This window comes from Acidobacteriota bacterium (assembly GCA_028874215.1).
Classification (GTDB): domain Bacteria; phylum Acidobacteriota; class UBA6911; order RPQK01; family JAJDTT01; genus JAJDTT01.
Map to the genome: position 1 here is coordinate 83,299 of JAPPLF010000080.1, position 115,343 is coordinate 198,641.

Here is a 115,343-nt window from a genome sequence, read left to right on the forward strand (position 1 = left end):
TCCGCACCCCGGAGAACGATCCCGGAATCCTCCTTGCTCTCAACACGATCTCCGAGTTCGCTCCGACGCGGGTGAGGATCGCAGGCCGGGCCGAGGTGAACGGCCGGGAGTTGATCCGCACCCCGGAGAACGATCCCGGAATCCTCCTTGCTCTCAACACGATCTCCGATCTCACCGTGGCCGTCGACCGTCAGGAGGTTCGTCTGGAGCCGGGGAAGGAGGCGCGCATCCGCGTTGACATCGACCGTCTCGGCGAGTTTCAGGGCCGGGTCCCGGTGAACGTACGCAATCTCCCTTACGGCGTCCGGGTGATGAACGTGGGGCTCAACGGCATTTTGGTGACGAAGGAGGAGAGTAGCCGTGTGTTCACTCTCTACGCCGAACCCTGGGTGAAACCCCTGGCCCAGCCCATCTATGTCGTGGCTCGAGTCGAGACGAACTCATCCAATCCCCTGGAGCACGCGGCGGCAGCGGTCCATCTCCAGATCGCCGGTGATCCGGCGGCGGACCGATAACCGGCAAGCGGAGAAAAGCATTGAAACCCTATCGATTCCGTCGATCCCAAGAGCTGTACCAGGAGGCCTGCAAGGTTCTGGCCGGGGGCGTCAGCAGCCATTTTCGTACCCTGGGACGTCCCCATCCCATGTTCTTCTCCGAAGGGCGGGGAGCCCGGGTCCGGGACGTGGACGGCAACGAGTACATCGACTTCACCCTGAGCCAGGGACCCATGCTGCTGGGACATTCCCACCCGGAAGTCCTGGAGCGGGTCCGGGTCGAGCAGTCCAGGGGCCAGCTATTCGCGGCCCAGAGCGAGCTTGAGATCGAACTGGCGCGGCTCTTGACTAGGGTTCTGCCCGGCGCCGACCTGGTGCGGTTCTCCAACAGCGGGTCCGACGCGGCCCATGCGGCCTTTCGCATGGCCCGGGCCCTGACCGGAAAGCGAAAGATCCTCAAGTTCGAGGGCCACTACCACGGATGGTTCGACGACATCTTCCTGGACGTCAAGCCGGCGGAGGACGGTTCGGGATACCGGACCTCTCTTCTCACCGGAGGGCAACCCGCCTCGGTTCTGGACCAGGTCGTCGTCCTTCCCTGGAACGATCTGCAGGTGGTCCGGGAGACCTTGGAGCGGGATCCCGAGATCGCCGCTGTCGTCACCGAACCCATCATGTGCAACAACAGTTGCATCCTCCCGGAGCCCGGTTTTTTGGAGGGACTTCGGGAATTCTGCACCCGGCACGGTGTGGTGCTCATCTTCGACGAGGTCATCACCGGTTTCCGTGTTGCCCTGGGAGGGGCACAGGAACTGCTGGGAGTCCAGGCCGACTTGTCGATCTACGGCAAGGCGATGGCCAGCGGCTTTCCCCTCAGCCTGGTCGCCGGAAGACGATCCTTCATGGAGTGCCTGGCGGACGGCCGGGTGATCCACGCCGGGACCATGAACGCGAATATCCCCGTTCTGGCGGCTTCTCTGGCTTCGGTCGAGATTCTGACCCATGAGCGAAGCGAGTTGTACCCGAGAATCACCCGGCTCGGACGGCGTCTGATGGAGGGCCTTCAGGCCCGGGCCCGCGCTCAAGGCCTTCCCTTGCTGGTCCAAGGACTCGGGCCCGTGTTTCACACCGGGTTTTCGACCCGGGAATCGATCCGAAACTACCGCCAGTGCGCCGGCTACGACGCCGGACTGATGGATGAGTTTGCTTACGGCCTGCTCCGAAGAGGGGTTCGGATCATCGGAAGGGGGCTTTGGTTCGTCTCGGCCGCCCTCACCGGGGACGACGTGGAAACGGTGTTGGAGACGGCGGAAGAGGTCTTCGAGGAGATGACGAGGAGGTGAAATGCCGGAGCGGGTCGTCACCCGGCTCCGAATTCAGGCCGATTCTGGTCTTTCCGTATGGACTGTGCTAAAAATGACACATATTTCCCACCAGGAGGGACACGATGCGCGGTTTTAAGATCATCTTGATGTCTTTGGTCATTCTCTCGATTCCGGCTTGCTCCGGGCCGGCCGGAGGAGATGTCGCCAAGGCCCCGGAAGAAAAGCCCGAGCCGCCACCTCCGGCAGGGGACCCGGTGGTGACGATCCAGACCATCAAGGGGGACATCGTCATCCGATTGCGTCCCGATCTTGCGCCCAATACCGCGGAACGGTTCAAGATCATGGCGATGGCGGGATTCTACAACCGTTCCACCTTTCACTACGTGAGCCGGGGCTTCATCCAGGGAGGAGATCCGTTCTCCAAGGACAACGATCCCTACAACGATGGCAAGGGCAACGCCGCCGAGTGGATCAACGCGGAGTTCCAAGAAGATTACGACGTGGGGCGCGGGGCCGTGGGCATGATGCGGAAGGACACTCAACCCGACTCGTCGAGTTGTCAGTTCTTCATCGTCCTTCGCCGCAAGAGTGAGTGGGACGGCAAGTACAACATCTTCGGCGAAGTGATCGAAGGGATGGAGGTGGCCGACGCCATCGGAGACTCTCCCATCGTCAAGAACGACCGGAAGTTGAACAACTATCCGACCGCCAAGATGACCATCAAGCGGATGAGAGTCGACTACCGGGAGTTCCCGGAAGAGACGGCCACGGAAGCCAGCGCGGGATAGCCGGGCGTCCTGATCGAAACGGGTCAATTGGTCCCACCGAAGCTGCAGACCGGCCGGCCCGGGAACGGACTGGCCGGAAGGTCTTTTACTGCACGGCTGGGTTGATTTCCGCCTGAGTCCCGGATCCAGATACAAATCCCAACTCTTCGGAATTTTTTCCGGCTGCCTCTCTCCGCGAGGTTGCCTCAGTCGGATCTCCGTCCGCTTCGATTTGACATTGTTTCGGGGGGTTTCGTACCTTGACACGCTATTGAACGGGTTCCGTGCCGGTGAGACTGCGGAAACCGGATCCGGGGCGGGAGCGGGAAACAAGAGGAGCACGAATGAGCTTGTCAGGCAAAGTCGCCCTGGTCACGGGCGCCAATCGGGGGATCGGACGGGGTTGCGCTCTGGAGATGGCCCGCCGGGGGGCGGACATTGCCGTCAACTACCGGAGCCACGGAGACGAGGCGGAAGAGGTCGCGGCCGAGGTGCGATCCCTGGGCCGGCGGGCCATCGTGCTGCAGGCGGACGTGTCGGACCGCCAACAGGATCGGGAACTGGTCTCCGCCACGGTGGAGCAACTGGGACGGCTCGACATCCTGGTGGCCAACGCTGCGGTCAGCAGGCGCAAACCATTCGTGGATCTGAGCGTCGCGGACATGCAGTTGACTCTGGATGTCTGCCTTTGGGGTGTGATCCATTGCTGTCAGTTTGCAGCCCGCCAGATGTTGTCGCAGGGCCAGGGCGGAAACATCGTCATCATCAGTTCGGTCCACGCTTATCTCCCCATCGTGAATTCCATTCCCTACAACATCGCCAAGGCCGGTATCAATCACATGGGCCGGACCCTGGCCATGGAGCTGGTGAAGGACGAGATCAGGGTCAATGTCGTGGAACCGGGGTGGATCGACACGCCCGGAGAACGCAAGTACGCCACCGAAGAACAGATCAGGGAAGCGGGGTTGAAGCTGCCCATGGGCCGCCTCGGGACCATCGAAGAAATCGGCAAGGGGGTCGCCTACCTGGTCAGTGATGACGCCAGCTACGTGACCGGTTCGATCCTCCGGATCGACGGAGGCTTCGTGCTGCCCCGTCCCTGATCGGAATTCGGCCGCGCTATCACGACGGCGGCGGTCCAACGCCATCATTCAGCCAGTCAAAGAACACTGTTCCCTCGCCTCAGACCTGGACGACGGGATTTTCCAGGATTCCGATGTCTTCGATTTCGATTCTGACCCGGTCTCCCGGCTGAAGGGAGAATTCCTGATGCGGAACGATTCCGGTTCCCGTCAGGACCACGGTTCCGTCCGGGACCGTGTTGTGCCGGGTGAGGAATCCGGCCAGTTCTTCGCAGGTTCTGACCATCCGGGAGGTGGAAGTTTCCCCCGAAAATACCAGGTCGCCGTCGCGGAATATTTCGCAGCTTACGGCCAGGTTGTGGGGATCGGCAACGGACCCGGCGCTCACGATGCAAGGGCCGATGGAGCAGCATCGGCGGTAGATCTTGGCTTGGGGGAGGTAGAGGGGGTTGGCTCCCTCGATGGAACGGCTGCTCACGTCGTTGCCCGCCGTGAAGCCGGTGATTCGCCCGTCATGGAGGATGAAGGCCAACTCGGCTTCCGGCACGTCCCAGCCGGAATCCCCGCGAACGCCGACCGCCTCTCCGGGGCCGACGCAACGGGCCGGGGTCGCCTTGAGAAAAATCTCGGGTCGTTCGGCCCGGTAGACCTTGGCGTAGGGATCGGGGGTTTCGCTTTCCCGCTCCCGCTCGTCGCGGCTCTTGCGATAGGTGACGCCGGCCGCCCAGACTTCGGGTGGAACCAGTGGCCGGGCAAGCCGCAGACCCTGGCCGCTCAGTTCCTCAGTCGAAACCCGCCGGTCGCCGTTCCGCAGCAGGTTCCCCACCAGGCCGTCCACGCTTTGGCCCATGAGACGGGCCCAGCGGACCAGATCGGTGAAGCCTTCAACGGGACCATCGCGGGTCAGATCGAACAGTCCGCCCGTTCCGTCTTCCACGATGAGATGAGCATCGCCCTGGGCGTTCCGGTAGCGGAAATACTTCATGGAGTCCTCCAGCAGTTTGTCGAGGGTCTAATCTCACACGTTGCCGGACCGGTTCGCAACTGGACTTTTCGCGGGTACTTGTTGGACCATACCGTCGGTGCCGGGATCCGGCGTGCGGGCCGGCCGGCCATTGATGAGGCGAGTCCGTCCCCGGGGGAATCGAGATGAGCGCATCGCAGGATTGGTTTGACGAGCAGAGCAGGGAACTGGTCCATCTGGAGAGCGTTCTGGAGGTGCTCGGCTGGGACCAGAATACCACCATGCCTTCGAGTGGAGCCGGTGCCCGGGCCCAACAGAGTGCCTCCCTGGCGGCCCTCTATCACCAGAGGCTCACTCGGCCCCGTTGGGCAGAGGTTTTGGACGAGCTCGAGTCCAGGGAGCAGGACGAGTGGACAGGAGCGGCCGTCCGGGAGATGAGGCGGAGATACGACCGGGCGACGCGCATCCCCGAGGCTCTGGTCCGGGACTTGGCGGAAACGACGTCGCTGGGATACGAGGCCTGGGTCGCGGCCCGGAAGGACTCCGATTTCGAGGGATTCCGGCCCTGGCTGGAGCGAATTCTGCGTCTCAAGCGTCAGGAGGCCGCCTGTCTGGCGACCGGTGACTGTCTCTATGACGCTCTACTGGACGACTACGAACCGGGGATGACCGTCAGTGAGCTGGACCCTGTTTTCTCCCGCCTGCGGCCGGAGTTGACACGGTTGCTGGGCAGAATCCAGGAGTCGACCCGACAGCCACCGGCCGGGATGTTGAAGGGACACTATCCCAGAGCCGCTCAGGAGGCGTTCGGACGAAGTGTCCTGACCGCCATTGGGTTCGACTGGAAGGCAGGCCGGCTGGATGTGTCTCCTCATCCATTCTGCTGCGGGTTTTCTCCTCAGGACGTACGCATCACGACCCGATACGGGGAAGACTCCTTTGTCTCCTCCTTTTTCGGCATCGTTCACGAGGGCGGCCATGCCCTCTACGAACAGGGACTGGGTGGAGAGCGGTATGGTTCTCCCGCCTGCCAATCCATCTCTCTGGGCATACACGAGTCCCAGTCCCGGCTCTGGGAAAACCAGGTGGCCCGAAGCCTTCCTTTTTGGGAGTACTGGTACCCGAAACTTCGCAATGTATTTCCCGGGCAGTTGGACACGGTCCCGCTGGATTCTTTCCTGAGAGGAGTCAATCAAGTCGAGGCCAGCCTGATCCGCGTCGAAGCCGACGAGGTCACGTACGGGTTGCACATCATTTTGCGTTACGAGTTGGAAAAGGCCCTTCTGGACCAGGATCTTCCGGTTTCGGACTTGGAGGGGATCTGGGTCGAACGCATGCGGGAGTACCTGGGAATCGTACCCGGCAACGCCGCCGACGGGGTGCTCCAGGACACCCACTGGTCCTGCGGGCTCGTCGGCTACTTCCCCACTTACCTTTTGGGAAACCTGTATGCGGCGCAGATCTACGCCCGGGCGCGCCAGTTGTTCCCCGACCTGGACTCACAATTTTCTGCCGGCCGATACCTTGCCCTGAGGGAATGGCTGCGGGAGCGGATCCACCGGAAGGGGAGAACCCGGACCGCCGGGGAGTTGATTCTGGAGATCAGCGGAGAACCCTTGGATTCTCGTTTCCTGCTGAACTATCTGGAGCGGAAGTTTTCCCGGCTGTACCAACTCGACGGCTGATCCCCGAGGAAGGAAGCCCATGGACAAGGAGGAGATCAGGCGGCAATTGGAGGCCATCGTGGGAGAGGACAAGGTCCAGTCCCACCCCTCCGAACTCGTGGTCTATGAGTGCGACGCGCTGATCTTTCACCGGCGCCCGCCCGATTTCGTGGTCTACCCGACGACCGCCCGGCAGATCCAGGAGATCGTTCGGCTCGCCTATGCCAACGACGTTCCCTACCTTCCACGGGGCGCCGGAACCAGTCTCAGCGGCGGCGCCGTTCCCATCAGCGGCGGCATTCTGATCCAGCTCTCCCATCTGAACCGGATCCTCGAGGTCAACGCCCGGGAGCGTTATGCCGTGGTGGAACCGGGCGTGATCAATCTGGAGCTCTCGGAACAGGTCAAGCCGCAGGGTCTCTACTTCGCGCCCGACCCGTCCAGCCAGAGCACCTGCACCGTCGGCGGAAACATCGGCGCCAATGCCGGAGGGCCGCACTGCCTCAAATATGGCACGACGGTTCTGCATGTCCTGGCCGCCGAGGTGGTGACCCCCGAGGGAGACCTGGTGCAGTTGGGGAGTCCTCAAGGCGAGAATGCCGGCTTCGACTTGACGGGACTGTTCACCGGAAGCGAAGGGACCCTGGGGATTCTGACCAAGGCCTGGGTCCGGCTGCTGCCACTCCCGGAGCAGGTCAAGACGTTCCTGGCCGATTTTACCAGCATGGCGGACGCCACCCGGGCGGTGAGCGGCATCATCGCCCGGGGCATCATCCCGGCCGCCATGGAGATCATCGATCAGTTGACGATCCAGGCCGTGGAAGACTCACACTATGCCGCCGGGTACCCCACCGATGCGGCGGCCGTGCTGTTGGTGGAACTGGACGGGTTGGGGTGCGAGATCGAGGACACCGAGGGTCTCATCGACCGGATCCTCAGGAACAATGGTGCTCGAGAGGTTCTGGTGGCTCGCGACGAGGCGCAGCGGGCCAAGCTCTGGGCCGGCCGGAAGAAAGCCTACGGCGCCTTTGGGCGGCTGGCCAGGAACTTCTATCTCCAGGACACGGTGGTTCCCCGGACCCGCCTGACCGAAGTGTTGGAGAAGATTTACGCCATCGCCGACAAGTACGACTTTTCGGTGATCAACGTCTTCCATGCCGGCGACGGAAACCTGCATCCCATGCTTCCGTACGACGCCAGCGATCCCCAGGACGTGGACCGGGTCTTGAAGGCCGCCGAGGAGATGGTCCGGGCTTCCATCGAAGCCGGAGGATCGCTCAGCGGGGAACACGGGGTGGGCCTGGAGAAGAGAGACCTCATGCCCTACCTGTTCACGGATGACGACTTGGAGGTCATGCGCGCCATCCGGCAGCTCTTCGACCCCAAGCAGCTCTGCAATCCCGAAAAGATCCTGCCGACGACCAAGGTCTGCATGGAGTTCCGGGAAAAGGGCGCCTTCATGCTCTAGGCCGCATTTCTACCAGGTCGCTATGCGTTTGACGAAAGCGAGCCACTTTTTGAACAGATACGCGAGTTTTGCCGGCCGGCTGCTTCCGATCCTGCTGGGAGTCTGGATCCTGGGCGCCTGCAGCGAATCGGCGCCGGCTCCGTCCCCGCCTTCCCGTCCGACGTTGCGTCTGGGCAGCGACCGGCTCTTCGAGGAACCGTATCTGGGCTGGATCCAAGGGAAATCGGTGGGGTTGATCGCCAACCACACGGCGCTCAACTCCAGGCTGGAAGCGGTTGCCGGCGTGCTCACAAGCCGCCCCGGGATCAAGGTGAAGGCCATATTCTCTCCCGAACACGGTTTTTCAGGTGATGTCCAGGCTGGCGTGCTCGTGCCCCATCAGTCCCGGGTCTACAGTCTCTATGGAGCGCACCGTTCGCCGACGGCGGAAATGCTCCGTGGCGTCGATCTGCTGATCTACGATATCCAGGACGTGGGAGTTCGTTTCTACACGTACATCTCCACACTCTACGAGTGCATGAAGGCGGCGGCCCGTGAGGGGATCCCCCTGGTCGTCCTGGACCGCCCCAATCCCATCGATGGCGACCGGGTCGAGGGACCGCTTCTGGATACGAGTCTCATCTCATTTGTGGGGGTTCATCCCCTCCCCATCCGGTATGGAATGACGGTGGGAGAACTGGCCCGCCTCTTCAATCACGAAGGGGAACTGGAATGCGATCTGAGGGTGGTCCCCATGCAGGGCTGGCACCGTTCCCGATGGTTTGACGAGACCGGTCTGGTCTGGGTTCCTCCGTCTCCCAACATGCCCACCCTGACCACGGCGACTCTCTACCCCGGATTCTGCCTGGTGGAAGGAACGAATCTTTCCGAAGGCAGAGGAACGACTCGTCCCTTCCAACTGGTGGGCGCCCCCTGGCTCGACGCCCCGCGTCTGGCGGAATCACTCAATTCCCTCGGGCTGGCGGGAGTCTATTTCCGGGTCCAATCCTTCACCCCGACCTTCTCCAAATTCAAGGGCCAGATCTGCCGGGGCGTCCAGATCCACATCGTGGACCGGAACCGTTTCGATCCCATCTCCTGCGTCCTGCACTTTCTCCGGCAGACGCTCGATCTGCACCCCGGGGAGTTGGAGTTCCAGGATCAAATGTTCGATCGGCTGGCGGGTCAACCCGGTCTCAGAACCGATCTCCTGCAGGGGGTCCCGGTGGAACAGGCTGTGTCTTCGTGGCGGTCCGGATTGGAGTCATTCCGGGAACGGAGAGCCCGGCATCTCTTATATCCGCAGGATGACGGGATTTGGAAAGAGAGATGAGGAGAGAACGGATTTGGCGGTTCCAGTGGACCATGTCGAAAAGGAGCTTCACCGGGGCGGGATCGAAATGAGCCTGCGCTCACGCTCCGCGGCGAACGCCAGCACTGCCAGGATGTCTTCCTGTTCCAATGCCGGGAAATCCGCCAGGATTTCCGACTGTGTCATGCCGGAGGCCAAATACTCAAGAATATCGTACACCGTAATCCTGAGTCCGCGAATGCACGGCTTCCCGCTCCGCTTGTCCGGCTCCAGAGTGATGCGATCCAAATGGTTCATGCCTCAGAGTAGCCTAAGGCCGGATCAAGGGTCAAAAGGCCCCAAAGAGCGGCAACAAATTTCAGACTTGGTTGAGTCCACTTCGACTCTCCATCCAGTGCGGTCACAGGGGACTGCGCATCAGGGATTCCCCGGTGACTGGGAAGACGGTGGAGTCTGCGGGTCCGGAATGGACTCGTATTCCTTGAGAAGTTCGTTGAAGTCCTTCCGGTAGCGGATCACGTCCAGGTCCGAAGTCACCTGCTTCAGAATCCGGCGCACCAAGGGGACGTAGGTTTCCGGTTCCATGCGGATGGCTGCCGTCAGATGAACCATGGCCTCTTCCGGCTGCGATTGCACGGCGAAGAATTGGGTCAGCCGGAAACGTCCCTGCGGCCGGTCGACGCCACAACGGATCGCCTCCAGAAAATGCCGTTGAGACCCGTCGTGTTCCTTGCGCTGATCCAACAGCACGGCCAGACTGTAGTGAGCCCGGCCCTCCTGGGGACTGACCTTGATCGCCCGTTTCAGGAATTCCTCGGCCTTGTCCTTCATTCCCAGGCTCACCTGCATTGCGGCCATGTTGTAGAGAGTGCTGAAGTTCTCGTGGCCCAGGTCCAAGGCTTGCCCGTACGCTTCGACGGCTTCCTGGTGCTTTTTCTGGAAGCTCAGGACATCGCCCAGATTGGCCCACAGTTGATCGTTGTCCGGAGCCTCTGCCAGAGCCAGGCGCAAGTATCTCTCGGCGTCGGCATATCGCTTTTCCCGTCTCGCGATGAGCCCCAGGTTGCCCAGGTTCCACGCGTCGCCCTCGCCGGCCCGGGAAAGTCGCTTCTTCGCCTCGTCTGGATTGCCCAGCTCAAGATAAAGACCGCCCAGTTCCCGCAGAACCGCTGGATCATCGGGTTTCAGCCGTTCCGCCTTCAACATTTCCTGTAGTGCTTCTTTTTTCCGTCCGGCCTCCACATGGAGCAATCCCAGGCGAAACCGGGCCTGGAAATCCTCCGGATGAGCTTTGAGAAAGGCCTCGTAGTGGGCTTGAGCTTTCTTGTCTTGACCCAGCCGCTGATACGCCTGCGCCAGATTGATGTGGGGCTGGGACGTGGAGGGGTTCAACTTCAGGACTTGTTCGAAAGCGTCGATGGAGTCCTGATCCCGCCCCTGTTGGAAATGAATGACGCCCAATAGATGCCAGGAGATGGGGTCCTGAGGATTGATCTGCAGCGCTCTGCCCAGATCCTCCCGCGCCGGCTGTATCTGTCCTTCTCCGAACCGGATCTGAGCCCGCATCTGGAGCCCCCGGGCGTCCTCGGGCTCCAGCTCGATGAGGGCGTCGAGGTGCTCGACCGCCTGATCCGATTTCTTCTGCTGGAGGTAGATCACTGCCAGGTTGTAACGGGCGGAGGCGAAGGCGGGAGAGATATGGACCGCCCGCTCGAAGAACTCGGCCTGCCGGTCGGAAAACTGGTCGGGGGTCCCGATCAGTTCCTCCCCTTTTCGGAACCACTCCACCGCGCGCCGGTCGATCTGGGCGCCTGCTTGGAACAACAGCCAGAAGGCAAGAAGGAGGCTCATGATGGGTCCGTCCGAATCAGGAGAGAATTTTCTCCCTGGGTTGCGCGAAGTCGTCGAAACGAGTCATTCGCTGAAGTTCATGGTAACGGATCTCGATTTCGGTGAGCGTCACCTCTTTGAGACGGTCCAGGGAGAAGCCCTCGACGGTGAAGCTGGCCATGACCGAGCCGAAGATGACGGCTTGCCGGAGGGCGCGGCGGTCAGACCGGCCGGTTCCGGCCAGATAGCCCATGAATCCGCCGGCGAAGGTGTCGCCTGCGCCGGTGGGATCCAGCACGTCGGCCAGGGGATAGGCGGGAGCGCCGAAAATGTCCAAACCGCCTCCCTTCTCCCGGCGGAACATGAGCGCCCCGTATTCACCCCGTTTGACCACCAGGATGCGGGGACCCCAGCCCAGGATCTTCTCGGCTGCCCGGATCAGGTTCGACTCCCGGGAGAGCTGCCGCGCCTCGCCGTCGTTGATGAGGAGGAGCCCCACCCCCTTGAGGGTCTCCAGCAGAGAGGTGAAGTGCTCCTCGATCCAGTAATTCATGGTGTCGCAGGCAACAAGTTTGGGCTTCCCGACCTGTCGCAGGACTTCTCGTTGCAGATCCGGATCGAAATTGCCCAGAAAGAGGTATTCGCTGCTTCGGTAATGCTTGGGGAGGTTGGGCCGGAAGTCGGCCAGGACGTTCAGTTGAGTGTCCAGGGTTTGGGGGTCGTTGAGGTCGTATCCGTAATGCCCGGACCAACGGAAGGTCAGACCCGGCAGGAAGTCGAGTCCGGCCAAATCGATGTTTCTGGACTCCAGAAGCGAGACATCCCTCTTTCTGAAATCACTTCCCACGGCCCCGACGATCTGGACTTCCGTGAAATAGGCAGCCGCAATGCTGGCAAAGGTTGCAGCGCCTCCCAGTGCCTCCTCCACCTTGCCGAAGGGGGTTTCCACGGAATCGTAGGCGACCGAACCGACGACCACGAGGGATGCCATCCTGTCTCCTTTTCGAATCCTTCCTCTATCCGGCGATCGCCATCAGCCCAGGTACTTTCCCACGATGGGCTCCAGACGCCGGCGAACCTCCGCGGGGATGGAATCCGGATCGGTGATGATGGCGTTTTGGAGGGCGTGGTGGCAGGGACAATCGAAATCGCGGGGTATCCGGCTGACCGTCCGGGCAATCAGGCGCTTCGCGTTTTGGCTGTTCTTGTTCAGGTAATCGATGAGCATTTCCACCGTAACCGGCTCTTCTTCTTCGTGCCAACAGTCATAGTCCGTCACCATGGCCACGGTGACGTAGCAGATCTCGGCCTCCCGGGCCAGCTTGGCTTCCTGGAGGTTGGTCATACCGATCAGGTCCATCCCCCAACTCCGGTACAGACAGGATTCGGCGCGGGTGGAGAAGGCCGGGCCCTCCATGCAGACGTAGGTTCCACCCCGCTTGATGGGTAGATCGATCTCGCCCGCCGCCTGCTGCACGACATCCATCAGGTGGCCGCAGATCGGATCGGCCAGGCTCACGTGAGCCACGATCCCTTCCCCGAAGAAGGTGGAGACTCGACTGAACGTGCGGTCTACGAATTGATCCGGGAGGACGAAGTCCATCGGCGCATGCTCGATCTTGAGCGATCCGACCGCGCTGGCGGAAATGATCTGCTTCACGCCAAGGCGTTTGAAACCGTAGATGTTGGCCCGAAAGTTCAATTCGGAGGGCAGCAGGCGGTGTCCTCTGCCATGCCGGGCCAGGAACGCCACCGGTTTGCCCTCAAGTTTCCCCAGCAGATAGGAATCGCTGGGATCCCCGAACGGCGTGGGCACGCGCAACATGCGGCTGTTCTCGAGCGGCATATCGTAGAGTCCGCTGCCGCCAATGATTCCGACTCTCGCTTCGTCCATATCTGGTTCCCAATAATATCTTGGATTTCCTGCCTTTACCCAAAAAACATCTTCCACACCGAGTTTTTCTGGCGAAAGAGACTAGTACGGGCAATTTTCTGCACACTCACAAAAACCAGTTCCGACAAGTCTCAATCTTCGAGGGCCGGCTGCATCCTGGTGAACGCGCAGCGTATCGGCAACGGATGCGGGAGGAGGAAACAGCAGGAGAGAGAGTTGGAGGAACGAATCGAAAAGCTTCGGCGGAAATCCGAGCCGGATCAGGAGCCCGACCCCGAAGACAAATGAGGTTGGCGTCAACCCCTGCTTATATAATTCCCCATGTCAAACAAGGAGAAGTGAGGTTGAACGCCGGTTGTCCTGCCCTTGTGGTCTGTTTAGTCGTTCTATTTTCCCCCGTATCATCACTTCCGGCGATCGCCGAAAATACTGGCAAGCAGAAAGAACAATGCCTTGAGGTCCAGGTTCTGGATCCTTCGTCCGCGACGATGCAAGGCGCCACGGTCACCATCGGGGATCGGGAGGAGAGAACCGGCGACTCGGGTATTGCCTCCTTCTGTGGACTCGGCGCCGGGCCCCACTGGGTCATCGTGTCGGCGGCGAATTTTCAGGTCGACGAAGGCTCTGTGGACCTGTCGGAGGGTCGGGTCACCATTATCCTCCAAGCCCGGCTGGAGACGGAACAGGTGGTGGTCGTCGGCAGCCGCGCGCAGCCGCGGTCGGTGACGAAATCCCCGGTTCCCATCGACGCCATTCCATTTCGCGATGTCATGAGCCAGGGAGCGACCACGCTCGACTATCAGCTGCGGAACCTGGTCCCTTCATTCAACGTCGCCACGCACCCGATCAGTGGGGCCGCCTCGCTCGTGCGACCTGCAAGCCTGCGCAACCTGGCCCACGACCATACGCTGGTGCTGGTGAACGGCAAGCGCCGCCACCGCTCGGCGATATTGGTCTGGTTCGGTGGCGTCACGGACGGCACGCAGGGATCGGACATCTCGACCATACCGTCGATCGCCCTGCGCCAGGTGGAGGTGCTGCGCGACGGCGCCTCAGCGCAGTACGGATCCGACGCCATCGCCAGCGTCCTGAATTTCCTGCTCAAGGACGCCCGCGAGGGTGGCAGCGTGGAGTTCAACACCGGAACCTATCGCGCGGGCGACGGCGATGCCTACAACGTCGCCGGCAATGTCGGACTGCCGCTCGGCGACAACGGCTTCGCCAACCTCAGCCTGGAGTATGGCAACGCCGATCCGACCGACCGCAGTGTCCAGCGCGCCGACGCGGCAGCGCTCATTGCGGCTGGCAACACCTCGGTGGCTGACCCGGCGCAGCCGTGGGGAAACACGACTAATGAGGACGACCTCAAGCTTTTCGTCAATTTCGGCCATCTGCACGCCAGCGGACTGCAGTTCTACGGTCACGCCAACTACGCGAACAAGACGTCGACGCAGGGATTCTACTTTCGGAACCCGAATACTCGGGCCAACATCTTCAGTCTCGACGGTGGCCAGACGCTGCTGGTCGGGGACGTGCTCGATGCGCGCGACGGAGTCCGCGACGGCTCAGCCGGCTGTCCCACCGTGAAAATCACCGGCCACACGCCGGATCAGGCGGCCTTGGCGCGGGTGTTCGCCGACCCGAACTGCTTTTCCTTTCAGGAGATCGCCCCGGGCGGGTTCACCCCGTCCTACAGCGGAGTGATCACCGACCTGTCGACGGTCGCCGGCCTGCGCCGCTCCGCGGCCAACGGCCTGACCTGGGACGTCAGCGCGAGCTACGGCGCCCACCAGGCGGACTTCTTTCTTTTCAACACCGTCAACGCGTCGCTAGGTCCCGAAACCCCGCGCGATTTCGATCCCGGACTCTATCGGCAGGAGGAGGTCAATCTCAATTTCGATGTCTCTTATGCCGCCACCCAAATGGTCCACGTGGCCGGCGGCGCCGAGTGGCGGGACGAGCGCTTCACCATCCGCGCCGGGGAGCGCCCGTCGTGGGAGGTCGGTCCGTTCGCGGCGCAGGGCTTCGTCTCCGGGTCCAACGGCTTCGCGGGATTTCCGGATTACACGGCCGGTACCTGGACCCGCGCCAATGTTGCCCTCTACGGCGATGTGGAGCTGGGCAACCCCGACGACCGCTGGACCATCGGCGGCGCTCTACGCGTCGAACGCTTCGACGTATTCGGCGCGACGGCGAACGGCAAGCTGTCGGCCCGCTACGGGCTGGGCGGCGCCGTTTCCGTGCGCGGCGGCGTGAGCACGGGGTTCCGTGCCCCCACGCCCGGTCAGCAGAACACATTCAACGTGCAGTCGACCATCAACCCCAGGACCCTGGACCTGGTCGATAGCGCCACCGTGCCGTCCACCTACAGAGCCGCGCAGCTGCGGGGTGGCCAGCCGCTTGATCCCGAGAATTCTACCAACGCAACGGCCGGTCTCGTGGTCGACACCGGAGCATTTACTCTGACCGCCGACTACTTTCATGTCGCCGTCTCGAACCGCCTTGCGCTGTCACAGAACTTCACCCTCGGGGAGGACGAGCGCGCATTGCTCCTGTCGGAAGGCATCACTTCGGCGCGCACGCTGGCCTTCTTCCGGTTTTTCATCAACGACTTTTCGACCGGGACCCGGGGGATCGACATCGTTTCGACCTATGCTCCCCCCGGGCTGGGTGGCGACACGGTTTTCAGTCTGGCGCTGAACCACACCGACACGGAGGTGACGGAAGAGTCGGACCTGCTTGGTCTCGGCGACGTGCTCGCCCTGGAACGGGGCGTACCGGAGACGCGATGGAATGTCGCCGTCAACCATCGCGCCGGCCGGGTTGGCCTGCTCGGACGCCTGCACTACTTCGGATCGTGGGTCGATCACCTCGACGCGCGGTCCGCTCGCGGCGCCGACGCGCAAGTTCTCGGTGGCCGTTTCATCGTCGACCTGGAGGCCAATATCGCACTGGGCCCGGGCGTGACGCTGGCGGTCGGCGGCCAAAACGTCTTCAACACATTCTCGGACCGGATGGACCTGTTCGCCGCGCGTTTCGGCCTGCCCTACAGCCAGTTCACGCCGTGGGGCCTGAGCGGCGGGTACTACTACGCCCGCCTCAAGTATTCGTGGGGGAGCAGTTTCTAGCTTGCAAACTCAGTCCTCCCACGGAACCGGCTCGACCACATACCGGCCCTCTTGGCGGCTCATGACTCCGGCCACCACGTCGGGATCATGGTCGAATAGCAGGAGCCACTTTTCCGCCGCCGCCCGGGAGTAGATACGTTTTCTGGTTTCGAGAGTGGTCAACGGGAAGAGATCGTAACCCATGATCCAGGGGAGCGGAACGTGGGCCGTGGTGGCGCAGAGATCGCCCAGGAAGAAGACGGTCTCGCCGCCGGACCGGACCTTGACCGAGTGGTGGCCGGGGGTGTGCCCGGGAGTGTGGACCAGCGAGACACCCGGGACGATCTCCTGCTCTCCGTCGACAAGCCGGAGTCGATTGGACTCCTGGAGCGGCAGCCAGTTCTCGGACCGGTAGGAGACCGCCGTCCTCTCGTTCCGGCCGGTTGCCGTCAGGTAGTCTTCCCGCGCCACGATGCAGGTGGCGTTGGGAAAGGTGGGCACCACCGCCTCACCCTCCCGGCGGGTGTTGCCTCCGCAATGGTCGAAATGGAGATGGGTGTTGATCACCAGGTCGACATCCGTCGGCTCCATGCCAAGGCGTCCCAAGCGGGCGACAATGTCCGGCTCCTCGCCGACGCCGTAGATGTCCTGCTCCTTGGGGGAGTATTTCCGTCCGGCGCCGGTGTCCACCAAAATGGCTTCGTGTGGCGTGCGGATGAGCAGGCAGTTGAGTCCCAGACGAACCCGGTTGCGGTCGTCCGGACGCAGCTTCCGTTCCCAGAGGACTCTGGGCACGATCCCGAATACGGCGCCGCCGTCCAAGCGGATGGAACCGTCGGAGATGTGGCTGAGTTGGAACCTTCCCAGCCTCATTCCCTCGGCGGGGCGGGGGCCTGGGTCAGTTCCACCAGGACGCCGCCGGTGCTGCGCGGATGGATGAAGGCGATGAGGCGGCCTTCGGCTCCGGTACGCGGAACCTCGTCGATCAGGACCACGTTCCGTTCCCTCAACCGCCTGAGATCTTCACGGAGATCGTCGACTTCGAAGGCGATGTGATGGATGCCTTCTCCCCGTTTCTCCACGAAGCGGGAGATGACCGAGTCCGGTTCGGTCCCCTCCAACAATTCCACGGCCGTGTCCCCCACCGGCAGGATCGCTGCCCGGACCTTCTGGTCCGCGACGGTTTCGGTGGATTCCACTTCCAAGCCGAGGTCTTCGTAAAGGCGGGAGAGAGACTTCAGAGAGCGGGTGGCGATCCCCACGTGGGCCAGTCTTCGAATCACTTTCAGGACCTCGATCCCGATCGCTCAAAGATGCGATCCACCAGAGTATAGGGGTCCACCTCCCGATTGGCCATTTGCCGCGCCCATCGATCCAGTTCTTCCGATCCCAGGTCGTCCACGACTCGCTCGGCCACTCGGTCACGGATCATCTCAAGGACTTTCTGCCGGTAGAGGAAGACCCGTCGCCGGGAGGCCGTCTCGCGGCTGGTGAATCGCCGGAACGTCTCCACGGCTTCGGCCACCTCTTCGATTCCGTGGTCCCGTGTGGCCACGGTCTGAACGATGGGAGGGTCCCATCCGTCGTCACGCGCCGCCAGGGAGAGGACGGCGCGCAGTTCCCGCTCCGTCTTCATGGCTTCGGGGCGATCCGCCTTGTTGATGACGAAGATGTCTCCGATCTCCATGATTCCGGCCTTGATGCTCTGGATCTCGTCTCCCATGCCCGGGACCAAAAGGACCAGGACCACCTCGGCGGTCCGCACCACGTCGACCTCGTCCTGACCCACCCCTACCGTCTCTACCATCAGCCGCTTGAAGCCCCCCGCGGCCAACACCACCAGGGCGTCGTCCACTGCGCTGGAGAGCCCTCCCAAGCGTCCCCGGGTGGCCATGCTGCGGATGAAGACCCCCGGGTCGGTGAACAGATTCTGCATTCGAACCCGATCCCCCAACAGGGCGCCTCCCGAGAAGGGCGATGTCGGGTCCACGGCCACGATTCCCACCTTCTCGCCGGCGCCGCGATAGTGACGGGCCAGCGCCTCCACCAGCGTGCTTTTTCCGGAGCCGGGACTCCCGGTGATCCCGGTCACCCAGGAGCCGTCGGTCATGGGAAAGAGAGACTTGAGCAGGCTTCGGGTCGCAGGCGTCGGGGAATTCTCGACTTCGGAAAGGATGCGGGCGAGTTGACGGATGTCACCGCGGCAGATGTCGCGGATCTCGTCCAGTCGTTCCGGGTCGTTCACCTTCTTGATCCGCGGCGATGACTCAGCCGTATCGTTGGCGCAGAATACGTGCCCCGTGGCACATGGCCTTGAGCTTCAGGTAGGCCTCGTCCAGGTCCATGGGATTGAGACTGGAGGGGGCGAATCCACAGTCGGGATTCAGGGTGATCCGTTCCGGCGGGACGTACTCCATAGCCTGCTCGACCCGGCCGACCACTTCCCCGGGTGTCTCCACATGCGGGTCGGTGTGGTCGATCACCCCCAGCCCCAGGAGCTTGTCCGTGGGGAATCGCCTGAGGCTCTCGATGCTTCCTGCATCCGGGGTGGCGAACTCCATGGCGATTCGATCCACGTTCATCTCTCCCAGCGCGTCCATGATGAGGTGGTACGGACCGCGGGTGGAGTGGGCGCGGTTGAAATGGGCGTGGCAGAGATGGACGCTGATGAACGCGCCCTCGAATCCACTCACCGTCGCATTGAAACACTCGACGCAAAGGGAGATCTCCTGCTCAAGATCGACGATATTTTCACGCTCCCGATAATCGGGGTCCACCAGCAGCGCCAACCAAGGGTCGTCCAGTTGAATGGCATCGACCCCGATGGCCATGAGTTCCTTGATCTCACGGCGCAGGAAGGGAATGCAGGCCCGCATGAAGGCTTCCCGGGTGGGATATGCCCCGGTCGAAAAACGGGGGTCCCACATCCGGCGGCCCAAGGTGTACGCGGAAGGAATGGCGGCGAGAACCCTGCGGTCCGTGTGCTCGCGGACGAAGCGGATCTCGTCCACGGCGATGAATCGGTGCGCCTTCATCTCCGAGACCACCGACGGATATCGGAGCTGGGGGAAATCGGTGGCTCCCGCCGAGACCGTATCGATTTCGAAGCCGGAAACCGATTCGGAGAAGACCTTCATATAGCTCTCGCGGCGCCACTCTCCGTCGGAGACGTAGTCGAGTCCGGCCCGTTCCTGCATCTTCAGGTTCGACGGGATGGCTTCGTCGAGCAGCCGGTCCGCCTCAGTGGCAGCGATGAGCCCCGCCTTCCGGTCTTCGATCAACTCGCGAATCCACGCAGGCCGGGGGAGGCTCCCGACCACGAAGGTGGGGAAGGGGTGGGGAATCGATTCCGTCATGCCGCGTTCGCTCCCGGGTGGCCGCCTGGCCCGAAAGTTCGTTCGGAACCTGGGGGAGGCCTGCCGGCGCCCAGTCTACTACGAGCCGGTGCGGCAAGTCGGAGAACCGGTGGGATCCGGTCAGGCCGGCCCGAATGGCGGGACGCGGGTTGAGCGCCGCGTCCGCATCTGTTAAACCGTGACCCATGAGTTCTCCACGGAGCCTGGTTGCCGGCGGTTGCTTGGCGGTTCTCGTCCTGGTGTCCTTTCTGCGGGCTGAGACCGGTGACGCCATTGCGGTCGAGATTTCGCCCGGCCGGATGCAGGTCGAGGCGCCCGATTGTCTCACCCTCCTCTTCAACCGTATGACGCCGGTTCCGGTCCGTATGACAAACCGGACCGGGAAGGAGGTCGAGCTTAATATCACGACACGTTCCGACGTCCTGGGCCTGGTTCCGTTTCGGGAAGAGGTTTCGGCCGGGGGCAACGGGGAAGGAGAGGAGTTGGTCCTGATTCCGCTGATGGCGGGAGAGTGGGATGATGACCTGATTCTGACGTCCGGGGACCGGACCCGGTCTTGGACGCAGCGATTCTGTGTATTGCCGCCGGCCCGATTGCACGCGCGGGTCCGCGATTCGAATGACCGGGTGGTGCCGGCCCGGGTCCGGGTGACCGGTGCGGACGGACGCGAATACACGCCGGACGGCCATGATTCGGGTGAGTTCCGGACGGAGGGGCTCTTCGAGTTGCTGGTGCCGGCCGGCGCCGCCACGATTTCCGTCCGTTCCGCAGATGGAGACGCTCCGGCGCGCGAGACACAAGTCGATCTTCCCGTAAACCGCACCGTATTCGTCGAACTGGCTCTCCCATGAGAGTCCTCCGCATCGTCTGGATTCTGTCGATCCTGGCCCCGGTTTCTCTCGTAGCAGCGGGACGCGCCTGGAATCCCTACGGGCTGAGCGAGGATGAAGTGGATGCCCTGCGCGTCCGGCATCCGGCCCTCCGGGAGTTCGCCGAGTTCTTTACGGCGCTGCTTCGTTATGAGGATGCTCCTCGGGACGAGAACCTCGCCGTCTACCGTCCGATCCGGCGACTGGCCATGCGGCGCAGGACGGTTCGAGGCTCCTGGTCTCCCGAGGCGCAGGATGGGATCCAAGGCCAGGTCAGCCAGGCTCTCTGGCGCCTGACCTCACCCGAATTGACGCGAATCGACCTCAACCCGGAGGTCCTCCTGACCCCTTCCGCCCGGGTGCCCGTCTTCACCGTGGGGCTGGAGAACCGGGTTCTGCTCCTGCTTCGCAACAACGGCAGGAATCCGGTGGAGTTGAGTCTGTCCCCCAACGGCGGCATGCTTCATTTTCCGCCTCGCGAGGCGTCTCTGGCTCCGGGACAGGTGACGGGAATACAGTTTCGGGTCTGGGGAATGGGCGGCGACTCGCTGGGCCTGCGGCTGAACGTCCAAGGGACCACGGCCGAACTTTCATTGCCGATTCAATGGCGTGAGGCGGCCCGTTTGGATCTGACCGTCAGAACTCACGACCGCGGCAGTTTCCTTCCTGCCCGGGTCTACGTGGTGGGGGCGGATCGCTTGGCGCGAGGCCCCGCGGGGACTTTTCTGAGGAGCACCTGGACCGAAGGGCACCAATATTTCCATACCCGGGGAGCCAGTAATCTGGTCCTGCCCTCGGGACCGGCTCGCCTCCTTGTGGTTCATGGTTTCGAACACGCTCCCGTGACCATGAACGTGGATTTGGAGCCGGGAAGCAATCAGGTGGAGGTCATCCCTCAACCGGGGATCGATTGTGCCTCTCGGGGATGGTATTCGGGAGACATCCATATCCACCTCAATCTGGTCCATAAGACGCTGGACCAACTGGTCTCGACTCAAGACGCGCTTCTGCAGGCAGAGGCCGAAGACCTGGATGTTTCCAATTTGCTGGTCTGCAACTCGCTGGGCTCCATCACGTTCGATCGCAACCGCTTCACCGGATCGCTCCATCCACTATCGACGGTGGACCGGATTCTGTATTGGAACGAGGAGGTTCGGGCTGCCCTCTACGGTCACTTTGCCGCACTCAACCTCAAGACATTCCTGGAGCCCAACTTCACCGGGTTTCGGAACACCGACCACGCGTTCGACTATCCTTCCAATACCATTCAGGCCCGGAAAGGGAGGGAACAGGGGGCCGGGATCTTCTACGTTCATCCGGTCCACAATCCGGAGGCCAACGATCTGGCCGGGTCCAGCGCCAAGGCGGTTCCCGTGGACGCGGCGTTGGGCCTCGTCGACGGAATGGAGATCCTGGGGTACGGGCATCTCGCCGCCTCCCTGCGCCTCTACTACCGGTTGTTGAACTGTGGTTTCCGGTTGGCGGCCGCGGCCGGCACCGACGCCTTCAACAACATCCGGCGCCACAAGGTCATCGGCGGCGACCGCGTCTACGTGCATACGGGGGGCGTCTTCAACTATGACTCCTGGGTTCAGGGGCTCAAGGCGGGTCGAAGCTTCGTGACCAACAGCCCCCTCCTGTTCTTCGAGGTCGACGGCCGCTTGCCGGGATCGGAACTGGAATTGGATGGGCCGGACCGGGTTCAGGTTCAGGTGGAAGCTCATTCCCATGCTCCCATGGATCGACTCGAGCTGGTCTTCAACGGGAAGCCGGTCCACACGGTGAAGGCTTCGGGAAACGGGAACCATCTGCTCTTTCGGGGCTCGCTTCCCATCACCGGGAGCGGGTGGCTGGCTGCGCGGATCCAGGGTGGTCCTCACCGTCTGGCCGTCAACAACACGGACCTGTTCGCCCATACGACCCCCGTGTACCTGACCGTGGGGGGCAAGCCGTATGCGGATCCCGATTCCGTGGCCCACTTTTTGCGCTGGATCGGAGATCTGCGGAAGCGGACGCTATCCGAGGGATTGTTCCAGGAACCGATTCAGAAGCGCGAAGTCCTGGATCAGTTCCGGCGGGCCGAAGCCGTCTACCGGCAGAAGCTGGCTTCCGCCGAGGAATAATCGGCTATTCGGGAGCCGGCTCCGGGGCCGGGTTGGAATCGGCGGATGACTCCGGCTCCGATTCCGGCGCCGGTTTCGCCTGCGGCTCCGGCGTTGGCTCCGGTTGCGGTTCCGGCTCGCCGACGACCTCGCCGAACTTGATCGAGGTCCCCACCTCGTACTTCTTGAAATCGGAATAGGTGATCAGCTCGCGGATGTGGACGCGCCGGCTACGCCTGAAGCCTCCGCCGAACACGAGGATGTCGTCCGCCTCGCTCCAGGTCGGGAACCAGTACTTGCCGTCGACCTGTTGTCGGAGCGTCTCGAAGGCCGGAAACTTGTTGTTGCCCAGGTCCGGGACGGCTTTCCCCTTGGTCATGACGATCTGCAGGTCCAGGTCGTCCACCCAGATCCGTCCCCTGAAGTAACGCCGGTTGCGGCGGATCCGCTTCGGCTTCACGTCAAACACGTAGCAGTTGAGTTCGTCCACCTGCTCCTCTCCCTTGTACTTGATCTCGTATTCGGGAAGGTCCTCGGTGGTCAGCGCAAAGGGTTGCAGGTTGAGGGCGTCGTCCAGATCTTCCTTGGTCAGTATCACCGACTCGAGCCTGCCCCGGTCGTAAACGATGCGGTGTTGGCGTTCTCCGTCGCTGGTGAAGAAGATCTCGATGGTCATTTCCCGCTGCTCACGCACCCGGCCGGTACGGGTCAGGACCTGAAAGACGATATCTTGAGTGTAGGTGTATTGTTGCCAGACCTCGCGGAACTCCGATTCTTTCTGGGCGAAGCGCTTGATGATGTCCTGGGGGTCCACCTTCGCTCCGGCCCCGGAACCCGTGGCGAGGAAGAGCAGGAACAACGACATCGGGGAAGTTTTCTTCATGACGTCATATTTGATGCATCTTTGCCCGAAAAGGGTCTCGGTAACCTCCACTCTAACTCTCCCGGGGATGAGCCTTCAACAGGGAAAGGACCTCTTCCAAGGGGGGAATGCCGGCCCTGGCGCCGACCCGGGTGCACGACAAGCTGGCGGCGGCGCCGGCGAAGAGGAGGCATCGCCGGACGCTCCAGTCTTGGAAGAGACTATAGATGAAGGCTCCGTGAAAGACGTCGCCCGCGCCGTTGGTGTCGACCGGACGAACAGGGAAGGCCGGCAACTGGTAAATCCGGCCGTTCCAGATCGCGGCGGTTCCCTTGCGGCCCCGGGTCACGGCCACGAAACCGCGGCTCCGCCGGGCCAGGTCCCTCAATCCCGATCTCCAGTCCTCATGCCCGGTGAAGTTCCTCACGAAGGCCTCGCTCGGAATCAGAAAGTCGGTCAGCTCGACGACCTCGTGGATGCCCGCCTGGACGTCGTCCACGTCCAGGGACACCTTCATCCCAGCCTCTCTGGCCCAGCGGGCAGCCTGGAGGTTGGCGTCCGGGTCGCAGCCGTCCAGGTGAAGGAGCCGGCCGGAAACGATCCACTCCCGTTTCAGTTCGCCCTCGGCGTATCGCAGTCGCCGGTCCCGGTGCCATAGGACGGTCCTCTCTCCCGTGAGGCGATCGACCAGGATGATGCCTACTTGGGTGGTCGCGCCGGGAACGACCCGTACACAGGAGAGGTCCATGGGCTCCCGTCTCAGATCCTCAAGCGAGAACCGGCCCAAGTCGTCTCCTCCCACACTTCCGATGAATCTGGCCTTGAGGCCGTAACGTCCGCAGAGTGCTGTAGCCGTGGCCGCGGGTCCGCCGCCCAGCTTCGTAACTTCGTCGCATTCGGTCCGGCTGCTGTGGACCGGATAATGGGGAAGGAAGCACACCCAGTCCACCGCGTCCATCCCCTGTCCGATCACGTGAAAGGACCTGTCCCGGGGCCAGCGAATATCGAAAAAGGCGCGATGGAGAGGGCTGGAGGACGATTTGGGATTTGCGCCGGTCATCCGGGCGTGTTCCCGGTTGCGGTGAGATGCGGGATATTCACGTTGGACTTCCCGATCAGAGCAGGCCTTCGTCGGCGAAACTGAAGTGCCGGTGGGGTCCGATGATAACATGGTCCAGAACCCGGATCCCCACCATCTCGCCGGTGGCCACGAGGCGGCGTGTGATCTCACGGTCCTCCCGGCTCGGTGTCGGATCCCCGCTGGGATGGTTGTGAGCCAGGATGACGCCGACCGCCGCTTCCTCGATGGCCGGCCTGAAGACTTCCCGCGGGTGGACCAGAGACGAAGTCAGCGTTCCCTCCGAGACTTTCACGAGTTTCAGGGTGCGGTTCTTTCCATCCAGAAGGAGAGTCCAAAAGCATTCCTTGAGAAGCGCCGGGACCGAACCCCGAAAGTGACGGTAAACCTGGGCGCTGTTGTGAAGCGAGTCGCCGGCCGCAAGAGGAACGTTTCCCAATCGCTGGAAGAGGTGGGCCGCAGCCAGTAGGGCGTGAGTCTGTCTCCGGGTCATTCCGGCCTGCCGGAGAAGCGAGTAGCTTGCCCGGCGCAGCCTCCGGATCGAACCCAGCAGTTCCAGAATTCGCCGGGCCCGCGTAAGGGCCTGCTGATCCGAGTCGGTCGGAGCGAGGACCAACGCCAACAGTTCAACATCCGAGAGTGAATTCCAGCCGGACTCGAAGAGTCGCTGCGCAGGCAGGAGTTCGGCGCTTCCATTCATATTCAGTAACAACGAGTCAGATCGGCAATCAATGGGAAAAGATTTTCCGCGGAGACAACCTTCGTTTGCCCTGTCTTGCGGTGACTTGTGAGGGAACGGGGATGGTGGTATGGTGATTTCAACCTGAATGACCTGCTCATTCCAAATAGCCTGATCCGAACATCCGGGATTTGTGGCGTGGTCCGTCTTGGGGACAGACCGGCGTCGGGCGGGATTTCACTATCCTAAGGAGTCCGAATGAACAAAATTTTCGTTGGCAATCTGAGCTTCAGCGTCAGTGAGAGCGCCCTGGAAATGTTTATCCGCGAGTTCGGTATAGAGGTCGAAGAGATTCGGATCATTCGAGACCGCTATACCGGCCGGTCCAGAGGCTTTGGATTCGTTGAGTTGCGCGAAGGCCAGGATCTGGATGAAGTCATTTCACAGTTGCATGGAAGGAATCTGGAAGGGCGCGACCTTCGGGTCGATCGGGCCAATGAGCGCCCCAAGAGAGACTCGTACGGAGGCCGAAAGGATTCGTTCGGGGACCGGCCGCGACGCCGGTACTATTGAGACCCCGCGGTGAGCCTCACCGCGAAACCCTTCCTCCTCAGCTCCGCTTGACGCTCACCGATACTCCGTCCCGAATCGGAATCACGGTGGAAACGTACTCTTCGTTCTGGAAGATCAGCCGCGTATACTCCCGCATTCCCCGGACATTTTCATCGGCGCCCGATTTCAGAACCCGCCCCTGACACAAGAGATTGTCCGAGATCAGCATTCCGCCTGCCTTCAACAATCTTGAGGCCTGAGTGAACACCAGCGGATACCGAGCCTTGTCCACGTCGTTGAAAATGATGTCGAACGGCCCGGAGACCTGCTCGAGTGTCCTCAGGGCATCCCCGACTCGAAACTCCGTGCGGCAGGAGATTTCTCCCCGTCTGAAATACCTCTCGGCGTCTCGAAGGTTCCGGGACGAGAGATCGGTCAGAATGAGCTGGCCCGCGGAGCCAACGGCAGAGCCGAACCAGTAGCCGGAATATCCGAATCCCGAACCCAATTCCAGAATGCGTTTGGCTCCGCTGATGCAGGCAAGCTGAAACAGCAGGCGTCCCACCAATGGACCGACGATGGGAAAGGAGTCGGCCGCCGCCCGGGACTCCATTTCCGCCAGGATCGAGTCTCGCGGGGGGCAAGCCCGGAGCAGATACGCGTCGATTTCCGCCAAGAGCATGTTCATGGGGGTATGTTGGCATCCGAGTGGGGTGGGGACAACCGCTGCTTGCGGGGAACCGTGTAAAACGAAAGAGGGCGCCCACGAGGAGTTCCCCTGCGTTGTTCCCGTAAGCGGAAACAAGGGTAAAGTTGAGGTGGGTGCGATCAAGAAAATCGCGGTCTATGGCGGCGAACCGGTGGACGGGCCCGGGAGATCCATAGCCGAGGCCACCGGCGAAAAGATGGGATCGTCCTCGCGCCAAGGGCGCCGGCAGGGTTGTCGGCTTTGGTAAAGCGCGAGGTTTTCGTTCAGGAGCCGCGCCAGATCGAAGCGCTGGTTCCGCTGTAGATCGGAAATCATGGCCCGTTGCATCTCGGCTGCCCGTTCAAACTGCCCCGTTGCGGCGAAGGCCATTGCCAGAGTTTCGACGTATTCCAGTTCAAGCTCGCCCTGGCCCTCGAACAGGCCTTTGAGAATCTGCAACGCTCTCATTCCATTTCGGATCTTTGGGTCGGGAGAAGCGGCGAGCAGCCGGGCCACGGCGTGCGTCATGTCGGCGTGGCCTGGAAAAGCCTGCAGTCCTTGCTCCAATACCTCTAACGCCTGCTCATGCCGGCCCAATTGGACCAGGGCCATGGCCCGCATGAAATGTGCCAGGATGCTCATTTGCCGGATCTGTCCGCCTCCAGCGCTATCGGCCGGGGACCGGCTGGCGAAACCGGAATCGAGTTCGGCGACGGCCGCGTAGTGGGGGATGGCCTGATCGAAACGCCGGAGGCGCATCAGCAGATTGGCCAACTGAAAGTGCGCCTCCATGAACCCCGGGTTCGCCTCAATGGCTCGCTGATAGTGCCGGGCCGCTTCCTCTTCGGACTGCAACCCCATCAACGTGGTTCCCAGGTAGTAATGGAGCATGGGATTTCCGGGCGAGACCCGCAGCGCCTGAGCGTATTCCCGCGCCGCCCCTTGGAGGTCCCCCATTCGGGCTAACGCCGAACCCAGATCGGTGAGCGGAACCGGGTTCTTGGGATCCAGAGCCACCGAGGTGCGGTATTCCTTGACGGCCTCCGCAAAACGCCCTTTTCCGAACGCCCGCATTCCACGGACCCAATGATGGCGCCAACCTGTGGTCAGATCGTCCAGGGCTTCCATCAGGGGATCCGGATAACCGGCGGTGGCATGGCCGCGCCGGAGCCTCTCCAGCATGGCGACCTGCTGGAAATGGGCCTGGGCCTGGTCCAGGTCTCCTTGCCTTCGGTAACTCATGGCCAACAGGTAGTGGATGCTGTTGGCTTCCGGTTGCAACGCCAGGGCGGCCTCGAAGTTGCGGATGGCTTCCTTGGTGTTCCGTCTTGAGGACGCGATCTTTCCCATCCCCACCAGGGCGGGAGCACAGTCTTCGTCCAGTGCCAGCGCCCGCTCGAACAACGGTTGCGCCCGTTCGTAGCGGTTGAGGCTGAGATAACCTTCGGCGGCGCCCAATATGGCCGGGACGTTCTCGGGTTGATGCTCCATGGCCCGCTGGTAAGCGGCGATGGACTGCTCGAGATCACCCTTGTTCCGAAAGATGTGACCCAGGTAGTAAGGCCAGCGAAAGTCTGTCGGCTCCAGTGACTCCGCATTGAGATAGCTGGCCTCGGCCGCGCCCAGGAAATCCTGGACGTGGTAGAGCTTGCCCATCTCGCCGTAGGCTTGGGAGAGTTCCTCGGAGCTGGCCTTTCCCGCTTTCGCCATCGACTCCAGCCCTGCCCGCGTGTCCCTGATTCGCTTCCGGGCGGCAGGCTCCAGGCGGCTCAAGTCCGGGTGGGATATGGGCTGAATCGAATCATTCGATGGGGAGACCGGCGCGGATTCTCCCGCGGCCGCGAAGGGCAGGACGCCGAGCCCCAAGAGCAACAGGGCGCCGGCACGAAACCGGTTGCGGAGCTTCGTCGAATCACTCATTCCCGCTGACTGTCCGGCCACTTCCTGCCAGTAGTGTGGAGTAGCGGCCAATGGGAAGATCCCTCCACTCCTCGACACCGCCGCCGGGCCAGGTCACACGGACGGCGGCGACTCGGTTCCGGTTCCCCAGCCCCACCAGCACCCGGGGATCGTTGGCGGAACCGTAGCTGCCGTCGGTCCTGACACGCCGTAGCAGCGTGAGACCATCAGGGAAGACGACTTCCACCCGCGCTCCCAACATGTCCCGCGGGGGGTCTTTGCCCAGCAGCCGCAATCCCAACCAGTGACGGCGAGTCCCCACGTTGTTGATGAGCAGGCGTGCCGGACCGTTGTTGTTGACGATCAGCACGTCCACGTCTCCATCGTTGTCGACATCCCCAAAGGCGCCGCCGCGGCTCACCTCGGAGAGCTGGAAAACGGCTCCGCCTCGTTGGGTGACCTCCTCGAAACTTCCGTCGCCCAGGTTGCGGAAGAGCTGGTTGGGTTGATGCAACGGATAGGGATCCCGCAGTTTTTCCAGGGCCTCGATGGTGGCCACCTCCCCGTGCAGGGCCAGAATGTCCAGCCAACCGTCATTGTCGTAATCCAGGAAGGCGGTCCCGAAACCGGTGTAGGGCATGCTCGCGACCCCCAATTCGCTCTCGAAGGTCTGGTCTTCGAACCATCCCTGGCCATTGTTGAGGTAGAGCGTATTGGTTTCCCGGATCAGATGGGTCATGAAGAGGTCTTCGTCGCCGTCGTTGTCCAGGTCTCCGGCGTCGACTCCCATGCTGGCCTCGGTCTTCCCGTCCCGGTTCAGGGCGCAGCCGGCCACCAGCGCTTCCTCCCGGTAACTTCCGTTTTTCTGGTTCATCCACAGGTGATTGGGACGTTGATCGTTGGCGACGTAGAAATCGATCCAGCCATCTCCGTTGAAGTCGGCGCTCACCACCCCCAGCGCGCCGCCGTGCCTGGTGGCGACGCCGGTCCGGGAGGACACGTCCTGGAATGTCCCGTCACCCCGGTTGCGATAGAAACGGTTGGACTGGGCCGGGTAGCTGCGGGGTCCACAGTAGTCGATGGCGCCGGTACTGGAGTAGCACTTCTTGGGATTGGACAGCCGGTAGTCCACGTAGTTGCCCACGAAAAGGTCCAGCCAACCGTCCCGGTCGTAGTCCAGGAAGGAGGCGCTCACGCTCCACGCCGTATCGGCGCCGTCACCCACGGGGACCTCGGTGAAGGTGCCGTTGCCGTTGTTGCGGTACATCCGGTTCCTGCCGAAGTTGGTGACGTAGAGATCGACCCAGCCGTCGTTGTCGATGTCTCCCGCCGCCACGCCCATTCCGTAGCCCAGCGAGACGATCCCGCTCTCGGCGGTCACGTCGGTAAAGCGCAGGTTGGGCGTCCCGTCCGGGTTCGACGTCAGGTCGTTTCGAAAGAGCCGGTCACGGAGCGGAGGCTCTTCCGGCGGCGGAAAGAGGGCGTCGTCGATGGTCTTGTCCGGGCCCAGCATCTGTCCCTGAACCAGGTAGACGTCCAGGTCGCCGTCGTTGTCGAAGTCCAAGAGGGCGCCTCCGGGACCCATCATCTCGCAAAAATAGTATTCCCCGGACATTCCGTTGAAGTGGCGGAAGTGGATTCCGGCTGCCGGGGCGACGTCCTCGAACCAATCGGCGCCGGTGTCTCCCGTCTTGGACGGGTGCGTCCACGAGGTGAAGAACCCCAAGGTGGCGACCCCGATTAGCAGGATCATCCGGTTGTGTTGTGGGTTTGAATGAGGACTAGCCACCTTTGACTCGGAAGCTGTCTCCGACCTGAGTCCTGGCATCGTTGAGCTGATCCCAAGCTTCGACTTCCACCCGGTAGGTTCCGGGTTCCAGGCCCCCCAGGTGAAAGCCCTTCACCAGGACCAGTCTGTCCGGCGAGAAAAACTGAACCGACTCCCCGTTGTTGTCGGTGGTTTCGTGAATGAGGTCGCCGCCGCGCCTGATCTGATAACGCACCTTCAACTCGGGCGCGTTGGAGGATTGATCCAGGCCGAAGTTGTACAGATGCAGGTAAACCGCCAGCAGGGACTTGGGGGAAAAGCTCTTGTCCATGCTGGGCCGTACCTTGACGTCTCCCAAAACGAACATCTGGTCGTCTTCGGGGACCTGGTCCAGCTTGCGGATGAAGTCGGAAAGAACGAGCGAACTGTTGCTCAGTTTCGCGCCTTCCTTCAATCCCGACGGCGGAATGATGGCTTGTTTGACGGCGCCGATGTTGCTGCTTTCGACGTCCTTCACGACCAGATCGAGCTTGTATCGGGTCTTGTTGTCCAGAATCAGGACTTTCTGGTACATCGATCGGCCCCTCAAACTCCTTTCAAACTGCTCCGGCGTGTATGAGATCACCAGTTCATCGTCGAATTCCTGGATCAACTGATTGTCCAAGCTGGTCACGGCGCCGTAGAGGCCGATTCGAGCGGTATGCAGGTCTCCCTTTCGCTTGAAGGTCATGTCCTTGTTCTGGAGCTGCAAGGTGACGGGAACCAGAAGCTTCTCCCGGTTGAGTTTGAAGTAGTCCCTTCGAACCTGGAAAGCGAGGTTTGAATAGCCGATGTTGACCTTCACCAACTCCTTCAGATCGTTGTACTTGATCTCTTTCGGGGTCTGCACCTGGGAGAAAATCTCGTAGCGGTAGAAGGGGTTGTTTCGGAAACTGCCGGTGTTGTACGCGGGGTTGTGGCGTCCCGGAGCAAAATAGGGGCGGTCCTCTTTTCTGGTAAGACCGACCTGCTCGGCCCAGGTCAGGCCCTGCCCCGGCATGTGCAGTAGGGCGTCCTTTTCTTCCGGATTGAGAGCCAGGTGGTAGTCTCCGGTGAAGGACTTGTCCACGAATTCCAACTCGATGTCGTCTCCGATGCCCTCCAGGTGCCGATAGCGCCACCGTTCGAATGCATAGACGGTCGTCTGTCCGCCACCCTGTTCGAATTCGCGGTCGTAGAAGCTTCCTGCGGCGTAGGTCTCGATTTCAGCCGGTTCCCCGTGAATGATGTAGACACGGCCCCGATCCGAGCGCCATCCCTCCTTGCCGGAGTGGAATCGCTCATTGGCATAGGCGATGCGCCGATAGTGTTCTTCCTTGAACTCGTTGAGCGCCGTCCGGGGATCGGGGTCTCGCCGTCGCCAGAACTGTTCGATGAAGCGTTCCTTTTCGTCCTCCGTCGTCAGCTTTGCAAAGACCGACTTCTCCTCTTCCGTAATAATGTAGATGGCATCCCGTTCCAGCCAGTTCTTGAAATAGTCCTCACTTTCCTCACGGCGAACGTCGGGATCCACCTTTTGCTTTGCCCCCATCGCGGGAAAGAAAGGCCCCAGCGACAGAATCATCAATAGGGGAGGGAATAGAAGACGCACGGCTCTGGCCCTTTGTTCCATTGGAAACCTCATCGAGTCGAGCCCGATTATCGACTAGTTTAGGCAAGATCCGATTGGGGTTCAATGACGGCGCGCCGTCGATCTGCAGGGCCGTCGCACGGTGGGTGACCGGTACCTGAAGAGGGACAGCCGCAGGGTTGGTCCCGACTTGACCGGTTTGACGGTCAGGCCGCAGGATGGGTTCGGTGGCGGCAATCGTCAGTTGGATTGAAACAGGCCGCAGATTCGGCGATCTCTGCCGCCTGCTTGAGACAAGCCGGTGAAGCTTTACAGATCGGGTCGGCCCCTTCAGCGGAGATTCAAGGCAACCTTTGCTTTTCCCATCATCTTGGGGACCCTGTTCGGCTCGAGTTGGATCGGATGCACGCAATCGGAACCGCCGCAACCGCCACCTTCCGCGACAGATTCAGGCTCTGAAGAAGCAGCGGAAACCAGGGAGCCCGAGCCTCCCGTTGGCTTGACCTTCACCCGGGACATCGCGCCCATCGTCTTCCGGAACTGTTCTCCTTGTCATCGTCCGGGCGGGGCGGGTCCGTTCGATCTGCTCAGCTACGACGACGTCAAAACGCGGGCCCGGTTGATGGTCGCGGTGACGCAGAGCCGTTTCATGCCTCCCTGGCAGCCCGAGCCCGGCTATGGAGAATTCATCGGCGAGCGCCGGCTCGGCGTTGAGCAGATCGAGATGTTTCAGGAGTGGGTGGCCCAAGGGTCGGCAGAAGGGGATCCGGCCGACCTGCCCAGTATCCCGGAGTGGCCGACGGGATGGCTGCTGGGGCCGCCCGATTTGGTAGTGACCATGCCCCGGCCATACACCCTGGCCGCCGAGGCCGGCGCGGCGGGGAAGGACGTCTTTCGCACCTTCGTGCTGCCGGTTCCGCTGGAGTCCATGCGTTACGTCCGGGCGTTGGAATTGAGGCCCGGAAATCCCAAGGTCGTGCATCACATCGTGGGTGGGGTCGATCCCACGCCGCGCTCCCGGCAGCGCGACCAGCAGGACCGGACACCCGGATTCGATGGGATGAGGTCCACGCAGACGGCTCGTCCGCCCGGGGGCCATATCCTGGTCTGGACACCTGGAAAGGTCCCCATGGAGTACGCGCAGGGCTTGGCCTGGGGTCTACGGGAAGGGACCGACCTGGTGCTGGAACTGCACATGCAACCGTCAGGCCGGCCGGAGCCGGTTCAGCCCAGCGTCGGTCTTTATTTCAGCGACGAGGCGCCCACCAAGACCCCCTTCATCCTGATTCTGGGGTCCGTCGCCATCGATATTCCGGCGGGCAGCAAGGACCACCGCGTAGAAGACAGCTATGTGCTGCCGGTGGACGTGCAGGTGACGAGTCTCTATCCGCACGCCCATTTCCTGGGCAAGCAGATGGAGGTCTTCGCGCGCCTTCCCGACGGGAGCCGGCGCTGGCTCCTCTACATCAAGGATTGGGACTTCAACTGGCAGGACGATTATCTCTACTCTGAGCCCGTCTCGCTCCCGCGCGGCACCGAACTGACCATGCGCTACAGCTACGACAATTCAGCCGACAATGTTCGCAATCCTCACAATCCGCCCCGGCGAGTGGTCTACGGCCCCAATTCCTTCGACGAGATGGGCGAGGTGTGGATTCAGATGCTCACCCGCGACCAAAACGACCGGACAACGCTGCAGACCGATTATCGGCGCAAACAACTCGATCTGGGCATTGCCGGTTTCCGGCATACCCTGGACACCAGGCCCCAGGACGCCAAGGCCCATCTGCAACTGGGTCAGGCACTGTACGCCCAGGGAAAGATCGACGAGGCCATCAAGCATTATCGCCAGGCGCTGGACCTGCAACCTGCCAGCGCCGAAACGCATGCTTATCTGGCCAACGCCCTAATGCAACAAGCCAAGCCGGAGGAGGCGATCCGGCATTATTCCCGGGCGTTGGAGATCAAACCGGACTTTGTGGAGGCTCACCTGCATGCCGCCAACGCGCTGATGGGGATCGGAAGACACGCTCAAGCGGAAGGGCACTATGCGCGAGTCGTCGAATTGAAAGGCGGCCACGCCTTCGCCCGCTACATGCAGGCCATGGCGCTGATCCGGCTCGGCCACTACCAGTCCGCCCGGTCCCGGTTGGAAGAAGGCCGCCGGACGCTGCCCGGCGATATCGACATCACTCACGCCCTGGCCCGGCTTCTGGCGGCGGCTCCCGACAGCAGCGTCCGCAACGGACCGCTGGCCCTTCAGCTCTTGCAGGAGGTGTTTCAAGCCCAGCAGGAAGTCTCCTTCGAGCACGTGGAAACGCTGGCGATGGCCTTCGCGGAGACGGGGCAGTTCCAGCGGGCGGTCCAGATGCAGCAGGCCATGATCGAGGACGTCAGCCGCGGTGGCCGAATGGACCTCGCCCGAATGCTGCAGGAGAACCTGGGACGGTATCGCCGGGGACAGGCGTGCCGGGAACCCTGGAAGGACGATGACCCGGTCTTTTCACCGCTTCCGGGGAAATAGGGGGGAACAGGAATGTCCCCCCTCCTTTACCAGGCGATCCTTAGCCGGAACTGAATGATTCGGGCAAGAGCCGTATTGCGATATCGTGCGAAGGCGCTTGGGTTCGCGAGGGAAAAGCTCGGGCTATAGAACTGCGCCCGGTTGAAGACATTGAAAATTTCTGTCCCAAACTCCAGACGCACGCCCTCTGTGACCTGAAAGTCTTTCAGGATCGACAGGTTCTCGGTCGAGTATCCGAACTTGCGAACATCCGGCAACTGTCGGGTGTCCGCAAAGCCGATCACCCGGTTCTCAGGCGCAAATGCGTCCACGTTGAGGGTGTTTTTCTGCGAGCCGTTGGGATCGTACGCTCCATGGCTGACACCGCCCCCGATGCCTCTTCCGGTGCGATTGACACGCCCCAGGTCGATGGGGTCTCCCGACATGTAGTTGTGCCACCCCATGACCCGCCATCTCCCGATGAAGTGGTTGAGCACGGTGGAGGCGTCGGCACCCCATTTCTGCCCCCGGCCGAAGGGCAATTGCCAAGTCCAGGTCAGGGCCAAATTCTGGGGACGATCATAAGGCGTCAGGAAACGGACTCGGCCCCCTCCATATCCCTCATGCGACACACCGGGAGCGCCGAATACTCCATAACCTCTGCCAGTGGCGATGTTCTTGGAAATGGTATACGCCAGCAGAAAACTGAGGCCCCCGCCAAAACGCTTCTGGGCGCTGATGTTGGCGGCATGGTAGGAGGTAATCCCTCCGTGGGCGCCTCTCAGGTTGACTCCCGTGTATTGGGGATAGGGACGCGAAGCCTGCCGGACACTACCGGTGAACCCCGCATAGGGCACGCCGACGCCGGTCGCCATGCCTGCGGGGGAGGACAACGGCTGATCGATGACCGGTCCCAGCCTGAAGATCGCGGGAGGCACCTCGTTGCGTTCCCAATTCAGCCGGTAGTGCCGGCCCAGCTTGCCGACGTAATCCCCCTTGAGCAGGAGATTCCACCCGACCTCCCTTTCAATCCCGAAACCGAAGTTGTTGCTGGTGGTCCACTTGTTGTCCTGAGGATGAATCCAGTGCACGGCCGTCCCGTTGGCCAGGGTTGGGTCGAGGTTGGGAAGACTGGCGACGATCTGGAGTCCTTCGGCCGGAAACCCGTCGTTCCAGTTGAAGGCCGGAGTCACCCCTCCATCGGTCGAGCTGTATTCGGGCTGGGCTGCCCACCCCAGAGCCGCAACATTCCCACCGCCCTGCAGCTCGGCGCCCGGATTGGCGTAGGTGATTCCCGCGTAAGCTCGAATCACGGTCCTGTCATCCAAGGCATAGGCCAGACCCAGACGGGGCGACCAGGCGCCCCAATCCCGATCGTAGGCCCGGGTTCGACCGTTTCGCCCCGGTCCCTCGCCGTTGAATGTCAAGGCGCCCAGACGTCCGTCCGCCCCGGCATTGGGAATGTCGGGACTGAAGTAGCCCATACGATGATAGGTTTCGCCGAAGGGAGTCCACCAGTTGTATCGAAGCCCGTAGTTGACGGTCAGTTGGCGGGTGGCGCGCCACGTATCCTGCAAATAGATGGCATAGACGCGATTGTTGACCCTCTTGTTGTCAGACGGCCTCATGAAGGCGGTGTTCACTTCTCCCAACAGGTAGCTGGCCCAGCCGCGGCCTGTCAGCGCGATGTCGGGGAACGCGGAGACGTTGCCGCCCGCATCCATCTGATTGCCGCCGGCCAATCCCGTCGTGATGTCGCTGAAGGTGAAATTGCCGTTGGTGAAAATCTGGACGTTCCGTCCCACGGCGGCGTATCTGCCCTGGATGCCGAACTTGTAGTTGTGGCTCCCTTTGACCCAGGTCAGATCGGTATAAACCGGGTACGTGAACTCGGGCATGAAGAGATTCAGGAAAAGGAATCCGAATCCGGAGGCGCCCTGGATGTTGGTGAAGGGAGTATCGGGCGTCACCAAGCCGGTGAGTCCCGAATCCCGCCCGTAGGTGTTCCCCGGTTTGCCGATCTCCCGGGGGACCCCCTGGCCGGCAAAGCGCAGACTGAAGAGCACGTTGGGCCGCACGGTGTAATAGTTCGAGAACCGGTAGCGGAACTGCTTGCCCAGCGTCAAGTGGGTGGTATTGATCTTCTGGTCATAGCCGGCATTCCCGGGCCAGACGACGTCCTTCCTGTGCCAGTCCATCCCGAACGAGAACTTGTAGTTGTCGGTAAATTTGTGGTCCGTCTTCAAGGTCAGCTTGTCGATGTCCTGCTCGCCCTTGTCCAGCGGACCGACATGGTTGTTCACCGTTCCGGGCCGGTTGGGCATGGGGACGCCGTCCTGAAACGCGGCCGAAATGGAGCTGATCCGGTCGCGGGGGATGACGTTGCCTGGGAAGGGATCGCGAATGAATCCTCCATGTCCGTCCGGCCGGGTGGTGGCCGGATCGTAGATCTGGCCCTGCATGATGGGTCTTCCCAGGACATCGGTCCCGATCTGACCACCCAGGAACTCGCTGAAGTCCCCACCACGCATCAACGCCGTGGGAACGGTCGAGGTCTGGCCGCCGGCCGTCCGCCGCTCGCGGTATCCGGTATAGCTGGCCAGAAAGAAGTGCCTGTCCTGGATGATCTTCCCGCCGACGACGGCTCCGAACTCGTTCTGCCGGTGCGGGTTGACGTCTGCCGCGAACCACTGGCGGGCGTCCAGGACGTCATTCCGGAAGTACTCGAAAAGGCTGCCGTGGAACTCGTTGGTTCCCGATTTCATGACCATTTCCACGCTCGAGCCCATGTTCCAGCCGTGCTCGGCGTTGACGTTGGCCACCGTTCGAAACTCGCTGATGACCTCGGGAATCAGCCCCGAATCCTCCCTCATGCCGAAGTTGTTGGCGGGACTGGAGTAGATCCCGTCGATGTTGGTGCTCATGACCCCCACGACCCCGTGGATGTAGCCCCGGTCGGTGGTGTCGGTCTCCTTGCCATAGGGATCGTAAGAGAAACCGGGCAACGTCCGAGTGAAGGACAGACTGTGCCGGGCCCCCTGGTTGACCGCCATGGGGAGTTCCTCGATCTCCTCGACCACCCGGGTGAGGCCTGCGCTGGAGGATTGGTTGTCGACGGCCAGGGCCTGACTTTCCACCGTCACGGTGTCGACCACTTCTCCAATGGGCATGGTGATGTCGAGCGTTATGGCCAAGCCGGAAACCACGCGGACGCCCACTTGTTCGATGGTCTTGAATCCAGGGAGACTCGCGCTGATCGTATAGGACCCGATGGGCAGGCCTGGAAAAGAGTAGTCTCCCGCTTCGCTGCTGATGGTGGCAGTCTCGAGCCCGGTCGCTTCATCGCGGGCCGTCACGTCGACGCCCGGAATCCGCGCCCCCGTCTCGTCGGCGATGGCCCCGGCAATCCTGCCGAAGTTGTCCTGGGCCGATACCGGGAGGGATACCAGCAGAAGCATCAGCGGTAGGATGATCCTGACTGAAGAGAGATAAGACTGCATTGTCGCGTCCTCCTTAGGGACGGAAGTGGAGTAGGTGGAAAGTGGATTCCACAAGATGTAGCGGACGCTACCTGATTCCGTCAAAAAAAGTCAAGCACAAATCGTGGCCGCACTTTCTCAAACTTATTGGACGGGTACATGGGCTTATTGGACGTCTACATGAGCGGTTGATGCTAATCGGCGGGAAGGTCTCAATTCTGCTGTACAACATCCATGCCACGGCCTTGTGAGAATCTGCCGGACTGCGGTCGCAATCACGTAGAATCGGGAATCAGGCGTCTCTGTAATCTGACTGGGGGTAAGGCGGTGAAGCTTTACGGGCCGGATCGGCCTCTCGGGGAGAGATTCAAGGCAGGCGTGGTCTTTCCGCTCTTGATGGGGGCGTTGTTCAGCTCGATCTGGATGGGGTGCACACAACCCGACTCTCTTCAGACAGCCCCGCCGCCTCCCGAGTCAAGCGTAGAAGACTCGCTGAAAACTTATGCGCCCCGGCTGGCCGGCAGCTTGACCTTCCACCGGGACATCGCTCCCCTGGTGTTCGAGAACTGCGCGCCCTGCCACCGGCCCGGGGGATCGGGTCCGTTCAACCTGCTCGGCTACGATGACGTCAACCGCCGGCGAAATCAGATCGTCACCGTCACGCAGAGCCGTTACATGCCGCCCTGGCAACCCGAGCCGGGATACGGCGAGTTCATCGGCGAGCGCCGCCTGAATGCGGATCAGGTCGGGATGTTGTCCCAGTGGGTGGCCGAGGGGGCGATCGAAGGAAATCCGGAAAATGCCCCGGAGGTGCCGGAATGGCCGTCCGGCTGGCATCTGGGTGAGCCGGACCTGGTTCTCACCATGCCTCGGCCCTATACCTTGGCGGCTGATGGTCCGGACGTCTTCCGGATGTTCGTGATACCGGTTCCCTTGAAGTCAAGCCGTTTCGTCCGTGCCTTGGAAATACGCCCCGGCAACTCCAAGGTGGTGCATCATGCGGTGGGACTGGTCGACACGACCCGGCGCTGCCGGAACCTGGACGCGGAGGATCCCGTTCCCGGCTTCGAAGGCATGAGGTCCACCGAGTTCGCTCGCGCCCCCGACGGCAACTTCCTGGGGTGGACGCCCGGCAAGATTCCGACGGAGAGCGCCGGAGGGAGGACCTGGCGGCTGAAGAAGGGGGCAGACCTGGTCATGGAACTGCACATGATGCCCTCCGGCAAACCGGAACCGATTCAGCCCAGCGTGGGGCTCTATTTCAGTGACGAGGCACCGGCCAAGTCCTCCTTCATCATCGGGCTGGGGGCCCGGACCATCGACATTGCCCCGGGGGAGAAGGAGTATTGGATCGAGGACAGTTATGTCCTGCCGGTGGCCGTGGAGCTTCTGGGCGTTTACCCGCATGCCCACTATCTGGGGAAACGGATGCGGGCCTTTGCACAGCTTCCCGACGGCAGCAGGCGGTGGCTCGTCTACATCAAGGAGTGGGACTTCAATTGGCAGGACGAATACGTCTACCGTGAGCCGATTTCTCTGCCGCAGGGAACCCGTCTGACCATGCAGTACAGTTACGACAACTCTGCGGAGAACATACGCAATCCCCACAATCCGCCGCGGCGGGTGGTCTACGGCCCCAATTCCAGCGATGAGATGGGTGACCTGTGGCTCCAGGTATCGGCGGAAAACAGAAATGACCTGCTGACCCTGCAGACCGACTACCGCGTCAAGGAGCGTGACCGGTTCATTGCGGGCTACCGGCACGCCTTGCAGATCAAGCCGGGGGATGCCCGGACCCATGACCACCTGGGACAGGTGCTTCAGGCGCGGGGAAGGGTTGAGGAGGCCATCGGCCACTATCGTCAAGCGCTGAAACTCCGTCCGGGTTATGCGGAGTCCCACAGCAATCTGGCGACCGCCCTGGCACAGCAGGGTCATACCGAGGAGGCGATCGGCCACTACGGGCAAGCCCTCAAGATCAAGCCGGACCTGCTCGAAGCCCACTACAACCTGGGCGGAGCCCTGCTGGCCATGGGCCGCGCCGGCCAAGCCATCGCCTCCCTGCGGCGAGCCATCCGGATCGAGCCGGAGTTTGCCAGGGCGCACAACAACTTGGGCATCGCCTTCGCTCAGCAGGAGGATTTGGCCCAGGCGCTGTTCCACTTTGAGCGGGCGGTGAGGATCGATTCGGACTTTGCGGAGGCCCGCAACAATCTTGGCAATGCGCTTCTCGCGACCGGGGATTTCAGCCGTGCCGTGTTCGAATACCGGCGCGCCCTTCAGATCGACCCCAGCTATGCGGATGCCGAGCGCAACCTGAAGCTGGCACAGGAACTGCTGCTGACTTCCCCCAATTGAGGGGGTTCGGGTATCCGGTTCTCCACTACGGAATGTGTTCGTAGTGGGATGAGAAAAGCATGGGCGCTCTCCGACGGGGTTTCCGGGTCATCCTGATCATCGACGCCCTGCTATCCGTCTGTCTTGCCCGGAGTCCTCAGCAGGCCGCCGCTCCGGGGCAGCAAGAAGGAGATTCGACGGCCACCGAAATATTTGTGGATGCCACGCGGGAAGCGGGGATCGATTTCGTCCACTTCAACGGGATGTCGGGAGAACGCTACCTGTGCGAAATGATGGGCCCCGGCGGAGCCATGTTCGACTATGACAACGACGGCGACCTCGACCTCTACCTGGTCCAGGGCCGCATGCTCGGACCGGGAAAGACGCTGTCCGATGCCATCTTCCCTCCACCCGGTTCCGGACCGTTGATCGACAGGCTCTTCCGAAACGACCTGCGGAAGAACAGGAGCGGCGAACGACGATTGCACTTCACCGACGTGACGGAGGAAAGCGGGATCCAGTCCCCGGGCTACGGGATGGGCGTGGCGGCGGGAGACTTCAACAATGACGGATGGACCGACCTGTACGTGACCAATTTCGGGCCCAACCAGATGTTTCGGAACAACGGGGACGGGACCTTTACCGATGTGACCGCGGCAACCGGCACGAATGACCCGCGCTGGAGTGTCAGCGCGGCGTTCGTGGACTACGACCGGGATGGCTGGCTCGACCTTTACGTGGGCAACTACGTCGACTTCAGCTTCTCGAACCACAAGCGCTGCTTTTCTTTCTCCGACGCGGGCGGCGGCAGCGCACTTGAGTATTGCGACCCCAGCCAATACCAACCGTTGCCGGAGAGCCTGTTCCGCAACCGGGGGGATGGGACCTTTGAAGATGCCTCCCACAAGGCAACAATTGCACGGGAATCGAATGGCGCCTTGGGCGTGAGTACGGCCGACTTCAATGGCGACGGCTGGATCGACATCTACGTCGCCAATGACAAGCGGCCCAATCACCTCTGGATCAATCAAAAAGACGGCAGTTTCCGGAACGAGGCTTTGCTGAACGGATGCGCCGTCAGCGGGGAGGGTTTTTCCGAGTCCAGCATGGGTGTTGACGCCGGCGACTTTGACAGTGACGGAGACGAAGATCTCTTCATGACCCACATGTCGCTCAACGAGAAGAACACCCTCTATGTCAACCAAGGGAAGGCGTCGTTCAAGGATGCCTCCTACCCGAGCGGGCTGGCCCTTCCCAGCATTCCATTCACCGGATTCGGAACGGCGTTCCTGGACTACGACAATGATGGCCGGCTGGACCTTCTGGCCGTCAATGGACACGTCAAGAATGTCGAGGCGCTGGCGCGGGCCAAGGACCCCTACCCCTTGCATCAGACCAATCAACTCTTCAGGAATCTGGGGCAGGGAAGATTTCAGGAAGTGACCCGAACTGCCGGGGCCGTGTTCGGGCTGTCGGAAGTGAGCCGCGGAGCGGCGTTCGGGGATGTGGACAACGACGGAGACACGGACGTTCTGGTCCTCAACAACAGCGGGCGGGCGCGGCTGCTGGCCAATCAATCCGGAAGCGTCAACCATTGGATAGGACTGAGGCTTGCCGGCCAGCCGCAGGGCCGGGACATGTTGGGCGCGAGAGTCGCGGTCCTGCTCCCCGAGGGCCGAACCCTGTGGCGCCGGGTCCGCTCGGACGGGAGCTACGCTTCCGCCAATGACCCCAGGGTGCTGGTCGGGCTAGGCCGGGCGGATCGAGTCGAGGCGGTGCGCGTCTACTGGCCCGACGGACGGGCGGAAGAATGGAAAGAACTGCCGATCAATACGTATTCAATGTTGGTGCAAGGCGCAGGGACCCGGTTCTCCGTGCCGCCCGAGCGTCGATAGAGACTGGCTCAAGCGGACCGGCCCGATTCTCGGAACGTCTGCCGCGACCGGATCGTCGGTCCGACCGGGTTCACTGTGGCGTTCCCTGCAGGAAGCTTCCGGCATCGCGCTGCTTCTTATCGCGTTCCTGCGTGTCCAGTCTCTGAAACAGCTCCAGCTCTTTTCGAGCCTCTTCCGTCCGTCCCAGCGTCTTGTAGATCTGAGCCAACTGATAGTGGGGCTGGGGCTGGTTCGGATCCAGGGCGATGGCTCTCTGCAACGCCGCCACGCCGTCCTGTAGCCGTCCCTTGGCCACGTAGGCCGAGGACAAGGCGACGTAAGCATCGGGAATCTGATTATCGACGCGGGTCACCGCCTCCAGATGCTGGATCGCTTCGTCGAACTTCTGGCGGTAGTTCTTGATGATTCCCAGCTCCAGATTGACGATGGGATGGTGGGGATCGATCTTCAGCTCCTTTTCCAGCACCGGCTCCGCCTTGTCGTACTGTCCCAAACCGAAGTAGAGATCACCCAGCGCGAAGTTGACCCCGGGCGCGTTGGGATTCAGGGCGACGGCTTTCTCGTATTCTTCGATGGCCTGGTTCAGACGCCCCTGGGTGGCGTAAGCCTCCGCCAGCAATTGGTGGGTGCGGAAGGACTCCGGATCGATCTCCTCGATCCGCGAGAAGACCTGCTGGAACTTGTCGTAGGCGCTTCTGGTCCGGTTCAAGTAAGCCTGGGCCAAAGTCTGAAGTGCCTCCAGCTCCTGGGGATGTTTCTTGGTGACCTCCTCCAGGTGCTCGATACTCTCGTCAAGCCGTTGCAGAGCCAGGAAAGAGACCCCCAGGTAGACCTGCGCCTTGATGTTTTCGGGATTCTGGGAAATCGCCTGTTGGAATGCCCCGATCGCCTTCTGATAGTCATACAGGCTGTAGTGGGCGAGTCCCAGAAAGAAGTGGGCGTCGGGCAGCTTGGGTTCGAGTCTCAGCGCCTTCTCGATCGAGGCGACCGCTTCCGTGAATCTTCCCTGAAACTGATGGATCAGCCCCAACTTGGCATGGAGAGGCGCGAACTCGGGTTGGATCGCCAGCGCTGCCCGGTAGGCCTGTTCGGCTGCGCTCCAGTCGCCGTTCTGCTCGGCGCGAGCGGCATTCTGGAGCTGTTCCTGAACCGCTGGAGGCAGTTGGACGGGTGTTCCGGCCGCCTGCATCCCCGCCAATGTCAGAAGCAACAAACTATGAATTGCCATAACTCAGCTACTACAGCCTACGGCTCCGTTACATTCAATTCGGAACCGGCTGGTATGGGTCCAGGAAGCACTTGTTGCTGACCTGACGGCCATAGCACCTCGACCTGATCGACCTTTCCGGCTTCGCCGAGCCCGAAGTAGAGCGGCCAGCGACTCTGTGAGAGGTATCCGGACTGGCCGTCCTGCACCTTGGTGTAGGTGGCCGAACCCGCCCGGACCGTGACCCAGGCGCCGAGCCCGTCGCGGTTCGACCGGGTCCCGGTGAGATTGACTTTGAGGAAATGAATCCGCTTCCGATCAGCCAGGTCGCTGACCAGGACCATGGGTTCGGAATTGAAATCGTTGGTCACGATGTCAAGGTCCCCGTCGTCATCCAGGTCGAAAATCACCGATGAACGTGAGCCTATGGCACCCCAGGCCACGACACGGGTGACTCTGGCGCCCCGGGCCCGGGCCTTTTTGACCAGTTCGTGGTCCTTGTCGGCGCCGAGCACGTCCAGTTCGAACCAGGGGATGAGGGTCCGGCCGCCGCGCCTGGGTTCCACTCCCAAAATGAATTCGCTGTCCACGAATCTCCGTCCGCGGTCATTCAGCAGCAGACTGTTGATTCCGTAACGATAGCCGTAGTTCATGCAGGACGTGATGAAGGCGTCATCGAATCCGTCGGCGTTCAGGTCCCCCACGCTCAGTCCCCAGGGCCAGTAGTTCTCGGCATTGAATCGATCCGACATTTCATTGAAGGCGCCGTCTCCCTGATTGCGGAAGAAGGCGTTTCCCCAGACATGATTCCCGTCGGTGGCCAACATCTGCTTCTCGGCGATCTCCTCGGGGAAGGGGATCTTTTCCTTCTCGCTGAACGGATCGAGATGCTTCCACATGTCCGTGTGCATGTCGGTCAGATAGAGGTCCAGGCGCCCGTCGTTCTCGAAGTCGAAGACCTTGATCCCCATGGTTCCCCACGGCGTGGCGGGAAACAGCCGGCGGCTCTTCTTCACGAATCGCCGGCCTTCGACGTTCTCGTAGTACTGATCGTGGCCCTGCATGTTGGCCAGATAGAGGTCAGGCCACCCATCGTTGTTGGCATCCAGCGGACTGGCGTCGCCCGACCAACTCGTATCCTGCAGACCCGCCTGGACGGTGACGTCGACGAACCGGTTTCCTCCCTGGTTCCGGTAGAGGATGCTGGGCTCCGAGAGCGCGTCATTCAGGTGGCGGTTGAAGGCATCCGGCGTGGAACGAAAGTAGGTATAGGTGGCGCGATCGGTTCCGGTAAAGGAGTCATGGACGACCGTCCTGATTTCGTCCGTCGTGTAAATGCCGACATTCACCAGGAAGAGGTCCAGGCGGCCGTCGCGGTCGTAGTCGAAGAAGACCGCCGCCGAGGAATGGCCTTTGTACCCGAGGCCGGACTCGACGCTGATGTCCTTGAAGACTCCCTTCCCGTCGTTCTCGAACAACACGTTGCCCCCGCGAACGGTGGTGACGTACAGGTCCGCATCGCCGTCATTGTCGATATCGGCAAAAGACGCGGTCACGCCGATTCGCTCTTTGACACCGACCCCCGCCCGCTCCGTGATGTTCTCGAACCTGCCGCCGCCCAGGTTCTTCCAGAGTTCATTGCTGCCGGCCTGGCTCACGAAGTAGATGTCATGCCGGCCGTCGCCATCGACATCGGCAATGGCGAGTCCGTTGCCATGGTCGTAATGGGCGAAAATAAAGGACCTTCCAGCATCGTCGACGATCCGGTTGCGAAAAGTTATGCCCGATTCCCCGACCCGGTCCTCAAACGAAAAATCGTGGAGGACCTGGATGCCGCCGGCGCTTTCAAGCTGGGCCTGCCGGCGTTCTTCCAACCACGGGAATTCCTGCCACAGGAGACGTTCCTGCAGCGTTGTCAGGACATCCCTCTTCAGGGCCTCTCTCTGGCCGGCTGCGTTGCCGTCGTAGAACCCTCGGACATGCCCTTGCGGATCGACCAGCATCCATTTCCCGCTGTGCGCAGGCGCCGTCCCGGCGAACCCTGAATGTACTCGCTCCAGTACGTCCCGGGAGCCGGTCAGGAAGCTCCACTGTTCCCAGTCCACTCCGGCCGCAGTTGCGTGACTCCGAAGGACTTCCGGCGAGTCGCGCTCCGGATCGGCCGTAAAGGTGACCAGACGAGTGTCGGCCCAGCCCGGCCGTCTCTTGAGTTCCTTTTGGAGCTTCGCCAGCGCGGCGGTCTGCGACGCCGCCTGCGGATCGCGGGTGCGAATGAAATCCGCGATCCATGCTTTGCCCAGCAGTTGGTGGGTCCCAAAGGTCCGGGAGAGGTGATCGGTCAAGGAGAACTCGGGCATACGGCGCAGTACGGGAGGTTGATGGTCTTGCGGGCGGGTTCTCTCGTCGGCCTCCTGGCGCAGGTTCGGCGCGGCGGACGGAGCCGCCGCCAGACCGAGCCAAACCACTGCCAATATGCCGCCCGCCCTCCTTGCCGAATTTGGTGGGACCATCGCTTCAGCTACGGGGGTTCGGAGTACCACCCCGTGAAGGGGATAGGATCTTCTTTTTTCGGGAGCCTGGCAAGGCCAACTCCTGCGCGGCGGAGCTTGGTCCATGGCACTTGGACAGCCGTCACCGAGAAGCCTCTCTGTTCCCTCCGGTGGTATTCTTCTAAGAAAAAGGGGGGGCGATTTCCAATCGCCCAGTCTTCGTTGCCAAGTTTGTCGCACCGGAGATCGGCGGTTAGGAAACCGCCGCTCCTTTGGGGGAGCTTCTGAGAATGTTTCGGTTCTTCGCAAACGGCAAAGGAGCCTTCCCGGTACCGGCCGGGCTGACCCTGGCTCTGGTTTTCCTGGGTGTGGCCGGTGTCCATGCCGCAGGCGTACCGGCCGGGCTTCAGGACCCCGCCGCCAGAGATTTGACCCCCGTTCCTCATCCCGACCTCAATGCCGTCGAGCGGCTGATTCGGGAGCAACTTCAAGCGGAGCGTTCCAAGTTGGCGGCCAAGGTCTCCGCGGTCGAAGTTTCCGATTCGGCTCGGGCTGATGCTTTCGGAGGACTGGGGAGGCTTTACCATGCCTATGATTTCACCGAGGCCGCCCGCGCCTGCTACCGGAATGCGCTGGTCCTGAAGCCGAAGGATTTTCGCTGGGCCTATCTGCTGGGCCGCCTGTTGGAAAGCCAGGGGGACCTGCAGCAGGCTGTCGAGCAATACCGGCGCGCCGCCGGCATCGAACCCGAAGATCTTCCGACACTGCTGCATCTGGCCCAGGCGCAACTGAACCTGAATCGCCCGGACCTGGCCGAACCGCTCTTCAAGGAGGCCATCTCCCGCGACCCGTATCCGTCGTCAGCCTCGGCGTTGGCGGGGCTGGGCAAGATTGCTCTCTCTCGAAACGATCCTGAGGAGGCCATCGAGTACTTCGAATCCGCCGTCTCGATGCAACCGGACGCCAGCAGCATCCACTATCCGCTGGCCATGGCCTACCGGCAGATCGGGGATCTGGAGAAAGCGCGGGAACATCTCAAGAAGCGCGGGACCAAGACCCCGGAATATCCGGATCCGCTGATGGAAGAGCTCCGTAAAGTCAGAACGGGCAAGCAGTTTTTTTGGAGTCAGGGCACAGTGGCGCTGAGCGAAGGACGCTTTGCCGAGGCCGCCGAGGCTTTCCGCCAAATGGTGGCGGCCGATCCCCAGGAGCCGATCGCCCACATGGACCTGGGGACGGCGCTGCTTCAAATGGGAGACGTGGGCGGAGCCATGGCCAAGTACCAGGAATCGCTCAGGCTCTCGCCGGGCAATCCCCGGCTTCACTACAATCTGGGGTTGGTCTACACCCTGCGGAAGGCCTATCCGAAGGCTCTCGAGCATTACCGGAACGCCGTCGAACTGGATCCCGGATTCGAGAACGCCCATTTCAATGCGGCGAATCTATTGATGAGACTGGGGGCCATGGCGCAGGCCGGGCAGCACTACGGCCGAGTCAATGAACTGAATCCCAGCCACGCGTTTGCCCGATTCATGCAGGCAATGACGTTGGTGAAGCTGGGCCGTTTTCAGGCCGCGCGAACGCTTCTCGAAACGAGCCACAAGGCTCTGCCGGAGGACATCGATATCACCCATGCCCTGGCGCGCCTGCTGGCAGCTTCGCCCCAAAGCACGGTCAACGACGGACGGCTGGCTCTGAAGCTCCTGCAGGGTGTCTTCAAGTCCCAGGACGAAGTGGCTTTCGAGCATTTGGAGACACTGGCGATGGCCCTGGCAATGAGCGGCCAATTCAATAGAGCTTTGCAGGTCCAGCAGGGAATGATGAACGAAGTCACGCAATCCGGCCGCGCGGATCTGGCTGCCTTGCTTCAGGAGAATCTGGTTCTTTATCGGAGTGGCCAGCCCTGCCGTAAACCGTGGAGGGCCGACGACCCGATTTTCTCGCCCGTCCCGGGAGACCTGGCGCCGCTGAAGTCAGCAGGAGAGGGGGCCAATCCATCTCCAGCCCTGACGAATTGACATTTTCGCGCCGGGTCGCCTCTACGATCCCGTCTCCACCGCCGTAAATCGAACCAGCGTGAGGGAAAACGGCGGGCACGACAAGGTCCACTCTCCACCCTGTCCGCCAACGCTCGCCGCCGCAGGCCTGACTCGATCCGGCGCCTGAAAGTCATTGAATTCCAATGGTCCGGAGGCGGTCAGTACGGTCGCCGCAGGCTGCAGCCGCCGGGCGCCCTCAAGGTTCAATCGGACGGTCTGCTCGCGGCTCAGGTGGGGGTTGACGACGGAGACGACGAACTGGCTCGAATCACTGTTCGCGGAAGCCATGATGTCCAGATCGGGCAGCGAGCGCGTCCTGCCCTCGTCCACAAATCCGAAGCCGCCGATCGTTGCGTCCACCCCGACGACATCCATGTTCATATGGTGTTTGAGCAGATCAAAGACATGGAAGGTGGGAGTTCGAACCAGCTTGGGACCCTGGGTCTTAATGACGTTATGAATGATGTTGATGGATTCGGTCAGATGGGCCAGGCGCAGACGTTTCGCCCTGCGCATGAACCCGTGCAGCATGCGTGCCGCCATGAGTGCGTCGCGCATGGTGTCCGGCTGCATCCAGTCCTTTCCTGAAATCTCCACCGGAAAGGATTGAACGGGATCGATCTCCTTGTGCCAGGAGCCCCACTCGTCGAGCATGATACCGATGTCCTTGCGGTCCCCGATCCAGCGGTCGATCGATTTGGCCGCGAGATCAATCACTTCCTGACACCGCTCGACATCGGCCAGCAGGGTGTAGGTGTCGGCGGCTTGGCTTTCGGCGGCAAGAGCCGGCTTCAGGTAGCACTGAACCGAAATCAGGTCGAACAACTCGAGGCGGTCACGGAGTGCTTTCAGCAGCCTGTCGACCCAGTCGGTGTCCGGTTCCCCGTTGATGATGATCTTGGCGTCCGTGGCATACTGACGCATGTAGAAACCGTAGCGGCGCACCTGGATGGCGTAGAGTTCGGGCGTCCAGTGATAGCTGGTCTCATTGCCGATGGTCCAGTACTTGACCCCGTAGGGTTCGAGGTGGCCGTTCTTCCGCCGCAATTCAGCATACTGGGTGTCGTGAATGCCATTGGCGTATTCCATCCAGGCCAGGATCTCGCTGGGGTCTCCCATCCCGATATTGGTCTGGATGACCGGTTCGGCGCCGATGGCGGCGCACCACCGCAGGAACTCGTCGGTTCCAAAGGAATTAGGTTCAACCTCCTGCCAGATGTTCATGATGCGGGGCCGTTGAGATCGAGGGCCGATCCCGTCCTTCCAGCGGTAGCTGTCGGCAATGGTCCCCCCCGGCCAGCGAAACGCGGGAGCGCGGAGTTGGCGATAGGCTTCGATGGTGTCGAGCCGCAAGCCGCCGTCATTGGGGATGTTGGAGTCCTCGCCGACCCAGATGCCGTCGTAAATGGTCGTGCCGATCATCTCCACCATGTGACCGAAGATCCCGGGAGCGACTGTTCCCCGGCGCTCTGAGGGATTCAGCTTCACTGTGTACTCGGCCCCGGATTCGCGGCCGCCTGGAGGATTGGAGCCCTGCGCTTGGATGGCGGCGGCCGGTCCGGCGGCCGCCGCGAGAACCAGAGGAAGAAACATTCTCTTCATTGCTGCTGCCCGCCTTCCATTTCTCGTGCGTTCCACTCCGGCATATTGCAAATTATTGCGCCCCTTGGTGACTAGAAACGGTTCCGGACCAGACGGTAAGCTGCCAGGACCAGAGTGATTCCCGCCACGTCCGCCAGCAGGTCTCCAGCGGAGGCGATCCGGCTGGGAACGAAGGACTGATGGATCTCGTCGGTCACCGCAAAGAGCGTTCCCAGTATTCCGAGCCACACGAGTTGGCGTGTCCGGATTTTCCGCCGCAGTCCTGCGCTTCTTCCCCAGACCAGGGTCAGAGTCAAAAACGCATACTCGATAAGATGGAGCAGAGGGTTCAGACCCAATCCGGCTCCGGGCAGACGGCTCTGATGAGAAAGGAAGACGATCAGGCCGATGGTGACGAGAGCCGGAATCCAGTGCAGGACGGTCCCCACGTCGCCACCGTCGCTACCACGGAATCAGCTGCATCAGCCACACGGCCGCCAACGATCCCAGAACCAGATAGGCCGTCAGGGAGAGGAAATACCGGACCCGGTCGCCCGTATCCTCCTTGTTGATCAAGGCGAAGACCGCGCCGATGCTCAACGCCAGAAGGACCAACCCGGCAAGGTGGTTCATCGTCGATTCCCCGCCGCGATGTCGTAGCTGTCCAGCACCATCAGCATGTTGAGCAACCCCGCCGTGTAGAGGAAGGTATTGCCGTATTCATAGCCGAAAGAATGGATGTTGCCCGCTCCCCAACCGGCCCATTTCCCCAGGAGGTAGGGAAGTCCGATGCTCAGATCGGCGATGAATTTGAGCTTGCCGAAGAACCCTGGCCCCAAGCCGAATAGGCGGCCCTCCATGGAGAGGCCGAAGACGAACAGGATCATTACGACTGCGAAGAAAAGCAGCCCCCTTGCCCACCGCCCCTGGAGCAGGTGGCCCGATCCCGGAATCAGCCAAGCGGCCAGACAGAGAGCAATCTTCGTAGGCACGCGTGAAGAATAGAAAGAGTCGTCCCGGAGTTCAAGCCGCCGGATCCAGGCTGTCTGCCCGCCCGGATAGAATGACGGGGACAAGACGCGGGACTTTCACCACGGACTGTTAGAATCCCCCGGTCGAGGAATGTTGATGGAAGATCTGTTTGGATTTCGCGGGTGGCATCCGGTTCTGCAGGCCTTGGGTGCGACTGGATTCACCTGGTTCATGACCGCTCTCGGGGCGGCCCTCGTCTTCGCCGCCAAGGACCTGAACCGCAAGGTCCTGGATGGCATGTTGGGATTCGCGGCGGGGGTGATGATCGCCGCCAGCTATTGGTCCCTACTGGCCCCGGCCATCGAAATGTCGGAAGGCGGGACCCTGCCGGAATGGTTTCCCGCAGCCACCGGATTTCTGATCGGCGCCTCGTTCCTGTGGTGCGTCGACAAGGTGATGCCCCACCTTCACCTGGGATTTCCAAAATCCGAGTCGGAGGGGATCAAGACCACTTGGCACCGGACGAGCCTGTTGATACTGGCCATAACCATCCACAATATTCCGGAGGGCTTGGCCGTCGGGGTGGCGTTCGGATCCCTGGGCGTCGATTCGGCCATGACTCTGGGGTCGGCGGTGGCGCTCGCCATCGGAATCGGACTCCAGAATCTGCCGGAGGGGGTGGCTGTGGCCATGCCGTTGCGCCGGGAGAAGGTCTCCCGCTTGAAGTGTTTCTGGTACGGTCAACTTTCGGCCGTGGTGGAGCCGGTGGCCGGCGTCCTGGGGGCCGTCCTGGTCTCTCTTTCGCGGCCGTTGCTGCCCTATGCCTTCGGTTTCGCCGCCGGAGCCATGATTTTCGTCGTGGTGGAGGAGGTGGTCCCCGAGTCCCAGCGGGCAGGCGACACGGATCTGGCCACCATGGGCGCCATCTTCGGATTCACCGTGATGATGATTCTGGACGTGGCCCTGGGCTGAATGGACGGTCCGCATCGACGGCGGACCCGGCCCGGGAAGGGCCGGAAGCGGCGCCGCACGAGGTTATGGTTTTTCGCCCGGCTCGGAATCGCCCTCCCTCTGAATCCCGGTCTGGAGGAATATGGCGCGAAGACGTTCCACTCTGATCCTGGGAATCGGTCTGCTCCAGACATGGTTGGTGGTGGGCAGTCTGGGATTTTCCTGGATCGAGGGGTGGTCGCTGCTGGACAGTGTCTACATGACCGTCATCACCATCTCCACGGTGGGATACGGAGAGGTGGAACCGCTTTCGGCCTATGGAAAGGCGTTCGCCACCTTCCTGATCGTGGCGGGTCTGGGGACGGCGATCTATACCTTTACTGCCCTGGGCCAGACGTTGCTGGAAGGAAAGTTGGCGGAAGCATTGGGGAGACGGCGCATGAAAAGCGATCTGGGCAAGCTCGAAGACCACTTCATCGTCTGCGGCCACGGGCGGGTGGGCCGCACCGTGGCGATCGAGCTGGGCCGCCGCAATCTGCCCTTCTGCGTGATCGAGGCCGACCCGGCCGCAGAGGAGGATCTGAGACGGCTCCGCTATGGGCATGTGATCGGCGACGCCACTGAAGATCGAAATCTACTCCTCGCCGGGTTGGCCCGGGCCAAGGCGGTGTTCGCCCTCCTGCCGTCGGATGCCGACAACCTGTACCTGACGCTGACGGCCAAGGGTCTCAATCCATCGGTGGTGGCCGTGGCCCGGGCCTCGGGAAAGAGTGCGGAGACGAAGCTGGAAAGGGCCGGAGCCGATCATGTGGTGTCGCCGTACGAGCTGGTGGGACTGAGGCTGCTTCACAAGGTCCTGAGTCCGGCGCTGGTGGAGTTCATGGACCTGGTGATCCGTCGGGAACGCCTGCAACTCGTCATGGAGGAGATTCAAATCGCTCCGGACTCGGAGGTGGCGGGACGCTCCATCGAAGAGTCCAGGATCCGGAGCGGGTACGGTCTGATCATCGTTGCCGTCAAACGCTCCCAGTCTCCCGTGGTCTTCAACCCCGATGACGCCGTGAAGATCGGAGCCGGAGACGTGCTGGTGGTGCTGGGCCCGGAGGACCGGGTCCGAGAGTTGGCCCGAGCCAAGCGCGGGTGACGGCGGCTGGTCCTGACACCTGTCGGCGCCGGCGTGGCCGCCGTATCTGGCATTTGGCAGGGGATTCGTGTAAAGTAAAGTGGTCTTCGCGAGCGCGTCTGAAAGGAAGGACGGGTAGATTTGGCGGCGGTGGGAGTGTTCCCGCCCGCCATTTCTTTATTCGGATACGAGTTTCGACCCTGGCGGAGTTCACGAGCGACTCGTCCGGGTCCGCCCCCAACTCGAGGAGAGAATGGATATGAGTTCGGGACAGTTCGATTTTGCCTTGGCCATCGGTGGCGCTGCCGGTCAGGGAATTGCGACGCCGGGAAACATCCTGGCTCGAATCTTCGTGCGGCGCGGCGTTCACCTGCACGCATACAATGCCTACCAGTCCATCATTCGCGGTGGGCACATTTTTCTTACGATTCGGCTCAAGGACGGCTATCCATCGACTCACGGCGACAAGCTGGATCTCCTGGTCTGCCTGAATCAGGACACCATGAACCGGCATCTTGGTTTGCTGGGCCCGGGTGCTTGCGCCATCTACAACAGCGACGCCATCACGCCCGGGGACGCCGCCGATGGAGTCCAGTTGTGCCCCATGCCGGTCGTGGACCTGACCAGCGGCAATCGGAACCGGCTGGTCCAGAACACCGTCGCCCTGGGTGTGATGGTGTCCCTGCTGCGATTGGACTTCGATGTGCTGGCCGGCGCGTTGAAGCTCCAGTTCGGGCGTAAGGGGCAGGCCGTGGTGGACGAAAACGTCACGGTTGCGGAAGCCGGATACAAGTTCGCCGAAATCAACTTCGATCCTTTTCCCGTCCAAGTCCCGGTGGGACCGAAACCGCTTGCGGTCTGGACCGGCAACGATGCCCTGGCCATGGGCGGAGCCGCCGGCGGCTGCAAGTTCTATTGCGCTTATCCCATGAGCCCGTCGACCGGCGTGCTCCACTGGATGGCCAGGAATGCCCCGGAATTGGGGATCATGGTGCGGCAGGTCGAGGATGAGATCGGAGTCGCCAACATGGCGATCGGTGCGGCGCATGCCGGAGCCCGGAGCATGTGCGCCACCTCGGGTGGCGGGTTCGCGCTCATGACCGAAGCCATCGGCGCAGCCGCCATGATGGAGATCCCGGTGGTCTTCATCGACGTGCAGCGGGCGGGTCCGTCCACCGGTGTCCCCACCAAGACGGAACAGGGGGACCTGTGGCAGATGCTGGGGGCGAGCCAGGGAGACTTCCAGCGTTTCATCGTTGCCCCGAAGAACGCGCTTGACGCCTTCAACACGGTTCCCGAGGTCTTCAATTTGACCGATCGATATCAGTGCCCGGGCATCGTGCTTTCCGATCTGTTGATTTCGGAGGGGACCTTCAGCGTCGATCCGGACGACATCGATTTTCAACCTGAGATCGACCGGGGGCAATTGATTACCGAGCACTCCGCGACCGACGGCTACAAACGCTATCTGGACACCGACAGTGGGGTGTCTCCGCGGGCCATCCCCGGGCTGGAGGGATACGTCCATGTCGTGGCCACCGACGAGCATGACGAGGACGGAGTGCTGATCAGCGACGAGTTCACGAATCCCCACAAACGCCGTCAGATGGTGGAGAAACGAGCTCGAAAGTTCGACAGGGTGTTGGAGGACATCGAGGCGCCCCGGTTGGAAGGCGCGGCGGAAGCTGAGGCCACGCTGGTCGGTTGGGGATCCACCTATGGCGTGATCCAGGAGGCGATCGAACAGCTCGAGGAGCAGGGGGTTCAGATCAACCATCTGCCCATCAAGTGGATCGTCCCGTTGCACGGCGACGCCATCCTGGAGGCTCTGGCAGGAGCCAAAAGGACCATCATCGTCGAGAACAACCACTCGGGACAGTTTGCCCGGTATCTCCGAGGCGAGACCGGTTTCGTGGCGGATGGCCACATCCGAAAGTATGACGGCGAACCCTTCATGCCCCACCACATCGTGGAAGCGGTGCTGGAGCAGTTGAGGGGCAAAACGAACCACTCCGTTCCTTACCAGGAGATCATGGTATAGGAGAAGCAAAACAGGTCGGTTCCGGTCAGCGGCCGACACAGGAAAGGGAAGTATCATGAGTATGGCTGTCACTCAACAAGCATCGGTCAAGCCCTTGAAGGCAAAGGATTTCAAGGGAAAGGTCGAACCGGACTGGTGCGCCGGATGCGGAGATTTCGGCGTCCTGCGGACGCTGCAAAGGGCCTGCGCCGAGTTGGGTCTCCAACCTCATGAGATCCTCACGGTCAGCGGGATCGGATGTTCTTCGAATCTGCCGGGGTACTTCAACGGCTACGGAATGCACACCCTGCACGGCCGGGCTCTGGCGGTGGCCACGGGCGCGCAAATGGCCAATCACGAGTTGACGGTCGTGGCGACCGGTGGAGACGGAGACGGCTACGGAATCGGCGGCAACCACTTCACCCATACGGCCCGCCGCAACGTGGACATGACCTACCTGGTCATGAACAATCAGATTTACGGTCTGACCACCGGGCAGGTTTCTCCGACCAGCGAAGAGGGAATGAAGACCAAGAGCACTCCCTACGGCAGTGTCGAGATGCCGGTGAACCCTATTACTTCAGCCATCATGAACGGCGCCACCTATGTGGCTCGCGGGTTCAGCGGACAGGCGCTTCACCTGGTGAGTCTTATCAAGCAAGCCATCCTGCACAAAGGGTTTGCCCTGGTGGACGTCTTCAGTCCCTGCGTCACCTTCAACCACGACAACGACTACAAGTTCTTCAAGCCCCGGGTCAGGAAGCTGGAGGACATCGAGCACGACACCACCGACTGGAAGGCCGCCTGCGAGAAGGCGATGGTCTGGGGTGACGACATCTACATCGGCTGCTTCTTCCAGAAGTTGGCACCTTCCCTCCACAACCTGGAAGGGGTTCTGGACGAAGGCGGACCCTTGGCGCACCGGGAACTGGGCGTCACCAACGAGCAGGCGCAACGCATCATCAAGCGGATGATGTAGTCTTGACCGACCGTGTCGTCACGGCGCCGCGCAATCGCTGTGAGGCTCGACCGGAAACCGGAGTCGCGACTATCCGGGGGCGCTTGCATCTTAACTACTTGCCGTCGGGTGGGACCTTAAGAGGCTGGGGACGCTTCGATCGGATGTTGATGGAACGGTATTCCCGGGGTATCGGACGCCGGGAATACCGGTTCCAACTACCGTAACCGGGGAGACCGTGAAACGGTTATCCCCGCAGCGGGCCGCCGGAGGCTTCAGCCATGAAGCGGGCGATTCTGGCCGACCAATCTCTCTATCCTCAAGCCCGAACCTGGGACCGAAACTCCAAGAATCCGGCGGTCTCCATTCTCATTCAGGCATTCGACGTCCCTCAATGCCTTCCGGACTGAGGGTAGGAATCGTCGGCGGAGGACTCTCCGGACTGGCGGCGGCCTACTACCTGAGCCGAGCAAGCTCCGCCGTAGGACTGGACCTGGAGATTACGCTCCTGGAGAAGGCGCCTCGCCTGGGTGGAGTCGTCCGCTCGAGACGCGTTGGCGACTTCCTCCTGGAAGACGGCCCCGAAGCCTTTGTTTCCTACAAGCCGGCGGCTCAGGACCTGGCCCATGAACTGGGCCTCGGCGCCGACCTTCTGGGGTCCAGGGATGACCGGCGCAAGGTCTACGTCCTGGGGCCGGAAGGTCTGAACCCGCTTCCGGAAGGCATGGTCTTTCTCGCCCCGGTTCGGAGGCGAGCCTTCTGGTCCTCGGCCACATTGAGTCCGGCGGGCAAGCTGCGAGCCCTTCTGGAACCGTGGATCCCACGTTCCCGGATGGACACCAGTGTCCAGAAATTCTTCCATCGGCGCCTGGGCCGGGAGTTCACCCGCCGGGTCGCGGAACCTCTGGTTTCAGCCATCTACGGAGGCAACATCCGTCATTTGAGCATGGAAAGCGCTCTGCCCCTCCTCTACCGGTTGGAGCAGACCCAGGGAAGCCTCCGGAAAGGATTCCTTCGCCGGCCCCTCGAGAGTTCATCCCAGCCGCTCCCCCTCTTCCTGACCCTGCGCAACGGGATGCAGCAGTTGACGGATGCCCTCGGAAAGCGCCTCCCAGGAGTGCAGATCCGCACTGGAGTCGCCGGGTTGCGCCTGACCGCCATTGCCGGGAGAAGGTATCGACTGCAAGGAGACGGGTTCGACGGGGTCCAGGACGCGGTCATCCTGTCGACTCCGGCTCCGGCGGCCTCAAGGCTCCTCGCCGGTTTGACCGCAAAGGACAGCTCTCCCCTGAGCCGGGTTCCCTATACGTCGACCCGGATCGTCTATCTGGCCTACAGGCGATCCGAGTTCTCGCATCCCCTGAACGGATTCGGCTTTGTCGCGTCCAAGGGGGCGGACACGGTGCTGGATGCTTGCACCTGGGTCAGCAGCAAGTTCGATGAGCGCTGTCCCCCGGACTCGGTTCTGCTTCGATGTGCCGTCCACGACGGGCGCCGGCGCCGGACGGGGATGAGCGAGGATGAGAATGTGGCCCGGACGCACCAGGAACTCCGGCGGATCCTGAAGATCTCCTGTTCCCCCACCCTGAGCTACGTCTGGGAACATGGCCCGGTCATGCCCCAACCCGTCGTCGGACACGCCAAGAGGATGGAAGCAATCCGCGCTACCCTGAACAAATTCCCGGGGATCTACCTGACCGGCGCCTTCATCGGAGGAGTCGGAATCCCCGACTGCATCGAGACTTCCCGGAAGGTCGCGGAAGAGGTTGCCGTACGCGCTCGCAAGCGCATTCACGGTGACTAGTCCACGTCACGGGCGCAGCGGAAACCCAGATTCGTCAGGCCCGAATCGGGGGCGGTCTTCTGACGCGCGGCCACGCGGTAGCCTTGACAGTAGTTGACGCTGCACATCCAGGAGCCTCCCCGGATCACCCGCTCGGAACCCTTCGCGGGACCCGCCGGATTTCGGGCGCCGCCGGAATGGCGGTAGTAGTCGTTCCGGTACCAGTCCCGGGTCCATTCCCACACGTTGCCGCCCATGTCGTAGAGCCCGTAGCCATTGGCCGGGAAGGAGCCGACGGGCGCCGTGGTGCGGAATCCGTCCAATACCTGGTGCCGGACGGGAAACACGCCCTGCCACAGGTTGGCCATGTGCCGGTCGTCAGGATTCAGGTCGGCGCCCCAGGGAAAGGGACCCTGATCCAGTCCCCCGCGGGCTGCCCATTCCCATTCCGCTTCGGTGGGAAGCCGCTTTCCAACCCACTGGGCGTAGGCAACGGCGTCGTTCCATGAGACGTGGACCACCGGGTGGTCCAGCCGATCTTCGATAGAGGAATCGGGACCCGTGGGATGTCTCCAAGAGGCCCCTGTCACCGGGTTCCAGGCTTCCTCTTCTTCGGAAAACACGCCCGACCAACCGAAGGTCTCCGCCTCGGTTCTGTGGTCGGTCTCGGTGACGAAGTCGCGAAACTGGCGATTGGTGACCTCGTAACGATCCAGCCAGAAGGCGCTCACGCTGACCCGGTGCGGAGGGCCCTCGAAGGGAAATCCCTGATCCGTCCCCATGAGAAAAGTGCCTTGGGGAATCCGCACCATCTCTTCAGGCGGTGGTTGGGGCACGGTCCGGCAGGAGGAGAAAGCCATGCAGACGAGGGACCCCAAGACGACGAACTGACCGGCCGGACGGTTGAAGGCTTTCGTCACGAGTGGTTATGCCGGGGATCCAGTGGTCCTTCGCCGGGTAAACAGACCCAGCAGACCTGCGGAGAAGAGGGTCACCAGACAGGAACTGGGAAGCACCCACATCCACGACACGGCCTTGACCTTGACCAAAAGGCGATTCCCCGCAATCTCGATGGAATCGTCGGGCCGGATCTGGGATTGGGAAACGAGCTCATCATTGATCCGGGTCTCGGCCAGGCTCTCCAACTGCCAGCCGTCCTCGGTTCGCCGGACGACGGCATGTCGTTCGGCCACCCCTTCGCCGGTCAGGACGAACTCATTCTCGCCCGAATCCGATCCGATGGCGTTGTCCTGGTCCCTGGATGGTTCCCAGCGCATGGTCTCCGCCTGACCGGGCGCGTCCACGTAGACGAAGATGTCCGGGTGGGTCTGTATCCAGGTGGCGAGGGAGAGGTAAAAGCCGACGGCCATGCCCAGAAACCCCGACGCGATCATCATGGGGCCGGTGCAGCGGAAGCGCAGGAAGGCCGCGAAGAACATGCCTCCCAGGGCACCGGTGATGTAGCTGCTGATTCGAACAGTGAGATCGAAGAGATTGCCCCGGGTCTCTTCGGGAATCGTGTTGAGATAGAGGCAGAAGCCGACCGCGAACAGGCCGGCCAGAATCGTGATCGTCCGGGCCAGCTTCAGCTCGGCGGCCGCGTCGAGGGCCTTCTTGCGCAGACGGCGGAAGAAGTCGACCGTCAACACCGTGGCTACCCCGTGCATCCCCGAGTCCAGGCTCGACATGGCGGCCGAGAAAAGCGCCGCCACCACCAGGCCGGCCAGTCCCCGGGGCATGCCGTGGGCGATGAAATGGGGAAAGGCCTGGTCGGGCGTGCCGGGGAGTTGTCCCAGGTAGAAGGAGTAGAGGGCCATGCCGGTGAGCCCCAGGGAGAGGGCAATGGTCATGTCGGCGCCGAGATTGGACGCGAAGGAGCGCCGGGCGCCCTGGACCGAGCCGGTAGTGAGGTACCGTTGGATGGCCACCTGATCCGAGCCGGCGGTGCAGGTCCACCAGAACATGGCGTAGATGGCCATGCCCAGGAGGCTGACCCGGACATAGGGGTCGAAGGCAAAGAAGGGTTGCGGCTCCCGTTCCGCCTGCATCACGTCGTTGAACCAGGTGGCGGGGCCGGTCCCGGTCTCGAAGAAGACGAATCCCACGGTAAACGCCAGGCCGGCGAAGAGGATGGCGAACTGGGCCACGTCGGTCCAGATCACCGCCCGCATTCCGCCCATGGTGGTGTAGACGATGGCGATGGAGCCGATTCCCACCACCACCCAGATAAAGGGCAGGCCGGTCATCCGGACCATGGCGAAGGAGGCGGTGTAGACGATCATCCCCATCCAGAACAGCCGATTGAGCATGAACAGGATCGACGCGAAGAGCCGGGCGCCGAGACCGTATTGCGTCTCCAGGTATTCATAGGCGCTGGTGAAACGCTTGCGCATGAAGAACGGGATCAGGACCAGAGTGACCAACGCCAGGGTGAAGGGAATGTGCATCTGTCCCCCCCAGATGCCCAGACCGTTCTTGATGATTTCGCCGGGACTGGAGAGGTAGCTGACCGTGGACAGGAGGGTGGCGAACATGCTCACGCCCACCACGAACCAGGGCATGCTCCGGCCCGCCATGAAGTACTCTTCCGTCGATTTCTGCCTCTTGCTGAAGTAGTAACCGGCGATCAGCATCACGATGAAATAGAGGACGACGGCCCCGTAGTCGATGGATTGGAGGCCATCGAACAGGTCTGGTCTGCCCTGGTCGAGGGCTAGCAACATGTGTTCACTCCTGTGCTCGCAGTGATGGAAGGTCGATTCGATGCCGGCCGGGTCCGCGCGGGGCCAAGAACTTCCCTTCGCGTTCCCAAATGCCCGGCGGGGCTATTTCGCTGCCCTGTAGATCGGCTCACCGAGCCCGTGGTCGTAATCCTGGTAGTGGGCGGCCAGGACATCGTGTCCGAAGTCCCCGTTCCAGTCTCGCCAGACCGTGTGGCTGTGGTTGGCCCGGTTCTGGGTGTTGGCGTATTCGATGAGAAAATCGGGCGTCTGGACCCGGTAGTAGACCCCTTCTCCGGGCTGGGTCCCTCCGGCCCAGGCGAAGTGGACTTTCGCCCTGGGCGTCCCGTCGAAGCGAGCCATTCTCCCCTTGGTAATGGCGGTGGATCCGTTGGCGGCGTACTCGTGCACCAGGCTCCTCAGCGCCTGGTACTGCTCATCGGTGAGCTCCGCGGCCGCCAGCCCGGGAGGCTCGTTGACCAACCGCGCCCGCTTATCGACGAAGCTCAGGATGTCCCTGTAGGCGACGTGTTGCACGACCGCCAAGTCGCGTTGTCCGGACTCCAGGCTCTGCAGCAACTGCTTGGCCTTGTCCTCTTCCGCGCCCAGCACCCTCAGGCCCTTGTCGGCTCCCCCGCGGACTTCGTGGGGATTGGCGCCGAGGAAGGCCGGAGTGGCGGAGACCAGCTTGCCGTCCCGGATGGTGAAGTTCAGGGAAAGATGGTGCCCTTCCAACCGCCAGCCCCAGGTCCCGGAAGCCGAAGGCTTGCCGAAAACGGTGTAGTAGTAAGCTTCCCGGTCACGGTTTCCTGAAGTGTCGTTCTCCAGGATCCGGAGGATTTCCTCCAGTTGGATCACCCCCTGAACCTTGGAGAAGCCCTGCTCGCTCGTCCCGGCCCGAAGCAGGTTGTGGGCCAGCTTCTCCTGCTTTTCGTCCATGTACTTGTAGCCGATGCCGGGCCGGGCGTAGCCGTAGGACCGCTGGTAGCCGCTGTCGGGAAAGTAGTGCCACTCCACCCGTTTCGCGCCGTCGAAGGAATACTGGGTCACGGCCTTCTGCATGGCGGAGAGGGAATCCAGGAAACGACTGGCTTCTCTGATCATGGCTTCACCATCCCCAGACGCACCGGAGGACGCAACCAGGGAGGCGGCGCCCAGCAACAGGACCAAGAGTCGAAGTCTCATCAGATCGCTCCATATGGTTCGAAGTGGTTCGCCGCCCCAGGGCCCCGGGTCGGGGGCGACCGGCGGTCGATTATATCCGGCGGATGAGGTTCCCGCCACCGGAGGACGGCCGGCGGCCGGCTTCCTTCCGGTTCGGTCCGGCCAGGCGACGCAATGCCGAAGGATCAGGGGACGACTCAGGACTCAACGAATTGCGGAGGATCGATCCCGAACTTCCGGCTGGTCTCCTCGATCCAGGGGAGCACCGCGGGAGACACGGGTATGCCGTGGCGGACCCGGTGTTCGCAGGTCCGGTGCTCCAGCTCCCCGGGGATCAGGACCTGGTCTTGACCGGCTACGGTAGGTGTCCGGTGCAGGGTATCGATCAAGTCATCCATCATGGCCTTGAACCGGGCCGCCGGCTGGAACGCGGAAACGTCGATGGCCGCCACCCAGTGGTAATTCTCTCCGGCCACGATGCGGGGGCCGATGTTGCCGCCGGCCAGCACGCCGCAGAGAATCTCCACGATCAGTCCCAGCCCGTAGCCTTTGTGGCCGCCGTGGAGGAGACCTGCCCCGCCCAGTGGCAGGTGCGATCCGGACTGGAGACCGACGGTGGCATCCGTCAAGGGATCTCCTTGCTCGTCCACCATCCAACCTTCGGGCATCTTCTTCCTGGCCAGGTGGGAGAGATAGACCTTGCCTCCGGAGACCACGGTGGTGGCCATGTCCAGCTCGAAAGGGGGATGTTTCCCGGCAGGCGCCGCCATGCTCATGGGATTGGTGCCCAGACGCGCCTTGCGGCCGAAGGTGGGGACGGCGGCCGGCATGGTGCTGGTCATGGTGAGGCCGATCATGTCCTGGGCCACGGCCATGAGGGGATAGAAGGCGCACATTCCCAGGTGCGTGCTCCGGGTCACCGAGACCATGCCGATGCCGTGGGTGCGAGCCCGTCCGATGGCCAGCTCCATGGCTTCCCAGGCCGCCACCTGGCCGAAGCCCCAGTCGCCGTCCAGCAGCAGAGCGGCGCCCTGGTCCCGGAGGATCTTCAGGTTCGGCTTCAGGTTGATCTCTTGCAGGTTGGGCTTGACCTGCTCGATGCGGTCCAGGTAGGGCTGGACACAGACGAAGACCCCGTGCGTGTCGACCCCTCTCAGGTCGGCCTTGATCATGACCTCGGTGACCCGCTCCGCATCCCGGGGCGGAGTCCCCTTGGCCAGGAGTATCTGCTCGGTCCAGCGGCGGAGGGGTCCGGCGTGGACGTAGGTTTCAGATGCGGTCATGGTCCTGCCTCTTGCTTCTTCGACACTGTCGGCATCTTGGTCCCCCGGACTATGCGTTGGGCCACTGTCTCATGTCCAGAAGCCGCCGAGGAACCTCGATGACGGCTCGGTCGATCTCCTCCATGGTCTCCCGGCTCAACTCCCCTTGACCGATCCAAGCCAGGTTGTCCTCCAATTGTGCAAGGGTCTCAAGACCGGCCAGCACGCCGAGGACGCCGGGAAGGGATGCGACATAGCGAAGCGCCAGGGAGGCCAGGCCCTGGTCTCCCGCGATGCGGGCCAGACGGCGGCGGACGGGATGCAGATCCTGAAGAAAGTCGGGCAGGTCGTCATCGGACAGTCCCAGAACGCCCTGCAGATAGACGCTGCGGACAAACACCGAGATGCCCTGCCGCTCCGCCCGGACCGGGATCTCGCATTTCAGGAAACGCCGGTCCAGGACGTTCAGGGGAACCTGGATCGCTTCGATTCCCTCCAGGGACAGGGCCTCCAGCGCCTGTTCCGGTTCGTAGACCGAAACTCCCACGTGTTCGACGTAACCCTTCTCCTTCAGGGCCAGTGCGGCGTCCAGATAGGGCAGATCGTCGTAGCGGTGAAAAAGGCAGAGGGGCAACCGGTCCAGTCCCAGGTTTCGAAGCGCCCGGACGATCCCCCTTTCCAGAAACCGGTCGGGATGCTCGTCCCCGGATTGATGGACCCAGGGGAACTTGGTGATCACGAAGGCCCGGTCCCGCAATCCCAGGTCCTTCAGAGCCCGGCCCAGGACCATCTCCGACTCACCGTAGAGGGCCGCCGTGTCCAGGGCGTTCACGCCCCCCTCGAAGGCCCGTTCCAGGATCTTCAAGACGGCGCGGTAGGACGGCTGACCCACCTGGTTGGCGATGCCGTAGTCGTAGCCGAACTGGGCGGTTCCCAGCAGCAGTTGCGAAATCGTGTGTCCGTGAAACCTTACTGTCTTCATGGCGCCGCGTGCAGTCACCCCTCCTTGTGCTGGGTCTGAATGGTCAAGCCTTGCAGTCTCCCGGGGGGAATTCGAGTCGTCGCGAGGCTCAGCAGGTAACCCGTAACCAAAGTGACGACACTGCCCAGCGGGGCGTACCAGAGGAAGCTCATGGAGGTCCACTGGGCGGCCGCCACCACGGCGGCAACCCCGCAAACGGCGCCGATCACGACTCCGGGGGCCGTCGTCCGGGTCGAGAGCATGCCCAGCAGGAAGATGCCCAGCAGGCTCCCGGTGAAGAATCCGGCCAGGGTTTTGGAGGCGTTCAGAATGCCGGAGAAAAATGAGTCGACAAATAGGGCGCATACGGTGGCCACACCGCCCCAGAAGACGGTGAAGAGGCGGGACACGTGCAGATTAGTCCTCTCGTCGGCCTCGGCCCGAAAATAGCGCTGGTAGAGATCCTTCATCGTGGAGGTGGAGAGGGAGTTGATGGCGGAGTCGATGGTGGACATGGCGGCTGCGAACATGGCCGCGATGAAGACTCCCGAGATCCCTGCCGGGAGTTCGTGGACGACGAAATGGGGCAGGACGGCGTCACCCTTCAGTCCCTCGGCCAAGCGGGCCGGAAACTGCTGGTAGAAGACGTAGAGGGCGCCCCCGACGAAGAGGAGCAGCAGGGCGGCGGGGACGACCATGAATGCGTTCAGGATCATGGAATTGCGGCCCGCCCGGAGCGTCGGCGTGGTCAGGTACCGCTGCAGCGTGATCTGATCCGCTCCGTACATGGACAGATGAATGAAGAAACCGTTGATCAGTACCGCCACGAGTGTCACTTCCGCCCAACTGTTCCAACTGAGCTCGACGTGGAAGGGGCCTCCCTGGGAGGCCACCGCAACGATTTCTCCCAGGCCGCCGTCGACCCGGAGGATCAGGACGGCCGTCACGAGAATGAGTCCACCGAACAGGACAGCCGCCTGAACCACGTCGGTCCAGATGACCGCCTTCATCCCGCCCAGGAGGGTGTAGAGCGTCGCCAGACCGCCGATAAGCAATATGGTCCAGCGTAGCTCCATTCCGGTCACGGTGGAGAGGACCAGAGAGGGTGCGTAGATGACGACGGCCAGGTAGGTTCCCCTCAGGAAGAGGAAGAGCAGGCAGGATGCGAGCCGGACCGAGGGATCGAATCGGCGTTCCAGGTACTCATAGGCGGTGAAGACCCGGAGCCGGTGGTAGAAGGGCAGGAAAACCCAGATGACGATGGGGGTGACGATGGGAATGGTCACCAGGGTCAGTCCCAGGGTCAGATCGTTCTCGTAGACCCAGCCGGGGCTGCCCAGCAGGCTGATGGCGGAGAACAGGGTCGCGAAGATGGAAACCCCCACCGCCACCCAGGGCATACGCCGGCCGGCCAGGAAGTAGTCTTCGGTGTTGTGCTGTCCCCGGAAGAAGAAGGACCCCATCCCCACGACGAGGACGATGTAGAAGATGAGGACGGCGTTGTCGAGAGCTGTAAATCCCTGCAATCGGACCTCGAGCCTGCGGTTCTCAGTCCAGTCGGCACAAGACCTCGCGGCCTCGGACCTGCAGGCAAAAAGTAAGCGAACCCGCCATCCGCGCGGGCTGGACGGAGCCGACAATAAAGAGCCTCACAAAGACTGTCAAGAAGGGACAAATGCCGCGTCACGAGCGAGTCAGGCTGCCGGCGCAAATGACCGATGTTGGACCCGGTGGGTAGTTGGAATCCGCAATTGTCTCGGCCTCGACTGGAATCTCCCGTCAACGGACCAGTCTGAGATCTCTCGATTGGGAGCGCCAGGTATTCGATCAAAACAGCCTTCTGGGTTGCCGTTTCCTTGAGATGTCACCGGAAAGAACAGCCCCAGGAAAGAGTCTGGTTTGAAACTGCATCGAGTCGGCGATAAATTGATTGGAAGTACTCGCCGCCAGCGTGCTGTCGGCTCAGGGGCTGCTCTTCGGAGCGGCCCTTGCTTTTTCTGGCTGTATTTGTGAGAACCAGAGTCTACGTCGACGGCTTCAATCTGTACTACGGAGCGCTCAAGGGTACGCCGTTCAAGTGGCTCAATCCTGTCGCGCTTGCCTGCCGTCTACTCCCTGCGGGTTGCACCGTCGACAGACTCAATTACTTCACCGCCCGGGTATCAGGAAAATCGAACCCTCAAGCTCCAGCGCGTCAGCAAATCTACCTGAGAGCACTCAACACCCTGCCCGAAGTGAAGGTCCATTTTGGTAGCTTTCTGGCCAAAACGACCTGGCGCCCGCTCATCAATTTGCCCGTCGCCGACAGACGAATTCACACACCAAACCCGATTACGATACCGGCGGGTCATCACTTGGTGGGAGGACAGATTTTGCCTGTGGGCAACTATCCGATGCATGGCATCAACAAGAAAAAACGGAGGAAGAGATACAGATTGTTGTCAGATGCAGTGATCGCCGAGATCCATACGATGGAGGAGAAAGGTTCGGATGTGAATCTCGCGGCCCATCTCTTAAACGATGCCTGGAAAGGATTGTTCGAAGTGGCGGCCGTCATCTCGAACGATACGGATCTGGTGACACCTATCCGTATGGTGGCCATCGAGCGAAAGAAACCTGTATTTGTGATTTGTCCAGGGCGTTGGCAGATCGCCCCCAAATTGGCGAATGTTGCGAGCCATGTGCGGCACATCCGCCGAACGATGTTGAAAGCCTTGCAGTTTGCCAATCCTATTCCAGGAACGATGATCTCAAAACCGGCAGACTGGTGAGGTGGTGATTTATGGGTGGCGAGTCCCTGCGGGCACCTCGGAATGGTTGCCCAGCCACCGCTTCCGCCGGATCCGGATCCGATTCGGATCCGCACCGATCCTATCTTGACCCGTTACCGGGCCTGTGATTGACTCGCAAACCGGCCGCCGAAGCGGGGAAGGAGGGAATGGATTGATCGGTCCCCTGGATTCTCGAACCCCTCTGGTATCCGCATCTCCCGGACGTTCCGTCGATTCCGACCTGACTTGGGACTATCTGAACGCGGTCCAGTACCGGAGGCGACTGGCCACCGGCATGCCCCCCTTGATCATCTCCTGCGCCACCACCGGCGGCCATCAGAAGGCAGAGAATCCGGGCGTGCCCGTCACCGCGGGAGAACAGGCCGAAACCGCGCCGCAAGTGGCCGCTGCCGGGGCCCAGATCATTCACATCCACGGACGCGACCCCGAAGATCCCACCCGGGAGACCGACCGGGCCGAGCGGTACCTGGAGATCAACGCCCGGATCCGGGCCCAGGACCCGGACATCATCATCGACAACACGCAGGCGGTCGCACCCATCGAGTCCACGGACGACGAGTTGGGGGGGACGGTCTTCCGTTACGAATCGCTTCCGTTGGAGGCCCGTCCCGAGATCATGGCCCTCAATCCGGGTCCCATGACCTTTCGGGGCGGAGGAGATTCTCCCAGCGTGGTCCTGGCGACCACCTTCGATCACACTGAACGGGCGGCGCACGCGCTCCGGGAGCGGGGAATCAAGCCTCAGGTGTTCCTTTACCATCCGGGTCACCTGGATCTCCTGGAGTATCTGATCACCCGCGACGCGTTGGACGAGCCCTACTTCGTCCAACTGGTCTTCGGGCAGCAGAGCGGAATCCCGACGAGTCCCGACAACATCCTCTCCATGGTGCGGAACCTTCCTCCGGGTTGCGTCTTCCAGACCTGCGCCCTGGGACTGGAGGCGGTCCAGGTCAATACGCTGGCCATCCTGCTGGGAGGCCACGTGCGAACCGGCATGGAGGACTGCATCGACTATCAGCGGGGTGAACCGGCGCGCGGCAACGCCCAACTGGTCCGGCGCGTGGCCCGAATCGCCCGCGACCTGGGACGCCGGGTGGCCACGATTCAGGAAGCCCGGCAAATGTTGGGACTGGGACCGCCCAGCCAATACCCTTCGGCAACCTGAGGGAGGTGGGTTTCATGTCCGACTCTTTTCTGATCCGGAACGCACGGATCGTCGACGTCTCCGGCGGGTCTATCGAAGTGGAGCGGTCGGTCCTGGTTCGGGGGGATCGCATCGAGGCCGTGGGCCGGTTTCCAGCGTGGAGCGGGGCCACGATGGAGGCCGATAACCGGTATCTGTGTCCCGGTCTCATCGACTGCCACGTCCACTTCTTTTTGGATGCGGGGCCCGATCCCAGAGGATCGTACCTCCGGAGCGATGATGAGGAGCGGATGGTCACGGCGGAGAAGAACGCGCGGTTGGCCATCGAGGCCGGCATCACCACCATGCGCGATTGCGCCGCACCGGGACACCTCATGGTCCGGTTCCAGCGCCAGGTGGATGCGGGCGAAGTTCCGGGCCCCCACATCATCAGGTGCGGGTACGCGCTCATGCGCCCCAAGGGGCACTGTCATTTCCTGGGCGGCGAGGTGGCCACGGTCCGGGAATTGAGTAAGAGAATCGAGTGGAATCTGAGCCACGGGGCCGGATTCGTGAAGCTCATGGCCTCCGGCGGCGGTCTCACTCCGGGAACGGTTCCCCACGAGGCGGACCTGCCTTTGGAGATCATGAAGGCTGCCGTCCGGGAGGCCCACGCCAACGGCGTCCACATCACGGCGCATTGCCATGCCACCGACAGCATCCAACGGGGAATCGAGGTCGGGTTGGACATGATCGAGCACGTCAGCTATGTGGAGGCGCCGGGGCGGTACCGGTACGACGAGGAGTTGACGCACCAGATCCGGGACGCCGGCATCATCGTCAGTCCGACGGTCTACTCGGCGCTTCAGACGGCGCGGCAATTCCGCGCGGCGGGGGCGGCCCACAACCCCGGCGACGTGGCCGCCGTCGAGCGTCTGGAGGGGCGGTTGGTCAACACGGGGCATTTCCACCGCCTGGGCATGAAGATCATCGGGGGAACCGACTGCGGCGCCACCAACACTCCGTTCGACAGCTTGGTGGATGAGCTGGAGAGCTACACCGAGGCCGGCCTCACCCGGCATGAGGCCCTCCGCACGGTCACCGACATGGGCGCCGCCTACCTCGGGCTCTCTCGAGTGGGCCGGATCCAACCCGGTCATCGCGCCGACCTGACGTTGCTGGATAGCAATCCCCTGGAGGACCTGGAGGTGCTGAGGCGACCTCTCAAGGTCTACAAGTCGGGGATCCTCGTCCACGAGCAAAACGGCGGGGACCCGGCCTGATGGCCGGATCCGGCAGCTCCACGCTCCACGTCGTCGAGCTCACAGGAGACAGCCGGCAGCGGGGGCTTCAGCACGGCCGGCAGTTGAGAGATCCGATCCAGGCGGCGGTGGACTTCTATCGTCACTTCTTCAAGGAACACCTGGGATTGACTGCCGAGGGCATGGCCCGGCGCGCCTCGGCGTTCGTCGAACCGACGGCGCAACTCAATCCGCTCCTGATGGAGGAATACGAAGGCATAGCCGAAGGGTCCGGCCAACGGCTGGAGGACATCCTGGCCCTGACGGGGCGTTACGAGATCACCTTCGAACAGGTGGCCCTGGGGGACTGCTCCAATCTCTTCGTAGGACCGGAGCGCTCGCAAGACGGTCACACGCTACTGGGGCAGAGCTGGGACTGGCGGCCCGAGGTCATGGACTTCCGCGCCGTCCTGATCTCTCGGTGCGACGACCAGCCGGATCACGTCATGGTGACCGAGTGCGGTCAGCCGGGGAAGTACGGCTTCAACCAGGACGGCCTCGGCGTCGTTTCGGCCGGCCTGCGTTGCCGCGAGAAGGCGGCCACGGGCCGGCAGCTCTTCACCGTGCTGGGAAGAACGATCCTGGCTCAGACTGGGTTCGACGCGGCGTGCGAGGTGCTGGAGGAGAATGCGCCGCTGGCGACGGTGAACGTCCTGGTGGCCGACGATCAGGGCAGGGCAGCGGATTTCGAGGCCACGGCAGGAGGGATCTGCCGCCACGATCTGGGACGGGACGAGGTCTACTGGCACACGAATCACTGCCGGCACGTCCTGGAACCCAATCACTTCGAGAACAGCCGGGTTCGGGGTCTACGCTGGGAAAGACTCACCACCGCGCAGGGACCAGTGGAACCCTTGACAGTGCAGAATTGGCTGGCCGATCGGAGCGACGGAGGAAACTCCATCAGCCAGCATGCCGACCCGGACAAGGCCCACACCGCCAGTTGGCTCCAGACCCTCTGTGCCATCGCCATGGACCTGAACCAGCGCCAACTCTGGGTCAGCGACGGCCCGGCGTCGTTGAGTTCCTACCTGAAGATCGGTCTGGACTGAGACCGGACTGTGACCCGGATAGTCAGAAGCTGAGGAAGACGTGAGGTAGATCTCGCGAATGTTTCTACCTTCATTTTACACGGCGATTTTCAGGCCCGTGTGCCGCGCCAGTACGCCGAAATCGGAATCATTATTGAGAACGGGCACACCGGCCCGAATTGCGATCGCCCCAATCAAGCAATCAATCAACCGGCGCACGGTCTCTCCTTTCAGGCGACAGATCCGGTACAGCGTGGCCGCATCATCGTAGTGAGTTGGTTCAGTCGGCAAGACGGTTGCCCGCGCCAACAGGCGACGGAGATCGTTCAGGTGTCTTTCGTTGCGGGCGCCGGCAAGTACTTCCATGCGGATGGCATCACAGATGGCTATCTCTTCCTCGAGTAATGCGTCGACACGATTGCAGGTCGCCGAGCCCGTGTCGCGCAGGTACTCGATCCAGGCAGAGGTATCGACAAGTGTCATTGCGAGCGTCCGGCGCGCATCTCATCGAGGTCGCCTTCCCAACCAGATCCACGAAGACGCCGGGCCTCCTCCACGCTCAGGGGTTCCGCAGCAAGGGATCGGAGCGCAAAATTGATGGCCTCACGCTTTGTCCTCAAGTGGTAACGGCGCATGACTTCTGCACACGACACGTCGTCGATGTCTACGTTTGTGCGTGTCATACACCTATAATACACAATTAGTCCATGCCGTCGATGGACGTCCTTGATCAATCGGATCCAGACGCCTTGCTCGACGATTTTGGACCTGAACCTGCGTCAGGTCCCGGAGTGCGATGGACCCGCCTCAATGAATTCCTACCGGTAGTTCCGGTCAATATGTGGTGTGCGGCGAACTCCCACGATTGGCCCGTTAGATTCTTGGTCGATGTCCGCCGATTGCTGGAACTACACGCGGAATCACGTTAAAATACGTGACAAATAACGAGGTGCTTGAATGTTATTCCAGAATTTCGTGGAAGAACAGGTGTTTTCTCCGAATCTCATCGCGGCCGAACTCCGCACGACCAAGACCGAAATCGCGGGAACCTTGGGCCTCGGAAAGGACGCGTTTTCCCGTAGATCGCGGATCCGCGCCCGAAAAACGCAGGTTCGTTTGCGTCAGATGCTGGAGATTCTGAATCGGGTCGAGGTGGAGACCGGTTCGGCTCTCGCCGCTTATGCCTGGTTCAGGGCCGAACCGTTGCCGGGCTTCGGTGGCGCCACGCCGGATCTGTTGCTGCGGGAAGGCAAGGCCGACCATGTCCATGCCTATCTGGACCGGATCATGGCAGGTGGTTATGCCTGATTCGATCCCGTCGTGATGCGGTTCCGGGGAGTGGTTTACCGGGCGCACAACCCCGAATGGGCCTGGAAACCTCTCTCCGGCGAAGGCGCGCGCCGCCACGGCGGACGGTTTAACCGGCGCGGCGTTCCCGCGCTCTATACGTCTCTTTCCCCCCTGACGGCCATACGGGAGGCGCAACCGTTGGGCCGGCGCATGCAGCCTCTGACGCTTTGTGCCTACGACGTCGATTTGGAGCCGGTATTCGATTCACGGGATGGGGCCGTAAGGGCCGCACTTCAGGTAGACGATCACGAACTTGATTGCCGCTCGTGGGCGGCTCAAATGCTCGACGGCTCGGTGCCAGCCTCACAGGCTCTGGCTGATCGCCTGGTTTCAGATGGCTATGTTGGGATGCTGGTCAGGAGCTTTGCCGTGGCAGCCGGGCCCGGGGATATCAATCTTGTGGTTTGGAAATGGGGCTCCCAACGGCCGTGCCGTGTCGATCTGATCGACGATGAAAGTCGTCTTTCGACCAGCTCCCGATGAAGAGCTTGGAGTCGGGAAAGGTCATGGTCCATTGAGACGGGGGACCGTGGACTTCGCGATCATCCGTTTGTGTTCTGGCCAATCGGGCTCTTGATACCCCTTTTCACGGCTTTCGCACTCGGCATTGAACCGTCGCAGGTCCGCAAGCGTGAATGGTGCTGAACCCGTTGCCGCTACGAGCTTCTGCTCTGCGGCTTCTCTTAGCCAAGCGCTTAGGGACTTCTTCTCCCGTTGCGCTTGACGTTGATAGCGAGCCTTGTCCAACTCCGTCACGACAAAATCGATTCGTGCCATGGTGTTCCCGGTAGCACCCAATATACGCCACAGACGCGTCATGGTTTCAGAACTGATGGTGGCTTCTGAATCTGACATCCGGAAGTTATTCCTCAGTCGATGATCTGAACCGGCCCCGGTACACAAGGTAAAAGGGGGTCGGAAAGCTGTTATACTCCCTCCTCAAGGGGTTCGGAACACGATCAGAATGAGTTGGTTACAGGTAGGGAACTCGTCGCGTTGCGGCGAGGCCGGCAGTTATAGGCCTAGGCGACGATCTAGCGGAGTCTTTAGTCTGCCGGCGTTGGTCTTGGCGGTCAGCATTTCAAACCTTCTGGCCATTCAGGAAGAGTCTGCGCCCGATTTCGAGACCCACATTTTTCCCCTCTTCGAAGCTCACTGCCTGTCCTGCCATGGGGCGTCGCAACCGCAGGGCGAACTGGACCTGACGACCCATGAGACCACTCTGGAGGGCGGGAAAACCGGTCCCGCGCTGGTTCCCGGTTCACCGTTGGAGAGCTTGCTGCTGGAGAAGCTCCACTCTGGAGCGATGCCGATGGGAGCCGCCAGGCTGAGTGACGACCAGATTAACCTGGTCCGTCGCTGGATCGAAGACGGTGCCCGCCGCGCGGAAGCGGAGGCCGAGGCTGTTGCTGTAGCGGCTTCAAACGTGGTCGCCGGGCCCGAGACCGTGACCACCATCCTCAACGTCAAGTGTCTCCTCTGCCACGGCCGCCGCAACCAGGAGGGGGGCCTCGACCTGCAGACCCGGGCGAGTCTGCTCAAGGGAGGCGCCTCGGGATCCGCCATCGTCCCTGGAAAACCGGATGAAAGCCTGCTCATTCAACGGATCGAGAACTCCGACATGCCCCCGCTGAAGGATCAGGCCAGGCTCTCGGTGCGCGCCGTGACCTCGTCGGAGCTGGAACGCCTTCGGGCCTGGATCGCCGCCGGGGCGCCCTACGATGAGCGGAAGCCGGAGCCGGTCGTCGCTTCGTCGGACGCCCTCGTCAGCGACTCGGACCGCGAATTCTGGTCGTTTCGCACGCCGGTTCGGCCGCCGGTCCCGAAGGTTCAACACCAGGGTCGGGTTCGCACCCCCGTCGACGCTTTCCTTTTGGAAAAGCTGGAAGCAGAGGGACACACCCTGTCGGCCGATGCTCCGCCCCTGACCCTGCTGCGGCGGGCCTACTTCGACGTGACGGGATTGCCGCCGACGTCCGAAGCCGTCCAGGCCTATGAGGGCACGCCGGAAGCCTACGAGAAGCTGGTGGACGAACTCCTGGACTCTCCCGGATACGGCGAACATTGGGGCCGCCGCTGGCTGGACGCCGCCGGCTATTCCGACTCGGAGGGGCAGGTGTCGGCCGACGCGATTCGTCCCAATGCCTGGCGCTACCGCGATTATGTCATTCGCTCCCTCAACGCCGACAAGCCCTACGACCGCTTCCTGCAGGAGCAGATCGCCGGCGACGAGTTGTTCGACTACAAGGCGGCGAAAGAGCTGAGCCCCGAGCAGCGCGACCTGCTGGTGGCGACGGGATTCATGCGCATGGGTCCGGACGGGACCTACAGCGTCTCCCAGGCCTTCGTCCCTGAACGTCTGGAGGTTGTGGCCAGCCAGGTGGAGATCCTCAGTTCCTCGGTGATGGGGATCACCATGGCCTGCGCGCGCTGTCACGATCACAAATACGATCCCATTCCACAGCGCGACTACTATCGATTCAGCGCCATCCTGCGCTCCGCTTTCGATCCCTACGATTGGCTCTCTCCCAGCGAGACTCCCGTCGGCCCGGAGGCGGATTGGAACGACAGCAACATGCGCGTACTGCAGGGAGCGCCTGTGGAGGAGGTCCGGGAAGCCGACGAGGCCAACGCTCCCGTTCAGCGTGAGATCGAGGAAATCGAGCAGGCCTTCGAGGAGAAGGCGAACGTCCTGCGCCAGAAGCTCTTGAAGGAAAAGAGAGCCGCAATCCCGGATTTGGTTCGGGAAGAGGTGATCGCGGCGGAGAAGACACCGGTTCCGGAACGGACTCCAGTACAGGAGTACCTTGTCGAACGCTTTCGGGACCAGTTGCAAATCCTCCCCGAGGAATTGGAGAAGCGCTTCCCATCCTTCCAGAAGGTGGCCAAGGAGAAGAGGGATGCCGTCCAGGAGGTCAAGAAACGGCTCAAGGGGAATCCCAGGCTCCGGGCCCTGTTCGACATGGGTGGCCGGCCCACAGCAGTACACGTCCTGGGCCGGGGACAGTACCAGAACCCCCTGGAGCCGGTAGCACCGGGTATCCCCTCCGTCCTGGGCGTGGGTCTCGAGCCCTACCGGCTGGAAAAGCCGAAGTGGACGACTGACACGACCGGCCGTCGATTGGCCCTGGCCAAATGGCTCACGCAATCCCGGCACCCCCTCACCGCCAGGGTTCTGGTCAATCGCATCTGGCAGTACTACTTCGGCTCCGGTCTGGTGAAGACGGTGGGGAACTTCGGCCGCACCGGCGCCCCTCCATCGCACCCCGAGCTCCTCGACTGGCTGGCCACGGAATTCGTCCGGAGCGGTTGGAGCATGAAGGCGCTGCACCGGATGATCCTGACCTCCACCGCCTACCGTCAGAGTTCCCGCCGGAATCCCGGGATCGACGGCGACCCCGACAACCGTCTGCTCTCCTACTTTCCCATGCGCCGGCTGGATGCCGACGCCGTCCGCGACTCCATCCTGAAGGTGTCCGGGCGGCTGGACACGACACCGTTCGGCCCCCCCGATTCCATTGAGGAGAAAGCGGACGGAGAAGTGGTGGCCAAGGAGTCGAAGCAGGGATACCGGAGAAGCATCTACCTGATGCAACGGCGCTCGACCCCGGTCACCATGCTGGACACCTTCGACGCGCCCCAGTTGCGGCCCAACTGCCTGGTGCGGAACCGTTCCACCGTCTCGTCCCAAGCCCTGCAGTTGATGAACAGTCAGACGGTCCGGGCCAGTTCCCGTTTCATGGCGGGAAGAGTGATCGACACTGTCGGCCGTGACCCGGAGGCGCAGGTGAAGAGAGTCTACCTGGCCGCCCTGGGCCGTCCGCCGTCCCCGGAGGAACTGAATTGGAGCAAGTCGACGTTGGCGGACATGACTGAGGAATGGAAACGGGATCTGGACCAGGACCGTTCCCCCGAGCCTCGGCAGGGCAGGGCGCAATGGCTGGCGCTGGGCGCCTTCTGCCATACCCTGTTCAACACCGCAGAATTCCTCTACATCGATTGAGGAGCCTGAAGATGGACAACGTGACCGGAATGAGAGATGGGACTCCGAACCTGTCGAGCGCAGAGCTGCCGCGGAGAACTTTCTTCTCCCGGGTCGGAGACGGACTGCATGGCGCTGCCCTGGCATGGCTGTTGGGCCGGGACCTGGTGTCCGCCACACCGGCGCCGGACGGAGGCCGGAATCGGATCTACGATTTGCGGCCGCGCCAGCCCCACTTCGAGCCCAAGGCGACCTCCGTGATTCAGTTCTTCATGAACGGCGGGCCCAGCCAGGTGGACCTGTTCGATCCCAAACCCGCCTTGGAGCGTTACGCGGGCAAACCACCGGGACGGGATCTGGCCAGCACCATCGAATTCATCAACGAAGCGGGCGGATTCATGCCCTCGCCCTTCAAGTTCAAGCGGCGCGGCCAATCCGGTCTCCAAATGTCCAACATGATGCCGCACCTGGCCGAGCAGGTGGACGACATCGCCGTGATCCGCTCCATGTTCACCACCCACTTCAACCATGAACCGTCCATCTTCCTGATGCACAGCGGGCGGCCCTTCTCCAACCGTCCCAGCCTGGGGTCCTGGGTCGTGTACGGGCTGGGCAGCGAGAACCAGAACCTGCCGGCCTACGTGGTTCTGGACGATCCCAAGGGATTGCCCATCAACCACATCCAGAACTGGCACTCGGGGTGGCTTCCGCCGGTGTACCAGGGAACGAGGGTGCGCGCCAAGGGGACGCCGATCCTGAACCTGAAGGCGAAGAAGGAATACCCCGATCCGGTGAGGGACCTGGCCCGAACACTGCAGGGTCGCCTGGACCGGCGCCATCGGGACCAGCGCCCGGGTGAGACGGAACTACAAGCGCGAATCACCAACTACGAGTTGGCGGCCCGGATGCAGTTGGCGGCCAGCGACGCCCTGGACCTTTCCCAGGAGAGCGCCAAGACGCGGGAGATGTACGGCATCGGCCAAGAAGAGACCGACTCCTACGGGCGGCGCTGCCTGATGGCGCGGCGCCTGGTGGAACGGGGGGTCCGGCTGGTCCAGCTCTATATCGAGGGCCAGATCTGGGATACCCACCAGAACCTGGAGCAGATGCTCGCGTACGCCTGCGGCAAGACCGACCAACCGGTGGCCGCCCTGCTGAAGGACCTGAAGCAGCGGGGCCTGCTCGACTCGACGCTTCTGGTCTGGGGCGGGGAATTTGGACGGCTGCCCCTCTCCCAGAGCCGGCAGGGGAACCTGGCGGGACGCGACCATGGTCCTGCCGGATTCTCCGTCTGGCTGGCCGGCGGAGGAGTCAAGGGCGGCACCGTCCACGGCGCCACCGACGAGATCGGATTCCGGGCAGTGGAGAACCGGGTCAGCGTCCACGACCTGCACGCCACCATCCTGCACCAGCTCGGCTTGGACCACCGCCAACTGGTCATGGTCCGCGAGGGCCGCAGCGAGCGCCTCACCGACGAATTCCCGGCCCGGGTGGTGAAGGAGATCCTGGCGTAGAGTCGCCTGCAGCGACTGCTTCCGCACTCGGCGGAGTGGCTTGAACCTGTCTCCTTACTGTTTTACAGTTCTAGTAAGGAGATCGGTGCTATGGTCGTCAAGATCACTTCGAAGCGACAAGTTACTTTTCCAAAGCGGGTGCTGGAGGTCATGGGCGTGGGTCCGGGTGACCAGCTTGAACTGAACGAAGGGCCTGACGGTTTCACGATACGCCCGAGACGCGTCGACTATTCTCGCCTGGGGACATTACGCAACAGGATCCCGTCGGGACATCCGCCGTTCGATATCGAGAGCTTCAGGAATCAGGCGTATGACCCGGCGTTTCGGGATTGATACCTCGATCCTGGTCCGTCTCCTTACCGGACATCCGGAATCGGACTTTGAGTATTGCGTGAGCCGGCTGCGCCGTATGCTCAAACAAGGCTGTGAAATCTTCGCATCGAATCAGGTCATCGGGGAGGCGTATATTGCCGTGCAACACCACTACGGGGTGTCCAAGGCCGAGGCCCGCGCGGCGATGCTTGATGTACTGAGTAGTGGACTGGTCGCCCCCGAGAACGGTCGATCCGTCGTGGCAGCGCTCGAGGCGTCGGGTGGTCCTGGCCTGTTCGATCGGTTGATCGCAGATGATTACGCTCGAGCCGGTCTAGAGGTCCTTAGCTTGGACCGTAAGATGACAGGGCTGGACCAGGTCCGTCTACTGTAGATGGGAGCCGTGCCTCCCGGACGACAGGAACCTGCAAGAGTGAACCCGCTGAGACGTATCCGCAGCCGAATCTTGTCCCATGGTTCCATCAGATCATAGTGAGCGGGTCTATGATGTCGGACCCGTGGTGGACGCCCTGGACCGCGCATTCCATGGGGACCGGGAGGCTATCGTTGGATTTCTGAACCGGCCACACCCTCTCCTGGATGGTGAGACGCCTTTCGACATGACGCGATCCAGTTCGGCCGGTGCGGCAGTAGTATTGAAACTCATCCGTCGCGCCGAGGCCGGATTTGCTCTCTGATGCATCCGTGAGTGCTGCCGGAAACGATGCGGGCGTACCGGATCGGCGACCCTTCGGGACAGTTCTCGGTGTGGAGCACGGATGGCGCCAAGCGTACGGCCGGAAGATGGCATGAGGCAGGCGCGGAAGTCATCTATGCGTCGGAGAACTATTCGACGGCGATGCTGGAAACGACGGAAGAAACGGGGACAGTCACATTCTCGCGCGCTCTATATCGAGGGCCAGATTTGGGATACGTGCATCTCAAGCCACGGCTTGGAACCGTTCGAACCGCTGGGCGAGGCGGTCTCTATCCGGTCGATCCTGGATCCGTCTCGGCAGGTTAATGGTTCCGCCATTAAGTCCCTTTAAGGCTTCCAGGACCGGGCCGTCCTTCAGGTCGAGCAGTCGGTCAGAGACATGCAGTTGGTAATCCGGGTCGATGCCGATCAGATGTGCATCAAAGGCGGCATGATGGATTTTAGATAGCGGGATGCCGTTCGGAATCACGGGCTGTCCCAGGTGCTCGTCCTTGTCCGAGATGATATGCGCGGCGTCCAATAGCAGGGGTTCGGACAACCCCGAAAATGCGCATCTGTCGTTATAGGCACTGATAACGGCTTCCCGAAACGATACTTGGTGCAGGCGGTGTTTGACAGTCCGCAGAGCATACCGTCGTTCCAGAGTAGTTTCCGGTGGTTCCAATGATTCTTGTTCGGGGATTCCGAATGAAACGCTGGCGTTCAATGCATCGGGGTCCCAACCGGAGATAAATGCCGGCACGATGGCCTGATAGCGGCCGGGAGCTATTCCGAGAAAATAGATTACGGGTATCCGGTTCTCGAATGCTTCCCGTAGCCAGCGATTGTCCGCAGCCTCAGGATTCCGTCCCATGAAAGCGTAGTCGATGGTCTCGTCTCCTTCGTAGATCTGGCGGTGAACCTGCCGTTGATCGTCGTACCAGACCCGGCCGCCAGGCTTCGGAAAAACGGTCCTGATTGAAAGCAAGAACCGCATCTGCCTGGGCTTGAAAATTCCCCGTTGCGGATTGACCAATGGAATCCGTTTGTTCTCGAAAACCAGACCGGGCTTCAACTCTTTAGCGGTCAGTTGACCGTGGACCTCTTGCAGTCTTCGAACATGTTCGAAGGCCGCTATGCGAATCGCGGTGTCACGGTCACTTTGGGCCATATTAATCCCGCTCAACCTCTGAAACAGTGGTCGTTGTGCCATGCCAAGGCCCGGGAGGCGGGGCGTAGCTCCGGTTTCTGTGGGACTGCAATCCTTTTTCCATGAAGTGCGTAGTAGTCCCTGCCGTTCTCGAACTCTTCCCGAATGCGACGGCTGACTTCGAAGTGGAGATCAGGAGAGACCGTAACGTAACCCCTGTCGAATAGCCGGTGAATGTCACTGCGAAGCAGCAGTCCGTTGGGTGGCTCGTGCTTGCCGCCGTCGCGATAGGGTCGAATATGGGCGGCATCCAACGCGGGCAAAGTCCGTTCCCGTGTAACTGCACATCGGCGCGCATAAATTTCGGTCACGACCACGCGAAATGCCCCTTGGCCGAGCCGCGGCTGAATAATCTGGGGGTTGCCGTATCGTGAGCCTGGCTCCGCGATTCCACTTGGCGTTAGTTTGTTCAGCCGTTCATTGATGTCGTTCCAAAGCTGGAGGCCCTCAATATCGGCAGTGTTGTAGGTTTTTAGGGCTACGATGTTGGGGGACCAGCTCTTCGGCGCCGGAATCCAATCGGATTCGTCGAAAAAGAAGGGTTGGGTCAGAATACGGCAACCGATGTCAAAGTCACTGTGACCATCGGTCACCGTTCTTCGATACTTGGCAATGCGAAACCGCATTTGCCGCGCGGAACGCGCCCCGTTAGCTTCCCCAAATGCTTCCCAAGCAAGTGAGCATGGGAGTGTGCTGGCGTACGCGAAAATCCCACCGCCGACAATTACGTTTCTGGGGGCATGTAACTTGAAGAGGAAGAACTCGCCTTGTTGGAGGGCTCGAAAATTCTTGGGTGAGGGGGACCAGAAATTGACTTCCGGAAGATCAGGTTTTCGGCGGAGCATCTCGAACCAATCGTCGTCTGTAACAGCGACAACGAGTTTGATGCCCATTAGAGTCTATCTCTGTCCCATAAGTTGCACACGAGCAAATCCAGCATAACTTTCTAACAATTTAGTAAATTAACGGATATGGACGCAAGTGTATGTTCGTAATATCCAGTTTCGGGTTATGGTAATTTTTGCCTCATTTTAGGCTGAGATGTTAATTGTCCGGGATTCGGAAACGTGGATAAAAACACTCACCGGCTGGCGGCAACCAACATCGGATGATCCAAAGTATCCCCATTGGCCTGGAATCCGTGTCCGTCAGTATCCACGTAAATTGGATTCGTGAACGCCACCGGGTGCATCTTTGACTCGGGGCTCCGGCCCCAGCCTTTCTCCAGATTGGAGTTCTCGCCGGTGGCCACCACGATCAGGTGGGTGTCCCGCTCCAGTTCCACCTGGATCTCTTCGTCGAAGTTCACGACTCCATTCCGGAACATGCCGGGATGAGTATTACGCGTGTAGTTGTACCGTGGGTCCTGGCGGCTGTTGACCAGAACCTGGACCCGGTCGACGTCCAGCCAGTTGGGCGTCTGTACTCGGACCTTCAGGACCACCGACCCCTCTGAGATCACGCTGGACCCGATGGGCAGCCCATCCCCGGTCTCGACGTGCAGGAAGGGCCCGTTGGTGATCATCATGCGTCCCGCCTTGGAGTTGGCGATGACCTCCGCCGTATCGATCTTCCCTGGATCGTCGGTCGAACTGGGCACGTAGGTCCTCCAATTTCCCACGCCGTTTCCGCCGAAGACCCGGTGGGCGTCGCTCACGGCGACGCACCACATGTGGCGTCCCTGGTTCAGCATCTGGAGCCAGCCGAAGGTCCGGTTCTCCCGTTGGGCGATCCCGCGCCGGTTCCGCACCGGATATGTGGGGTTCGGGTTCAGGATCTCGGCGCTCCAGATCTCGGCCGCGTCGATGAGTTCTTCGAAACCGACGAATCCTCCATCGCCCCGGCCGTCCCGGTCCCGGTCGTTGAAGACGTAACCCACGGTCGGGTGATTGGCCTGGACCCAGCGGTCGGGTCCGCCGCCGAATATATTGCGCAGGACGATGGCGTTGAGGCGGGGGTCATACTGCCAGACCGGAGCACCGCCGTCCTGGGTCAGCGGCGAGTACTTGAGGGGGAAGGAGTTGAAGTGCTGACCCTGCCCCGTGAGCTCGATACCGGGAACGGTTCGCAGCAGATCGGACAGGCCCAACTCGTCGATGTAGGGCTGCCAGTCGTAGATGCGGTTGTGTTCCGTGGCCGGGATGAACTCCAGTTGCTCGGCGGCGAAGTTGATGATCCGGTCGTAGGTGTTGCAGTGGTTGTCGCCGCTGGGAGAGGAGTGGGCGTGGTAGTCGGTGCTGATCCAGCCGGTGGTGTCCACGGAACGTTCAAGAGTAGCTTCCACCGCCACGGTCTCTCCCGCGGGGACGGCAACCCGGCGTTCCACCAGGTTGAACTCGGGCCCCCGCGTGATCCGGATCAGGTAGTCGCCCGCAGGAACCTGCTGAGTGAAAGCTCCGTCGTGGGAGTGGTACTGGTGATCGCAGCCATGGGCCCGATAGTCCGTGCCGAAGTTGGGCGTTTCGGTCCCGTCGACACCCAGAAACTGGACCTTGGCCGGGGACGGATTGCCCCGGGAGTCCCGGACCCGGAAGCTTATAGCCGAGGCCACCGGCGGGGACAGGTCTAGATTGGCGGTCTTTCCTGCCGATACCTGGAGGTTCAATTCCTGATCGGGCCGTCCCAGGTCGGTGAAACGGATCGAATGATTCCCTGGAGGAAGCGGGAATGAAAACCGTCCTTCCGCATTGGGATAGAGGGGGAGATCGGTTCCACCGACGTTGAACAGCAGAGAGGATCGAATGGCCGGGTTCCCACTCTGGTCCACGGCGCTCCCCGTCACAGTCCCGGTCGGGCTCAGGACGGACGCAACCTGACCGTAGGCGGCCAGGGGGCTGTCCGCCACCGCCAGTGCAATCCCGAACTTTTTCTTTTCCCCAGGCCCCAACTCGACCTCTGCATCCAAGCTGGACAGCCCCTCCCTCTCCAGAGGCGCCCAGGCGTAGGATCGTTTGTCGAACGGATCGATGCTGTCGGCGACTCGAATCGCGCCGGCTTCCCACGTTGTTGAGAACTGAGCGAGGCGCTCGTATGCCGGTGGTGATTTCCAGACCGGTTGCGGCTGAATCTTCCGGGCCTCGCCGGACTGATTGTGAAACGTCGAAAGGATCTCGACATGCTGCCACTCCGGCGCCAACCGGTAGACGTGGCGCTGGTAGAGTCCGTCCCCGCTGGCCGCCGTGCGGACGGTTTCGATCTCGGCCCGGCCGCTGCTGCCGTCACTCACGATCCGGACGTAGCTGACGGGACCGGAAAGGTGTCCGGGCCGGAACGAGGTGATCTGGTCGTTGCCGGCGCCGGCCAGATCCAGGTCGAACAGAGTCCCCGGAATAATTTTGTACCGGTCATGCATCATGTTGGCCCGGCGTTCGGGCAGGTTTCCCCCAATGAGGGCGTGGATGCGATCGTTCCGAAGCACGAAGTCGCCGATGATGCCGTCCGCTTCCTTGCCGGCCGGCAGAAGATCCGTATTGTGCCGTCCGATCTCGACGGCTTCGGCTCCTCCTTTCTGGGCGACGAGAATGGCTGCCAACCACACGGCCATGCCGGCAACGAAGAGCAGCGGGATTCGGGGAAGACGCGAAAGTATCGAGGAGTTTGTAGACATGACGCCAATTATCCGGCGTTTGGCGTCAGAATCAAGTATGGAGAACGTCAAACAGTTGAGAATATTGCAGTTGTGACGATTGGGGTATGGCCGCCCCGGATGTGGTAGCCTGTGCCGGTTTCAAATATGTCCGTATTTCGTCCTGATTCCCCGATAAAGCGCCGGAGTTTCCTGAAAAGGGCCATGGCTGGGTATCTCCTGGCGCCCGGAATCCCGGTTCTCGCCGAGTCTCCGCTGACACTGTCCCGCGAGCATGTCAAGGCGGTTCACCGCAAGCGCCGGATCGTCATGATGCAGGACGCCTACGGCGACGGCCACGGAGCGACTCCTTTTGGGGGCGATTTCGCCTCCTGGCTCCGCTACCGGTTCTCCTATCTGGACGAGCTGGAGACCCAGATCGACGCCATCTGGTGGGACATGGCCGCCCTGGCCGTCTATCCCAACCAGGGATTTCCGGCGGACGTCCAGGCGCGTTACGATGCCTTGGCCGCCGCAGGGACCGACCCTCTGAAGGCGCTGGTGGACGGTACCCACAGCCGGGGGCTGGAAGCCTTCTTCAACCACCGGATCAGCGAGGTGGAGTTGGACGGCAAGACCTTCCGGCTGAAGTCCGAGAACCCCGACTGGGTGATTCCTACCTGGTGGCCCCACGGCATGTGGAATCTGGCGGCCCCGGGACTGCAGGACTTCAAGCTCAGGAATTTGCGCTATCTGGCGGAGAATTACGACTTCGACGGCCTTCAGATCGACTTTGCCCGGCACACGCCCATCCTGCCCCCCGGGCGGCAATGGGAGCTGCGGGGGCGGGTCACGGATTTCATCCGCCGGGTCCGGCTCATGCTCCTGGGTGTCGCGAAAAAACGCGGCCGTCCCTTCCTCCTGGCGGTGAGAGTGCCCAAGAGCGTCGAAGGCGCCAAGGTGGACGGCTTCGACCTGGAATCGTGGGCTCGGGGCCGCCTGGTGGACATCTTCACCATCGGCACCCGCTCCCAGGAGGTGGACGTGGCCTCCTTCCTGGCCATCGCAAAGGGCCGGGACATCAAGGTCCAGCCCTGCTGGGACGACCACCACGCTTCGGACGCCTACCAGTGGCAGCCCATCGAGTTCCTGCGCGGCGTGTACAGCAACTGGTGGCGCCAGGGCGCCGACAGCGTGGTCACCTGGAACTGGAGCAACGCGACGCGGAAAACTTGCGTGCGTATGGGCATCCGTCCGGGTCCCGGCTCCCACGGCCAGGGGTATCGGGAGCTGGGAAGCCTGGAGAGCATGCGCCTTCGGGACAAGATCTTCGCCCTGGACCGGCGCGGGGCCTTTCCCTGGGCGGAAGGTTTCTTCAGCCGGAACGCCGATGCCCGCTTGCCGTTCCGCCTGAAGGAGGGAGGGAAACCGGTTCGTCTGGATCTCAGGATCGAAGAGGCCGTGGCGGCCGCGTCTGATCGCGTCGACTCCCTCAAGCTCCGGATCGTGCTTTTCGGCGCCGGACCGGAGACGATGGTCCGGGCCCGTTTCAACGGCGGCGCCCTGACTCCGGTCCTCAGGGATGCCGAGTGGAAGGATGTCCAGATTTTCTCGCCCCGTCCCCAACCCAATTCGGGGAGGGCGGCAAGGCAACGCGTCGACCCGGACCAGAGGCTGCTCAGGATCGAATACGAACTCGATCCCAGCACCTGCAGGGTCGGCCTCAACACCACCGAGTTGGCCCTTTCGACTGAAGGGGCAGGCGAGGTGGTCAAACTGGAGAAGGTGGAGGTCCACCTCAACTATTCATGAAAATCAGAATTGCGACTTGCCAATTTCCCGTGACCAGCGACATCCGGAGCAACCTGGGCTATGTGAAAAGACAGATGAAGGCGGCCCGCGACAAGGGAGCCGACCTGGCCCATTTTTCCGAGTGCTGCCTCGGCGGCTATGCCGGTGTCGACCTGCCTTCTCTTGAGGGTTACGACTGGGACCTGCTCCAGCGTTCAGCTCGGGAAGTGACCGAACTGGCCCGGGAATTGGGTCTGTGGGTGATCCTGGGGTCGAACCATCGCCTGAGCGGCGGTCATCTTCCGCACAACAGCCTCTACCTCATCGATCCCCAGGGGAGGGTCGTGGACCGTTACGACAAGCGGTTCTGCACCGGTTCCAGGACCCAGGTCCAGGATGACCTGAGCCACTACAGTCCGGGCAACCGGTTCGTGGTCTTTGAAGTCAACAGTGTCCGTTGCGGCATCCAGATCTGCCATGACTTCCGCTATCCGGAGCTTTACCGGGAGTACAAGCGGCGGGAGGTTCAGCTGATGTTCCACTCCTACCACAACGGCGGAATGACGCTGGAGCACAAGCGGAAATATCACGACGTCTGGAAGGTGCTGGTGCTCGCTACCATGCAGACTTACGCCGCCAGCAACTACATGTGGATCAGTGTCAACAATACGACGCGCCGCCACAGCAGCGGCTCGAGCTTCGTTGTGCAGCCGGACGGTCTGATCGCCGGGAGGCTGCCGCTGCACCGTGCGGGAGTCCTGATATCGACCATCGATACCGAAGCGCCCTTTTACGACGCGTCGAAGGAATGGCGGTCCCGGGCGATGCGTGGCGTGTTCCACAGCGGCACGCCGGTGGACGATCTCCGGTCCAAAGACCGGACCTGCCTATGACCGGTTCCGTTGGTTTGTGACAGACAACGGAAACGCGGGCGTCTCACTCGAACTCCCGTTGGATTCAGCACCCAGGTTTTCTCAGCGGATTTTTGGAGTCAGACTTTCCTCGCGCTTCCGGCAGCTTTGAGGATGGCGTTTGCCGTGTGGCGGCTCTTCAAGTTTCGAGGAATCACCGGAATTTTGCCGTTTTTCAGACGTTTCCATTTTTCGTGGGAACCCTTTGCGTTTTTCCAGTACGCGAAACCCCGTTTTGATATTTCTCTGGTTACGGAATTGTAGAGACTGCCAGGCAAGCTATGCGGTCGCCCTTCCCATATCTGGATGCTGCCACAGAATTGCTGGGATCAAGTCCTTGAAAGAATGCTCAGCGATCTCTGGAGCAGTCCAGTGGTTCACAATAATCAATTCAGGGGCCACGTCCATCATGATGGTCTCGAACTCCTCTAGATCGGCTGCCTCGATATGTAAGCCTTCTATATCGCTTCGGGAGTAGAAGACCTCTGCTTCGGCATCCCAAACAGCTTGCACTCTAAAGACCCGCTTCATCATTCGCTCTCCTGTTCGAAGAATCTAACCGAAGTCTACCACCACTTTTCGTCAGGAATGTTGTTCGGTGGCATGAGTTAACGATCCCAGGCCGCTTGCCGCCAAGAGTCGTAGCGAAGGCATCATTCCCCAGATGGAAAAATGGCGATGGTACTCACCACATCTTCTTGGACTCCTTCGGGTTTGCTCCGTCACCCATACCGGATCCAGACTCTCAATTCCTCCAGCGTCAGCAGTTCGGAAGGGTCTCCGGCGTCAGGAGGCTGAACCGTCACGAGGAAGGAATTCTCGCCGTACCGCAGGTCGCGGGTCTCCCAACTGGACCAGCCCGGCAGGTCCGCGCCTGCGGCGCGCGGACGAGGTTGACCCTCTCCATTGACCCGCCAAGTGACACGGTCATCCGCGGTGGAGTCGGCCCACCGCGTCTCGACCCGGACGCTGCTGGCCCGTTTCGGCCGGTCGGCGATCTTCAACTTCAGTTCGAATCGGGCGGACCCCGCCTGGGTGGCGAAGGAGAGGGGCAGTTGTCCCGGCCAGAGGCTCTCATTCATGTACCCGACCCGCTTCCGGTCCAGGTCGATCTGGTACATCTTGTCCAGGCCTGCCAGCACCTCCGGCTCACCGATCTCATGGAGGGAGTCGAACCGGGCGGGGTCGAGGAAGTTGAAGGCGTGCAGGCCGTCCACCCCTTCGTTCCAGAGCCGGTAGGCGGCCCCCCGGATCGCCTCCACGTGATCGAAGACGAACTTCCAACTCAGGCCGCCGTAAACCGGGATGCCGTGGTTCCGGCCCATTCGGATCCATTCCTGCACCGGAAAGGAGTAGGGGAGGGAACCGAAACCGGCGATCAGGAAGTCCACCCAGCCGCGGGCGACCCACTCCTCCACGTCCAGTCCCACCGAGAGGGCCAGATCGGGGGAGTCGGGGACTCTCATGGACAGGAGAATGGGCCGTCCCCTTTGTTTCCCGCGCTGCTCCAGGACTTGGTGGATGCGTTGGATGAGGTCGGTCATCACCGGCAGGTGGCGCCGCTCCTGTCCGTAGCGGAAGAGCAGGGGATGCCGGCACCAGTCCAGCTCGATCCCCTCCAGGTCGTAGCGCCGGCAGGCTTCCCGGACCACGCCCAGGAAATGGTCCCGCACCTCGGGGCGGACGTAGTCGTATGCGGGCCAGGAGAAGGAGATGGGGCCCAGCGAACTGTTGCGAAAACGGTCGATGGTGCGCCTGCCGCCGTTGCCCCAATACTCCAGCAGCGCGTCGTGAGGATGATCTGCGGATTCACCGTTGATCCAGGGCAGGAACGTTTCCTGGAACCGCTCGGGACTGATGCGGGACTGGAGGAGATGGGGGTTCTCCAGTTTGAGCGGAGTCCAATACTGGATCCCCGAGTAAACGGCGCAATGGACGTCATTCATGCGGATGGAGAAGAAAAACTCCATGTTGTTGTCGTGGGCGAACTTCACGGCGGGCTGGACCGGATCGGGGCCCAGGGCCTGGATGTTCTTCCGGGGCAAATCCCAATGAGGGATGGTGGCGAGGCCGCAGTGGGCCAGTCCGTTGACGTGGGTCCCCTTGAGATGGTTCATGCGCAGGGCGAGATACTCGTCGACAGAATCGAACCGTTTCGGCCAGTGAGGGCGCCGTCCCAGATCCTGGGCTATCCCCGCCAGGTCGTCGGCGTCGTTGTTCCAGATGATCCGTTTCTTGCGGCTGCTTTGCTTGGATTGCTCTTGGCCCGGGGAGCAGCCGGATCCAGCGAGGGCGGGCAGCAGCGTCGTGGCGGTGGTAGCCGCCGCCGTGTTTTTGAGGAATCGTCTTCGGTTCTGCATGGTCCCTCCTGGCGGACGGGCGACTGTCTTGTCGCAGGAGGGGCGATTTCTAATCGCCCAATCTTCGTTGCTGAATTGGCATTGTGAAGATCGGCGGTTGGAAACCGCCGCTCCTTCGGCGGCAAGAAAGCCGCCGCTCCCTGATCACTCGCTGATGCAATAAAGAGCGTCCTGGCTGCGCAGAAAGAGCTGGTTGTCAACGATTACCGGCGACGAGATGAAGAAGTGGTCCGGCATGGAGTTGACCGCCTCGACGTTGTATTCCTCACCCATTTTGAGAACGATGACGTCACCCTGTTCGCTGGCCAGGTAGAGCCGGCCCCCGGACCCCACCGGCGAGGCCTTGAACTGGTAAGGATTGGGCAGGCGCTGCTGGTGGTAGAAGGGTTTGCCCGTGTCGGCGTCGAAGCAGCTGATGAGTCCCCGGTCCGTCAGCACGTAGAGCTTCCCGTCGGCATAAACGGGACAGGCGGTGTAGGCGTTCCCCCGTTGGTTGGTCCAGAGGACCGCGTCCGTATCGGTCAGGTCACCCGTTCGGTCCAGTCGAATGGCCAGCATGTTGGGACTGCGGTGCCCCGTCATCACGATCACCGTGTCCCGGTGGCGGACCGGTATGGGGACCGGGTTCAGTCCCAGCCCGCCGCATTCCCAGATCAGGTCGCCGTTGGCGATGTCGTAGCTGCGGACCCGGTTGTCTCCGGTCACAATGACCTGGGTTTTTCCCGAGTGCTCCGTGACCAGCGGAGTGGTCCAGGTGCTCCGCTCGTCCCGGTCGCGGCGCCACAGTTCTATCCCCGTATTTTTGTCCAGAGCCATGATGAAGGACTGGCCTTCATGGTCGAAGTTGAGAATCAGAGTATCGCCGTGAAGGACCGGCGCCGTCCCCTCACCGAAACCGTTGCGCATTCTCATTTTCACGCCGAAGTTCTTTTTCCAGGCCAGATTCCCGTCCAGGTCGTAGACGAAGAGGCCCCGGGAGCCGAAGAAGGCGTAGAGGTGGCGGCCGTCGGTGGCAGCGGAATTGGAGGCGAAGCTGCCGTAACGCCGGTGGTAGCCCTCGTGAGGCGTCTCTTTGGTTGCTGTCTGCCGCCACAGGATCTTTCCCGTCTCCTTGTCCAGGCACAGGACCTCGAACTTGTGCTCCACCAGGGTCATTTGCATGCGGCGCCGGAATCGTTCCCGCAAGCGCCGCCGCCGTTCCGGGTCGGGCCTGCCCTCGCCTCCTCTCTCCGCTCGCGGCCGCCGGGGAGGCCGATTCGGACCGCGTCCCGTTGCGTCGGGGATGGGGGACGTGGGGATGGCGGTGGTCAGGTAGATCCGGTCTTTCCAGATGATGGGTGTGGAATGCCCCTTCCCGGGGATGGGAGTCATCCACTTGACGTTTTGGGTGGTGCCCCACCGGACCGGCGCTCCCGTGCGGGCCATGCCGGTGTTGTCGGGACCGCGCCAGTTGGGCCATTGGTCATCGAAATCGGCCGGGGGCGGAGACGCGGCGGCCAGCGACAAGCCCAGGATACCGGCAAAGATCAAAGATGTTCTTTTCATGAATTCTCCCTCCCAGCATCGTCAGGCTTGGTACCGGTTCCAAGAGACGGCGGGTCTGTTCGCGACAATAGCAGTCCCTGGCGAAAGTCGCCACGCCGGTCCCGCGGTTTTGGCGACCCGTATAATTCGGGCTGCTACAATACGGCGCTGCGATTGCAACGATTGAGGATTGGAACCGAGGAGAACTCGAAATGAATCAGATCTACACCCTGTTCACCGTCATGACTCTCTCTCTGGCCACCGCCATCGCCGGCGTCATCGACATCGGCTCGCGCCGGGAGTTGTTCGTGGACCAGCACATGATCCACGAGATCACGGGCGACGCCCGCCTTCAATTGCATCGGCCCGAGCCACAGGAAGTGGTCCTCGTGACGGGCGAGCCCTGGGAGGGGAACACCAGCGCCTACTACACCATCTTCCAGGACGGCGATCTGTACCGTATGTACTACCGCGGATCGAACTGGGATGTGGAGGCCAGGAAGGCCACTCATCCGGAGGTGACCTGTTATGCCGAGAGCCGTGACGGGATCAATTGGACCAAGCCCAATCTGGGGATTGTGGAGTACGAAGGATCGAAACAGAACAACATCATCCTGGACGGGATCGGCACCCATTGTTTCGTTGCCTTCAAGGACGGCAATCCCGACGCTCCGCCGGAGGCGCGTTACAAGGGGATCTCCCGGGGCCGTCCTCTGGGAAAGAAGGGACTCTACGTCTACCAGTCTCCCGACGGCATCCATTGGAAACTGATCCGGAACGAGCCGGTCATCACCGAAGGGGCATTCGATTCTCAGAATCTGGCTTTCTGGGATCCCCGAATCGGCAAGTACCGCGAGTACCACCGCATCTTCGTCAACCGGGTACGCGCCATCATGACCGGCACCTCCGACGACTTCGTCAACTGGACCGACCCAGTGCTCCTGAAATACCCGGGCGCGCCCAACCAGCACCTCTACACCAACGCCATCCAGGCCTATCACCGGGCGCCCCACATCCTCATCGGATTTCCCACGCGCTATCTGCCTGACGAGGGGCAGCGGGTGGAGCCCATCTTCATGGCCAGCCGCGACGGGCTCACCTTCCACCGTTGGAACGACCCGGTAATTCCCGAAACCGCGCCCAAGGACCGCGCGGGGAACCGCAGCAACTACATGACTTGGGGCCTCCTGGAACTGCCGGACCGCCCCGGCGAGATGTCGGTGTACGCCTCCGAGGCGTACTACGAAGGGCCGGACACGCGGCTGCGGCGTTTCAGCTTTCGCAGCGACGGTTTCGTGTCGGCCAGCGGCGGCCCCGGAGGCGGGGATCTGGTCACCCACGCGCTCAAGTTCTCGGGCAGCCGTCTCGAGGTGAATTTCCGGGCCCGCCCCGGAGGTCAGCTTCGGGTGGAGTTTCAGGACCAGGAGGGCGCTCCGATACCGGGCTATTCCCTGGTCGATTGCCCGGCCCTGACCGGCGATTCAACCCGGATCATCGTCAACTGGAAACAGTGTCCCTGCAGCCAGGAAACTCCCAGCGAAGAAGAGACGATCCAGCCCGACGTTGGATCCCTGGCCGGACAGACGATCCGGATCCGGTTCCGCCTGGAAAACGCGGACCTCTACTCCTTCCGCTTCAGCGACTGAGGGTTCAGGGATGCCAGCGAGCGCAGGGGCGGCCCTCGTGGCCGCCCTTTGCCGTTCAGGCCGATCGGTCGGTGTGCAGCAGGTCGACCAACTGAAGAAAAAGGCGATCGCGGCGCGACTGCCGCTCCTCGATCCGTTCGGGAGTGTATTCGTAGATTCCCCGTCCGCTCTTGACTCCATAGTGCCCTTCCTGCACCAGGCGGCCCACGGCGGGCGGCAGCTTCCGGCTTGACGCGATCTCCTTCAGCAGGACGCCGAAGACGTGCCCGGTGATGTCGAGGCCGGCGAAGTCCGCGATCTCGAAGGGTCCGGCTGCGGCCAGGCGGAGCCCGATGCTGGCGCTCACCGCCTGGTCGACCTGTTCCGGGGTGGCGACGCCCTGTTCCACCAGATCCCAGATCTCCCGGAAGACGGCGGCCTGAATCCGGTTGACCAGGAACCCGGGAACTTCCTTGTGAAGCCGGATCGCCAGCTTGCCGTTCCGCTCCAGCAGGGCCATGGTCCTCCCAACGGTTTCCTCATCGGTCTCGCGGCCGGGCACGACTTCCACCAGGGGGATGATGTGGGGCGGATTGAACCAGTGGGTGACCAGCGTCCGTTGGGGATGCCGGAGACTGCGGGCCATCTCGGTCATGGGAAAGGTGGAGGTGTTGCTGGCCAGGACCGTCTCCTGGGAAACGAGATCCTCCAGCCGTTTGAACAGATCCTTCTTCGTGGGAAGATCTTCCCGGATCGCCTCCACGACGAAATCGGCTCCCTGGACGGATGGTTCCAACTCGGAGACAACCTCGATCCGGCCGAGCACCACCTCCGGGTCCAGTCCCGGGGGGAGACCCAGCCGGGCCTTCTGTTCCATATTGCCGCGGATCCGGTCCTTCAGCGTGTCCCGCGCCCGGGCTGCGGAATCGTAGCAGCGGACGCGATGGCCGGTTGAGGCGAAGATCTGGGCGATCCCGTGCCCCATGGTTCCCAGGCCCAGTACGGCGATACGTTCGGAACCCATGGGACTCAACTCGTTCCGGCGCCGGACGCGACAGTCGCCCGTCCCATGATCTGACCGATGATGTCCAGGCCGACCTTCTCGCTCCAGGCGTCCATGAGGCGGTGGAAAACAGGTCCGCCAGCCTTGCCGTCCCCGATGACCGCCCCGTTGATCCGGGTCACCGGAGCAAGGCAATAGGGTGTGGTCAGAAGGAGCGCCTCGTCGGCGTTCATCACGTCGTAGACTTGGAAGTCCCGCTGCTCGAAGGGAATGCCCAACTCCCGGCAGAGCTCGGAGACGGTCAGCAGGGTCACTCCCGGCAGAGTGTTGCGAGAGGTGGGAGCGACGACTGCGCCATCCTGCACGATGGCGAAGTTTGAGCCGCTGGTCTCAGTCACGTTTCCGTCCAGATCCAGCAACAGAGTGATTCCCCGGGGATCCACCTGTTGGGTCTCCTGGTCCGCCAGCCACATGTGCATTCGGCTGCGATGTTTGATCTTGGAGTCCACGCATTGAGGAGGGTAGTGGCGGATCGAGGGAGTGACCACGTGAGCCCCCTCCGTGAAGAGATGGGTGAAGGCCTCGAACGGAACGGGGAAGGTGTGGATGCATAGGGTGGGCACCATCTGCTTGGGGGTTCCAGGCAGTGCGGAATAGGAGGCGATCTCCCCGGCCGTCATGAAGTGAACCAGCGATAGTTCCCGGTCGGGAGGAAGGAGCCTCGTGTTGTGGCGGACCAGTTCCCGGGAGATCTCCTCCGTCCGGTCCCGGCCGAAGGGAGGCTGGATCCGGGTGTACCGGGCTGACCGGTAGAACCGGTCGACGTGATCTTCCAACCGGAAGGGTTTGTGGTGGAACGTACGCGTCATGTCCGTCACGGTGGCTCCCAGGATGATTCCTGCGTCGAATATGGCAATGGAGGCCTGGGAAGCCGGGACCATTCGGTCCTTGAGGAAGACCAGCGGTTCCTGGCCGGCGCCGGAGTCCGGAATGAGGGAAATCTGGCTTGACATGGTTTAGAGCTCCGTTCCTATGTGTTGTTCCTGAATCTCCTGAACGCGAACGATCGATGACGGGTCAAACTCCAGGCCGGCCGCCTGCAGATTATCCTCCAGCTCGGCGATGGTCATGGCGCCAGGAATGGTTGTCGCGACCTGGTCCTGGGAGACGCAGTAGCCCAGAGCGGCTTGTGCCGGAGAGCAACCCAGTTTGCGGTGGAGGAAGTGGAAGCGTTCCGAAGCTTCGACCAGTGACAGATGCCTCTCACGCGGCCAGGTGGATCGAACGTCCGAAGTGGAGTCGAATACCGTATCCTGCGTGAATCGGCCGGTCAGATAGCCAAAGAAAAAGGGCTCGCGGCAGACGACGCCCACATCCAGTTGCTTGAGCCTGGGGAGGATACGCCGGCGGGCGCTCCAACTCAGCAGATTGAACCGGAGTTGGACGACTTCCACTTCTTCCTCTTCGCAAAGCGGCAGGAAGAAGGATTCGCTCTCCGCGTGGGATGCGGGGAACGAGATCCCGTAGGCGCGAATGATCCCCCGCCTCTTGAGTTCCTTGAGGGCCGCCAATCCCGAAGGTTGGTAGAGGCCGGCTTCGGGGGAGTGCAGGACGTAGACGTCGATGTATTCGGTGCCGAGGCGCTCCAGGGACTCTTCGTAGTGAGCCATGATGTAGTCACCCGAGTAGTCGCTGGTATAGCGCTTGTCCTTCAGGAATATTCCCACTTTGGTGGAGACGATGACCTCTTCCCGGCGGTTCCGGATGACCTCTCCCACCAGCCGCTCTGAATGGCCGTCGCCGTACCAGGGGGCCGTGTCCAGGAAGTTGACTCCCTGATCCAGGGCTTGGCGGAGCATTCGCAACGATTCGGCATCGTCCACCTGGCCGTACCCGGAGATGGTCCCGTCCCGCTCCATGGGCCCCCCGATCCCCCAGCATCCCAGGCCCACGACCGAAACCTGCATGCCGGTCCTGCCCAGCCGTTTGGTCCTCAGTCGGCTCATGATCCGTAAGTGTAGCAGTCCGGAGCGAAAGTCTCGTCTCCTGGCGATGGACCCGCGACGGTCCGATCCGGACGCTTCGCGGCGGACCGAATTGAATCGGATGAGCCGCCGAAATAAAATGGGTAGCAGCCGTTCGGGCGGTCGGAACAGCATGACTGTCGGCGGAAAGATCGCGATGAGGACCCGCACACACTTTCCCCTCGGCAGCGCTGAGCGCCCCCTCCGCGTTGCCATCGTCGGCTCGGGGCCATCCGGTTTCTACGCCGCCGACGCTCTCTTCAAGCAAAAGGGTGTGCATCTGCGCATCGACATGTTCGAGCGCATGGCCATGCCGTACGGGCTGGTTCGTTACGGAGTGGCGCCGGACCACCAGAGCATCAAGCGGGTCATCCGCAGCTACGCGATGACGGCGCGTGACCCCCGGTTCAGGTTCTTCGGCAACGTTCAGGTGGGGCACGACCTGCCGGTGGAGCAGTTGCGCAAGCACTTCGACCAGGTTGTCTACGCTTTTGGTTGCAGTTCGGACCGGCGGTTGGGCATCCCGGGGGAGGACCTTCCGGGCAGTCACACGGCGACGGAATTCGTGGCCTGGTACAACGGGCATCCCGATCACCGCAACGACCGGTTCGACCTCTCCGGCAGCCGGGTGGCCGTGGTGGGTGTCGGCAACGTGGCCATGGACGTGACCCGGATTCTGGTCAAGGATCCGGAGGAGCTGGCCTCCACCGACATCGCCCACTACGCTCTGGACACCCTGCGCATGAGCAGAATCAAGGAAGTCCTGGTATTGGGACGCCGGGGACCGGTCCAGGCCAAGTTCACTCCCAAGGAAATCCAGGAGATCGGGAGTCTGCCGGACGTGGACGTGATGGTGCGTAAGCGTGACCTGGAGCTGGACGACTGCTCTCTGGACGAGATGCGGGCGAAAAAGCCGGCGCACCGCAACGTGCAGTACATGATGGAGCGGGCCCGGCTGGGGGCCCAAGGGGGGTCGCGCCGCGTCCTCTTGCAGTTTCTTGCTTCGCCGGTAGAGATCCTCTCCACCAATGGGAGGGTGAGTGCGGTACGGGTCGAGCGAAATCGTCTTGTGGCCGACGAGCAGGGCTGGATCCGGTCCGTGGGGACGGGAGTCAGCGAAATCGTCCCCGTGGATCTGGTGTTCCGATCCGTGGGTTACCGCGGTGTGCCCCTTCCGGGAATCCCGTTCGATGATCGTAAAGGGGTCATTCCCAGCGCCCATGGACGTGTCCTGAACCGCCGCGGTGAAGCGAACGGCACAAGCGAGTACGTCGTCGGTTGGATCAAGCGCGGTCCCACCGGGCTCATCGGAACCAACAAGGGAGATTCGGCGGAAACCGTTCGGAGCATGATGGAGGATATCCGCGGCAGGGAAGCCCTGCCGCTTTCCGAAGGTGCGGACGAAGCCGTGTCACGCCTCCTGCTGGAACGGGGAATCCGTCCGATTCGGTTCTCGGACTGGAACATCATCGACCGGATAGAGCTGGAGCGGGGCCGTCGCCGAGGCAAGCTGAGAGAGAAGATCACCGATCCGACGGAAATCGCCAGTTTGCTGGACGGCCGGCGCCGGCGTGTAGCGGTCGGCTGAAACGCCGGCAGGTCCGAGGCGGATTTCCCAGCCGAATAGCAGTTCCCTAAAAAGAGAGGATGAGGACATGGGAACCATTCGCCGTCGCGAGTTCGGGCAAGTCCTGGCGGCCACCGGGTTGGGGCTCGCGACCGGAACTTCCCGTTCCGAGGCCGCCGGCCGGAAGGAACACCGCATCCCGCTGGGGTTCGACAACTACTCCATTCGGGCGCTGGAATGGAAGGCGCCGCGCCTGATCGAGTATGCCGCCGAGTTGGAGTTGGACTCCTGCCTGCTCTCGGACCTCTACGTCTACGACAGTCACGACGAGTCCTATCTCGGCGAAATTCGGGCGCAGGCGAACGGTGCGGGCATCCAACTTCACGTCGGGACGGGAAGCATCTGTCCCACCTCTTCCAGTTTCAAGACCGATTTCGGCAGTGCGGAGGAACATCTGGCGCTCACCATCCGGATCGCCCGGATTCTGAGGTCGCCGGTGGCCCGCTGCTTCCTGGGCAGCCGCCAGGATCGCCTGGGGCCCGAGGGAATCGAACCCCACATGAAAAGCACCGTCCAGGTGTTGCGGAAACTGCGGGGCCCGGCGCTGGAAGCGGGAGTCCGCATCGCCATCGAGAACCACGCCGGCGACATGCAGGCCCGGGAAACGGTCCGGGTCATCGAAGAGGCGGGGACCGATTTCGTGGGCGCGACGGTGGATTCGGGAAACGCCACCTGGAGTCTGGAAGATCCGGTCCGGAATCTGGAGATCCTGGGTCCCTACGCCGCCTCCAGCGGCATCCGGGATTCCATGGTCTGGGAGGACGAATCCGGTGCCCGGGTCCAGTGGGCGGCGATGGGGGACGGCTGCGTCGACCTGGAGACCTACATGGAACGGTTCGCCCGGCTCTGTCCCGGCGTCCCCATCCAGCTGGAGACCATTTCCGGGGTGCAGAGATCCGTTCCCTATCTGCAGAGGGACTTCTGGAATCCGTACCCGGCGGCCCTGGCCCAGGATTTCGCCGCCTTCGTGGCCCTGGCCAGACGGGGCACGCCGTTGAAGCCTTTTGCGGTTCCGGAGGACGCCGATGCCCAAAAGGCCACTGCCGCTTTCCAGAAAGCGGAGTTGGAACGCAGCGTGCGATACTGCAGGGAGGTCCTGGGGCTGGGCTTGAAGTCATAGTTGCGATCCGTCGAGGAGGTGTGAACCGGAAAATGCAGATCACCAAAGTCGATTCCTACATCGTGGAAAATCCCTGGAACCCCTGGTTTTTCGTGCGAGTGGAGACGGATACGGGAGTCGTCGGCGTCGGCGAGGGGATCGGGTACCACTGGTCCCTGGCGGCCCAGGCCTACCTGCGCCAGAACGGCGAGCATCTCTTCCTGGGGCGGGACCCACACGACATCGAGAAGATGGTCCTGGACACCCGCCAGATGCTGGGGATCGATCGGGGTCTGGGGATGGTGGAGAGGAGCGTTCTTTCGGCCGTGGAGCAGGCCTGCTGGGACATTCTGGGGAAGCACTACGGAGTCCCGGTCTACAAGTTGCTGGGCGGCAAGGTCCGCGACCGGATCCGGGTCTACGCCAACGGCTGGTACAACGACTTCGACGTCCGTGATGCCGGCCAATGGGCGGCCAAGGCCAGAAAACTGGTGGATCAGGGCTACACGGCGCTCAAGTTCGATCCCTTCGGGGCCGCCTACCGGCGTCTCGAACCGTCCGAGTTCCGCCTGGCCGTGGACATCGTCGCCGCCGTGCGCGAGGCCACGGGGCCCGACACGGGTTTGATCGTGGAGGCGCACGCCCGGTTCCATCCCGAAGCCGCGATTCAGTTCGGCAAGGCCATGGAGCCGTACGACCTGCTCTGGTACGAGGCGCCGACTCTCGGATACCTGGGTCCGGCACCCCTCAAGGAGGTGGCGTCCCGGGTCAATATTCCCATCGGGACCGACGTGGCCGGAATCAGCGACCTGGTCCAGGCCAGCCAGTACCTGCCCGGCCGGGCGGCCGGCGTCTACCAACCCGACGTGGGTTACTCCAGCGGGATCCTGGAAGTGAAGAAGATGTCCGCCCTTGCCGACGCCCTGGGTGTTTTCTTCGCTCCCCACATGTCCCTGGGGCCCATCTGCATGGCGGCTTCGATCCAGGTCAGCTTCACCGCGCCTGCCTTCCTGATCCAGGAGGCGTTCGCCGAATTCGCGTATCCCTCCTGGACCCGGGAACTGGTCACCGGATCAGCCCCCATCCGGGACGGATACATCGAGTTGCCGGATAAACCTGGCCTCGGTGTGGAACTGGACGTCTCGGTGGCCCGCCAGCACCCCCTCAAGGGAGACCGGGTGATCGATCTCCTGGCCGAAGGCTGGGAGGGACGATCTGATGTGCTAAAGGCGTAACCCTCAGAGGAGCGCAGCTCCGTTTCGAAGGTCTTTGGCCGCAAACAGATGCACATGCGAATCAATTTGGACATCCCGGATCGTGAACTTAAGGATGCTATTCGATTCACCGACGCCACGGCTGAATCGGAGGCTGTCGTTCGAGCTGTGGCAGAATTCAACCGCCTCTCCCGCATGGCGGCGCTCACCCGATTCTCTGGAACCTGTGTCGACTTGATCACACCGGAAGAACTTCAGACCTCACGCCGGGCAACGGATCACGAATAGGTCCAACTCCTTGAGGATTCCAACGCCCCCACGAACTATGGTGTTGTAGGTTTCCCAACTGCTCCGCTTGTTATGATCCCGCAAAGAAAACACAGGAGGGCCGGTGTCCAACCAGTCTGAGGATTCGTATGGTCAAACCATTTCGCACGACGGTGACCGGAAGCTATCCTCGCCCGGTCCAACCCGCTGACACTCTGCGCAAGCCGAAACTCAGCCGTGAGGAGGCCGATGAGATCATCCGGTGGGCGGTGCGCGACCAGGTGGACGCCGGTCTGGACATCGTCACCGACGGCGAGGGCCGGCGCGAGAACATGTACTATTTCGTCCAGAAGCGGGTGGACGGCATCAGCTTCGAAGAGATGAACTACCGGAAGTTCGGGACCGCCGGGTTCGGAATCGAGTTGGCGCAGGCGGTCGGTCCCCTCTCCAACCCCAGCGTCGGGCTGGCTCACGACTGGCGGGTGGCCCGGGATGCCGCTCCCGTAGGCGTCGAGGTCAAGCTCACCTGCATCGGCCCGCACATGCTGGCCAAATTCACGGATAACCGCCGGCCCGACCTTTACCCGGACGATGCCGCGCTCGCGGCCGGCTACGCCCGGATCCTGAACCAGGAGTTTCGGGAGGCGGTCCGGGCCGGTTGCGAGTTCATCCAGTTCGACGAACCGGCGTGGACCGCATTTCCTGAAGACGCGGTCTGGGCGGCGCAAACCCTGAAAATTGCCACCGAGGGACTCGGCATACGATTCGGCCTCCATGTCTGCGGGGGGAACGCGTACCGCAAACGGGTCTATTTCGCACGCTATACGGACATGGCCGAAGCCTTTCGCGCCGCTCCCGTCGACCAGGTCTCCCTGGAGCACTGCACCCTGGAATACGACATGATGCCTCTCTGGGAAAAACTGGACTTTCGGGGGGAGTTCGCCGTGGGAGTGCTGGATCAACGAAGTGACGAGATCGAGCCACCGGAACTGATCGTCGAACGGACCCGGCCGGCCCTGGAGCATTTCCCTCCCGATCGCCTGCTGCTGGCGTCGGAGTGCGGCTTTCAGCACGTCCCGCTGGAGATCACTCGCCAGAAGCTGAGGACTCTGGTGGCGGGAGCCGAACGGGCTCGAAGTGTCCTGGTCCGTCCATCCGGCTGAGGAGTCGAGCAAACCGTGGGCACCGTCTTCACACCTCTGGACACCGGCGTCTTCTTCGCCGCCCTGGCTCTGGTGATGGGCATCGGCCTGTTGGCGTCGCGGCGCGAAAACACGGCGGAGGCCTATTTTCTGGCGGGCCGCAACATCCCCTGGTGGGGCGTGGCCGGTTCCATCTACGGCAGCAACGTCAGCGCCAATCACATGATCGGGATGATGGGCATCGGCTTCAGCGTCGGTTTCGCTCAGAGCCACTTCGAGCTGGGAGCCATCGCCGGCCTCATGCTCCTCTGCTACGGGTTCCTCCCGGTCTATCGAAAGTTGAGGATCTACACCCTCTCCGAATACCTGGAGCGCCGGTACGACCAGCGCAGCCGGGCCGCCTACGCCATCATCCTGGTCATCACCATGGCTGTGGTCCAACTGGTGCCCGCGCTCTACATCGGCGCCCGTTCGAGTTGCGTGCTCATGGGCGGAGCCGCGCTCGAGGAGATCGGTCCGGAATCGATTCCTGGAGAGTTGCAGGACGGGGAGGCGGGGTCAGCCGGTTCGTCCGGCGCGCCGGCCAAGTCGAAGCTGGGCGTGAATCGTTTTCATTACAGCGTCTTCGTTCTGATCCTGGCCGCCATCGCCACCAGCTACACCATTTTCGGGGGACTCAAGGCGGTCATCTGGACGGACGTGATCCAATCGGTCCTGCTGCTGTTGGGCGGCATTTTACTGGCGATCCTCACCTTTGACCGGCTGGGAGGATGGAGCGCGCTGATGGACCTGGATCGAGCGGGGGCGGGAAAGATGCACCTCTATCTGCCCAGCGACCATCCGGACCTGCCCTGGACCGGGGTTCTGACCGGCCTGATGGCTCTGCACATCTTCTATTGGGGAACGAACCAGTTCATCGTCCAGCGTGCGCTGAGCGCCCGGAGCGACTCGCAGGCGCGGCTGGGCATCGTAGCGGCGGGGTTCCTCAAGTTATTGATCCCCTTCTTTTCCATCGCCAGCGGAGTGGCTGCCTTCTATCTGTTCCAGTCCGAGCTCCCGAATCGTTCCGTGGCCCCCGACACCGCCTTCACCGAGTTGATCGTTCTGGTGATACAGCCGCTGGGATTCGGGCTCATCGGCGTGATCGCGGCCGGCGCCGTGGGAGCCATCCTGTCCTCCATCGATTCCATGATGAACTCGGCCGCCACCATCGTCAGCATGGACCTCTACCGCCGGTATCTCAATCCGCAGGCCAGCGACGCCCAGATGATCCGGGTGGGACGATGGTCCATCCTGGGGTTTGTCTCCCTCGCCAGCCTGTTCGCGCTTTTCGTCATCGATCCCAACTCGGAGAAGAATTTCTTCCTTCAGATCGTCGACTACCAGGGCTACCTGACCCCCGGGCTCCTGGTGGTCTTCCTGCTGGGGTTGTTCTGGCGGCGGACGACGCCCACCGCGGCCTTCGTCACCATCGTCCTGGGCGTTATCTATTCCTGGGCCGTGGAGTGGATCTACGTCGCGTACCTGGCGCCATTGCCCGCGGTGGCGGCGGTGACCGGCGAGGTGCTCAACTTCTTTCACCGGGTCGTCGCGGTCGTTGTGCTATGCACGTTGACAGCGGTCCTGGTGAGCCGCTTGGGAAGTTGTCCCGAGGAAAAAGCGAAGCTGACCTGGGCTGGAGTGCTCGCCATTTCCCCCGAAGCAGTCAGGAATCTGCTGGCAGGCCTGGTGGCTTGGCTGGGGATCATGGCGGCTCTGGCGGCGGCTGTGGCCGGCGGCGGACTGTCCCCGGTAGCGGCGGCCCTTCTCGGTTCGGTCCTGACCCTGGGGATGTTCTGGTTGCTGCTGAGGCGCCGGGCCCGGAGCCGAGGGCCCGTGAACCTGGTGTCCTGGGCCGTTCGCCAAGACCGATGTTGGGCCGGTTGCCTCTGCGCGGCCGCCGTCTTCTTCCTCTTCTATTTTTATTGACGAGGAGCGGCGGTTTCCTAACCGCCGATTCTTAGACCGTCAAGGACCGCTGCGCACGGGTGGTTGGAAATCGCCGCTCCGCACTCTTTGCTCGGCTTCACCCCTTGGTCTGTTTCCGGACGGCCCTCCGGACGCCGGCCCGGAGCAGAGACGGAAACAGGAGTTTGACCAGAGGGAGGAATCCCATGGCCTTGGGGATGTAGAGGTTCCCTCCCGGTCCCGGAAGCGCTCCTGTGATTCGGCGCGAACACTCGCGGACGCTCACGCCACGCTCCCGCCGGGACCGATGCGAGGCGGAGCCCAGGGGTGACCCGTCGGCCGAGAGGGCGTGAGCCCGGAGCCGGGTGCTCCGGATCCATCCCGGCATCACGTTCAGAATGCGGACCTGGCCGTGCAACTCGGTCCGCAACGTCTCCAGGAGACCGTCCAGGGCGTGCTTGCTGGCGGTGTAGCCGCTGTGAAACGGCACGCCCACCCGGCCCTGGACGGAGGAGATGGCCACGATCATGCCGTGTTGCTTCTTCAAGGCCGGCAGCGCGGGATGGATGCAGTGGACGGCCCCCAGGTAGTTCACTTCCATGAGCGTTCTGTAAATCTCGACGTTGCGAACCTGGTCGAAGAGGGTCCACATGCTCAGGCCGGCGCTGAGGATGAGATAGTCCAGGGCTCCGAATTCGCCGGTCACCTTCGAGACCATTTCGCGGCACTGCCGGGCGTCGGTGACGTCGGTGGGGACAACGAGGCAGCCGGCTCCGGCTCGCCGGACTCCGGCGGCCGTTTCCTGCAGCGAATGCTCCGAGCGGGAACCCAATCCCAGGTTCATTCCCTGGGCGGCCAGATCAAGAGCCAGTCTCTTCCCCAGGCCGGAGGAGGCGCCGGTGATGAGTCCCGTCTTGCCGTGGAATTTGGATTTTCCTTTTGGCATGGATCAAGTCGTGAGGTATCTCGTCCCGGCTGCGCGCGGGTGGGCACTCAGTCGCCCAGGACGTTGTTTCGAATGCCGAAGATATTGTTGGGATCGGTGGACCGCTTGATCTCCTTCAGGAGCCGAATACCCCGGGAAGAGAGAGTGTGTTTCATGAACCCACTGCGGAGTTTACCGACTCCGTGGTGGTGGGAAATGGACCCGCCCGCATCGATGATGGCCTGGCGCAGTGAATGCTCGATCTCGCTGAAAACGGTTTCCGGGTCGTCCACGCCCTTGGCGTAGAAGCCGAACATGAAGTAGATACAGACTCCCGTGTGGTAGACCTGGGTGATTCGATAGGAGACATAGGGGCGTCCCGGCAGTTCCAGCTCTTGGTGCCGGGCCTGAGCCCGGGCCACGACGGCGTCGCAAACCTGGTGTATTCGGTTCCAGGGCACCGAGGTCTCGAAGGTCTCTCCCAGGATGTGGAAGTCCGACAGGAAGTCCCGGATATAGGCGATGGCGAAGGTGAGCCGATAGCCGCGGCGGCCGTTCTCGGCGCCGCCCGGCAGGCCTCCGTACTCATTGGCCAGTTTGTAGAGGCCCTTTTCCTGAAAGGCGACCTCTTCCCGGGATCCTTCCATGAGGATGGTGGCGGCGGACATCTGATGGGGATCGAACCCCTTGACCTTGAGCACAAAGAATTTCTTCAGCTTGTCCAACCAGGCGGCCGATCCGGTGGGCCTCGGCTTCAGGGCCTGGCCGAAACGGAATTGCACGTTGTCCACCAGACGGATGCTGGCGGGTACGAATCTGGTTTCAGCCAAGCTCCGAAGGAAGGCGACACCCTTGGCAAAGTCAGGAAAAACGAGGGAGCCATACTTGCGGACCTGGGGCCGGGGATGGATCTTGATGATGGCGCTGGTGATGAGACCCAGGTTGCCTTCGCTTCCAAAGAAAAGACTCTGGGGCTGCATTCCCATGGAGACGCGGGGAGAGGCCGTCAGATGCTCCACCCGGCCGGTGGGCGTGATCAGCGTCACTTTTTCGACAATGTCCTCGATGTTGCCGTATCGATTCTTCTTCATCCCGCTGGCATTGGTGGCGATCCATCCTCCCAGGGTGGAGAGCTCGATGCTGTCGGGTTCGTGACCGGAGACGAAACCGGCCTTCCCGAGCTGGCGTTCCAGTTCCTCCCCCGTGATGCCCGCTTGGACCAGCGCCCGCTGGTTCTCGCGATCGATCCATTCGACGCGATTCATCCGCCTCATGTCGACGGAAACGATCATGCGTTCTTCCGACGCCGGAAGTTTCAACGCGCAACTGACGCTGGTGCCGCCGCCGTAGGGAACGAGGCAGACATCTTGTGTCCGGGCCAGCGCCACCAGCATCGCACAATCTTTCTCCGCTTCGGGGTAGATGACCATATCGGCGACACGGTCCAGTTGGGAATAGACGACCCGGAAGACTTCGTCGGCACTGGTCTGCCCGTGGCTGTGGATGAGTCTCTCGCGGTCGTCGAAGGTGTATTGATCGGGACGGTAGAAATTGGCCAGACGACGGCAGAACCGGGTGTTCTTTCTGGGGGCGGGAACCGGTTTCGGATCGGCCTCGGGCCGTTTTTTCTTGAAATCGGGATCGAGTCCCAGGACTTCTCTCACGTACGGGAGGAAGTCTCGCATCTTGTAGCCGCACAGCTCGTAACGGTCACCGGTGAGTGTCACCGAGTCGTCGTCGTTGAGCACGAATCGGGTGTCGGCGAATCCCCAACGGTGCCCCCAGATCGGATCGTTTTCTCGACTGGTCATCGCTATTTTCCATTTTACTGCTTGTGCCCGGTCATTTGCTGAAGTATGGCCGTGGATCGGGACACCGATTCCCGTGTTCTCGTGTGCGAGTGGTCACACCGAAAGTGATTTTTCACACTGAACGTGTGATGCGCAACTCCGGGCGCTTCGAATCAGGAGAGGCCGTCCGGTCTACCATGGTCATCACACTGCCGCCGTCCGCCAGCGCCCGGATCGGCTGGCGCCATGCGTTCAACGGACGAATCGAAACCGGATTTCCCGGCGGGAGCGCGCGTGCCACCAGGTCTGGAAGTCCTCCGCGGGTCGAATTTCCGGGTTCAGGATACGGGCTCGAAGGGTGACCGGCAGCGGGTCCTGATCGAAGGGGTACGGATCGACGGCGACTCGGCGTTCGCCTGTCGGAAGAACACGGAGTGAGACTCGATCGTTCCAACACCTGCGCGGAATCTCCCGGAGAGTTCGCTCCTTGTCTCCACCGAAACAGAGGTGGAGCGACAGCGCGTCGCAGAGTTGCAGCAGGCGGATGTGAGGGTTCAGGTGGCGCGGCTTGACGGCGGCGGCCCATTCGGGAGCGCGCTTGATGCGTTCCGTGAGCAATCCCTGCAGAGCGTTTTGTTCGGCAACGAACTCCTTGGCTTCTTCCAGTTCTCTGCCTTTGGGTGGAGGCCACTCAGCGGGGATTCCGAACAGGGGATGGAGGAATGCCGGCGTGTGCCCGGACTGGACGCGTGGCGCGTGCAGCCAGTAGGCGTGCAAGCTGATGAGCAGGGCGATATAGGGATGGTGGTGCCGGAAGCGGGATACGCCCAAGTGCCACCGCCGGAGGCCGTCGGACTGTTTGAGGCTCGTCAGATCCAACGGGAGGCCGTCGGAGGGGTCGATTTGGGGGTCGGCCTCCCACTCCCACCAGCCGTTGTCGTGCTCGGCGATGGCGAGGACGGTTTCGGCTCGCAGCGCTTCGGGGTCGCGGAAGGGTGCGTATCGACCGGGGCGGGCGAATTCGTGGTTGCCCCAGTGGGCGGCCAGGTAGCCGGCGGCCGCAGCGTGCTCCGGCTGCGAGATGCACCAGAGTTCGCCGCCCACCGTGCGCTTGAGCATGGTTCCTCGGAACGGGTGAATCCTGAGGCCGGAAGATCAGCCTTTCGAAAGGCGGCCGGCCCTCCAGAGCAGGAAGCCTGCCGCTGAAAGCAGGAACAGCGTCAGCAGCAGCTTCACCGGCCAGAGATCGAAGGTGTAGTAAAAGGAGGCCAACAACAAGAGGCCCACAAGCAACAGGAGCCAACCGCTGTATCGATACTCGCCGCGCCGTTTCCGCTCCTGGCTATCTCCGGTTTCCATGCCTTTGGCAGCCTAGCAGCCTGAAGCCCAAGTCTCTACCGCTCCACCGGTGGCGCGGCGACTCCGTTGTCGGAACCGGGATTCCGCCGAGTCAGGATCCCGGAACCGGTTGCAGGCGTTCCCGCGCCACGCCGGTCAGGAGAAGTCGATGCCGGAGCGAGGCCAGCGTCCGCTTCATGGATGTTCGGGCGATGGATTTCACGAGGGGAGCCACGATCGGCTTGAAGATGCCGGGGTAGCCGCGGCTCAGGGACAGCGATTCGCATTCCACCACAACGCCGCCGTCGATCTGCTGATATCTCCAGTAGGAATTGAGGCCCCACAGGAATCCCCGGTCGTGTCCGGGAACCTTTTCACGCTCTTGGGGAGTGTGGAGTTTCTCCAGCTCGGCGATACGGGTGGCAATGCTCCGGCTTGAGGCCCGGAACGGATCGTGCCAGCGGTAGTGGACCAGGTGTTCCGTGTTGTAGGCGACGGTGACGATTTTCTTGCGAACCAACTTCAGGTAGATGCGCAGGGAGTTATCGTCCCGTTCCAATATTTTCGTTTCCAACACGTCTTTCTGCGGTGGCACATTGGGGTCCGGATAGCGCAGGCGATGGATGACCTGTTCCAGACGGACGGAAGGAATCAGAATGGTTCCCCGCCAGTGGTGGATCATTCCGCCGGGGACTTTGACGGTTTGGCCCCGGGCATCCTCCGTTTCCATCCGGGCGACCGTGACCTGACCCGAACGGACCCGTTGCCAAGTCACCCGCGCTTCGTTCATCCGACCGAATTCGTGCCCGAGGAACCTCTTCTGCGATGCCAGCTCGTTGCCGATTCTTTCCTCGGTGAGCCGAACGTATTTGTCCCAGGCCAGCAGGGTCTCAGGTTTCAACTCGGCTCCGTGAACCCTTGAGCCCGGGAACAGGGGATACCCCGCGGCCAGGACGATGGTTGCCAGCGCCAACCACACCTTGATCGATGAAATTGGTCTCATTTCATTTCTCCTTGGCGGCCTGTCCGAAGACCAGCCAATGGCTGGAAAAGTAGTTCAACGTGGAGCAGGAGGCGATGGCCATCAGGTTGGCCGGCAGGTAGTGCACATTCAGGCTGGCCACCAGGAGCTCCATCAGAAACAGGTTTTGGACGATGGAGACCGTGCCGACGGTCATGTTGAAGCGGAGCAACCGGCCCAAGACGCTCGTTTCCGCCGTTGCGGTGCGGTCCGACCACGTCCAACGCTCATGCCACCAGAAGTTGTGCAACACCGCCATCTCCACGGCCAGGGCGGTGGCCGGCAGGTAGTGCAGGTTCCAGACACTGCGCACAAACATGAGAACGGTGATCTGAACCAATACTCCCATCAGGCCGACGGCGTTGAATCGGGCCCATCGGATCAAGTGTTCCATCTCGGGATTCCTCATTTCCGGTTGCGGTGAGATCCGGTGAAGGCCGATCTCATGGGACCAAATCCGGTGGAGGGGAAACGTGGCAGGCTGATGGGAAGGGGCCGCTGGAAACGTGGCCTGGGTTCGGCGCGGCACAGCCTTCGCGTGTGCCGGAGGGCGGAGACGGCGAATGTCAGGGCCAGACCCAGGATGCCGGCCATACCGCCGACGTCGAAGAGGTTGAAGGACCCCAGTTCTCCAAGTCCGACCACCGGCTTGTAGAAGAGAAGGACCGTGCCTGTGGCCAGCAAGAGTCGCAGCTCCGTCGGTCCGACCTTCAGGAAGGAGAGCCGAAATACGCCGAGGACATGGGTCGCGAGATAGATCTCGGCGGAGACCAGCAGATACGCGATCAGCAGAGCGAGTCCGACGATGGGGCTCATGAATTCGGATGCCGCCAGGCCTCCCAGCAGAAACAAGGTTCCGGCCAGATCCAGGACGTGATCGACGTAGTACCCGTAACGCGGCCTCTGCTGGTTCCGCACCCGGGCCAGCGTGCCGTCCAGACTGTCTCCGAACCAGTTCAGAACGAGGCCTGCCACGACCAGGAACAAGGCCCGCCGGTCCCAGGAAGCCGCGCAGTAGGAGAGGCCCACTCCCAGCATGGCCAGGACTCCCAGAAGGCTCAGATGATCGGCGTTGACCCAGGCCGGGAGCCGCCGGGCGATCCACACCAGGAGTCTCCTTTCGGCGGAGGCCAGGATGCTGTCGTGATGCCGTACGTGTTTGAAACCCTTTTGTCTCCTCATGAAGCTCCTCCGTGATTCACTTCCGCAGCCGAAAACCCGGCGGGTGCGTCCCGGCAGATATCGGCCGCACTGAGAGGGAATGTGAGAACGGCGAGAAAAAGGGCTCAGGAGGATCGGTCGGATGAAGGTGGGACCGGTTCGAAGACGGCCCGTTCGGTGGCCGGCTCGACCAACAGGAAGACGACAGTGTAGCTGACGGCCACGGCGGCCAGGCATCCGGCCAGGAGTTGTTCGTGGGTGACGATGAGGGCGGCGCCGAGGAGGAGGCAGAGGGAGAAGAGTCCATCGACCCGCCGTTTCCATCCGCGGACCCGGTTCAGTTCCGCGTCGATGGCGGAACGGTTGAACCTTGCCGTGAACAGGAGGTGGGTACGGATGGTGCCGTTGCAAAGGGCACAGCCCAGCACCAGAAAGAAAAGACCCAGGGGCAACGCCGTGGCGACCGGCGCCTGGGAGGCGGCCTGCTTGAACTTCCAGGCGCCGAAGACCATCATCGCGTAAAAAAGGACCACGGCTGACTGGTGGAACACCCACCAGCCGCCGTGAAGCGATGTACGGGATCCTGGAGTGTCCCTGGGTTTGCCTGCGATCTTCGATTCGAGGCGCTGCAACTGCGCCAGGAGTTCTTCGGTGGATTGAAAACGGCCGTCCGGATCCTTCTCGAGACAGCGCGCGAGGATCGGTTCCAGCATGGACGGCGGCCCGACGGCGTCGGATCGGCCGGGTCTGCCCTCCAGGATCCTGGCCACCGTCACCAAAGGTGTCTTGCCTTCGAACGGGTGGCGGCCCGTTGCCAGTTCGTACAGCAACATTCCGAAAGAGAAGAGGTCGGAGCGGAAGTCGGCTTCCTGTCCCTCCAACTGCTCGGGAGACATGTAGACCGGGGTGCCGAGAACGGTTCCTTCCTGCGTCAGGCGCTGGCTGTGGGAGGGTTCCAGCGTGGGAAGCGCCAGACCGAAATCGACGATTTTCAGATTCCCCTGCGCATCGAGTAAAACGTTTTCCGGTTTGAGATCCCGATGGACCACTCCGTTGGAGTGGGCGGCCCTGAGGCCCTGGCACACCTGAGTCGCCACCCGGAAGAGTTCGGGGAGGGGAACAGGGCCCTGCTCGATCCGCGATCGCAGATTCTCCCCCTCGACGTACTCGCCGGAGATATAGAGCCCACCGTCAATTTCTTCCAAGGCATAGACGGCCGCGATGGCGGGGTGATTGAGGGAAGCCGCGACCTTGGCCTCGCGGCGGAGCCGCCGCCGTTGTTCGACGTCGCGGCCCACAAGTGGAGAGACTGCCTTGAGAGCCACGGTACGGTCCAGCCGCGTGTCGACGGCGCGGTAGACGACCGCCATGCCACCCCGTCCCGCCTCGCCGAGAATCCGGTACGGGCCCAGGGTGTCCCCTGCCGTCAGGAGACTGGCGGCCGTTTCGACGCCGGCGGGTTGAAACAGGTTCCCATCCAGGAAGGCGGTTTCAGGGTCGTGGTGAGACAGAAGCGACAGGACCTCGCGGGTCAGCTCCGTGTCGGGGGAACATTCCCGCCGGACAAAGTCCTCCCGCGATTCCGAATCGTGTTCCAAGGCGGCCTCGAAGATCTCCTTGACTCGCTGAAACGTTTTCGGGTTCATGCGTTCAACTCGCGTCGCAACCAAGCTCGGGAGAGCGCCCACCAGCGTTTGGTGGTGGCAGGGGAGATACCCATGACCTCGCTGGTTTCCGCCAGTGTCAGGCCTCCGAAGAACCTGAGCTCGACGAGTCGGGCCTGTTTCGGATCCAACTCGGCGAGAGCCCGCAGTGCTTGGTCCAGAGCCATGAAATCGATGGATCGCGCATTCTGGCCCAGAGTCTCGTCGATGAGAGTCACCGCATGCTGCCCGCCGCCCCGCTTCCGGGCCATTCTCGCTCGTGCCCGTTCCACCAGGATCTGCCGCATGGAACGGGCCGCGATACCCAGCAAATGGGCTCTGTCTTTCCAATGCACCTGCTTCTCGCCGAGGAGTCGAAGGTACGCCTCATGGACCAGGGCCGTGGCGGGCAGCGTCTGGCGGGCCTCCCGGCGCATGTAGTTGCCGGCCAGCCTTCTCAGTTCCTGATAGACAATGGGGAAGAGTTGAGAAAGGGCGTTCCCATCTCCGGATCTCGACTCGTGGATCAGCCGCGCCATTGCCTGGGGATTCTCAGGCACTACCGTTACTCCTGGCCGCCGGGGATCGGTGGCGCATTGCCCCCTTTGAACCGACGGCCCGCGGGAATCATATCAACCGGTGTGACCGTCGCAGTCGCGTGGGACCTCGCTTCACCACGGATATACGCCCAATCGACCCATCGTTCCGCATTCCCCGCTCCGCTTCGGAGTCTGTCCGTCACGGCCTGGCGAGTGCCTCGCAGCGTGTTTCGAAGAGCCTGGCGGGGGACGCTTGTCACGAGCGGTTTGAGCATCCAGCGGAGCGCAAAGGGAATCTTCCGGGAGAGAGAAACGGCCCAACACTCGGTGGCCACCCCGCCCTCCCGCTCCTCCAGGTGCCAATAGGCGTTCAGTCGCCACATAAAGCCTCGGTCGTCGCCTACCGGCAATTCCCGCTCCTTGGGTTTTCCCGCATCCTTGACCTCGGCGATTCTTGTGCTGCGCGACACACCACGCCAGCGTTTCGGAGACACCTGCGAATAGACGACCTCGTGTTCGGTGTTGAAGATCACGGTCAGGATCTTCTTCATTCTGAGGCGCTGGTAACCTCGGAGACTGTACCCGTCGCGACTCAGGAGTCTGGAATCCAGAACTTCCGGGTACCATTCCCGGTGGCGGTCGAAATCCATCAGCACCGACAGGACGTCGGCGGAAACCGCGCCGGGAATGAAGACGGCTCCCAGCCAGACGTTGATCCTGGCGCCTGGGACTTCAGGCAGGTCTTTCAGTTCGTCGATCAGGATCCGGCCCCGCTTCAGCGCGGCCCGGTTCTCGAGGTCCTGGTCAGACCAGAGGAACGGCATTTCCCCGCTGAATCGCTTTTCAAGACTCGCCTCCAGGTCTTGGACATACCGGTCGTAACCCCGGACTGTTTCGGGTTTCAGCTTGGCCCCGGCTTGCGCCGATTCCCCCAGGGACACGAGGAGAATGACGGCCGGGAGAAGCCGCAGACATCTCGAAATCACAGAATCCCGCTCCCGAAGACGATGCTGACGTTCTCCTGCCCGCAGCCGGTGCGCCAAGCCTGGGCTTTCAGCGGAAATAGTACGATATTCTTCCGAAGCGGGGATGCAGGATCGACGCTTAACTGCCAGCCGCCGCGTCTGCGCATCCACCATTGGAACGCTTCGGTCGAGTGTGTGATGATTTCCATTGCGGGTTGCCCATGCCTCTCAGCCGGTTTTTGCCCAGCCTTCCCCTGATTCTCGCTTTGGGGCCCGCGATTGGCGGGTCCCGACCCGAACGAGTCGATTTCAACCGCGACGTGGAGCCCATTCTCAAGAAGAACTGCCACACGTGCCACGGGGAGCGCGTCCAGTCGGGTGGGCTGCGGCTGGATTCCCGGAAGGCGGCCTGGCAGGGCGGAGCATCGGGCCGGGCGCCCATCGTACCGGGGCGTAGCCGGGACAGTTTTCTGATCCAAGTGTTGACCGCAAGCGATTCCTCCACGACGCGGCGGATGCCGGCCTTTGCGGATCCGCTTCCCGGAAGCGAGATCGAACTCATCCGGCGTTGGATCGACCAGGGCGCCGAATGGCCCGAGGGGAAGGCATCCCGGAATCAGAACCACTGGGCCTTCGTCCGGCCGCAGCGTCCGGCGTTGCCCTCAGGCGAACCTCGGGAATGGATCCGGAATCCCATCGACAGTTTCATTCTGGAACGGCTTGAAGCCGAGCATCTGAGCCCGTCTCCGGAAGCGTCGCGGGCGACCCTGGCGCGGCGCGTTCACCTGGACCTGATCGGGTTGCCTCCCACCCTTGCGGAGCTGGACCGGTTCCTGGGAGACGGCGAACCAGGCGCCTACGAACGGATGGTGGACGGGTTGATGGCGTCGGAGCGATTTGGCGAGCGTTGGGCCCGCGACTGGTTGGACGTGGCTCGGTATGCGGATACGAACGGATACGAGAAGGACCGGGTCCGCTCCATCTGGCCGTACCGGGACTGGGTGATCCGGGCGCTGAACAGAGACCTTCCATTCGACCGCTTCGTGGTGGATCAACTGGCGGGGGACATGCTTCCCGGCCGGGGCCTGGAAGGGCGGATCGCCACTGGATTCCACCGCAACACCATGCTCAACGAGGAGGGCGGAATCGACGTGGAGGAATTCCGGTTTGCCTCCGTGGTGGACCGGGTCAACACGACGGCGGCGGCATTCCTGGGTCTGACGCTGGCCTGCGCCCAGTGCCACGACCACAAGTACGATCCCATCACCCAGACGGAGTACTACAGGTTTCTCGCCTTTCTCAACAACGCGGACGAACCGGAAATGAAGGTCCCGGACCGGAGGGTCGGCGAGAAACGGAAAGAGATCCAGGGCCGAATCCGCTCCCTGGAGTCTCAGCTCTCCGGGAAGTTTCCTCCGTATGGCTTCCGGAGCGTCTGGGACACGACGCCGCCTCGCGTGGTCACGTCGTCGGGAGGTGCGCACCTCACCCGGCGCCCGGACGGCTCCATCGAAGCTTCGGGTCCCAATCCGGAGCAGGAGGTCTATCGCTGGGTCGTCCGCCCGTCGTCTGCGGTGGACCTGATCCGGCTCGAGGTCTTTCATGACCCGGACGGCTCACCGCAAGGTCCCGGACGCGGGAAAAAAGGGGAGGCCGTTGTCTCCGAAATCGAGCTGCATGTGAAGGGCCGAGCAGACGGCTCGCCGCGCCGGTTGGTCCTGGGAGAACCGACGGCGACCTTGTCGCGCCAGGGGTTCGAGGTTTCCAAGGCTCTCGACGGTGATCCCGAGACGGGCTGGGGGCTGTCCAGGACTTACGGCCACCACAGGGCCGTCTTCCGCCTGGATGAACCTCTGCGCTTGGCCTCCGGCGAGGATCTGGTCGTCACCGTGAAACAACTGGCCGGGGCCGGAAAAAACCTGGGCCGTTTCCGGATCTCTCCGGGGCAGGAGCATCGTACCCACGATCGCCCCGACCTTCCGGAGCAGGAACAGCGCGGCCGTCATATGGCGGCGAAATACGAGGCCTGGGAAAAGGAGGCTCGCCGCCTGGTTCGATCCTGGTCGATGCGCCGTCCTCTGAAACTGGTCTCGGAGAAATCGGCGACGCTCACCGTGCTCGACGATACGTCGGTTCTGGTGAGCGGAAACCATCCCAACTCGGACACGTATACGTTCGAGGTCGAACCGGGTCTGCCCACCGTCACGGGTCTGCGGATCGAATTCCTGGGTCATGAGAGCCTGCCCGGAGGAGGACCGGGCCGCGGGACCGTCCTGGAAGAGGGCAACTTCATGCTCAGCGAGGTCACGGTCCAAGGAATTTCCGCCTCGGCGCCGGAGGGATCGACCCCATACGCTTTCCGGCGAGCCACCGCAGACTCGTTTTATCGCCATTTGCATCCGGGCATGACCCTGGACGGAGACACGCAGACCGGCTGGTCTCCCGACCGGGAACGGGGGATGCCGCAGAGCATCGTCTACGAGTTCAAGGAACCGGTCACCGTGGCCGGTGGCGAGCGGTTCAAGGTGACACTCGTCCAGAACCACATTCACACCCATACCATCGGACGTTTTCGGGTATTCCTGTCGGCCGGAAAATCCCCCCTGTCGAGTTCGGGTCTGCCGTTGCGCATCGAGTCGATCCTGTCGGCTTCGCCTGATTCCGCGACGCCCGATGACCGGGAGGCTCTCCTCCGGCACTTCCTTTCGGTGGCTCCGGAACTGCGGGAGGAGCAGCAGGAGATCCAGGCGCTCCGGAAGGCGATGCCCCGCCACCCCACGACTCTGGTCATGGCGGAGCGCGCCGGTCCGCGCACCACCCGGGTCCGTCATCGCGGGGAATTTCTCGAACCTCGAGAGCAGGTGAGTCCGGGAGTCCCGGCGGTACTCCATCCCTGGCCGGCGGACACGAATCGCGATCGGATCGCCTTCGCCCGCTGGTTGGTCAGCCGGGAGAATCCGCTGATGGCCCGCGTCGTCATGAATCGTCTCTGGTCCAGCTACTTCGGGCGGGGACTCGTGACCACCATCAACGATTTTGGCCTTCGGGGCAGCCGCCCCTCCCATCCGGCATTGCTGGATTGGCTGGCGGACGAATTCATGTCTCAGGGTTGGAGCATGAAGGCGATGCACCGGCAGATCGTCCTGTCTTCCACCTACCGGCAATCGTCGAGAGTGACGCCGGAACTGCTGGGGAAGGATCCGGAGAATGCCCTGTACGCACGGGGGCCCCGATTTCGGGTCAAAGCGGAAACGATTCGAGACATTGCCTTGGCTGTGGGTGGACTGTTGAGCCAAAAAGTCGGAGGTCCCAGCGTGTTCCCTCTCCAGCCCGCCGGCGTGGCGGACCTGGTCTTCGGCGAGAAGAAGTGGGAGGTGAGCGAGGGCGAGGACCGGTACCGGCGGGGACTGTATACCTTCTGGAAGCGGACCGTTCCCTATCCGGCCTTCACCACGTTCGACGCACCCCAGAGAGAGACCACCTGTCTTCGCCGGGAACGTTCCAACACGCCGCTGCAGGCCCTGACGCTGCTCAACGACCCGGTGTTCGTGGAGGCGGCGCGGGGATTCGCTCTCAGGATTCTGCAGGACGCGCCGGAACCGGGACGAATCGACTATGCTTTCCGGCGATGCCTCTCCCGGCCACCGGATCGCTTCGAGTCGGACCAGATCCGGTCCTACTACGAGGCTCAGATGGAACGGATTCGGGCCGTTGGACTGACTCCGGCTCAAGGGTCGGAGATGGGACCCGTTCCGGTGGGCGTGAACCGGGAGGAACTGCTGGCGTGGACTGCGGTGGCACGGGTGCTGTTGAACCTCGACCGGACCATTTCCAAGGAGTAGTCGAGTGCGGGATCGCTGGCTGCGAGATCTGACGCGAAGGCATCTGTTCCAGGAATGCGGCATCGGCCTGGGCAAGATTGCCCTGGCCGCCCTCTTGGCCGGGCCTCGAAGTCTGGCCTCGGGTGCGGCGCGGTCCCATCCCATGACGCCCCGGAAACCCCACGACGCGCCCCGTGTGGACCGGGTGATCTTTCTGTTCATGGCAGGGGCCCCGAGCCAGCTCGACCTCTTCGACTACAAGCCCGAGCTCCTCAAGTACGACGGGACTTCCGTCCCTCAGGAAGTCGTGCGCGATCAGCGATACGCTTTCATTGAACGGGACGCCAACCTCATGGCCTCCCGCTTTTCCTTCAAACGCTACGGACAATCGGCAGCCGAACTCTCGGAGATCATTCCCCGCATCGCCGGGATCGCCGACGACCTGGTCTTCATCAAATCCATGACCACCGACGTCTTCAATCACGCCCCCGCCCAGATTTTCATGAACACGGGCACTTCACAGCTTGGACATCCCAGCCTGGGTTCGTGGGTCACCTACGGGCTGGGAAGCGAAGCGGAGGATCTCCCCGGATTCGTGGTCCTGAGCACGGGGAACGGGACCAGTGGCGGACAGGCCAACTGGAGCTGTGGATTTCTGCCCACGGTGTTTCAGGGCGTGCCCTTCCGATCCCAGGGAGATCCGGTTCTCAACGTGAGCAATCCACCCGGAATCGACGATCGGCTCCAGCGGGACACTCTGGACCTGCTGCGGAATCTCAACCGCCACCATGCCGGCATCATCGGCGATCCGGAGATCTCCACCCGCATCAACTCTTACGAATTGGCCTACCGGATGCAGAGCAGCGCCCCCGAACTCATGGACCTGTCGCAGGAGAGTCCGGCGACGCTGGAAATGTACGGGGCCGAAGTCGGAGAGCCGTCGTTCGCCGCCAACTGCCTGCTGGCGCGGCGGCTGGTGGAGCGTGGAGTCCGTTTCGTCAATGTCTATCATTCCGGCTGGGACCACCATACGGACGTCAGAGGAGGCCTGATTCGGCAGTGTGGACTCACCGACCGGGCCTCAGCGGCACTCGTCCGGGACCTGAAGCAACGAGGGCTGCTGGAGCGGACCCTTGTGATCTGGGGGGGCGAGTTCGGCCGGACGCCCATGGTGGAAAGCAACGTGGCGTTGGGCCGGAAAATGGGCCGGGATCACCATCCCCAGGCCTTCACCATGTGGATGGCGGGGGGAGGGCTCAAGGTCGGCCAGACCATCGGCCGCACCGATGATCTGGGATTCCACATCGTGGAGAATTCCATCCATGTGCACGACCTTCAGGCCACGATCCTGCAACTCCTGGGGTTCGACCATACGCGTCTGACCTTCCGCTTCAAGGGACGGGACTTTCGCTTGACCGACGTGGGAGGGAGAGTCATCCAAGAAATCCTGGCATGAGGTCCGTCGTTCTGTTAGCTATGCCCCGAACCACCCTGGCGATCTTTTTTCTGCTCCTTTCCGTTGCGTGGGCCGAGGACCGGAAATCGGGAGAGGCGGACCGCTACTGGCCTCAATGGAGGGGGCCTCTGGGGACCGGAGTCGGGCCTGAAGCCGATCCGCCGGTCGACTGGAGCGAATCCCGGAACCTCCTCTGGAAGAAGGAACTTCCGGGACTCGGGCACTCGACGCCCATCGTCTGGGGGAACCGGATCTATGTGACAGCCGCCGTTCCCGTGGGAAAGGCGCTTGGCCCCATCTACGATGACGCGCCCGGTTCCCATGGAAACCTTCCCGTGACCCGCCGCCAAGCCTTCACGGTTCTGGCTCTGGACCGGGGCAGCGGAGAGGTGGTTTGGAAACGGGCCGTGCGCACCAGCCTGCCCCACGAGGGAGGGCACTACACTGCAAGTCTGGCCTCCGCCTCACCGCTCACCGACGG

At 62.2% G+C, this 115,343-nt stretch carries 95 protein-coding genes (1 of these 95 running past the window's edge); 43 read left to right on the forward strand and 52 right to left on the reverse strand.

The genetic code is table 11. The features are described from left to right. The 4 genes from OXT71_15820 to OXT71_15835 all read left to right on the forward strand — a co-directional run. Positions 1-515: hypothetical protein (locus tag OXT71_15820; GenBank protein MDE2927863.1), on the forward strand; the 515-nt coding region annotated here is incomplete at its 5' end. A gap of 20 nt (positions 516-535) precedes the next feature. Continuing rightward, entirely contained in the window at positions 536-1,837 is a 1,302-nt protein-coding gene (locus tag OXT71_15825; GenBank protein MDE2927864.1) for an aspartate aminotransferase family protein, read from the forward strand. Positions 1,838-1,941: 104 nt separating this feature from the next. Further along, a complete protein-coding gene (locus OXT71_15830) occupies positions 1,942-2,607 on the forward strand; it encodes a peptidylprolyl isomerase (GenBank protein MDE2927865.1) in 666 nt (221 codons plus the stop codon). A gap of 323 nt (positions 2,608-2,930) precedes the next feature. After that, positions 2,931-3,689, forward strand: a complete 759-nt coding sequence (locus OXT71_15835) for an SDR family NAD(P)-dependent oxidoreductase (GenBank protein ID MDE2927866.1) — start codon at positions 2,931-2,933, stop codon at positions 3,687-3,689. Positions 3,690-3,768: 79 nt separating this feature from the next. Here OXT71_15835 and OXT71_15840 read toward each other — a convergent pair whose 3' ends face one another. Next, positions 3,769-4,653, reverse strand: a complete 885-nt coding sequence (locus OXT71_15840; protein MDE2927867.1) for a fumarylacetoacetate hydrolase family protein — start codon at positions 4,651-4,653, stop codon at positions 3,769-3,771. 164 nt (positions 4,654-4,817) lie between these two features. On the opposite strand from OXT71_15840, the gene OXT71_15845 reads away from it, so the two are divergent. From OXT71_15845 to OXT71_15855, 3 genes are read left to right on the forward strand one after another with little or no spacing between them, the layout of a single operon-like run. Next, positions 4,818-6,317, forward strand: a complete 1,500-nt coding sequence (locus tag OXT71_15845; protein MDE2927868.1) for a carboxypeptidase M32 — start codon at positions 4,818-4,820, stop codon at positions 6,315-6,317. Positions 6,318-6,336: 19 nt separating this feature from the next. Then, entirely contained in the window at positions 6,337-7,764 is a 1,428-nt protein-coding gene (locus OXT71_15850; protein ID MDE2927869.1) for an FAD-binding protein, read from the forward strand. Between the two features lie 49 nt (positions 7,765-7,813). Continuing rightward, entirely contained in the window at positions 7,814-9,076 is a 1,263-nt protein-coding gene (locus tag OXT71_15855; GenBank protein ID MDE2927870.1) for a DUF1343 domain-containing protein, read from the forward strand. A gap of 48 nt (positions 9,077-9,124) precedes the next feature. Here the strand turns inward: OXT71_15855 and OXT71_15860 are convergent, their stop codons facing one another. From OXT71_15860 to mtnP, 4 genes are all read right to left on the reverse strand, one after another. After that, positions 9,125-9,352, reverse strand: a complete 228-nt coding sequence (locus OXT71_15860) for a DUF433 domain-containing protein (GenBank protein ID MDE2927871.1) — start codon at positions 9,350-9,352, stop codon at positions 9,125-9,127. Between the two features lie 120 nt (positions 9,353-9,472). Continuing rightward, positions 9,473-10,906: a tetratricopeptide repeat protein gene (locus tag OXT71_15865; protein MDE2927872.1), complete on the reverse strand. Its 1,434-nt coding sequence runs from the start codon at positions 10,904-10,906 to the stop codon at positions 9,473-9,475. Positions 10,907-10,922: 16 nt separating this feature from the next. Continuing rightward, on the reverse strand, positions 10,923-11,876 hold the full coding sequence (locus OXT71_15870) for a PfkB family carbohydrate kinase (GenBank protein ID MDE2927873.1): 954 nt from the start codon (positions 11,874-11,876) through the stop codon (positions 10,923-10,925). A gap of 42 nt (positions 11,877-11,918) precedes the next feature. Then, positions 11,919-12,779, reverse strand: coding sequence for an S-methyl-5'-thioadenosine phosphorylase (mtnP, locus tag OXT71_15875; protein MDE2927874.1), 861 nt, complete (start codon positions 12,777-12,779; stop codon positions 11,919-11,921). Positions 12,780-13,123: 344 nt separating this feature from the next. Here mtnP and OXT71_15880 point away from each other — a divergent pair, with 344 nt between their 5' ends. Then, a complete protein-coding gene (locus tag OXT71_15880; protein ID MDE2927875.1) occupies positions 13,124-15,907 on the forward strand; it encodes a TonB-dependent receptor in 2,784 nt (927 codons plus the stop codon). A gap of 9 nt (positions 15,908-15,916) precedes the next feature. Here OXT71_15880 and OXT71_15885 read toward each other — a convergent pair whose 3' ends face one another. The 4 genes from OXT71_15885 to OXT71_15900 are packed head-to-tail and all read right to left on the reverse strand — an operon-like array spanning position 15,917 to position 19,242. Beyond that, positions 15,917-16,759, reverse strand: coding sequence for an MBL fold metallo-hydrolase (locus tag OXT71_15885; GenBank protein ID MDE2927876.1), 843 nt, complete (start codon positions 16,757-16,759; stop codon positions 15,917-15,919). Continuing rightward, positions 16,756-17,169 carry a methylmalonyl-CoA epimerase gene (mce, locus tag OXT71_15890; GenBank protein MDE2927877.1) on the reverse strand — a complete coding sequence of 138 codons (414 nt, stop codon included), beginning with the start codon at positions 17,167-17,169 and terminating at the stop codon, positions 16,756-16,758. Before mce ends, OXT71_15885 begins: the two co-directional genes overlap by 4 nt. Before the next feature lie 2 nt (positions 17,170-17,171). Then, complete coding sequence (gene meaB, locus OXT71_15895) at positions 17,172-18,131, reverse strand: methylmalonyl Co-A mutase-associated GTPase MeaB (protein MDE2927878.1); 960 nt, start codon at positions 18,129-18,131, stop codon at positions 17,172-17,174. A gap of 22 nt (positions 18,132-18,153) precedes the next feature. After that, a complete protein-coding gene (locus tag OXT71_15900; GenBank protein MDE2927879.1) occupies positions 18,154-19,242 on the reverse strand; it encodes a cobalamin-independent methionine synthase II family protein in 1,089 nt (362 codons plus the stop codon). On the opposite strand from OXT71_15900, the gene OXT71_15905 reads away from it, so the two are divergent. The 3 genes from OXT71_15905 to OXT71_15915 are packed head-to-tail and all read left to right on the forward strand — an operon-like array spanning position 19,241 to position 22,234. Then, positions 19,241-19,417, forward strand: coding sequence for a hypothetical protein (locus OXT71_15905; GenBank protein ID MDE2927880.1), 177 nt, complete (start codon positions 19,241-19,243; stop codon positions 19,415-19,417). The genes OXT71_15900 and OXT71_15905 overlap by 2 nt on opposite strands. Positions 19,418-19,427: 10 nt before the next feature. Continuing rightward, complete coding sequence (locus OXT71_15910) at positions 19,428-20,093, forward strand: carboxypeptidase-like regulatory domain-containing protein (protein ID MDE2927881.1); 666 nt, start codon at positions 19,428-19,430, stop codon at positions 20,091-20,093. After that, positions 20,090-22,234, forward strand: coding sequence for a CehA/McbA family metallohydrolase (locus OXT71_15915; GenBank protein MDE2927882.1), 2,145 nt, complete (start codon positions 20,090-20,092; stop codon positions 22,232-22,234). The genes OXT71_15910 and OXT71_15915 overlap by 4 nt, the downstream gene beginning before the upstream one ends. A gap of 4 nt (positions 22,235-22,238) precedes the next feature. On the opposite strand, the gene OXT71_15920 is transcribed toward OXT71_15915, so the two are convergent. From OXT71_15920 to radC, 3 genes are all read right to left on the reverse strand, one after another. Continuing rightward, the gene (locus OXT71_15920; protein MDE2927883.1) at positions 22,239-23,078 is read right to left on the reverse strand and encodes a hypothetical protein; all 840 of its coding nucleotides are present in this window, start codon (positions 23,076-23,078) and stop codon (positions 22,239-22,241) included. 70 nt (positions 23,079-23,148) lie between these two features. Further along, positions 23,149-24,135 (reverse strand): PfkB family carbohydrate kinase, encoded by a 987-nt coding sequence (locus tag OXT71_15925; protein ID MDE2927884.1) that lies wholly within the window; start codon positions 24,133-24,135, stop codon positions 23,149-23,151. 55 nt (positions 24,136-24,190) lie between these two features. Next, the gene (gene radC / locus OXT71_15930; protein MDE2927885.1) at positions 24,191-24,853 is read right to left on the reverse strand and encodes a DNA repair protein RadC; all 663 of its coding nucleotides are present in this window, start codon (positions 24,851-24,853) and stop codon (positions 24,191-24,193) included. 237 nt (positions 24,854-25,090) lie between these two features. Between radC and OXT71_15935 the strand changes: the two genes are divergently transcribed. Next, on the forward strand, positions 25,091-25,405 hold the full coding sequence (locus OXT71_15935) for an RNA-binding protein (GenBank protein MDE2927886.1): 315 nt from the start codon (positions 25,091-25,093) through the stop codon (positions 25,403-25,405). 37 nt (positions 25,406-25,442) lie between these two features. Here the strand turns inward: OXT71_15935 and OXT71_15940 are convergent, their stop codons facing one another. The 4 genes from OXT71_15940 to OXT71_15955 form a co-directional block, all read right to left on the reverse strand. Next, positions 25,443-26,072, reverse strand: coding sequence for an O-methyltransferase (locus tag OXT71_15940; GenBank protein ID MDE2927887.1), 630 nt, complete (start codon positions 26,070-26,072; stop codon positions 25,443-25,445). A gap of 156 nt (positions 26,073-26,228) precedes the next feature. Then, positions 26,229-27,992 (reverse strand): tetratricopeptide repeat protein, encoded by a 1,764-nt coding sequence (locus OXT71_15945; protein MDE2927888.1) that lies wholly within the window; start codon positions 27,990-27,992, stop codon positions 26,229-26,231. Continuing rightward, positions 27,985-29,724, reverse strand: coding sequence for a CRTAC1 family protein (locus tag OXT71_15950; protein MDE2927889.1), 1,740 nt, complete (start codon positions 29,722-29,724; stop codon positions 27,985-27,987). The genes OXT71_15945 and OXT71_15950 overlap by 8 nt, the downstream gene beginning before the upstream one ends. 28 nt (positions 29,725-29,752) lie before the next feature. Next, a complete protein-coding gene (locus OXT71_15955; protein MDE2927890.1) occupies positions 29,753-31,390 on the reverse strand; it encodes a GWxTD domain-containing protein in 1,638 nt (545 codons plus the stop codon). 457 nt (positions 31,391-31,847) lie between these two features. On the opposite strand from OXT71_15955, the gene OXT71_15960 reads away from it, so the two are divergent. Next, positions 31,848-33,872 carry a tetratricopeptide repeat protein gene (locus tag OXT71_15960; protein ID MDE2927891.1) on the forward strand — a complete coding sequence of 675 codons (2,025 nt, stop codon included), beginning with the start codon at positions 31,848-31,850 and terminating at the stop codon, positions 33,870-33,872. 26 nt (positions 33,873-33,898) lie between these two features. On the opposite strand, the gene OXT71_15965 is transcribed toward OXT71_15960, so the two are convergent. After that, a complete protein-coding gene (locus tag OXT71_15965) occupies positions 33,899-37,351 on the reverse strand; it encodes a TonB-dependent receptor (GenBank protein ID MDE2927892.1) in 3,453 nt (1,150 codons plus the stop codon). Between the two features lie 306 nt (positions 37,352-37,657). On the opposite strand from OXT71_15965, the gene OXT71_15970 reads away from it, so the two are divergent. Both OXT71_15970 and OXT71_15975 read left to right on the forward strand, forming a co-directional pair. Beyond that, the gene (locus OXT71_15970) at positions 37,658-39,688 is read left to right on the forward strand and encodes a tetratricopeptide repeat protein (protein MDE2927893.1); all 2,031 of its coding nucleotides are present in this window, start codon (positions 37,658-37,660) and stop codon (positions 39,686-39,688) included. A gap of 59 nt (positions 39,689-39,747) precedes the next feature. Continuing rightward, positions 39,748-41,562: a CRTAC1 family protein gene (locus OXT71_15975; protein MDE2927894.1), complete on the forward strand. Its 1,815-nt coding sequence runs from the start codon at positions 39,748-39,750 to the stop codon at positions 41,560-41,562. A 70-nt stretch (positions 41,563-41,632) separates the two neighbouring features. On the opposite strand, the gene OXT71_15980 is transcribed toward OXT71_15975, so the two are convergent. Beyond that, positions 41,633-42,790, reverse strand: coding sequence for a tetratricopeptide repeat protein (locus tag OXT71_15980; GenBank protein MDE2927895.1), 1,158 nt, complete (start codon positions 42,788-42,790; stop codon positions 41,633-41,635). Positions 42,791-42,807: 17 nt separating this feature from the next. Then, positions 42,808-45,234 (reverse strand): FG-GAP-like repeat-containing protein, encoded by a 2,427-nt coding sequence (locus OXT71_15985; GenBank protein MDE2927896.1) that lies wholly within the window; start codon positions 45,232-45,234, stop codon positions 42,808-42,810. A gap of 314 nt (positions 45,235-45,548) precedes the next feature. On the opposite strand from OXT71_15985, the gene OXT71_15990 reads away from it, so the two are divergent. After that, positions 45,549-47,276, forward strand: coding sequence for a tetratricopeptide repeat protein (locus OXT71_15990; protein ID MDE2927897.1), 1,728 nt, complete (start codon positions 45,549-45,551; stop codon positions 47,274-47,276). 21 nt (positions 47,277-47,297) lie between these two features. Here the strand turns inward: OXT71_15990 and OXT71_15995 are convergent, their stop codons facing one another. The 4 genes from OXT71_15995 to OXT71_16010 all read right to left on the reverse strand — a co-directional run bounded on the left by OXT71_15995 (position 47,298) and on the right by OXT71_16010 (position 49,870). Continuing rightward, positions 47,298-48,899, reverse strand: coding sequence for a hypothetical protein (locus OXT71_15995; GenBank protein ID MDE2927898.1), 1,602 nt, complete (start codon positions 48,897-48,899; stop codon positions 47,298-47,300). Between the two features lie 71 nt (positions 48,900-48,970). Next, positions 48,971-49,327 (reverse strand): VanZ family protein, encoded by a 357-nt coding sequence (locus OXT71_16000; protein MDE2927899.1) that lies wholly within the window; start codon positions 49,325-49,327, stop codon positions 48,971-48,973. A gap of 13 nt (positions 49,328-49,340) precedes the next feature. Then, positions 49,341-49,511 carry a hypothetical protein gene (locus OXT71_16005; protein MDE2927900.1) on the reverse strand — a complete coding sequence of 57 codons (171 nt, stop codon included), beginning with the start codon at positions 49,509-49,511 and terminating at the stop codon, positions 49,341-49,343. Beyond that, positions 49,508-49,870 carry a hypothetical protein gene (locus OXT71_16010; GenBank protein ID MDE2927901.1) on the reverse strand — a complete coding sequence of 121 codons (363 nt, stop codon included), beginning with the start codon at positions 49,868-49,870 and terminating at the stop codon, positions 49,508-49,510. The genes OXT71_16005 and OXT71_16010 overlap by 4 nt, the downstream gene beginning before the upstream one ends. Positions 49,871-50,006: 136 nt before the next feature. On the opposite strand from OXT71_16010, the gene OXT71_16015 reads away from it, so the two are divergent. From OXT71_16015 to hemG, 6 genes are all read left to right on the forward strand, one after another. Continuing rightward, entirely contained in the window at positions 50,007-50,822 is an 816-nt protein-coding gene (locus tag OXT71_16015; GenBank protein ID MDE2927902.1) for a ZIP family metal transporter, read from the forward strand. Positions 50,823-50,943: 121 nt separating this feature from the next. After that, positions 50,944-51,945: a potassium channel protein gene (locus OXT71_16020; GenBank protein ID MDE2927903.1), complete on the forward strand. Its 1,002-nt coding sequence runs from the start codon at positions 50,944-50,946 to the stop codon at positions 51,943-51,945. 238 nt (positions 51,946-52,183) lie between these two features. Further along, positions 52,184-53,965, forward strand: coding sequence for a 2-oxoacid:acceptor oxidoreductase subunit alpha (locus OXT71_16025; protein ID MDE2927904.1), 1,782 nt, complete (start codon positions 52,184-52,186; stop codon positions 53,963-53,965). A 61-nt stretch (positions 53,966-54,026) separates the two neighbouring features. Then, complete coding sequence (locus OXT71_16030) at positions 54,027-54,923, forward strand: 2-oxoacid:ferredoxin oxidoreductase subunit beta (protein ID MDE2927905.1); 897 nt, start codon at positions 54,027-54,029, stop codon at positions 54,921-54,923. Between the two features lie 260 nt (positions 54,924-55,183). Then, a complete protein-coding gene (locus OXT71_16035; protein MDE2927906.1) occupies positions 55,184-55,312 on the forward strand; it encodes a hypothetical protein in 129 nt (42 codons plus the stop codon). Beyond that, positions 55,297-56,706 carry a protoporphyrinogen oxidase gene (gene hemG, locus OXT71_16040; protein ID MDE2927907.1) on the forward strand — a complete coding sequence of 470 codons (1,410 nt, stop codon included), beginning with the start codon at positions 55,297-55,299 and terminating at the stop codon, positions 56,704-56,706. The genes OXT71_16035 and hemG overlap by 16 nt, the downstream gene beginning before the upstream one ends. On the opposite strand, the gene OXT71_16045 is transcribed toward hemG, so the two are convergent. The 6 genes from OXT71_16045 to OXT71_16070 all read right to left on the reverse strand — a co-directional run bounded on the left by OXT71_16045 (position 56,703) and on the right by OXT71_16070 (position 64,318). Further along, a complete protein-coding gene (locus tag OXT71_16045; protein MDE2927908.1) occupies positions 56,703-57,605 on the reverse strand; it encodes a formylglycine-generating enzyme family protein in 903 nt (300 codons plus the stop codon). The genes hemG and OXT71_16045 overlap by 4 nt on opposite strands. Before the next feature lie 6 nt (positions 57,606-57,611). Continuing rightward, the gene (locus OXT71_16050) at positions 57,612-59,408 is read right to left on the reverse strand and encodes a sodium/solute symporter (GenBank protein MDE2927909.1); all 1,797 of its coding nucleotides are present in this window, start codon (positions 59,406-59,408) and stop codon (positions 57,612-57,614) included. A 102-nt stretch (positions 59,409-59,510) separates the two neighbouring features. Next, on the reverse strand, positions 59,511-60,590 hold the full coding sequence (locus tag OXT71_16055) for a DUF3500 domain-containing protein (protein ID MDE2927910.1): 1,080 nt from the start codon (positions 60,588-60,590) through the stop codon (positions 59,511-59,513). Between the two features lie 176 nt (positions 60,591-60,766). Further along, a complete protein-coding gene (locus OXT71_16060) occupies positions 60,767-61,852 on the reverse strand; it encodes an Ldh family oxidoreductase (protein ID MDE2927911.1) in 1,086 nt (361 codons plus the stop codon). Between the two features lie 49 nt (positions 61,853-61,901). Then, complete coding sequence (locus OXT71_16065) at positions 61,902-62,813, reverse strand: aldo/keto reductase (GenBank protein MDE2927912.1); 912 nt, start codon at positions 62,811-62,813, stop codon at positions 61,902-61,904. A 14-nt stretch (positions 62,814-62,827) separates the two neighbouring features. Beyond that, entirely contained in the window at positions 62,828-64,318 is a 1,491-nt protein-coding gene (locus tag OXT71_16070; GenBank protein ID MDE2927913.1) for a sodium/solute symporter, read from the reverse strand. Positions 64,319-64,780: 462 nt separating this feature from the next. Here OXT71_16070 and OXT71_16075 point away from each other — a divergent pair, with 462 nt between their 5' ends. The 4 genes from OXT71_16075 (at position 64,781) to OXT71_16090 (ending at position 69,060) form a co-directional block, all read left to right on the forward strand. After that, positions 64,781-65,563: an NYN domain-containing protein gene (locus OXT71_16075; GenBank protein ID MDE2927914.1), complete on the forward strand. Its 783-nt coding sequence runs from the start codon at positions 64,781-64,783 to the stop codon at positions 65,561-65,563. 172 nt (positions 65,564-65,735) lie between these two features. Next, the gene (locus OXT71_16080; protein ID MDE2927915.1) at positions 65,736-66,749 is read left to right on the forward strand and encodes a 3-keto-5-aminohexanoate cleavage protein; all 1,014 of its coding nucleotides are present in this window, start codon (positions 65,736-65,738) and stop codon (positions 66,747-66,749) included. A gap of 14 nt (positions 66,750-66,763) precedes the next feature. Beyond that, positions 66,764-67,990: an amidohydrolase family protein gene (locus OXT71_16085; protein ID MDE2927916.1), complete on the forward strand. Its 1,227-nt coding sequence runs from the start codon at positions 66,764-66,766 to the stop codon at positions 67,988-67,990. Continuing rightward, positions 67,990-69,060: a C45 family autoproteolytic acyltransferase/hydrolase gene (locus OXT71_16090; GenBank protein ID MDE2927917.1), complete on the forward strand. Its 1,071-nt coding sequence runs from the start codon at positions 67,990-67,992 to the stop codon at positions 69,058-69,060. Before OXT71_16085 ends, OXT71_16090 begins: the two co-directional genes overlap by 1 nt. Positions 69,061-69,135: 75 nt before the next feature. Here OXT71_16090 and OXT71_16095 read toward each other — a convergent pair whose 3' ends face one another. Beyond that, positions 69,136-69,522, reverse strand: coding sequence for a PIN domain nuclease (locus OXT71_16095; protein ID MDE2927918.1), 387 nt, complete (start codon positions 69,520-69,522; stop codon positions 69,136-69,138). Next, the gene (locus OXT71_16100; GenBank protein MDE2927919.1) at positions 69,519-69,722 is read right to left on the reverse strand and encodes a type II toxin-antitoxin system VapB family antitoxin; all 204 of its coding nucleotides are present in this window, start codon (positions 69,720-69,722) and stop codon (positions 69,519-69,521) included. Before OXT71_16100 ends, OXT71_16095 begins: the two co-directional genes overlap by 4 nt. Before the next feature lie 274 nt (positions 69,723-69,996). Here OXT71_16100 and OXT71_16105 point away from each other — a divergent pair, with 274 nt between their 5' ends. Both OXT71_16105 and OXT71_16110 read left to right on the forward strand, forming a co-directional pair. Next, positions 69,997-70,347, forward strand: a complete 351-nt coding sequence (locus OXT71_16105; protein ID MDE2927920.1) for an MbcA/ParS/Xre antitoxin family protein — start codon at positions 69,997-69,999, stop codon at positions 70,345-70,347. A 15-nt stretch (positions 70,348-70,362) separates the two neighbouring features. After that, a complete protein-coding gene (locus OXT71_16110; GenBank protein MDE2927921.1) occupies positions 70,363-70,872 on the forward strand; it encodes an RES domain-containing protein in 510 nt (169 codons plus the stop codon). Between the two features lie 21 nt (positions 70,873-70,893). Here the strand turns inward: OXT71_16110 and OXT71_16115 are convergent, their stop codons facing one another. Beyond that, positions 70,894-71,244, reverse strand: a complete 351-nt coding sequence (locus tag OXT71_16115) for a hypothetical protein (protein MDE2927922.1) — start codon at positions 71,242-71,244, stop codon at positions 70,894-70,896. 211 nt (positions 71,245-71,455) lie between these two features. Between OXT71_16115 and OXT71_16120 the strand changes: the two genes are divergently transcribed. The 4 genes from OXT71_16120 to OXT71_16135 all read left to right on the forward strand — a co-directional run bounded on the left by OXT71_16120 (position 71,456) and on the right by OXT71_16135 (position 76,591). After that, positions 71,456-74,392, forward strand: a complete 2,937-nt coding sequence (locus OXT71_16120; GenBank protein MDE2927923.1) for a DUF1553 domain-containing protein — start codon at positions 71,456-71,458, stop codon at positions 74,390-74,392. Positions 74,393-74,403: 11 nt separating this feature from the next. Further along, on the forward strand, positions 74,404-75,885 hold the full coding sequence (locus OXT71_16125; protein MDE2927924.1) for a DUF1501 domain-containing protein: 1,482 nt from the start codon (positions 74,404-74,406) through the stop codon (positions 75,883-75,885). A gap of 90 nt (positions 75,886-75,975) precedes the next feature. Continuing rightward, complete coding sequence (locus tag OXT71_16130) at positions 75,976-76,218, forward strand: AbrB/MazE/SpoVT family DNA-binding domain-containing protein (GenBank protein ID MDE2927925.1); 243 nt, start codon at positions 75,976-75,978, stop codon at positions 76,216-76,218. Further along, entirely contained in the window at positions 76,196-76,591 is a 396-nt protein-coding gene (locus OXT71_16135) for a hypothetical protein (protein ID MDE2927926.1), read from the forward strand. Before OXT71_16130 ends, OXT71_16135 begins: the two co-directional genes overlap by 23 nt. Before the next feature lie 547 nt (positions 76,592-77,138). On the opposite strand, the gene OXT71_16140 is transcribed toward OXT71_16135, so the two are convergent. The 3 genes from OXT71_16140 to OXT71_16150 form a co-directional block, all read right to left on the reverse strand. Further along, on the reverse strand, positions 77,139-78,065 hold the full coding sequence (locus OXT71_16140) for an HNH endonuclease (GenBank protein MDE2927927.1): 927 nt from the start codon (positions 78,063-78,065) through the stop codon (positions 77,139-77,141). Between the two features lie 11 nt (positions 78,066-78,076). After that, positions 78,077-78,997, reverse strand: a complete 921-nt coding sequence (locus tag OXT71_16145) for an HNH endonuclease (GenBank protein ID MDE2927928.1) — start codon at positions 78,995-78,997, stop codon at positions 78,077-78,079. Positions 78,998-79,185: 188 nt separating this feature from the next. Continuing rightward, the gene (locus OXT71_16150) at positions 79,186-81,711 is read right to left on the reverse strand and encodes a CehA/McbA family metallohydrolase (GenBank protein ID MDE2927929.1); all 2,526 of its coding nucleotides are present in this window, start codon (positions 81,709-81,711) and stop codon (positions 79,186-79,188) included. A 183-nt stretch (positions 81,712-81,894) separates the two neighbouring features. Here OXT71_16150 and OXT71_16155 point away from each other — a divergent pair, with 183 nt between their 5' ends. Both OXT71_16155 and OXT71_16160 read left to right on the forward strand, forming a co-directional pair. Next, on the forward strand, positions 81,895-83,481 hold the full coding sequence (locus tag OXT71_16155; protein ID MDE2927930.1) for a hypothetical protein: 1,587 nt from the start codon (positions 81,895-81,897) through the stop codon (positions 83,479-83,481). Beyond that, entirely contained in the window at positions 83,478-84,353 is an 876-nt protein-coding gene (locus tag OXT71_16160) for a carbon-nitrogen hydrolase family protein (protein ID MDE2927931.1), read from the forward strand. Before OXT71_16155 ends, OXT71_16160 begins: the two co-directional genes overlap by 4 nt. 297 nt (positions 84,354-84,650) lie before the next feature. Here OXT71_16160 and OXT71_16165 read toward each other — a convergent pair whose 3' ends face one another. From OXT71_16165 to OXT71_16175, 3 genes are all read right to left on the reverse strand, one after another. Further along, positions 84,651-84,905: a DUF1902 domain-containing protein gene (locus OXT71_16165; GenBank protein MDE2927932.1), complete on the reverse strand. Its 255-nt coding sequence runs from the start codon at positions 84,903-84,905 to the stop codon at positions 84,651-84,653. Positions 84,906-85,093: 188 nt separating this feature from the next. Continuing rightward, positions 85,094-86,731, reverse strand: coding sequence for a hypothetical protein (locus tag OXT71_16170; GenBank protein MDE2927933.1), 1,638 nt, complete (start codon positions 86,729-86,731; stop codon positions 85,094-85,096). A 144-nt stretch (positions 86,732-86,875) separates the two neighbouring features. Continuing rightward, positions 86,876-88,276, reverse strand: coding sequence for a PQQ-like beta-propeller repeat protein (locus OXT71_16175; protein MDE2927934.1), 1,401 nt, complete (start codon positions 88,274-88,276; stop codon positions 86,876-86,878). Positions 88,277-88,467: 191 nt separating this feature from the next. On the opposite strand from OXT71_16175, the gene OXT71_16180 reads away from it, so the two are divergent. Next, positions 88,468-89,901 carry a hypothetical protein gene (locus OXT71_16180; GenBank protein ID MDE2927935.1) on the forward strand — a complete coding sequence of 478 codons (1,434 nt, stop codon included), beginning with the start codon at positions 88,468-88,470 and terminating at the stop codon, positions 89,899-89,901. Positions 89,902-89,956: 55 nt separating this feature from the next. Here the strand turns inward: OXT71_16180 and OXT71_16185 are convergent, their stop codons facing one another. From OXT71_16185 to OXT71_16195, 3 genes are read right to left on the reverse strand one after another with little or no spacing between them, the layout of a single operon-like run. Next, entirely contained in the window at positions 89,957-90,904 is a 948-nt protein-coding gene (locus tag OXT71_16185; GenBank protein ID MDE2927936.1) for a 3-hydroxyacyl-CoA dehydrogenase family protein, read from the reverse strand. A 5-nt stretch (positions 90,905-90,909) separates the two neighbouring features. Next, positions 90,910-91,896: an aminotransferase class IV gene (locus OXT71_16190; GenBank protein ID MDE2927937.1), complete on the reverse strand. Its 987-nt coding sequence runs from the start codon at positions 91,894-91,896 to the stop codon at positions 90,910-90,912. Positions 91,897-91,899: 3 nt separating this feature from the next. Continuing rightward, on the reverse strand, positions 91,900-92,889 hold the full coding sequence (locus OXT71_16195; GenBank protein MDE2927938.1) for an aldo/keto reductase: 990 nt from the start codon (positions 92,887-92,889) through the stop codon (positions 91,900-91,902). A gap of 175 nt (positions 92,890-93,064) precedes the next feature. Here OXT71_16195 and OXT71_16200 point away from each other — a divergent pair, with 175 nt between their 5' ends. The 5 genes from OXT71_16200 to OXT71_16220 all read left to right on the forward strand — a co-directional run bounded on the left by OXT71_16200 (position 93,065) and on the right by OXT71_16220 (position 100,224). Next, on the forward strand, positions 93,065-94,495 hold the full coding sequence (locus OXT71_16200; GenBank protein MDE2927939.1) for an FAD-dependent oxidoreductase: 1,431 nt from the start codon (positions 93,065-93,067) through the stop codon (positions 94,493-94,495). 67 nt (positions 94,496-94,562) lie between these two features. After that, positions 94,563-95,654 (forward strand): sugar phosphate isomerase/epimerase, encoded by a 1,092-nt coding sequence (locus OXT71_16205; protein MDE2927940.1) that lies wholly within the window; start codon positions 94,563-94,565, stop codon positions 95,652-95,654. Between the two features lie 32 nt (positions 95,655-95,686). After that, the gene (locus OXT71_16210; GenBank protein MDE2927941.1) at positions 95,687-96,868 is read left to right on the forward strand and encodes a mandelate racemase/muconate lactonizing enzyme family protein; all 1,182 of its coding nucleotides are present in this window, start codon (positions 95,687-95,689) and stop codon (positions 96,866-96,868) included. Positions 96,869-97,263: 395 nt separating this feature from the next. Further along, positions 97,264-98,277 carry a hypothetical protein gene (locus OXT71_16215; GenBank protein MDE2927942.1) on the forward strand — a complete coding sequence of 338 codons (1,014 nt, stop codon included), beginning with the start codon at positions 97,264-97,266 and terminating at the stop codon, positions 98,275-98,277. Positions 98,278-98,292: 15 nt separating this feature from the next. Continuing rightward, on the forward strand, positions 98,293-100,224 hold the full coding sequence (locus OXT71_16220) for a sodium/solute symporter (protein ID MDE2927943.1): 1,932 nt from the start codon (positions 98,293-98,295) through the stop codon (positions 100,222-100,224). A gap of 97 nt (positions 100,225-100,321) precedes the next feature. On the opposite strand, the gene OXT71_16225 is transcribed toward OXT71_16220, so the two are convergent. The 11 genes from OXT71_16225 to OXT71_16275 form a co-directional block, all read right to left on the reverse strand. Next, positions 100,322-101,149 (reverse strand): SDR family oxidoreductase, encoded by an 828-nt coding sequence (locus OXT71_16225; protein MDE2927944.1) that lies wholly within the window; start codon positions 101,147-101,149, stop codon positions 100,322-100,324. A gap of 47 nt (positions 101,150-101,196) precedes the next feature. Further along, positions 101,197-102,939: an FAD-binding oxidoreductase gene (locus OXT71_16230; GenBank protein ID MDE2927945.1), complete on the reverse strand. Its 1,743-nt coding sequence runs from the start codon at positions 102,937-102,939 to the stop codon at positions 101,197-101,199. 231 nt (positions 102,940-103,170) lie between these two features. Continuing rightward, the gene (locus tag OXT71_16235) at positions 103,171-104,037 is read right to left on the reverse strand and encodes a DUF3891 family protein (protein MDE2927946.1); all 867 of its coding nucleotides are present in this window, start codon (positions 104,035-104,037) and stop codon (positions 103,171-103,173) included. Positions 104,038-104,073: 36 nt separating this feature from the next. Continuing rightward, positions 104,074-104,277, reverse strand: a complete 204-nt coding sequence (locus tag OXT71_16240) for a hypothetical protein (GenBank protein ID MDE2927947.1) — start codon at positions 104,275-104,277, stop codon at positions 104,074-104,076. A gap of 91 nt (positions 104,278-104,368) precedes the next feature. Then, positions 104,369-105,259, reverse strand: a complete 891-nt coding sequence (locus OXT71_16245) for a hypothetical protein (GenBank protein MDE2927948.1) — start codon at positions 105,257-105,259, stop codon at positions 104,369-104,371. 1 nt (position 105,260) lies between these two features. Then, entirely contained in the window at positions 105,261-105,671 is a 411-nt protein-coding gene (locus OXT71_16250) for a GtrA family protein (GenBank protein MDE2927949.1), read from the reverse strand. A gap of 11 nt (positions 105,672-105,682) precedes the next feature. Then, positions 105,683-106,459 (reverse strand): CDP-alcohol phosphatidyltransferase family protein, encoded by a 777-nt coding sequence (locus OXT71_16255; protein MDE2927950.1) that lies wholly within the window; start codon positions 106,457-106,459, stop codon positions 105,683-105,685. A gap of 104 nt (positions 106,460-106,563) precedes the next feature. Next, positions 106,564-108,084: a serine/threonine-protein kinase gene (locus OXT71_16260; GenBank protein MDE2927951.1), complete on the reverse strand. Its 1,521-nt coding sequence runs from the start codon at positions 108,082-108,084 to the stop codon at positions 106,564-106,566. Next, positions 108,081-108,641, reverse strand: coding sequence for an ECF-type sigma factor (locus OXT71_16265; protein MDE2927952.1), 561 nt, complete (start codon positions 108,639-108,641; stop codon positions 108,081-108,083). Before OXT71_16265 ends, OXT71_16260 begins: the two co-directional genes overlap by 4 nt. A 5-nt stretch (positions 108,642-108,646) precedes the next feature. Then, a complete protein-coding gene (locus OXT71_16270; protein MDE2927953.1) occupies positions 108,647-109,606 on the reverse strand; it encodes a hypothetical protein in 960 nt (319 codons plus the stop codon). Further along, entirely contained in the window at positions 109,603-109,794 is a 192-nt protein-coding gene (locus OXT71_16275) for a hypothetical protein (GenBank protein MDE2927954.1), read from the reverse strand. Before OXT71_16275 ends, OXT71_16270 begins: the two co-directional genes overlap by 4 nt. Before the next feature lie 12 nt (positions 109,795-109,806). Between OXT71_16275 and OXT71_16280 the strand changes: the two genes are divergently transcribed. The 3 genes in view from OXT71_16280 to OXT71_16290 are tightly spaced (at most 4 nt apart) and all read left to right on the forward strand, a layout consistent with a single transcriptional unit that may run on beyond the window. Beyond that, on the forward strand, positions 109,807-113,427 hold the full coding sequence (locus OXT71_16280) for a PSD1 and planctomycete cytochrome C domain-containing protein (GenBank protein ID MDE2927955.1): 3,621 nt from the start codon (positions 109,807-109,809) through the stop codon (positions 113,425-113,427). A 4-nt stretch (positions 113,428-113,431) separates the two neighbouring features. Next, the gene (locus OXT71_16285) at positions 113,432-114,862 is read left to right on the forward strand and encodes a DUF1501 domain-containing protein (protein ID MDE2927956.1); all 1,431 of its coding nucleotides are present in this window, start codon (positions 113,432-113,434) and stop codon (positions 114,860-114,862) included. After that, a protein-coding gene (locus OXT71_16290; GenBank protein MDE2927957.1) for a PQQ-binding-like beta-propeller repeat protein crosses the window boundary here: on the forward strand, positions 114,859-115,343 show its start. Its footprint extends 865 nt past the window's final position; 485 of the gene's 1,350 nt are visible here — the first part of the coding sequence; the start codon lies at positions 114,859-114,861; its stop codon lies beyond the right edge, outside the window. The genes OXT71_16285 and OXT71_16290 overlap by 4 nt, the downstream gene beginning before the upstream one ends.

What these genes read in the sequence shown, in the direction of transcription:
- OXT71_15830 (MDE2927865.1), top strand. Translation starts at nt 1,942, where the DNA reads ATGCGCGGTTTTAAGATCATCTTGATGTCTTTGGTCATTCTCTCGATT.
- OXT71_15835 (MDE2927866.1), top strand. Translation starts at nt 2,931, where the DNA reads ATGAGCTTGTCAGGCAAAGTCGCCCTGGTCACGGGCGCCAATCGGGGG.
- OXT71_15840 (MDE2927867.1), bottom strand. Translation starts at nt 4,653, where the DNA reads ATGAAGTATTTCCGCTACCGGAACGCCCAGGGCGATGCTCATCTCATC.
- OXT71_15845 (MDE2927868.1), top strand. Translation starts at nt 4,818, where the DNA reads ATGAGCGCATCGCAGGATTGGTTTGACGAGCAGAGCAGGGAACTGGTC.
- OXT71_15850 (MDE2927869.1), top strand. Translation starts at nt 6,337, where the DNA reads ATGGACAAGGAGGAGATCAGGCGGCAATTGGAGGCCATCGTGGGAGAG.
- OXT71_15860 (MDE2927871.1), bottom strand. Translation starts at nt 9,352, where the DNA reads ATGAACCATTTGGATCGCATCACTCTGGAGCCGGACAAGCGGAGCGGG.
- OXT71_15865 (MDE2927872.1), bottom strand. Translation starts at nt 10,906, where the DNA reads ATGAGCCTCCTTCTTGCCTTCTGGCTGTTGTTCCAAGCAGGCGCCCAG.
- OXT71_15870 (MDE2927873.1), bottom strand. Translation starts at nt 11,876, where the DNA reads ATGGCATCCCTCGTGGTCGTCGGTTCGGTCGCCTACGATTCCGTGGAA.
- mtnP (MDE2927874.1), bottom strand. Translation starts at nt 12,779, where the DNA reads ATGGACGAAGCGAGAGTCGGAATCATTGGCGGCAGCGGACTCTACGAT.
- OXT71_15885 (MDE2927876.1), bottom strand. Translation starts at nt 16,759, where the DNA reads ATGAGGCTGGGAAGGTTCCAACTCAGCCACATCTCCGACGGTTCCATC.
- OXT71_15905 (MDE2927880.1), top strand. Translation starts at nt 19,241, where the DNA reads ATGCCGCGTTCGCTCCCGGGTGGCCGCCTGGCCCGAAAGTTCGTTCGG.
- OXT71_15900 (MDE2927879.1), bottom strand. Translation starts at nt 19,242, where the DNA reads ATGACGGAATCGATTCCCCACCCCTTCCCCACCTTCGTGGTCGGGAGC.
- OXT71_15910 (MDE2927881.1), top strand. Translation starts at nt 19,428, where the DNA reads ATGAGTTCTCCACGGAGCCTGGTTGCCGGCGGTTGCTTGGCGGTTCTC.
- OXT71_15915 (MDE2927882.1), top strand. Translation starts at nt 20,090, where the DNA reads ATGAGAGTCCTCCGCATCGTCTGGATTCTGTCGATCCTGGCCCCGGTT.
- OXT71_15920 (MDE2927883.1), bottom strand. Translation starts at nt 23,078, where the DNA reads ATGTCGTTGTTCCTGCTCTTCCTCGCCACGGGTTCCGGGGCCGGAGCG.
- OXT71_15925 (MDE2927884.1), bottom strand. Translation starts at nt 24,135, where the DNA reads ATGACCGGCGCAAATCCCAAATCGTCCTCCAGCCCTCTCCATCGCGCC.
- radC (MDE2927885.1), bottom strand. Translation starts at nt 24,853, where the DNA reads ATGAATGGAAGCGCCGAACTCCTGCCTGCGCAGCGACTCTTCGAGTCC.
- OXT71_15935 (MDE2927886.1), top strand. Translation starts at nt 25,091, where the DNA reads ATGAACAAAATTTTCGTTGGCAATCTGAGCTTCAGCGTCAGTGAGAGC.
- OXT71_15940 (MDE2927887.1), bottom strand. Translation starts at nt 26,072, where the DNA reads ATGAACATGCTCTTGGCGGAAATCGACGCGTATCTGCTCCGGGCTTGC.
- OXT71_15945 (MDE2927888.1), bottom strand. Translation starts at nt 27,992, where the DNA reads ATGAGTGATTCGACGAAGCTCCGCAACCGGTTTCGTGCCGGCGCCCTG.
- OXT71_15950 (MDE2927889.1), bottom strand. Translation starts at nt 29,724, where the DNA reads ATGATCCTGCTAATCGGGGTCGCCACCTTGGGGTTCTTCACCTCGTGG.
- OXT71_15955 (MDE2927890.1), bottom strand. Translation starts at nt 31,390, where the DNA reads ATGGAACAAAGGGCCAGAGCCGTGCGTCTTCTATTCCCTCCCCTATTG.
- OXT71_15965 (MDE2927892.1), bottom strand. Translation starts at nt 37,351, where the DNA reads ATGCAGTCTTATCTCTCTTCAGTCAGGATCATCCTACCGCTGATGCTT.
- OXT71_15975 (MDE2927894.1), top strand. Translation starts at nt 39,748, where the DNA reads ATGGGCGCTCTCCGACGGGGTTTCCGGGTCATCCTGATCATCGACGCC.
- OXT71_15980 (MDE2927895.1), bottom strand. Translation starts at nt 42,790, where the DNA reads ATGGCAATTCATAGTTTGTTGCTTCTGACATTGGCGGGGATGCAGGCG.
- OXT71_15990 (MDE2927897.1), top strand. Translation starts at nt 45,549, where the DNA reads ATGTTTCGGTTCTTCGCAAACGGCAAAGGAGCCTTCCCGGTACCGGCC.
- OXT71_15995 (MDE2927898.1), bottom strand. Translation starts at nt 48,899, where the DNA reads ATGAAGAGAATGTTTCTTCCTCTGGTTCTCGCGGCGGCCGCCGGACCG.
- OXT71_16005 (MDE2927900.1), bottom strand. Translation starts at nt 49,511, where the DNA reads ATGAACCACCTTGCCGGGTTGGTCCTTCTGGCGTTGAGCATCGGCGCG.
- OXT71_16015 (MDE2927902.1), top strand. Translation starts at nt 50,007, where the DNA reads ATGGAAGATCTGTTTGGATTTCGCGGGTGGCATCCGGTTCTGCAGGCC.
- OXT71_16020 (MDE2927903.1), top strand. Translation starts at nt 50,944, where the DNA reads ATGGCGCGAAGACGTTCCACTCTGATCCTGGGAATCGGTCTGCTCCAG.
- OXT71_16025 (MDE2927904.1), top strand. Translation starts at nt 52,184, where the DNA reads ATGAGTTCGGGACAGTTCGATTTTGCCTTGGCCATCGGTGGCGCTGCC.
- OXT71_16030 (MDE2927905.1), top strand. Translation starts at nt 54,027, where the DNA reads ATGGCTGTCACTCAACAAGCATCGGTCAAGCCCTTGAAGGCAAAGGAT.
- OXT71_16035 (MDE2927906.1), top strand. Translation starts at nt 55,184, where the DNA reads ATGAAGCGGGCGATTCTGGCCGACCAATCTCTCTATCCTCAAGCCCGA.
- hemG (MDE2927907.1), top strand. Translation starts at nt 55,297, where the DNA reads ATGCCTTCCGGACTGAGGGTAGGAATCGTCGGCGGAGGACTCTCCGGA.
- OXT71_16050 (MDE2927909.1), bottom strand. Translation starts at nt 59,408, where the DNA reads ATGTTGCTAGCCCTCGACCAGGGCAGACCAGACCTGTTCGATGGCCTC.
- OXT71_16055 (MDE2927910.1), bottom strand. Translation starts at nt 60,590, where the DNA reads ATGAGACTTCGACTCTTGGTCCTGTTGCTGGGCGCCGCCTCCCTGGTT.
- OXT71_16060 (MDE2927911.1), bottom strand. Translation starts at nt 61,852, where the DNA reads ATGACCGCATCTGAAACCTACGTCCACGCCGGACCCCTCCGCCGCTGG.
- OXT71_16065 (MDE2927912.1), bottom strand. Translation starts at nt 62,813, where the DNA reads ATGAAGACAGTAAGGTTTCACGGACACACGATTTCGCAACTGCTGCTG.
- OXT71_16085 (MDE2927916.1), top strand. Translation starts at nt 66,764, where the DNA reads ATGTCCGACTCTTTTCTGATCCGGAACGCACGGATCGTCGACGTCTCC.
- OXT71_16090 (MDE2927917.1), top strand. Translation starts at nt 67,990, where the DNA reads ATGGCCGGATCCGGCAGCTCCACGCTCCACGTCGTCGAGCTCACAGGA.
- OXT71_16095 (MDE2927918.1), bottom strand. Translation starts at nt 69,522, where the DNA reads ATGACACTTGTCGATACCTCTGCCTGGATCGAGTACCTGCGCGACACG.
- OXT71_16100 (MDE2927919.1), bottom strand. Translation starts at nt 69,722, where the DNA reads ATGACACGCACAAACGTAGACATCGACGACGTGTCGTGTGCAGAAGTC.
- OXT71_16105 (MDE2927920.1), top strand. Translation starts at nt 69,997, where the DNA reads ATGTTATTCCAGAATTTCGTGGAAGAACAGGTGTTTTCTCCGAATCTC.
- OXT71_16110 (MDE2927921.1), top strand. Translation starts at nt 70,363, where the DNA reads ATGCGGTTCCGGGGAGTGGTTTACCGGGCGCACAACCCCGAATGGGCC.
- OXT71_16115 (MDE2927922.1), bottom strand. Translation starts at nt 71,244, where the DNA reads ATGTCAGATTCAGAAGCCACCATCAGTTCTGAAACCATGACGCGTCTG.
- OXT71_16125 (MDE2927924.1), top strand. Translation starts at nt 74,404, where the DNA reads ATGGACAACGTGACCGGAATGAGAGATGGGACTCCGAACCTGTCGAGC.
- OXT71_16130 (MDE2927925.1), top strand. Translation starts at nt 75,976, where the DNA reads ATGGTCGTCAAGATCACTTCGAAGCGACAAGTTACTTTTCCAAAGCGG.
- OXT71_16135 (MDE2927926.1), top strand. Translation starts at nt 76,196, where the DNA reads ATGACCCGGCGTTTCGGGATTGATACCTCGATCCTGGTCCGTCTCCTT.
- OXT71_16140 (MDE2927927.1), bottom strand. Translation starts at nt 78,065, where the DNA reads ATGGCCCAAAGTGACCGTGACACCGCGATTCGCATAGCGGCCTTCGAA.
- OXT71_16145 (MDE2927928.1), bottom strand. Translation starts at nt 78,997, where the DNA reads ATGGGCATCAAACTCGTTGTCGCTGTTACAGACGACGATTGGTTCGAG.
- OXT71_16150 (MDE2927929.1), bottom strand. Translation starts at nt 81,711, where the DNA reads ATGTCTACAAACTCCTCGATACTTTCGCGTCTTCCCCGAATCCCGCTG.
- OXT71_16155 (MDE2927930.1), top strand. Translation starts at nt 81,895, where the DNA reads ATGGCTGGGTATCTCCTGGCGCCCGGAATCCCGGTTCTCGCCGAGTCT.
- OXT71_16160 (MDE2927931.1), top strand. Translation starts at nt 83,478, where the DNA reads ATGAAAATCAGAATTGCGACTTGCCAATTTCCCGTGACCAGCGACATC.
- OXT71_16165 (MDE2927932.1), bottom strand. Translation starts at nt 84,905, where the DNA reads ATGATGAAGCGGGTCTTTAGAGTGCAAGCTGTTTGGGATGCCGAAGCA.
- OXT71_16170 (MDE2927933.1), bottom strand. Translation starts at nt 86,731, where the DNA reads ATGCAGAACCGAAGACGATTCCTCAAAAACACGGCGGCGGCTACCACC.
- OXT71_16175 (MDE2927934.1), bottom strand. Translation starts at nt 88,276, where the DNA reads ATGAAAAGAACATCTTTGATCTTTGCCGGTATCCTGGGCTTGTCGCTG.
- OXT71_16180 (MDE2927935.1), top strand. Translation starts at nt 88,468, where the DNA reads ATGAATCAGATCTACACCCTGTTCACCGTCATGACTCTCTCTCTGGCC.
- OXT71_16185 (MDE2927936.1), bottom strand. Translation starts at nt 90,904, where the DNA reads ATGGGTTCCGAACGTATCGCCGTACTGGGCCTGGGAACCATGGGGCAC.
- OXT71_16190 (MDE2927937.1), bottom strand. Translation starts at nt 91,896, where the DNA reads ATGTCAAGCCAGATTTCCCTCATTCCGGACTCCGGCGCCGGCCAGGAA.
- OXT71_16195 (MDE2927938.1), bottom strand. Translation starts at nt 92,889, where the DNA reads ATGAGCCGACTGAGGACCAAACGGCTGGGCAGGACCGGCATGCAGGTT.
- OXT71_16200 (MDE2927939.1), top strand. Translation starts at nt 93,065, where the DNA reads ATGAGGACCCGCACACACTTTCCCCTCGGCAGCGCTGAGCGCCCCCTC.
- OXT71_16205 (MDE2927940.1), top strand. Translation starts at nt 94,563, where the DNA reads ATGGGAACCATTCGCCGTCGCGAGTTCGGGCAAGTCCTGGCGGCCACC.
- OXT71_16210 (MDE2927941.1), top strand. Translation starts at nt 95,687, where the DNA reads ATGCAGATCACCAAAGTCGATTCCTACATCGTGGAAAATCCCTGGAAC.
- OXT71_16215 (MDE2927942.1), top strand. Translation starts at nt 97,264, where the DNA reads ATGGTCAAACCATTTCGCACGACGGTGACCGGAAGCTATCCTCGCCCG.
- OXT71_16225 (MDE2927944.1), bottom strand. Translation starts at nt 101,149, where the DNA reads ATGCCAAAAGGAAAATCCAAATTCCACGGCAAGACGGGACTCATCACC.
- OXT71_16230 (MDE2927945.1), bottom strand. Translation starts at nt 102,939, where the DNA reads ATGACCAGTCGAGAAAACGATCCGATCTGGGGGCACCGTTGGGGATTC.
- OXT71_16235 (MDE2927946.1), bottom strand. Translation starts at nt 104,037, where the DNA reads ATGCTCAAGCGCACGGTGGGCGGCGAACTCTGGTGCATCTCGCAGCCG.
- OXT71_16240 (MDE2927947.1), bottom strand. Translation starts at nt 104,277, where the DNA reads ATGGAAACCGGAGATAGCCAGGAGCGGAAACGGCGCGGCGAGTATCGA.
- OXT71_16245 (MDE2927948.1), bottom strand. Translation starts at nt 105,259, where the DNA reads ATGAGACCAATTTCATCGATCAAGGTGTGGTTGGCGCTGGCAACCATC.
- OXT71_16250 (MDE2927949.1), bottom strand. Translation starts at nt 105,671, where the DNA reads ATGGAACACTTGATCCGATGGGCCCGATTCAACGCCGTCGGCCTGATG.
- OXT71_16255 (MDE2927950.1), bottom strand. Translation starts at nt 106,459, where the DNA reads ATGAGGAGACAAAAGGGTTTCAAACACGTACGGCATCACGACAGCATC.
- OXT71_16260 (MDE2927951.1), bottom strand. Translation starts at nt 108,084, where the DNA reads ATGAACCCGAAAACGTTTCAGCGAGTCAAGGAGATCTTCGAGGCCGCC.
- OXT71_16275 (MDE2927954.1), bottom strand. Translation starts at nt 109,794, where the DNA reads ATGGAAATCATCACACACTCGACCGAAGCGTTCCAATGGTGGATGCGC.
- OXT71_16280 (MDE2927955.1), top strand. Translation starts at nt 109,807, where the DNA reads ATGCCTCTCAGCCGGTTTTTGCCCAGCCTTCCCCTGATTCTCGCTTTG.